At 71.7% G+C, this 112667-nt stretch carries 103 protein-coding genes, 2 pseudogenes and 1 riboswitch (2 of these 106 running past the window's edge); of the genes and pseudogenes, 59 read left to right on the top strand and 46 right to left on the bottom strand.

The annotated features are described in order from the left end of the window. The 8 genes and pseudogenes from ACYSUO_RS10125 to ACYSUO_RS10090 all read left to right on the top strand — a co-directional run. Positions 1-792: the final stretch of a baseplate J/gp47 family protein gene (locus ACYSUO_RS10125; protein ID WP_461775720.1), read on the top strand. It extends 3243 nt beyond the left edge of the window; the window shows 792 of its 4035 coding nt (coding positions 3244-4035); its start codon lies off the left edge, out of view; the stop codon is at positions 790-792. Between the two features lie 11 nt (positions 793-803). Then, positions 804-1868, top strand: a complete 1065-nt coding sequence (locus ACYSUO_RS10120; protein ID WP_461775719.1) for a hypothetical protein — start codon at positions 804-806, stop codon at positions 1866-1868. Then, complete coding sequence (locus ACYSUO_RS10115) at positions 1865-3259, top strand: hypothetical protein (RefSeq protein WP_461775718.1); 1395 nt, start codon at positions 1865-1867, stop codon at positions 3257-3259. The genes ACYSUO_RS10120 and ACYSUO_RS10115 overlap by 4 nt, the downstream gene beginning before the upstream one ends. A gap of 10 nt (positions 3260-3269) precedes the next feature. After that, a complete protein-coding gene (locus tag ACYSUO_RS10110) occupies positions 3270-4445 on the top strand; it encodes a hypothetical protein (RefSeq protein ID WP_461775717.1) in 1176 nt (391 codons plus the stop codon). 6 nt (positions 4446-4451) lie between these two features. Next, the gene (locus ACYSUO_RS10105) at positions 4452-4688 is read left to right on the top strand and encodes a hypothetical protein (protein WP_461775716.1); all 237 of its coding nucleotides are present in this window, start codon (positions 4452-4454) and stop codon (positions 4686-4688) included. 181 nt (positions 4689-4869) lie between these two features. Beyond that, a pseudogene (locus ACYSUO_RS10100) lies at positions 4870-5013 on the top strand (DUF4442 domain-containing protein); the annotation flags it as partial. 208 nt (positions 5014-5221) lie between these two features. Then, positions 5222-6817, top strand: a complete 1596-nt coding sequence (locus ACYSUO_RS10095) for a carboxylesterase/lipase family protein (protein ID WP_461775715.1) — start codon at positions 5222-5224, stop codon at positions 6815-6817. 90 nt (positions 6818-6907) lie between these two features. Further along, positions 6908-7552, top strand: a complete 645-nt coding sequence (locus ACYSUO_RS10090; protein ID WP_461775800.1) for a DedA family protein — start codon at positions 6908-6910, stop codon at positions 7550-7552. 64 nt (positions 7553-7616) lie between these two features. Here ACYSUO_RS10090 and ACYSUO_RS10085 read toward each other — a convergent pair whose 3' ends face one another. Next, positions 7617-8138 (bottom strand): gamma carbonic anhydrase family protein, encoded by a 522-nt coding sequence (locus ACYSUO_RS10085; protein ID WP_461775714.1) that lies wholly within the window; start codon positions 8136-8138, stop codon positions 7617-7619. Between the two features lie 123 nt (positions 8139-8261). Here ACYSUO_RS10085 and ACYSUO_RS10080 point away from each other — a divergent pair, with 123 nt between their 5' ends. Beyond that, positions 8262-9005: an acyltransferase gene (locus ACYSUO_RS10080; protein ID WP_461775713.1), complete on the top strand. Its 744-nt coding sequence runs from the start codon at positions 8262-8264 to the stop codon at positions 9003-9005. Between the two features lie 24 nt (positions 9006-9029). After that, positions 9030-10373, top strand: coding sequence for an MFS transporter (locus ACYSUO_RS10075; RefSeq protein ID WP_461775712.1), 1344 nt, complete (start codon positions 9030-9032; stop codon positions 10371-10373). Between the two features lie 1558 nt (positions 10374-11931). Here the strand turns inward: ACYSUO_RS10075 and ACYSUO_RS10070 are convergent. Then, complete coding sequence (locus ACYSUO_RS10070) at positions 11932-12798, bottom strand: EamA family transporter (RefSeq protein ID WP_461775711.1); 867 nt, start codon at positions 12796-12798, stop codon at positions 11932-11934. Between the two features lie 150 nt (positions 12799-12948). Here ACYSUO_RS10070 and ACYSUO_RS10065 point away from each other — a divergent pair, with 150 nt between their 5' ends. Together ACYSUO_RS10065 and ACYSUO_RS10060 are read left to right on the top strand one after the other, a co-directional pair. Further along, on the top strand, positions 12949-13521 hold the full coding sequence (locus ACYSUO_RS10065) for a helix-turn-helix domain-containing protein (RefSeq protein WP_461775710.1): 573 nt from the start codon (positions 12949-12951) through the stop codon (positions 13519-13521). Between the two features lie 43 nt (positions 13522-13564). Further along, positions 13565-14125 carry a YbaK/EbsC family protein gene (locus ACYSUO_RS10060; protein ID WP_461775709.1) on the top strand — a complete coding sequence of 187 codons (561 nt, stop codon included), beginning with the start codon at positions 13565-13567 and terminating at the stop codon, positions 14123-14125. A gap of 59 nt (positions 14126-14184) precedes the next feature. On the opposite strand, the gene ACYSUO_RS10055 is transcribed toward ACYSUO_RS10060, so the two are convergent. After that, on the bottom strand, positions 14185-15174 hold the full coding sequence (locus ACYSUO_RS10055) for a LacI family DNA-binding transcriptional regulator (RefSeq protein ID WP_461775799.1): 990 nt from the start codon (positions 15172-15174) through the stop codon (positions 14185-14187). A 227-nt stretch (positions 15175-15401) separates the two neighbouring features. On the opposite strand from ACYSUO_RS10055, the gene ACYSUO_RS10050 reads away from it, so the two are divergent. The 5 genes from ACYSUO_RS10050 (at position 15402) to ACYSUO_RS10030 (ending at position 22862) form a co-directional block, all read left to right on the top strand. Next, positions 15402-16298 (top strand): carbohydrate ABC transporter permease, encoded by an 897-nt coding sequence (locus ACYSUO_RS10050; RefSeq protein WP_266722144.1) that lies wholly within the window; start codon positions 15402-15404, stop codon positions 16296-16298. Positions 16299-16303: 5 nt separating this feature from the next. Continuing rightward, positions 16304-17236 (top strand): carbohydrate ABC transporter permease, encoded by a 933-nt coding sequence (locus ACYSUO_RS10045; RefSeq protein ID WP_461775708.1) that lies wholly within the window; start codon positions 16304-16306, stop codon positions 17234-17236. Positions 17237-17302: 66 nt separating this feature from the next. Further along, positions 17303-18649, top strand: a complete 1347-nt coding sequence (locus ACYSUO_RS10040; protein ID WP_461775707.1) for an ABC transporter substrate-binding protein — start codon at positions 17303-17305, stop codon at positions 18647-18649. A gap of 60 nt (positions 18650-18709) precedes the next feature. After that, positions 18710-20761: a beta-galactosidase gene (locus ACYSUO_RS10035; protein ID WP_461775706.1), complete on the top strand. Its 2052-nt coding sequence runs from the start codon at positions 18710-18712 to the stop codon at positions 20759-20761. Positions 20762-20828: 67 nt separating this feature from the next. Beyond that, entirely contained in the window at positions 20829-22862 is a 2034-nt protein-coding gene (locus ACYSUO_RS10030; RefSeq protein ID WP_461775705.1) for an RICIN domain-containing protein, read from the top strand. On the opposite strand, the gene ACYSUO_RS10025 is transcribed toward ACYSUO_RS10030, so the two are convergent. From ACYSUO_RS10025 to ACYSUO_RS10015, 3 genes are read right to left on the bottom strand one after another with little or no spacing between them, the layout of a single operon-like run. Next, complete coding sequence (locus ACYSUO_RS10025; protein WP_461775704.1) at positions 22863-24134, bottom strand: alpha/beta hydrolase-fold protein; 1272 nt, start codon at positions 24132-24134, stop codon at positions 22863-22865. 36 nt (positions 24135-24170) lie between these two features. Next, positions 24171-25244: a FecCD family ABC transporter permease gene (locus ACYSUO_RS10020; protein WP_461775798.1), complete on the bottom strand. Its 1074-nt coding sequence runs from the start codon at positions 25242-25244 to the stop codon at positions 24171-24173. 5 nt (positions 25245-25249) lie between these two features. Beyond that, positions 25250-26302 carry a FecCD family ABC transporter permease gene (locus ACYSUO_RS10015; RefSeq protein ID WP_461775703.1) on the bottom strand — a complete coding sequence of 351 codons (1053 nt, stop codon included), beginning with the start codon at positions 26300-26302 and terminating at the stop codon, positions 25250-25252. Between the two features lie 123 nt (positions 26303-26425). On the opposite strand from ACYSUO_RS10015, the gene fes reads away from it, so the two are divergent. The 10 genes from fes (at position 26426) to ACYSUO_RS09965 (ending at position 39652) form a co-directional block, all read left to right on the top strand. Further along, positions 26426-27790 (top strand): enterochelin esterase, encoded by a 1365-nt coding sequence (fes, locus tag ACYSUO_RS10010; RefSeq protein WP_461775702.1) that lies wholly within the window; start codon positions 26426-26428, stop codon positions 27788-27790. 89 nt (positions 27791-27879) lie between these two features. Beyond that, positions 27880-28863 carry an ABC transporter substrate-binding protein gene (locus tag ACYSUO_RS10005; RefSeq protein WP_461775701.1) on the top strand — a complete coding sequence of 328 codons (984 nt, stop codon included), beginning with the start codon at positions 27880-27882 and terminating at the stop codon, positions 28861-28863. Beyond that, positions 28863-29669, top strand: coding sequence for a 2,3-dihydro-2,3-dihydroxybenzoate dehydrogenase (locus ACYSUO_RS10000; RefSeq protein ID WP_461775700.1), 807 nt, complete (start codon positions 28863-28865; stop codon positions 29667-29669). The genes ACYSUO_RS10005 and ACYSUO_RS10000 overlap by 1 nt, the downstream gene beginning before the upstream one ends. A gap of 132 nt (positions 29670-29801) precedes the next feature. Then, positions 29802-31031 (top strand): isochorismate synthase, encoded by a 1230-nt coding sequence (locus tag ACYSUO_RS09995; RefSeq protein ID WP_461775699.1) that lies wholly within the window; start codon positions 29802-29804, stop codon positions 31029-31031. Continuing rightward, the gene (locus tag ACYSUO_RS09990; protein WP_461775698.1) at positions 31028-32662 is read left to right on the top strand and encodes a (2,3-dihydroxybenzoyl)adenylate synthase; all 1635 of its coding nucleotides are present in this window, start codon (positions 31028-31030) and stop codon (positions 32660-32662) included. Before ACYSUO_RS09995 ends, ACYSUO_RS09990 begins: the two co-directional genes overlap by 4 nt. Before the next feature lie 15 nt (positions 32663-32677). Next, positions 32678-33319, top strand: coding sequence for an isochorismatase family protein (locus tag ACYSUO_RS09985; protein WP_461775697.1), 642 nt, complete (start codon positions 32678-32680; stop codon positions 33317-33319). Further along, complete coding sequence (locus ACYSUO_RS09980) at positions 33316-33555, top strand: phosphopantetheine-binding protein (protein WP_461775696.1); 240 nt, start codon at positions 33316-33318, stop codon at positions 33553-33555. The genes ACYSUO_RS09985 and ACYSUO_RS09980 overlap by 4 nt, the downstream gene beginning before the upstream one ends. After that, the gene (locus ACYSUO_RS09975; protein ID WP_461775695.1) at positions 33552-37448 is read left to right on the top strand and encodes an amino acid adenylation domain-containing protein; all 3897 of its coding nucleotides are present in this window, start codon (positions 33552-33554) and stop codon (positions 37446-37448) included. The genes ACYSUO_RS09980 and ACYSUO_RS09975 overlap by 4 nt, the downstream gene beginning before the upstream one ends. 21 nt (positions 37449-37469) lie before the next feature. Then, positions 37470-38291 (top strand): class I SAM-dependent methyltransferase, encoded by an 822-nt coding sequence (locus ACYSUO_RS09970; RefSeq protein WP_461775694.1) that lies wholly within the window; start codon positions 37470-37472, stop codon positions 38289-38291. A gap of 395 nt (positions 38292-38686) precedes the next feature. Continuing rightward, a complete protein-coding gene (locus tag ACYSUO_RS09965; protein WP_461775693.1) occupies positions 38687-39652 on the top strand; it encodes a TauD/TfdA dioxygenase family protein in 966 nt (321 codons plus the stop codon). A gap of 39 nt (positions 39653-39691) precedes the next feature. Here ACYSUO_RS09965 and ACYSUO_RS09960 read toward each other — a convergent pair whose 3' ends face one another. Beyond that, positions 39692-40099 carry a CoA-binding protein gene (locus ACYSUO_RS09960; protein WP_461775692.1) on the bottom strand — a complete coding sequence of 136 codons (408 nt, stop codon included), beginning with the start codon at positions 40097-40099 and terminating at the stop codon, positions 39692-39694. Between the two features lie 74 nt (positions 40100-40173). Beyond that, a complete protein-coding gene (locus tag ACYSUO_RS09955; RefSeq protein ID WP_461775691.1) occupies positions 40174-42144 on the bottom strand; it encodes an APC family permease in 1971 nt (656 codons plus the stop codon). Positions 42145-42286: 142 nt separating this feature from the next. Between ACYSUO_RS09955 and ACYSUO_RS09950 the strand changes: the two genes are divergently transcribed. The 3 genes from ACYSUO_RS09950 (at position 42287) to ACYSUO_RS09940 (ending at position 47343) form a co-directional block, all read left to right on the top strand. Further along, positions 42287-42907, top strand: a complete 621-nt coding sequence (locus ACYSUO_RS09950) for a YigZ family protein (protein ID WP_461775690.1) — start codon at positions 42287-42289, stop codon at positions 42905-42907. A 159-nt stretch (positions 42908-43066) separates the two neighbouring features. Beyond that, a complete protein-coding gene (locus tag ACYSUO_RS09945; RefSeq protein WP_461775689.1) occupies positions 43067-44233 on the top strand; it encodes an exonuclease SbcCD subunit D in 1167 nt (388 codons plus the stop codon). Then, positions 44230-47343 (top strand): AAA family ATPase, encoded by a 3114-nt coding sequence (locus ACYSUO_RS09940; protein WP_461775688.1) that lies wholly within the window; start codon positions 44230-44232, stop codon positions 47341-47343. The genes ACYSUO_RS09945 and ACYSUO_RS09940 overlap by 4 nt, the downstream gene beginning before the upstream one ends. A gap of 24 nt (positions 47344-47367) precedes the next feature. On the opposite strand, the gene ACYSUO_RS09935 is transcribed toward ACYSUO_RS09940, so the two are convergent. Continuing rightward, a complete protein-coding gene (locus ACYSUO_RS09935; RefSeq protein ID WP_461775687.1) occupies positions 47368-47826 on the bottom strand; it encodes an Lrp/AsnC family transcriptional regulator in 459 nt (152 codons plus the stop codon). Positions 47827-47920: 94 nt separating this feature from the next. Here ACYSUO_RS09935 and ACYSUO_RS09930 point away from each other — a divergent pair, with 94 nt between their 5' ends. Beyond that, positions 47921-48403, top strand: a complete 483-nt coding sequence (locus ACYSUO_RS09930; RefSeq protein ID WP_461775686.1) for a rhodanese-like domain-containing protein — start codon at positions 47921-47923, stop codon at positions 48401-48403. Between the two features lie 261 nt (positions 48404-48664). After that, positions 48665-49513: an SDR family oxidoreductase gene (locus ACYSUO_RS09925; RefSeq protein ID WP_461775685.1), complete on the top strand. Its 849-nt coding sequence runs from the start codon at positions 48665-48667 to the stop codon at positions 49511-49513. 3 nt (positions 49514-49516) lie between these two features. Here the strand turns inward: ACYSUO_RS09925 and ACYSUO_RS09920 are convergent, their stop codons facing one another. Continuing rightward, the gene (locus ACYSUO_RS09920) at positions 49517-51205 is read right to left on the bottom strand and encodes a DUF885 domain-containing protein (protein WP_461775684.1); all 1689 of its coding nucleotides are present in this window, start codon (positions 51203-51205) and stop codon (positions 49517-49519) included. A gap of 20 nt (positions 51206-51225) precedes the next feature. Further along, complete coding sequence (locus ACYSUO_RS09915; RefSeq protein WP_426905144.1) at positions 51226-51723, bottom strand: Lrp/AsnC family transcriptional regulator; 498 nt, start codon at positions 51721-51723, stop codon at positions 51226-51228. A 60-nt stretch (positions 51724-51783) separates the two neighbouring features. Between ACYSUO_RS09915 and ACYSUO_RS09910 the strand changes: the two genes are divergently transcribed. Then, complete coding sequence (locus tag ACYSUO_RS09910) at positions 51784-53001, top strand: trans-sulfuration enzyme family protein (RefSeq protein ID WP_461775683.1); 1218 nt, start codon at positions 51784-51786, stop codon at positions 52999-53001. Here the strand turns inward: ACYSUO_RS09910 and ACYSUO_RS09905 are convergent. The 3 genes from ACYSUO_RS09905 to pdxR all read right to left on the bottom strand — a co-directional run bounded on the left by ACYSUO_RS09905 (position 52952) and on the right by pdxR (position 57500). Next, positions 52952-54253: a GNAT family N-acetyltransferase gene (locus tag ACYSUO_RS09905; protein ID WP_461775682.1), complete on the bottom strand. Its 1302-nt coding sequence runs from the start codon at positions 54251-54253 to the stop codon at positions 52952-52954. The two genes, ACYSUO_RS09910 and ACYSUO_RS09905, sit on opposite strands and share 50 nt — an antisense overlap. A gap of 98 nt (positions 54254-54351) precedes the next feature. Continuing rightward, on the bottom strand, positions 54352-55935 hold the full coding sequence (locus ACYSUO_RS09900) for an alkaline phosphatase D family protein (protein ID WP_461775681.1): 1584 nt from the start codon (positions 55933-55935) through the stop codon (positions 54352-54354). A 125-nt stretch (positions 55936-56060) separates the two neighbouring features. Then, positions 56061-57500 (bottom strand): MocR-like pyridoxine biosynthesis transcription factor PdxR, encoded by a 1440-nt coding sequence (gene pdxR / locus ACYSUO_RS09895; RefSeq protein ID WP_461775680.1) that lies wholly within the window; start codon positions 57498-57500, stop codon positions 56061-56063. 126 nt (positions 57501-57626) lie between these two features. On the opposite strand from pdxR, the pseudogene ACYSUO_RS09890 reads away from it, so the two are divergent. Beyond that, a pseudogene (locus tag ACYSUO_RS09890) lies at positions 57627-58463 on the top strand (DMT family transporter); the annotation flags it as partial. Between the two features lie 90 nt (positions 58464-58553). Here ACYSUO_RS09890 and ACYSUO_RS09885 read toward each other — a convergent pair. After that, positions 58554-59384 (bottom strand): alpha/beta fold hydrolase, encoded by an 831-nt coding sequence (locus tag ACYSUO_RS09885; RefSeq protein WP_461775679.1) that lies wholly within the window; start codon positions 59382-59384, stop codon positions 58554-58556. Positions 59385-59717: 333 nt separating this feature from the next. Here ACYSUO_RS09885 and sigJ point away from each other — a divergent pair, with 333 nt between their 5' ends. Together sigJ and ACYSUO_RS09875 are read left to right on the top strand one after the other, a co-directional pair. Next, entirely contained in the window at positions 59718-60599 is an 882-nt protein-coding gene (gene sigJ, locus ACYSUO_RS09880) for an RNA polymerase sigma factor SigJ (RefSeq protein WP_461775678.1), read from the top strand. Positions 60600-60824: 225 nt separating this feature from the next. Continuing rightward, complete coding sequence (locus tag ACYSUO_RS09875; RefSeq protein ID WP_461775677.1) at positions 60825-61586, top strand: GntR family transcriptional regulator; 762 nt, start codon at positions 60825-60827, stop codon at positions 61584-61586. Positions 61587-61651: 65 nt separating this feature from the next. Here ACYSUO_RS09875 and ACYSUO_RS09870 read toward each other — a convergent pair whose 3' ends face one another. The 3 genes from ACYSUO_RS09870 to ACYSUO_RS09860 all read right to left on the bottom strand — a co-directional run bounded on the left by ACYSUO_RS09870 (position 61652) and on the right by ACYSUO_RS09860 (position 64893). Next, positions 61652-62809: an ROK family protein gene (locus ACYSUO_RS09870; protein ID WP_461775676.1), complete on the bottom strand. Its 1158-nt coding sequence runs from the start codon at positions 62807-62809 to the stop codon at positions 61652-61654. A 153-nt stretch (positions 62810-62962) separates the two neighbouring features. Next, positions 62963-63613, bottom strand: coding sequence for a response regulator (locus ACYSUO_RS09865; protein WP_266722225.1), 651 nt, complete (start codon positions 63611-63613; stop codon positions 62963-62965). 26 nt (positions 63614-63639) lie between these two features. After that, positions 63640-64893 (bottom strand): sensor histidine kinase, encoded by a 1254-nt coding sequence (locus tag ACYSUO_RS09860; protein ID WP_461775675.1) that lies wholly within the window; start codon positions 64891-64893, stop codon positions 63640-63642. Positions 64894-65001: 108 nt separating this feature from the next. On the opposite strand from ACYSUO_RS09860, the gene ACYSUO_RS09855 reads away from it, so the two are divergent. The 3 genes from ACYSUO_RS09855 to ACYSUO_RS09845 all read left to right on the top strand — a co-directional run bounded on the left by ACYSUO_RS09855 (position 65002) and on the right by ACYSUO_RS09845 (position 67574). Then, a complete protein-coding gene (locus ACYSUO_RS09855) occupies positions 65002-65925 on the top strand; it encodes an ABC transporter ATP-binding protein (RefSeq protein WP_461775674.1) in 924 nt (307 codons plus the stop codon). A gap of 30 nt (positions 65926-65955) precedes the next feature. Next, complete coding sequence (locus tag ACYSUO_RS09850; protein ID WP_461775797.1) at positions 65956-66690, top strand: ABC transporter permease; 735 nt, start codon at positions 65956-65958, stop codon at positions 66688-66690. Between the two features lie 86 nt (positions 66691-66776). Beyond that, positions 66777-67574: an SAM-dependent methyltransferase gene (locus tag ACYSUO_RS09845; RefSeq protein WP_461775673.1), complete on the top strand. Its 798-nt coding sequence runs from the start codon at positions 66777-66779 to the stop codon at positions 67572-67574. Positions 67575-67596: 22 nt separating this feature from the next. On the opposite strand, the gene mug is transcribed toward ACYSUO_RS09845, so the two are convergent. Further along, positions 67597-68148, bottom strand: coding sequence for a G/U mismatch-specific DNA glycosylase (gene mug / locus ACYSUO_RS09840; protein WP_461775796.1), 552 nt, complete (start codon positions 68146-68148; stop codon positions 67597-67599). Then, on the bottom strand, positions 68145-69584 hold the full coding sequence (gene purB / locus ACYSUO_RS09835; protein ID WP_461775672.1) for an adenylosuccinate lyase: 1440 nt from the start codon (positions 69582-69584) through the stop codon (positions 68145-68147). The genes mug and purB overlap by 4 nt, the downstream gene beginning before the upstream one ends. A 154-nt stretch (positions 69585-69738) precedes the next feature. Between purB and ACYSUO_RS09830 the strand changes: the two genes are divergently transcribed. Further along, entirely contained in the window at positions 69739-70845 is a 1107-nt protein-coding gene (locus tag ACYSUO_RS09830; protein ID WP_461775671.1) for an NAD(P)/FAD-dependent oxidoreductase, read from the top strand. A gap of 45 nt (positions 70846-70890) precedes the next feature. Here the strand turns inward: ACYSUO_RS09830 and ACYSUO_RS09825 are convergent, their stop codons facing one another. Continuing rightward, positions 70891-71799 (bottom strand): LysR substrate-binding domain-containing protein, encoded by a 909-nt coding sequence (locus ACYSUO_RS09825; protein ID WP_461775670.1) that lies wholly within the window; start codon positions 71797-71799, stop codon positions 70891-70893. 201 nt (positions 71800-72000) lie between these two features. Here ACYSUO_RS09825 and ACYSUO_RS09820 point away from each other — a divergent pair, with 201 nt between their 5' ends. Beyond that, on the top strand, positions 72001-73011 hold the full coding sequence (locus tag ACYSUO_RS09820) for an aldo/keto reductase (protein ID WP_461775669.1): 1011 nt from the start codon (positions 72001-72003) through the stop codon (positions 73009-73011). A gap of 44 nt (positions 73012-73055) precedes the next feature. Then, positions 73056-73505, top strand: coding sequence for an SRPBCC family protein (locus ACYSUO_RS09815; protein ID WP_461775668.1), 450 nt, complete (start codon positions 73056-73058; stop codon positions 73503-73505). Here the strand turns inward: ACYSUO_RS09815 and ACYSUO_RS09810 are convergent. The 6 genes from ACYSUO_RS09810 to ACYSUO_RS09785 form a co-directional block, all read right to left on the bottom strand. Beyond that, the gene (locus tag ACYSUO_RS09810; protein WP_461775667.1) at positions 73430-74044 is read right to left on the bottom strand and encodes an RBBP9/YdeN family alpha/beta hydrolase; all 615 of its coding nucleotides are present in this window, start codon (positions 74042-74044) and stop codon (positions 73430-73432) included. The genes ACYSUO_RS09815 and ACYSUO_RS09810 overlap by 76 nt on opposite strands. Then, a complete protein-coding gene (locus ACYSUO_RS09805; protein WP_461775666.1) occupies positions 74041-75342 on the bottom strand; it encodes an MFS transporter in 1302 nt (433 codons plus the stop codon). The genes ACYSUO_RS09810 and ACYSUO_RS09805 overlap by 4 nt, the downstream gene beginning before the upstream one ends. Further along, on the bottom strand, positions 75342-76208 hold the full coding sequence (locus ACYSUO_RS09800) for a TauD/TfdA dioxygenase family protein (RefSeq protein ID WP_461775665.1): 867 nt from the start codon (positions 76206-76208) through the stop codon (positions 75342-75344). The genes ACYSUO_RS09805 and ACYSUO_RS09800 overlap by 1 nt, the downstream gene beginning before the upstream one ends. Before the next feature lie 39 nt (positions 76209-76247). Then, a complete protein-coding gene (locus ACYSUO_RS09795; RefSeq protein ID WP_461775664.1) occupies positions 76248-77219 on the bottom strand; it encodes a quinone oxidoreductase family protein in 972 nt (323 codons plus the stop codon). After that, entirely contained in the window at positions 77219-78292 is a 1074-nt protein-coding gene (locus ACYSUO_RS09790) for a beta-keto acid cleavage family enzyme (RefSeq protein WP_461775663.1), read from the bottom strand. The genes ACYSUO_RS09795 and ACYSUO_RS09790 overlap by 1 nt, the downstream gene beginning before the upstream one ends. Before the next feature lie 93 nt (positions 78293-78385). Beyond that, positions 78386-79462, bottom strand: coding sequence for an AraC family transcriptional regulator (locus tag ACYSUO_RS09785; protein WP_461775662.1), 1077 nt, complete (start codon positions 79460-79462; stop codon positions 78386-78388). 198 nt (positions 79463-79660) lie between these two features. On the opposite strand from ACYSUO_RS09785, the gene ACYSUO_RS09780 reads away from it, so the two are divergent. Beyond that, positions 79661-81142 carry a long-chain-fatty-acid--CoA ligase gene (locus tag ACYSUO_RS09780; RefSeq protein ID WP_461775661.1) on the top strand — a complete coding sequence of 494 codons (1482 nt, stop codon included), beginning with the start codon at positions 79661-79663 and terminating at the stop codon, positions 81140-81142. Here ACYSUO_RS09780 and ACYSUO_RS09775 read toward each other — a convergent pair. After that, positions 81139-81969, bottom strand: coding sequence for an aldo/keto reductase (locus ACYSUO_RS09775; protein WP_461775660.1), 831 nt, complete (start codon positions 81967-81969; stop codon positions 81139-81141). The two genes, ACYSUO_RS09780 and ACYSUO_RS09775, sit on opposite strands and share 4 nt — an antisense overlap. A 133-nt stretch (positions 81970-82102) precedes the next feature. On the opposite strand from ACYSUO_RS09775, the gene ACYSUO_RS09770 reads away from it, so the two are divergent. Continuing rightward, positions 82103-83029: an NADP-dependent oxidoreductase gene (locus ACYSUO_RS09770; protein ID WP_461775659.1), complete on the top strand. Its 927-nt coding sequence runs from the start codon at positions 82103-82105 to the stop codon at positions 83027-83029. Positions 83030-83102: 73 nt separating this feature from the next. Here the strand turns inward: ACYSUO_RS09770 and ACYSUO_RS09765 are convergent, their stop codons facing one another. Then, the gene (locus ACYSUO_RS09765) at positions 83103-83894 is read right to left on the bottom strand and encodes an SGNH/GDSL hydrolase family protein (RefSeq protein WP_461775658.1); all 792 of its coding nucleotides are present in this window, start codon (positions 83892-83894) and stop codon (positions 83103-83105) included. Positions 83895-84029: 135 nt separating this feature from the next. Here ACYSUO_RS09765 and ACYSUO_RS09760 point away from each other — a divergent pair, with 135 nt between their 5' ends. Next, a complete protein-coding gene (locus ACYSUO_RS09760; RefSeq protein ID WP_461775657.1) occupies positions 84030-84329 on the top strand; it encodes a holin in 300 nt (99 codons plus the stop codon). Here the strand turns inward: ACYSUO_RS09760 and ACYSUO_RS09755 are convergent. From ACYSUO_RS09755 to ACYSUO_RS09740, 4 genes are all read right to left on the bottom strand, one after another. Then, positions 84293-85942 (bottom strand): ABC-F family ATP-binding cassette domain-containing protein, encoded by a 1650-nt coding sequence (locus tag ACYSUO_RS09755; RefSeq protein ID WP_461775656.1) that lies wholly within the window; start codon positions 85940-85942, stop codon positions 84293-84295. The genes ACYSUO_RS09760 and ACYSUO_RS09755 overlap by 37 nt on opposite strands. Before the next feature lie 69 nt (positions 85943-86011). Next, complete coding sequence (locus tag ACYSUO_RS09750; protein ID WP_461775655.1) at positions 86012-87025, bottom strand: hemolysin family protein; 1014 nt, start codon at positions 87023-87025, stop codon at positions 86012-86014. Then, positions 87022-88470 (bottom strand): hemolysin family protein, encoded by a 1449-nt coding sequence (locus ACYSUO_RS09745; protein ID WP_461775654.1) that lies wholly within the window; start codon positions 88468-88470, stop codon positions 87022-87024. Before ACYSUO_RS09745 ends, ACYSUO_RS09750 begins: the two co-directional genes overlap by 4 nt. A gap of 217 nt (positions 88471-88687) precedes the next feature. Further along, on the bottom strand, positions 88688-89587 hold the full coding sequence (locus ACYSUO_RS09740) for a LysR family transcriptional regulator (protein WP_461775653.1): 900 nt from the start codon (positions 89585-89587) through the stop codon (positions 88688-88690). 222 nt (positions 89588-89809) lie between these two features. Between ACYSUO_RS09740 and ACYSUO_RS09735 the strand changes: the two genes are divergently transcribed. After that, the gene (locus ACYSUO_RS09735) at positions 89810-91039 is read left to right on the top strand and encodes a serine hydrolase domain-containing protein (protein WP_461775652.1); all 1230 of its coding nucleotides are present in this window, start codon (positions 89810-89812) and stop codon (positions 91037-91039) included. Between the two features lie 95 nt (positions 91040-91134). Continuing rightward, entirely contained in the window at positions 91135-91539 is a 405-nt protein-coding gene (locus ACYSUO_RS09730) for a GNAT family N-acetyltransferase (RefSeq protein WP_461775795.1), read from the top strand. Between the two features lie 16 nt (positions 91540-91555). Here the strand turns inward: ACYSUO_RS09730 and ACYSUO_RS09725 are convergent, their stop codons facing one another. From ACYSUO_RS09725 to ACYSUO_RS09715, 3 genes are read right to left on the bottom strand one after another with little or no spacing between them, the layout of a single operon-like run. Then, a complete protein-coding gene (locus ACYSUO_RS09725; protein WP_461775651.1) occupies positions 91556-92437 on the bottom strand; it encodes an LLM class F420-dependent oxidoreductase in 882 nt (293 codons plus the stop codon). A 45-nt stretch (positions 92438-92482) separates the two neighbouring features. After that, a complete protein-coding gene (locus ACYSUO_RS09720) occupies positions 92483-95047 on the bottom strand; it encodes an ABC transporter permease (RefSeq protein WP_461775650.1) in 2565 nt (854 codons plus the stop codon). Positions 95048-95063: 16 nt separating this feature from the next. Further along, on the bottom strand, positions 95064-95861 hold the full coding sequence (locus ACYSUO_RS09715; RefSeq protein ID WP_461775649.1) for an ABC transporter ATP-binding protein: 798 nt from the start codon (positions 95859-95861) through the stop codon (positions 95064-95066). Positions 95862-95993: 132 nt separating this feature from the next. On the opposite strand from ACYSUO_RS09715, the gene ACYSUO_RS09710 reads away from it, so the two are divergent. Both ACYSUO_RS09710 and ACYSUO_RS09705 read left to right on the top strand, forming a co-directional pair. Next, positions 95994-96233, top strand: a complete 240-nt coding sequence (locus ACYSUO_RS09710) for a toxin-antitoxin system HicB family antitoxin (protein WP_266722288.1) — start codon at positions 95994-95996, stop codon at positions 96231-96233. 61 nt (positions 96234-96294) lie between these two features. Next, positions 96295-96633, top strand: coding sequence for a fic family toxin-antitoxin system, toxin component (locus ACYSUO_RS09705; protein ID WP_461775794.1), 339 nt, complete (start codon positions 96295-96297; stop codon positions 96631-96633). A gap of 2 nt (positions 96634-96635) precedes the next feature. Here ACYSUO_RS09705 and ACYSUO_RS09700 read toward each other — a convergent pair whose 3' ends face one another. The 4 genes from ACYSUO_RS09700 to bioB form a co-directional block, all read right to left on the bottom strand. Beyond that, positions 96636-97337: a class I SAM-dependent methyltransferase gene (locus tag ACYSUO_RS09700; RefSeq protein WP_461775648.1), complete on the bottom strand. Its 702-nt coding sequence runs from the start codon at positions 97335-97337 to the stop codon at positions 96636-96638. Positions 97338-97959: 622 nt separating this feature from the next. After that, complete coding sequence (bioD, locus tag ACYSUO_RS09695; RefSeq protein WP_461775793.1) at positions 97960-98694, bottom strand: dethiobiotin synthase; 735 nt, start codon at positions 98692-98694, stop codon at positions 97960-97962. Positions 98695-98702: 8 nt separating this feature from the next. Beyond that, the gene (locus ACYSUO_RS09690) at positions 98703-100001 is read right to left on the bottom strand and encodes an adenosylmethionine--8-amino-7-oxononanoate transaminase (RefSeq protein ID WP_461775647.1); all 1299 of its coding nucleotides are present in this window, start codon (positions 99999-100001) and stop codon (positions 98703-98705) included. After that, on the bottom strand, positions 99994-101163 hold the full coding sequence (bioB, locus tag ACYSUO_RS09685) for a biotin synthase BioB (RefSeq protein ID WP_461775646.1): 1170 nt from the start codon (positions 101161-101163) through the stop codon (positions 99994-99996). The genes ACYSUO_RS09690 and bioB overlap by 8 nt, the downstream gene beginning before the upstream one ends. 169 nt (positions 101164-101332) lie before the next feature. On the opposite strand from bioB, the gene ACYSUO_RS09680 reads away from it, so the two are divergent. Further along, positions 101333-102502 (top strand): 8-amino-7-oxononanoate synthase, encoded by a 1170-nt coding sequence (locus ACYSUO_RS09680; protein ID WP_461775645.1) that lies wholly within the window; start codon positions 101333-101335, stop codon positions 102500-102502. Here ACYSUO_RS09680 and ACYSUO_RS09675 read toward each other — a convergent pair. Both ACYSUO_RS09675 and ACYSUO_RS09670 read right to left on the bottom strand, forming a co-directional pair. Further along, complete coding sequence (locus tag ACYSUO_RS09675) at positions 102486-102695, bottom strand: DUF397 domain-containing protein (RefSeq protein ID WP_426905190.1); 210 nt, start codon at positions 102693-102695, stop codon at positions 102486-102488. The two genes, ACYSUO_RS09680 and ACYSUO_RS09675, sit on opposite strands and share 17 nt — an antisense overlap. 50 nt (positions 102696-102745) lie before the next feature. Then, positions 102746-103597 carry a helix-turn-helix domain-containing protein gene (locus ACYSUO_RS09670; RefSeq protein WP_461775644.1) on the bottom strand — a complete coding sequence of 284 codons (852 nt, stop codon included), beginning with the start codon at positions 103595-103597 and terminating at the stop codon, positions 102746-102748. A 285-nt stretch (positions 103598-103882) separates the two neighbouring features. On the opposite strand from ACYSUO_RS09670, the gene ACYSUO_RS09665 reads away from it, so the two are divergent. Further along, entirely contained in the window at positions 103883-104320 is a 438-nt protein-coding gene (locus ACYSUO_RS09665; RefSeq protein ID WP_461775643.1) for an ATP-binding protein, read from the top strand. Here ACYSUO_RS09665 and ACYSUO_RS09660 read toward each other — a convergent pair. The 4 genes from ACYSUO_RS09660 to ACYSUO_RS09645 all read right to left on the bottom strand — a co-directional run bounded on the left by ACYSUO_RS09660 (position 104304) and on the right by ACYSUO_RS09645 (position 106809). Beyond that, positions 104304-104777 (bottom strand): DUF6328 family protein, encoded by a 474-nt coding sequence (locus ACYSUO_RS09660; protein ID WP_461775642.1) that lies wholly within the window; start codon positions 104775-104777, stop codon positions 104304-104306. The genes ACYSUO_RS09665 and ACYSUO_RS09660 overlap by 17 nt on opposite strands. A gap of 48 nt (positions 104778-104825) precedes the next feature. Further along, positions 104826-105299 (bottom strand): C40 family peptidase, encoded by a 474-nt coding sequence (locus ACYSUO_RS09655; protein ID WP_461775641.1) that lies wholly within the window; start codon positions 105297-105299, stop codon positions 104826-104828. Positions 105300-105302: 3 nt separating this feature from the next. Further along, positions 105303-105432: riboswitch (cyclic di-AMP (ydaO/yuaA leader) on the bottom strand. A gap of 425 nt (positions 105433-105857) precedes the next feature. Then, entirely contained in the window at positions 105858-106166 is a 309-nt protein-coding gene (locus ACYSUO_RS09650; protein ID WP_461775640.1) for a hypothetical protein, read from the bottom strand. 7 nt (positions 106167-106173) lie between these two features. Continuing rightward, positions 106174-106809 (bottom strand): ATP-dependent Clp protease proteolytic subunit, encoded by a 636-nt coding sequence (locus ACYSUO_RS09645; RefSeq protein ID WP_461775639.1) that lies wholly within the window; start codon positions 106807-106809, stop codon positions 106174-106176. Positions 106810-106886: 77 nt separating this feature from the next. On the opposite strand from ACYSUO_RS09645, the gene ACYSUO_RS09640 reads away from it, so the two are divergent. From ACYSUO_RS09640 to ACYSUO_RS09605, 8 genes are all read left to right on the top strand, one after another. Then, positions 106887-107177 (top strand): type II toxin-antitoxin system Phd/YefM family antitoxin, encoded by a 291-nt coding sequence (locus tag ACYSUO_RS09640; protein WP_461775638.1) that lies wholly within the window; start codon positions 106887-106889, stop codon positions 107175-107177. A gap of 211 nt (positions 107178-107388) precedes the next feature. Then, positions 107389-107691, top strand: a complete 303-nt coding sequence (locus ACYSUO_RS09635; protein WP_326020178.1) for an urease subunit gamma — start codon at positions 107389-107391, stop codon at positions 107689-107691. A 16-nt stretch (positions 107692-107707) separates the two neighbouring features. Continuing rightward, positions 107708-108019 carry an urease subunit beta gene (locus ACYSUO_RS09630; protein ID WP_461775637.1) on the top strand — a complete coding sequence of 104 codons (312 nt, stop codon included), beginning with the start codon at positions 107708-107710 and terminating at the stop codon, positions 108017-108019. Continuing rightward, positions 108012-109733 carry an urease subunit alpha gene (locus ACYSUO_RS09625; protein ID WP_461775636.1) on the top strand — a complete coding sequence of 574 codons (1722 nt, stop codon included), beginning with the start codon at positions 108012-108014 and terminating at the stop codon, positions 109731-109733. The genes ACYSUO_RS09630 and ACYSUO_RS09625 overlap by 8 nt, the downstream gene beginning before the upstream one ends. 31 nt (positions 109734-109764) lie before the next feature. Further along, positions 109765-110439, top strand: a complete 675-nt coding sequence (locus ACYSUO_RS09620) for an urease accessory protein UreF (protein ID WP_461775635.1) — start codon at positions 109765-109767, stop codon at positions 110437-110439. A 217-nt stretch (positions 110440-110656) separates the two neighbouring features. Next, positions 110657-111334: an urease accessory protein UreG gene (gene ureG, locus ACYSUO_RS09615; RefSeq protein WP_327664530.1), complete on the top strand. Its 678-nt coding sequence runs from the start codon at positions 110657-110659 to the stop codon at positions 111332-111334. Beyond that, positions 111331-112095, top strand: coding sequence for an urease accessory protein UreD (locus ACYSUO_RS09610; RefSeq protein WP_461775634.1), 765 nt, complete (start codon positions 111331-111333; stop codon positions 112093-112095). The genes ureG and ACYSUO_RS09610 overlap by 4 nt, the downstream gene beginning before the upstream one ends. Before the next feature lie 149 nt (positions 112096-112244). Beyond that, on the top strand, positions 112245-112667 hold the 5' portion of the coding sequence (locus tag ACYSUO_RS09605) for an alpha/beta hydrolase (RefSeq protein ID WP_461775633.1). Its footprint extends 1194 nt past the window's final position; the window shows 423 of its 1617 coding nt (coding positions 1-423); it begins with the start codon at positions 112245-112247; its stop codon lies off the right edge, out of view.

The raw sequence follows: 112667 nt of genomic DNA, 5'->3' as shown, positions 1-112667 counted from the left end.
ACGCTGACCGATCCCGTCCCACCGCACGTCAACGTGATCGGGCCCGGTTACGTGCCGGTCGAGCTGGAGGTGGAGGTACGGCCGTCCGAGCCCGCACGTCCGGAGGCGGCGCGACGGGCCGTGCGCGCCGCGATCGACCGGTTCCTGCATCCGCTCACCGGTGGTCCGGACGGGGACGGCTGGGCGTTCGGGCGCGACGTGTTCCACGGTGAGCTGTTCGCTCTGGTGGAGAACCTCCCGGAAGTCGACCACGTGCACCGGCTCGCGTTCCGCCCGACCGTCGCGACCGTGCCGCTGCGGCCCGCCGCGCCGCCGCCCGGACCGTACGCGGCCGGGACGCGGGTGGATGTGCTGGCTGCCGGCCGGCCGGCCGGACTCACGGCGGTGCTGGCCGAGTCGACCCCCGCCCGCGTACTGATGCTCACGGTCTTCCAGGAAGGCGAACGGGTCGGCCTGGGCGCACCGGGGGACGCGGTCACCGAGGTCTCGGTCCGGTCGATCTCCGGGGACGCCCTCGCAGTGGATCCGTTCCGCGCGCCGCGGGCCTTCCCGAGCGGGACGCCCGTACTCGGCCACGGCGGCGGCTCGGTGCTGACCGCGCCGATCGCCGCGGGAGACCTGGTCGCAGCCCTGCCGGTACGGGGGTTCCGGCCGGGCGACGCGCTGCGGTTCCCGGAACCGCCGGACGCCGTCCTGGCCTCGGACGACGTGCCGCTCGGCGACCGTCTGCGGGTTCCGGAGTTCGCCCTCGTCCACTCGGGCGATCACGTCGTCCACATCGCGCAGAGCTGAGGAGGCCCGCTATGCCGCTTGACGTGCCGAGACTGGACGACCTCAGCCATGACCGGCTGGTGACCGAGGGGCGGTCGCTCATCCCCGAGCTCAGCCCCGCCTGGACCGACCACAACCCGTCCGACTCCGGCATCACCCTGCTGGAGCTGCTCGCCTGGTTCACCGAGACGGCCGGCTACCAGCTCGACCAGGTACCCGAAGACCTGAAGGCGCGGTTTCTGAGGCTGGTCGGCGGCTGCGGGGAGACCGGCGGTCCGATCGAACGGGCGGTCACCGCCGAGGACTTCGGCACGCTCGGCCTGCGCCTCGCCAGGGAGCTGGCCACGCCGGTCACGGGTGCCGATCCGCAGGCGCAGACGGTCCTTGCCCGGGGCGTACCGGCGGGTGCCACCGGGGTCGGCACGATCGAGGTGCGGCGGCCGGTGTTCCGTCTCGGAGACGAGATCACGATCGGCGCTGGAGACACCGCCGCGGTGGGGGAGGTCATCGCGGTCGACGGGAACACGCTGACGGTGCCTCAGTTCAGCGCGCCGGACGGCGGTTTCCCCGAGGCGGCGGCGCGCGCGGGCCTCGAGCTCTTCCGGGATCCGGATTGTTCGGTCGGCGGACATCCCCCGTCGGCCGTGCTGATCGTCGTCGTCCCCGATCGGCCGTACGACCCCGCACCGGCGCCGACCCGCGAGCTCACCGACGCGCTCTACCGCGAAATGACCCGGCACCGCCTGCTGACCACACGCGTGCATGTCATCGGGCCCACCTACGTGCCCGTGTCCGTACACGTCACGGTTGCCGCCGCGACGGGCCGCGGGCTGTATGGCGCCGATGTCGAAGAGGCCCTGCGCCGCTTTCTCGGACCGCTGCGCGGCGGGGCGGATGGCAGCGGCTGGCGTTTCGGCCGTCCCCTGTACGCCTCCGAGGTGTACCAGCTGATCGAAGGGCTCGACGGGGTCGATCATGTTGAGGAGCTGGCACTGCTGACCGAGCCCCCGGGCATCGAGACGGCTGAGGGCATCAGGCTCCCTGGCGGCGGGCTGGTCGCCGCCAGGGAGGTCGTGGCGACGGTGATCGGCGGATGAGCATGAACGAGTTCATGGATCAACTGCCCGGCGTCCTCCGCGAGGCGGACGAACGCGACCGTTTCCTGGCGCGGTTCGTCGGTGCGCTGGAAGAGGTCTTCGACACGGTGCAGACGGAGATCGAGCAAACGCCGCGCCTGTACGCACTGCCGCCCACCTCCGTCCTGACCCACGTGGCGTCCATCGGGGAGAGCGTGCTCCGGCTCGACAGCGCCGCCGGTCTCTGCGCGGATGATCTGCTCGTCCTCGACCCGCCCGAAGTGGTCCGGGTGGCGGGTGTCGTGGGACAGGCGCCGGTCCCTCCCACGGACGTCAGGCTCGACCGCCCGCTGAGGTTCGCTCACGACAAGGGAATTCCGATCCGGGTAGTCGACCGGACCGAGGGGACCTCGGCGCTGGCGGTCGCCGCCCCGCCGGAGACCACGACCGTCTCTGTCGCCGACCAACTCGCCCTCGCCGCCCGCCCGGGCCACGTCGTCGAGGTGGGCGGCGATCTCGCGCTGGTGACGGCTGTGGACGCCGCGCGGCTGACCCTCTCGCCCCCGCTGCCATCCGGCCATCCGGCGGGGACGCTTGTCACGGCCGCACCGCAGGCTCCGACCACCACACCGCCGCCGGCGTTCGCCTCCGCCGTGCGGGCGGGGCCGGAGATGCTCCTGCGCAACGAGGTGCTTGCGGGAGAGCGGGTCATCGAGCTGGACACCTACGCGGCGCTGGGCCCAGGCTCCCGGTTGCTGCTTTGCGACCCGGCACACGCCGAGACCGTCGTCGTCGACGGATTCCTGCCCGGCCCCCGCCGCGGCCTGCGGCTGACCGCCCCCCTGGCGTTCCCCCACCCGCACGGCACAAGCGTCGCCGAGGCCGACACGACCCCGGGCGGCACCGCCTTCCTCGGCTGGCTCGCGGGATGGATTGGACTGGAACTCCGCCCGACCCGGGGCGAACGCTGGAACCGCGAGCTGCTGCGCCGAGCGGGCGCCATCTGGTCGTGGCGCGGCACCCGGCCGGGGCTGGCCGCCTTCCTTGAGGCCTATCTGCGCGACGAGGCGCTGCCCGAGGTCGTCGACCATCCGGATCCGATGCAGATCGGTGTGACGTCCACCTTGGGCGAGGACACGTACGTCTGCGGGGCTCGGCCGGGGTTCTTCTGGGTGGAACTCACCACCGTCGAGGGCGACAGCCGGCTCCGCCACCCGTTGGGCCTGGCGGAGCTCGTCCTGGCCGCCCACGATGCGCTGCGCCGCGAACGCCCTGCACACACCACGTACGAGCTGCGAGTCAACGCCCACACCATGCAGCTCGGCAAGGATCCCGAAGTCGACGTGGGTGCCCGTGTAGGCGACACCACGTTGCTCTGGGACCAGCCGATGAGCGTTCAGAACCGACTATAAGGACGAGGCCATGGCTGAGGACGTCATCAAGCGGCTCAACTACTTCGACCACCAGTTCCTCCGCGCGAAGGACTTCACCGACGAGCAGAGTTACGCCATCGACCGCCGCCGCAGGCACAACCGGGATCTGCACACCCCGGGGGTGGGCGGGGGACTCGCGGTCACGATGAATCAGAACAGCGCCGATACGGTCACTGTGGAACACGGATGGCTGGTCGACGGCAAGGGTCGTGAGGCGGTCCTCCCGACTCCCGGCCGCGAAGTCAAGATCACATCGCCGCCCGCGGACGGCTCCGTGGAGCTCTACGCCAGCTATGACGAGGACCGGACCGACCCCAGCGTTGACCCGGGGATCGCCGGCAAAGAGACCCGCGTCACCGAGAAGATGGTCATCGACCGTCCCGGTGCCGGCGGCCCGTCGACGGACGCTGTCCACCTGGCCGACATCGTCTTCACCGGCGGTCGCATTTCCTCGGTCACCGACAAACGCGTCTACGCGGGAACCGGCACCGCCAACCTCGTCGACGGCTCGGTGACCTCGCCGAAGTTGGCCCAGGGCGCGGTGGAGGTCGACAAGCTGGCGAATGAGGCGGTGACGTCACCGAAGCTGGCCCAGGGCGCGGTGGAGGTGGACAAGCTGGCGAATGAGGCGGTGACGTCACCGAAGCTGGCGGAGGCCGACGGATCGGCTGTGGGTGATCCGCGGGTGGGTGCGGGCGTGAAGACGGCGCATCTGCACGATTTCGCCGTGACGTCGGACAAGTTGGCCGACTTCGCGGTCCATCAGAAAAAGATCGCTGAGAAGTCCGTCTCGATCCGGGAACTGAAGGTCGGAACACCGATCGCCGCGACCGTCACCGTGCCGGCGGGCGGCGAGGAACGTGTACCGCCTCTCGCGGTCGTGGCACTCGCTGGATTCTGCCTGGCGCACATAGCGATGATCCTTCCAAAACCGATTGAGGTCCCGCCGCCTCTTCCAGGGGGGCCCCCCGTTCAGGCTCCCCGCCCGCTGCCCCCGATCGAGATCCTGGAAGAGTTCGCTGTGGACTTCCGGCTCGTGAACGCGCCCGGGTTCCCACCGAAGCGACAGATCATCGCGGTTCCGCACAGGCAATGGCGCGTGCGGAACACGGGCGCTCGCGACGTGGACATCGAGTATCGGATCTATCCGCTCGAGGAGCAGTGACTCGATATGAGGACCTTCATTCACTACGACGCGGCAGGCGCTATCAAGGGCACCCTCCGCATCGAGGAACTGCCGGAGGTATACGACCACCCCTTCGGGGAGCTGGGTGAGGGTGAGGCCGTGCTGGAACTGGAAGAGGACTCCAAGGAGGCACAGCTTCCGCTGGCCGAGCTGCACACCGCGTGGAAGGTGGGGCCGCGAAGTAAGCAGCTCAAGCGTCGGCGCCGGGCGGACGAAGGCTGAGACTCAACTCGCCCCCGGGGGGCGGGTCGTGTCGTGCGTGGAGGTGATCAGGGCGCGCAGGTCGCCATCGTCCGGCTCGCGCCAGACAAGGATCACGAGCAAGGCGGGTGGGCGCTGAGAATCCCATAAGACCCCCGGAGCAGACGCATGCGAAGGGCACGCCCATCCACGTTGGTCCCGGGTCGGCCGCCCGGCCGCCGACGTGGTCGCCGAGCTCGACGCGGGCGAGCGCCCCGAGTTCCCGGTGAGCATCGCGATCACGCGCGAGGACGGGGCCGTGACCGGCGAGATGACCGTCGTCTGGACCCTGCGTCCCAACAGCTGAGAGCGGGAACCGCGGAGCGTGGTCCGCACGGCGAGGAAGGCACCGCCCGATGGGGCGGTGCCTTCCTCGTTTCTCGTTGTCTCTCGTTGTTTCCCGTCCAACTTCCTTTCTTGTTCAACCTGTTGACACGAGTCAACGTCGGCCATAGTTTCCGCTTCGGTCTTGTGGTGCGCACGGATGTGGGGTCGAGCGAAGAGGGAGAAGTGACATGAGACGCGGTCGAATACGCGTGGTGCTCGCGGCCGTGGTGGCGCTGACCGCCGCGGCCCTGGTGCCGGCGCAGGCCACCGAACGGTCCGACGCCCCCTTGGCGCGCACCGCGTCCGGCTGGGTGCGCGGGGAGCACACCGACGAGGGGCGGCAGTTCCTCGGCATCCCGTACGCCGAACCGCCCGTCGGCAAGCTGCGCTGGCGCGAGCCGCGCCCGGCGCAGTCCTGGCGTGGCGTGCGCGATGCCACCGACTTCTCCAACAGGTGCGTACAGGCGTCGAGTTGGGACCCCGGATACGAGGACCCGACGTACACGGAGGACTGCCTCGACCTGAACGTGTACGCGCCGGACGGTTCGGCGGGGCGGCCCGTCATGGTGTGGCTGCACGGCGGCGGGCTCACCGCGGGCGCGGGCGCCGACATCGTCCCCGACACCTTCGCGCGCCGCACCGGCACGGTCGTCGTCACCGTCAACTACCGCCTGGGGGCGATGGGTTTCCTGGCGGCGGCAGGCCTTGACGGCCAGGCCTCCGACGGCGTCTCGGGCAACTTCGGCCTCCAGGACCAGCAGCTGGCCCTGCGCTGGGTGCGCGCCAACATCGGAGGCTTCGGCGGGGACCGGGACCGCGTGACGATCGCGGGTGAGTCCGCGGGCGGGCGCTCGGTGTGCACCCAGCTCGCGTCGCCGGGCGGGCGCGGCCTGTTCCGCGCCGGGATCATCGAGTCCGGGGCGTACGGGGACTGCGGGGCGCGCGAGCACGGTGCGGCCGTCGCCGAGGGCGCGAGGTTCGCCGAGAAGCTGGGCTGCGGCTCCGCCGCCGATGTGGCAGCGTGCCTGCGCGACAAGTCCGCCAAGGAGATCCTCGACGCGCAGGCCGGATTCGACTGGGCGCCGGTGACCGGCGGCGACTTCCTGCCCGAGCAGCCGGCCACCGCGATCACCGCGGGCCGCTCGGCCCATGTGCCCGTCCTCAACGGCGCCAACAAGGACGAGGGAACCCTCTTCGCGTACGGCGCGTACGACGGCCAGGGCAAGCCGCTCACGGCCGAGGCCTATCCGAAGGCGCTCACGGACACGTACGGGAAGGCGACGGGGGAGAAGGCCCTGAGCGCCTACCCCCTCTCCGACTACGCGTCGCCCACCCACGCGTACGCCGCCGCCCAGGGCGACCAGCTCATGGCGTGCCCGGCGCTCCGGCTCGACCAGCGGCTCGCGGGGAGCGGGCCACCCGTCTACGCCTACGAGTTCGCGGACCGCACCTCACCGCCGTTCGCGTCGATCAAGGAGGCGGGCAGGACCTTCGACTTCGGAGCCACGCACGTCAACGAGGTGCAGTACCTCTTCAAGCACTTCGGGCTCGACTCCCCGCTCGACACCGAACAGCGGGCGCTCGCCGACCGGATGGTGCAGTACTGGGGCTCCTTCATCAGGGGCGGCGCCCCGCGGGCCGACGGCGCGCCCGCCATGCCCGACCAACGGCGGACACCCGGAAACGTGCTGTCCCTGAAGACGTCCGGTGTGGGCGGGATCACGCTCTCCAAGGACGTTCATCGCGAACATCACTGCACCTTGTGGGACGCGGCGGCGTCATAGGGAGCAGGTAGGCTGCCCGGCGTGCGCGTACCGGAGGGGAGCGCGCGCCGGGCACAGGCAAAAAACTGGTGGGTACGGGAGGCGGCGTCGATGCACGTCCAGGCATGGCTCGACACGATTCCGGCGGTCGCCGTCTACCTACTGGTGGCAGGCGTGATCGGCGTCGAGAGCCTCGGCATCCCGCTGCCCGGCGAGATCGTGCTCATCTCCGCGGCGCTGCTCTCCTCGCAGCACGGCGACGTCAACCCGGTCATCCTCGGGGCCTGCGCCAGCGCGGGCGCCGTCGTCGGTGACTCCATCGGGTACGCGATCGGCCGCAAGGGCGGGCGTCCGCTGCTCGCCAAGATGGGGCGCAAGTTCCCCAAGCACTTCGGCCCCGGACACGTGGCCACCGCCGAGCGGTCCTTCGAGAAGTGGGGCATGTGGGCCGTCTTCTTCGGCCGCTTCATCGCCCTGCTCCGCATCTTCGCCGGGCCGCTCGCGGGCGTCCTGCACATGCCGTACTGGAAGTTCCTCATCGCGAACGTCCTGGGCGGCGTGGTCTGGGCCGGCGGCACGACCGCGGTCATCTACTACGTGGGCGTGGTCGCGGAGGACTGGCTCAAGAGGTTCTCGTACGTGGGCCTCGGCGTGGCCGTCCTGATCGGCCTGGCCTCCATGCTGATCGTGAAGCGGCGGGCGGCGAGGATGGTGGCGGAGCACGAGGCGGAGGCGGAGCCCGAGCCCGCACGCTGAGGTTCCGCCGCACCGCTCGGGGCTCTGCCCCGGACTCCGCTGGCCTTCGTCTAAAAGGCGGGGCTCAGAGTGCCCGATGCCTCTTCGCCAGCTCCACGTAATGCGTCCCGTTGAGCGTGAGCATTTCCCGCTCCTCCGCGGACAGCTCACGCCGTACCTTCGCCGGGACGCCCGCGACCATTGACCCGGGCGGAACCACCATCCCCTGCGGCACCAGCGCGTTCGCCGCGACCAGCGAACCCGCCCCGATCACCGCGCCGTTGAGCACGGTCGCCCCCATCCCGATGAGGCAGTCGTCCTCCACGGTGCAGCCGTGCAGCACCGCGTTGTGGCCGACGGAGACGCGCTCGCCGATCGTCGCGGGGAACCCGAGGTCGACGTGCACCGTGCAGTTGTCCTGGATGTTGCTGTCCGCGCCGAGCGTGATCGGCTCGACCTCGGACCGCAGCACGGCGCCGTACCAGACGCTCGCGCCCGCGTGCAGCGTGACGTCGCCGATCACCACGGACGTCGGGGCGACGAACGCCTCCGGGTCCACCTTCGGTTCCTTGTCGCCGATGCCGATGACGAGTGCCTCGTGGGACATGAGCTGGAACTCCCTACGTGAAGTGATCATCCTTGCGTCGCGCCAGAGCGAACCGTACCTGTGGGGCGAAGATCACAGGTCGGCGAGGTGGGGGTCGAAGATACGCGTGGGTAACGTGACGCCGTGCCGAAGACGCGGAACGACAAGGGTGGGCCGGGACACCGGCTCGTACAGGCCGGTTGGCGCTGGGTGCAGCGCAAGGGCGCGGTCACCGCGCGGCAGTCCGGGGGGCACCGGTTCGGCGCGATCGGGCACGGTACGAAGCTCGCGTTCCCCCAGGGCACGGTGTTCGGCGAGCCGTGGATCCGGCTGGGCGCGCACTGCATCATCGGCGAGCAAGTCACCCTGACCGCGGGCCTGATGCCGGACCTGGACCTCGGCCCGGACCCGATCCTGACCCTCGGCGACGGTGTCGTGATCGGCCGCGGCAGCCATGTCATCGCCGATACGACGGTGCGGATCGGCAGCGACGTCTACATGGGCCCGTACGTCTACATCACGTCCACGAACCATTCGTACGACGACCCGCACGAGCCCATCGGCAAGCAGTGGCCCCGGATCGAGCCGGTCGAGATCGGCCCCGGCTGCTGGATCGGCACCGGCGCCGTGATCCTGCCCGGCGCCCGCATCGGCCGGAACGTGGTGGTCGCGGCCGGGGCCGTGGTGCGTGGCGACGTACCCGACCACGCCGTCGTCGCCGGTGCGCCCGCACGCGTCGTACGGAGCTGGGACGCGGAGTCCGGCTGGCAGCCGCCGCTCCGGACGCCGGCGCCGCGGGCGATACCGGAAGGGGTCACTCCGGACCAGCTGCTCGCTCTGTCCGAACTCGACGACGACGCCTGGGACACTGAACCCCGGACCAGATAGATGTAGCGAGCAATCAGGGAAGCCGTGGACACGAGCGAGACGAGAGAGACAGGCGGCGAGGCCGAGCCGGAGGCCTCCGAGGCGTCGGCGACGTCGGAGGTGTCCGAGACGTCGGAGGCATCCGGGGCCAAGCTGCGTGGCTGGCGTCGCTGGGCCATGGACACCCGGCCCCTGCGCATCCCCGCCTACCGCCGGCTGTGGTCCTCGACCATCGTCACGGCCGTCGGCAGCCAGCTCACCGCGGTCGCCGTGCCCAAGCAGATCTTCGACATCACCGGGTCCTCGGCCTGGGTCGGCGCCGCGAGCATGGCGGGGCTCGTGCCGCTCGTGGTGTTCGCGCTGTGGGGCGGCGCGATCGCCGACCACGTGGACCGGCGCAAGCTGCTTCTGGTCACCAACAGCGGCATCGCCGTGACGTCGGTCCTGTTCTGGGTGCAGGCGATATCCGGGCTCGACTCGGTGGCCGTGCTGATGGTGCTGCTCGCGATGCAGCAGGCGTTCTGGGGCCTCAACTCGCCGGCCCGCAACGCGTCCATCGCGCGGCTCGTGCCCGAGAGCCAACTGGCCGCGGCCAACGCGCTCGGCTCCACGGTGATGCAGACCGGCCAGGTCGTCGGCCCACTGCTCGCGGGTGTCCTCATCCCCGTCATCGGGCTGCCGGAGCTGTACCTGATCGACGCCGTCGCGCTGTGCGTCACCGTGTGGGCGGTGTACCGGCTGCCCGCGCTGCCGCCGCTCGGCACGCTGGTCAAGAAGCGGGCGGGCGTACGGGAGATCGTCGACGGCTTCCGATACATGTCCACGCACAAGGTGCTGCTGCTGTCCTTCCTCGCGGACATCATCGCGATGGTGTTCGGCATGCCGCGCGCCCTGTTCCCGCAGCTCGCCGCGGAGACCTACGCGCCGTACGGGGAAGGGCTCGCGCTCGGGCTGCTGTTCGCGGCGATTCCGATCGGGGCGGTGGTCGGGGGACTGTTCTCGGGGACGTTCTCGCGGGCGAAGCGGCACGGGTGGATGGTGATCGGGGCGATCGTGGCGTGGGGGCTCGCCATCACCGGGTTCGGGCTGAGCAGCAGTCTGTGGCTCGCGGTCGTGTTCCTCGCCGTGGCGGGGGTCGCCGACATGGTGTCCATGGTCTTCCGTGGGGCGATTCTGTTGTCGGCCGCGACGGACGAGATGCGGGGGCGGATGCAGGGGGTGTTCACGGTGGTCGTCGCGGGTGGGCCCCGCCTGGCGGACGTCCTCCACGGGTCGGCGGGGTCGACCTTCGGAGCGGGGGCGGCGGTGGCCGGGGGTGGGGTTCTGGTCGTCGTGGCGATGCTGGCCCTCGCGTTTGCCGTCCCGGCGTTGCGGCGTTATCGGGTGTGACCGGGGTCGGGGCGGGGGCCGGGGTTGGGGTTTCGGGTTGGGTGCGGGTGGTCCGGGGGTGCCGGGGGTGGCGCCGGTGGTGAGTAGTGTGCGGCACCGGGCTTTGGGCTGTGCCGGGGGCGGCGTGTGCGGTGACGGTGCGCGGCACCGGGGCTTTGAGCTGTGCCGGGGCGGCGTGTGTCGTAACCGCGTGCGGCACCGTTCTTTGCCTGGCTGCGCCGGTCCCTGCCTATCTCCCTCCCGCCCGCCCCCTTCGGGGGCTTCGGCTGCTCGGGGTTGTGGGGCTTGTCGGGGGTGGCGCCTGTGGTGAGTGGTGCGCGGCGCTGGGGTTTTGTGCTGGGCCGGGGCGGCGTGTGTCGTAACGGCGTGCGGCACCGTTGCTTGCCCGGCTGCGCCGGTTCCCGGCTATCTCCCTCCCGCCCGCCCCCTCCGGGGGCTTCGGATGCCCGGGGTTGGTGATGCCGTTGCGCGGTGCCGGGGTTCCTGGCCCGTGCCGTGGTCGGCGCATGTCGTACTTGTTGCGCGGCACCGTGGTTTCGAGGCTGTGCCGTGGTTGGCGCCTCTCGTGATGGGTGCGCGGCACCGGGGGCCGCCTTGCCCACCCTGCCGCCCCAGGCGGCAGATTGCCCAAGGCGGGGGCGGCGTTGGCCGCCGGGGGCGGGGAGGTGTGGTGGGAGGGGCGCCCGAGGTGGGGTGGCTGACCGTCGGGGGGGGCGGGGAGTTGTGGTTGGCGGGTGGTGGCTCGAGGCGGGGGCGGTTGAACGCCGATATGGCGAGCCGGGGTTGCTGGGGTGCCTGGGGCGGTGGCGGCTGAACGCCCCGGCGGGGAGCCGTGGTTGGCGAGGCGTCTGAGGCGGTGGTCGCCGACCGTCGGGGTGGGGGAATTGTGGTTGGCGGGTGCTGGACCCCGGCTCCCGTTCCTGGAGCTGGCGCCGCCGAGATGCATGAGGGGCAGGCCCCGGCCGCGGGCCTGATCGCCGAGTGTTGTCCGGGGTGGGAGGCCGTGGTTGTCGGGGTGCCCCGGGTGGGGGTGGCTGATCCCCGGGGTGGGAGGCGTAGTTGGTGGGTGATGGCCCGAGGCGGTGGCGGTCGACCGTCATGGGTGGGGAGGACCGGTTGCCCAAGGCGGTGCGGACGAAGACCGGGGTGGGGGTCGGGCGTTGCCCGAGGCGATGGTGGTCGACCGGCAAGTGTGGGAAGCCATGGTTTGCGGGAGCGGGAGCGGGAGCGGGAGCGGGAGCGGGAGCGGAGTCGGTCGGACTGGGTGGGGAGTCGGGTTTGGTGGTGGAGTGACCGAGGCGGTGGTGCCACGCCGACCTGGCGCCCCTGGAGGGGGCGGGCGGGTGGGAGATAGGCGGGTAACGGCCTCAGGCGGTGAACCGCTCAGAGGCGGCCGCTCGGGACCCAGCCGGGCCGGCGGCGGGTGGGCAAATTTAAGCCCCTGCGGCGATTGAGCAGCGGGGTCCGGGGCGGAGCCCCGTGGGCGTAACGCCGGTACCGGTAACGGTGCAGGGGCGTGGCGCAAGGCCCCAGTACGCGTAACCACATCCGGCGTAAATCAGCCCGTCGCCAACAGCACCGTCCCCACCAACGCAAGCCCGGCGCCGGCCGCCTGCACCCCGCGGAGCCGTTCGCTGAGGACGCCGCGTGCGGCCAGTGCCGTAACCACCGGGTACAAGGACGCAAGCACCGCCGCCACGGTAACCGGCCCCTCCTGAGCGGCCAGCGCATACGTTCCGTTGGCCGCCACATCCGCCAACCCCACCAGGCCGAGCGCCACCAACGAGCCCCGGACGACCTGCCATCCCCCCTCCTCCGGCAGCACCCGCCCACCCCGCTTCGCGGACACGTACAACGCACTGCCGCCCGCCACGACATTCGTCACCCGCTGCACGAACAGCGCGAGGAAGAGCCCGGTGACCGTGGTCGACGCCTCCGCGATCAGTGCCATCACCGCGCCGAAGCCGAACGCCGCCAGCAGCGTGAGCAGCACCGCCTGCCGCTGCACCGGCGCGCCCCTGAACTGTGGCCCACCCGCGAGGACCACCCCCGCCACGGCGACCAGGATGCCCGCGAACTGCAGCAGCCCGGGCCGCTCCCCGAGCACAAGACCGACGCCCACCGGCACGGCGACGCCGAGCGACCCGAGCGGCGAGACGACGCCCATCGGCCCGAGGGCGAGCGCCTTGTAGAAGGCGAGCATGGCGACGGGCCCGACGAGCCCCGCGGCGACGGCGAACCACAACTGCGGTCCCGCTTCCGAGAAGGCCCCCGTGGCGACCACGATCACTCCGAGCACGACCACGGCGATCACCTGCGAGACGACCACCACGGTGAGCGCCGGGATGCGTCGCGTCAGCAGCCCGCCGCCGAAGTCGGCCAAGCCCCACATGAGGCTCGTGGCCAGGGCGAAGAGTGCTGTCATGCCGGACCTCGCAGTACAGTTTGCTGGACGCTGTGGTGCATCACACCGTAGTTCAATGTACTGAACTCTGTCATCCACAATATTGAACCAAGGCCCAGGTCTCGCGACCCAGGGCCCACAAGGCCCCCAGGCCCCGACTCTGGACGGAACGTGGCGGATCTCGATCTCCTGAACCAGGCGCTCGCGCGCAACGTCAAGCACTGGCGGTCCGAGCGCGGCTTCACCCTCGACGCGCTCGCCGCCCGCGCGGCCGTCAGCCGCGGCATGCTCATCCAGATCGAGCAGGCCCGCACGAACCCCAGCATCGGCACCGTCGTCAAGATCGGCGACGCCCTCGGCGTCAGCATCACCACGCTGCTCGACTACGAGCAGGGCCCCAATGTCCGTATCGTGACGGAGGATCAGGCCGTACGCCTGTGGCACACGGACGCCGGCAGCTACAACCGGCTGCTCGCCGGGACCGAGTCCCAGGGGCCGCTGGAGATGTGGGACTGGCGGCTCGTGCCCGGCGACGGCAGCGACTCCGACCCGCACCCGCAGGGCACCATCGAACTGGTCCATGTCACGGCCGGCGAGCTGACCCTCGTCGTGGACGGCACCCCGTACGCGGTGCCCGCGGGGGCGAGTGTCTCGTTCGAGGCGGGCACCGCGCACTCCTACCGCAACGACGGGACCGAGGACGTCGAGATGATCATGGCCGTGTCGGTGCCTTTCGTACGCTGAGACGCCCGGTTGCCGGGCGCGCGGCGGCTGTTAGCGTGCCGCCATGCGCGCACCCATCGGCACCTTCGACCATGTACTCGCCGCCCCCGAGGCCCTCGACCTGCTCACCCGGCCGGTCGCCGACGCCGTACGCAACTGGCGCGGCACCGTGCCCGCGCAGGACCTGATCCACGTCGACACCGACCCCGAGTGGGCCGACACCGCGACGTTCGTCGAGCACTACGGCCCCGAGCTGCTCGCCGCCTCCGCGAACTGCGTCGTCGTCGCGGGCAAGCGTGGCGGCGAGACCACCCTCGCGGCCTGCGTCGTCCCGTCCGCGGCGAAGCTCGACGTCAACGGAGTGGTGCGGCGCCAACTCGGCGCCCGCAAGGCCTCGTTCGCCCCGATGGGCACCGCGACCGGCGAGTCCGGCATGGAGTACGGCGGCATCACCCCGATCGGCCTGCCCGACGGCTGGCCGGTCCTCGTGGACGCCGCCGTCGTCGACCTCCCGCACGTCCTCATCGGCAGCGGCACCCGCCGCGGCAAGCTGATCGTCCCGGGCAAGGCCCTGTCCGAACTGCCGGGCGCCGTGGTGGTGGAGGGGCTGGGCGTCGCGGTGTAGCGCGCCGGTCGCGACCCGCCCAAACCGTAGGCCCGCAGCTCGCCCCCTGCGGCCCTCGCTCACCCCCGCCGCGCCGCCCCCGTACTCTCCCGCACCACCAACCTCGTCGGCACCAACGTCGTCCCCCGCTCCGCCTCGCTCTCCCGTACCTGCCGCAGCGCGCTCTGCACGCAGCGGCGGCCGACCTCGGCGAAGTCCTGGTGGACCGTGGTGAGCGGGGGCAGGTACGAGCCCGAGTCGGGGATGTCGTCGAAGCCGATGACGGAGACGTCCTCGGGGACCTTGCGGCCGCGTTCGTCCAGGGCGCGCAGAAGGCCGAGCGCCATCTGGTCGTTCGCCGCGAACACCGCGGTGCAGTCGGCCTGTTCGGCGAGGCGCAGGCCCGCGCGGTAGCCGGACTCGGCCGACCAGTCGCCCCGTACTGGTGGTGGCACGGCGCGGCCCGCGTCCTCAAGTGCCGTGCGCCAGGCGTCCGTTCGGCGCTGGGCCGCGTACGACTCGGAGGGGCCCGCCAGGTGCCAGACCGTGCGGTGGCCGAGGTCGAGGAGGTGGCGCACCGCGTCGCGGGTGCCGCCCGCCTGGTCCGTGTCCACCACCGCGTAACGGTCGCCGGCGTCGGAGTCGGCGACCACCACCTTCACGTGCGGGGGCAGCAACAGCCGCGCAGAGTCGAGCAGATGGACCTCCATGATGACGATGACCGCGTCCACCGCCAGCTCGCCGAGGCGTGAGAACGCGCCGCGCACCTCGTCCTGCGTGGGCACCGCGACCGGCAGCAGCGTGACCGCGTAGCCCTCCTGCGCGGCGGAGGTGGCGATGGCCTCGAGCGTGCGCATGTTGCCCGTCGTGGACAGCGTGAACGTGATGACGCCGATGGTGCGGAAGTCGCCCCGCTTCAGCGCCCGCGCCGCACTGTTGGGGCGGTAGCCGAGCTCCTTCATCGCGGCGCGGACCCGCTCGCGGGTCTCCTCGTTGACGCCGGGGAAGCCGTTCGAGACGCGGGAGACCGTCTGGGACGAGACGCCCGCGACCCGGGCGACGTCGGCCATCGACGCGTTCTGTGTACGGCGCCTGCCGCGCTGCGGGCCGCTCTCCTTGGTTGTCACCGTGTCCCTCACCGACTCTTGACCGTGCTCCTCGGGGCAGTGTAGACATGCCGCCACCGAATGTTTACGCAAACATAACAGCCGTCGGGTCCTCCATACCCAGGGATGTTTACGTAAACATCAGGACGCGTGACGCATGGCTGGACGCATGGACGAGTGAGGGGCGCGAGATGACCACGCTGCAACCGCCGGTCGCCTTGAGGAGGCGCCGCTCATGGACGGGCTGGGGGTTCATCGGCCCCTTCGTGCTCGTCTTCGCCCTGGTCTTCCTCGCGCCGCTCGCCTACTCGGTCTATCTGAGCCTGTTCCGTACACAACTCATCGGCGGCACCACCTTCGTGGGCCTCGACAACTACCAACAGGCGCTGCAGGACGGGCAGTTCTGGGACGGAGTCCTCCGCGTCGGGCTGTTCCTGCTGATCCAGGTGCCGATCATGCTGGGCATCGCGCTGCTCGTCGCCCTCGCGATCGACAGCGGTCGCCTGTTCGGCAAGGACTTCTTCCGGATCACCGTCTTCCTGCCCTACGCGGTCCCCGCCGTCGTCGCGACCCTCATGTGGGGCTTCATGTACGGCACCCGCTACGGCCTGGTCGGCGACCTCAACGACGCGTTCGGCACCAAGCTGCCCGACCCGCTCTCCGCCGACCTGGTCCTCGCCTCCCTCGGCAACATCGTGACCTGGGAGTTCGTCGGCTACAACATGCTGATCTTCTTCGCCGCGCTGCGCGTCGTACCGCACTCGCTGTACGAGGCGGCCGAGATCGACGGGGCCGGACAGTGGCGCGTCATCACGGCCATCAAGCTCCCGGCGATCCGCGGCGCCCTCGTCATCGCCACGATCTTCTCGATCATCGGCAGCTTCCAGCTCTTCAACGAGCCCGCCATCCTCCAGAAGCTCGCGCCGAACGCGATCACCACCGACTACACCCCGAACTACTACACGTACTCGCTGTCCTTCGCGGGGCAGCAGCAGAACTACTCCGCGACGGTCGCCATCGTCATGGGCGTGATTACGATGATCGTCGCCTACGTGGTCCAGCTGCGCGGCATGCGCAAGGGAGCGTGAGCGCGATGACCACCACCACCGGGCCCGTACGGCCGACCGCATCGCTCAAGTCCACCGCCCCGCGCCTGCGCACCCCGCGTCAGCGCACCGCGGGGCGTCCCCGGCGCAGCGTTCTGCTGACCGTGCTCACCGGCGTCGTCCTCGTCTACAGCCTGCTGCCGCTGGTCTGGCTCCTGATCAGCGCCACCAAGTCCCAGCAGGGGCTTGCCCGTTCGTTCGGCCTCTGGTTCGACGGCGACTTCGACCTCTGGCACAACATCGGCGTGACCTTCACGTACCAGGACGGCGTCTTCGGCCGCTGGCTCCTCAACACCCTGATGTACGTGGTGGTGGGCGCGGGCGGGGCCACCTTCCTCGCGGTCCTCGGGGGATACGCGCTCGCCAAGTTCGCCTTCCCGGGCAAGCGCGCCGTGTTCGCCGTCGTCATCGGGGCGGTCGCGGTGCCGGGCACGGCGCTCGCCGTCCCCACGTTCCTGATGTTCAGCAAGATGGGGCTCACCGACACCCCGTGGGCCGTCATCATCCCGTCGCTGATCTCGCCGTTCGGGCTGTATCTGATGTGGGTGTTCGCCACCGAGGCGATCCCCACGGAACTGATGGAGGCGGCCCGGATCGACGGCGCGCGCGAGCTGCGCACCTTCTTCACGGTTGCGCTGCCGCTGCTCGCGCCGGGCACCGTCACCGTCCTGCTCTTCACCACGGTCGCGACCTGGAACAACTACTTCCTGCCGCTGATCATGCTGAAGGACCCCGACTGGTACCCGCTCACGCTCGGCCTCGACTCCTGGAACAAGCAGGCGCAGACGGCCGGCGGCGAGGCCATCCCCCATCTCGTGCTCACCGGTTCGCTGCTCACCATCGTGCCGCTGATCGCCGCCTTCCTGCTGCTCCAGAAGTACTGGCAGTCGGGTCTCTCCGCCGGAAGCGTCAAGGAGTAGGCGCGGCAAGGCGGTTCACCCCTCGCACACCCTCTGTAGGACCACGAAGAAGTGGAAGCCATCGCCATGCCCCAGCACTCCCGCCGCGTCCTGCGCGGCATAGGTCTCCTCTGCGCCCTCGCCCTCGGGGCCACCGCCTGCGGCGGCTCCGACGACGGTGACTCCGCGGACAAGAAGGTCGGTTCGGCCGACATCAAGTCGGCCCTGAAGAAGGGCGGCACCGTCACGGTGTGGGCGTGGGAGCCCACACTGAAGCAGGTCGCCGCCGACTTCGAGAAGAAGTACCCGAAGGTCGACATCAAGTTGGTCAACGCGGGCACCAACAACGACCAGTACAAGGCCCTGTCGAACGCGATCTCCGCGAAGAAGGGCGTCCCGGACGTCGCGCAGATCGAGTACTACGCGCTCGGTCAGTACGCCCTGACGAAGCAGATCGCCGACCTCAAGGCCTACGGCGCGGAGAAGCTGGCGGACTCGTACTCGCCGGGGCCTTGGAACTCGGTGAAGTCCGGCGACGGCGGCGGTGTCTACGGATTGCCCATGGACTCGGGCCCGATGGCGCTCTTCTACAACAAGAAGGTCTTCGACAAGTACAAGATCGCCGTCCCGACGACCTGGGACGAGTACGTCGAGGCGGCCCGCAAGCTGCACAAGGCCGACCCGAAGGCGTACATCACCAGCGACGTCGGCGACGCGGGCCTGACCACCAGCCTTCTGTGGCAGGCCGGTTCGCACCCGTACAAGGTGAACGGCACCAAGGTCGGCATCGACTTCACCGACGCGGGCGCGAAGAAGTACACCGACACCTGGCAGAAGCTGATCGACGACAAGCTCGTCTCGCCGGTCACCGGCTGGACCGACGACTGGTACAAGGGCCTCGGCGACGGCACCATCGCCACGCTGCCCACCGGCGCCTGGATGCCCGCCAACTTCGCCTCCGGAGTGAAGGGCGCGTCCGGCGACTGGCGCGTCGCCCCCATGCCGCAGTGGGAGAAGGGCGCGACCGCGAGCTCCGAGAACGGCGGCAGCTCCCTCGCGCTGCCCGAGCTCGGCAAGAACAAGGAGCTCGCCTACGCCTTCGTCGAGTACGCCAACTCCGGTGCCGGCGTGGGCACTCGCATCAAGAACGGCGCGTTCCCCGCGACGACGAAGGACCTGAACTCGTCGTCGTTCCAGAACACCGAGTTCCCGTACTTCGGCGGCCAGAAGGCCAACAAGATCTTCGCCGAGTCCGCGAAGAGCGTGCCCACCGACTGGAAGTACTTGCCGTTCCAGGTGTACGCCAACTCGATCTTCAACGACACCGTCGGCAAGGCGTACGTCTCCCCGACCAAGCTCACCGCCGGTCTCAAGTCCTGGCAGGACGCGTCCGTCAAGTACGGCAACGAGCAGGGCTTCACCGTCGAGAAGTAGGACCTGATCCAAACGACAGGCCCTGGCCCGCCACAAGCCCGCATTCCTGGAAGGACGTTCATGGTCGCCCCCCTCACCTCCCGCTTCCCGTACGCGAAGGGCTCGGACGGCAGCCGGCGCCTCGGCTACGGCGCCGACTACAACCCCGAGCAGTGGTCACGGGAGGTGTGGGCGGACGACATCCGGCTGATGCGGGAGGCCGGGGTGAACGTCGTCTCCCTCGCCATCTTCTCCTGGGCAAGGCTCCAACCCACCGCCGACACCTGGGACTTCGGCTGGCTCGACGAGATCATGGACCGGCTGCACGCGGGCGGCATCGGCGTCGACCTGGCCACTGCCACCGCGTCACCGCCGCCGTGGCTGACCGCCGCGCACCCGGAGATCCTGCCGGTGACCGCGAGCGGCGAGACACTGTGGCCGGGCGCCCGGCAGCACTGGCGGCCCACCTCGCCCGTCTTCCGCGAGCACGCCCTGCATCTGGTGCGCAAGCTCGCGTCCCGCTACGCCGACCATCCGGCGCTGGTCGCCTGGCACGTCAACAACGAGCTGGGCTGCCACAACGTCTACGACTTCTCGGACGACGCGGCCCGTGCCTTCCGGGCCTGGCTGCGCCGCCGCTACACGACGCTCGACGCCCTCAACGACGCCTGGGGGACGGCGTTCTGGTCCCAGCGCTACAGCGACTGGGAGCAGCTCCTGCCGCCGCGGCTCGCCGCCTCGCACCCGAACCCGACGCAGCAGCTGGACTTCAAGCGGTTCTCCTCCGACGCGCTCAAGGACCACCTGCTGGCCGAGCGTGAGATCCTGCGCGAGCTGACCCCGGACACGCCCGTCACCACCAACTTCATGGTGATGCCCGGCACCAAGGGCATGGACTACGCGGACTGGGCGGGCGAGGTCGACTTCGTCGCCAACGACCACTACGTCATCCCCGGCCCGCAGGACCGCGACGAGCTCTCCTTCTCCGCCAACCTCACCAGCGGCATCGCGGGCCACCGGCCCTGGTTCCTGATGGAGCACTCCACCAGCGCCGTGAACTGGCAGCCCGTCAACCTGCCGAAGAAACCGGGGGAGTTGGCACGGGACTCGCTGCTGCACGTGGCGCACGGAGCCGACGCCGTCTGCTTCTTCCAGTGGCGGCAGTCGTCGGCAGGCGCCGAGAAGTACCACTCGGCGATGCTCCCGCACGCCGGAGCCGACAGCGAACTCTTCCGTTCCGTCGTCGAGTTGGGCAGCACCCTCGATGCGCTCGCCCCGATCGCCGGCAGCGGGCGCGAACCCGCCCGCGTCGCGATCCTCTTCGACTGGGACTCGTGGTGGACGAGCGAGCAGGACTCCCACCCGACCTCCCGCCTCGACTACCACCGCGAGGCCCTCGACTGGTACTCGGCGCTGCTGCGCCTCGGGATCCGTGCCGACGTGGTGCCCGCGCACCACACCGACCTGTCCGCGTACGACGTCGTCATCGCGTCCGTCCTGCACGTGGTGCCGCAGCCGCTCGCCAAGGAGCTGACCCGGTACGTCGAGGGCGGCGGCCACCTCGTCACCACGTACTTCTCCGCGATCGTCGACGAGAACGACCACGTGTGGCTCGGCGGCTACCCCGGTGCGCTGCGCGACGTCCTCGGCATCCGCATCGAGGAGTTCGGGCCGCTCCTCGACGGTGACACCGTCGACCTGGACAACGGCACCACCGGCAGCCTGTGGACCGACCGGATCTCCGTCACCGGCACGGACGTCGAGGTCCTCGCCGGATACCGGACGGGTACGTACGCCTCCCGCCCGGCCGTCACCCGGCGCGGTACGGGCCGGGGCTCGGCCGCGTACGTCTCCACCCGCCTCGGCGTCGAAGGCCTCACCGTGCTGCTGCCCGAGCTGCTCGCGCCCGCCGGTGTGCGCAGTGAACTCCCGGAGCAGGCGCGGGGGTTGGTCGAGCAGATCGTGCGGCGGGACGCCGAGCACCGCTACGTGTTCCTGGTCAACCGGAGTGACGAGCCGGTGCCGCTGCCGGGCCTGACCGGGGACGTACTGGTCGGCCCCGCGGCCGAGGGGGACGGACTGGTCCTGGCGCCCCGTCAGGTCGCCGTCCTGAGGCAGCCCGTCTCCTCCTAGAACCACTACGCCTTCCTGGAATCGCACCACCGACACCCCGCTCACACAACGACGTAGGGAGCACACGTTGGCGCGCTTGACCCGCAGACGGTTCATCGGCATCGCCGCGGCCACGGCCGCGGCGGCGGGAACCCAGATCTCCTCCGCACAGCTCGTCGCCGCGGCCTCCACCGCGGCGACGGTCACGGTCACCCCCGACCCCTCGTACCGGCAGGACCGGTTCGAGGGCTGGGGCACCAGCCTGGTCTGGTTCGCGAACGCCACCGGGCACTACCCGGCCGAGATCCGCGAGAGGATCGCCGACCTCGTCTTCGGACGGGACGGCCTCGCCCTGAACATCGCCCGCTACAACATCGGCGGCGGCAACGCCCCCGACGTGCCCGACTACTTGAGGGCGGGCGGCGCCGTCGAGGGCTGGTGGAAGGCGCCCGAGGGCACCACCCGCACCGACACCGACTGGTGGGACCCCGGCAACGAGGACCACTGGAACGAGGACGCCGACAGGGCCCAGCGCTGGTGGGTCGACCGGATCAAGAAGGACATCACCCACTGGGAGACGTTCTCCAACTCGCCGCCGTACTTCATGACGGTCAGCGGCTATGTCTCCGGCGGCTTCGACGCGTCGAAGGAGCAGCTGAAGGAGGCGTCCGTCGACGACTTCGCCACCTATCTGGCCGGTGCCACGCGACGCCTGGAGAAGGCGCACGGCATCAAGGTGAAGACCGTCGACCCGTGCAACGAGCCCAACACCAACTACTGGGGTACGAAGTTGGGCGCCGACGGCAATCCGACCGGCGGCCGCCAGGAGGGCTGCCACATCGGTCCCGGCCTCCAGCAGAAGATCGTGTCCGCGCTGGACGCCGCGCTGAAGAAGGCACGGACGACAGCCGTCGTCTCGGCGATGGACGAGACCAACCCGACGACCTTCGTGACGAACTGGACCAGCTATCCGGCCGACGTGAAGAGCCGCGTCGCCCAGATGAACGTCCACACCTACGGCACCGGCGGCCGCACCTCCGTACGCGACCTCGCCAAGGCCGAGGGCAAGCCGCTGTGGATGAGCGAGGTCGAGGGCGACTGGGGCGACGGGCAGTCCTTCACCGACATGCGGCCCGGCCTCGGGCTCGCCCAGCACATCGTCGACGATCTCCGCGAACTCGAGCCCACCGCCTGGGTGTTCTGGCAGCCCGTCGAGGACTGGGACAACATGAAGCCCGGCGGCGAGTCCGCGAAGGGCGGCAACTGGGGCGAGGTCCAGGTCTCCTTCAGCGCGGGTCCGGACGACACCCTGGAGACCTGCCCCGTCTACACGAACACGAAGTTCGACACCGCCCGGAACTTCACCCACTACATCCGGCCCGGCGACCACCTCATCAAGACCGACGACACGAGCAGCACCGCGGCCGTCACGCGCGGCGGCGACGGCGCCACCGTCGTGCACGTCAACAACACCGCGAGCACCCGCACGGTGACGCTCGATCTGTCGAAGTTCGCGACCGTACGCCGGGGCGCGACCGTCACCCCGGTCGTGACCAGCCCGGACGGCAAGCTGGACGAGCGGAAGCCGGTCGCGGTGACGGGCCGGAAGGCCACCTTCACGGTGCCCGCGCAGTCGGTGACCACGTTCGTGGTCAAGGGCGTGTCCGGGGTGGCGAAGGACGCGGCGGAGCTGCGCCGTGGACGCACCTACGAGCTGACGGGTGTGCAGAGCGGCAAGGACCTCACCGTCGCCGACGGCGGTGGCTCGCTCGTCATCAGGTCGGGGACGGGCGCGGCCGGACAGCGGTGGCGGCTCGCGCAGATCAGTGGCGACGGGACCGCGAGTCGCAAGCGGCACGTGTTCACCAGCGCCGCCGACGGCAAGCGGCTCGCCGTCCGCGACGGTGCGGCGGTCGTCGAACCCGACACGGGCGAGCGCGATCCGGCCGCCCAGTGGATCCTGTCGAGCACGGGCGACGGCACGTACACCCTCGTCAACGCCGGTACGGGCCGCCTCCTCGAGGTCGGCGGGCAGGCCACGAACGAGGGCGCGCCCGTCGGTACGTGGCAGCCCAACTCCGGTTCGAACCAACGGTGGCGGGTCACCGATGTGACGTCCTGATCAGCCGCTTCTCGTGCCCCACGGCCCCGCGCCGTGGGGCACGAGCTGCTCAGCGAGCCCCTCGATGAGGGCGGCCGCCCAGCAGGAGTAGTCGTGACCGCCGGTGTAGACGTTCAGCGAGACGTCGAAGCCGCGGGCTGCCATCAGAGCGTGCAGCAGGTGCAGATCGTCGACCATCCGTCCCTCGTTGGAGCCGACGTCCATGCGGATGTGGACGCCGCCGACCGGTGCCGTGGCGGCCTGCTCGTACAGCCAGGTGTCCACTCCTTCCGCGGGCCGCTCCGGCCGGGCCGTCATGCCGGGGCGCCACCAGGTGGAGGCCGAGTGGGCGAGCACCGTGCCGAAGGCGTCCGGTCGGCGCATGGCCGCCGCGAGCGCGGTCAGCCCGCCGAGACTCTGTCCGGACAGGACGGTGTTCCCGGGCGCGGCCCGGACGGGCAGGTCCCTCGTCACCGCGGGCAGCAGCTCATCGGCCAGCATGTCGATGAAGCGCGGGTCGGCGCCGAGCTGCCGCATCCGCGCCGCGGGATCGGCCCCCGCCTCGATCCCGACGACGGCCATGGGCGGGATCAGGCCCGCCTCGACGGCGGCGGTGAGCGCAGTGGTGATGCCGTACCGGTCGAACCACTTCTCGCCGTCGAACACGACGAGCAGCCCCGGCGCGGGGCCGCTTTCGTCGGTGTCCGGCACGAACCGCCGTACGCGGTACACGGATCCGTCGGCGGCGGTGAAGCCGAGGGCCTCGCCGGGGTGCGGGCCCGCTGTCGTCGGCCACTGTGCCAGGGACGGCGCCCCGTCGAGTTCGATCAGGGAACCGAACGGCCCGCCCGCGTGCCGGTTCAGCGGGTCCGCGCGATCGTCCGGCAGCGCGCGGAACGTGCCGCCGCGCGGCCCGTCGGGCGTCATGTGGGGATCGTCCGCGCCGAAGGGATGAACGCGGTAGGTGGAGCGGAGGCCCAGCGGCAGCCGCAGGCCGACGTACCAGACATCGGTGCCGTGGAGGCGGCGCATCATCCCGTGGCGTACGCGGTGCTTGTCGGTGACGCGATTGGCCATGAGATACACGCCCTCGACGGGCCGGTCCTCGCGCCACACCACCGTGACCAGACGCACTCCCGGGAAGCCCGGAACGGGCTCGACCAACGGCGAGCCCGTACGGGCGAGTTCGCGCCAGAACCGGTCGAGCGCCGCTTGCCCGCGCGTTTTTACCTCATCCGACAGGCGAGCCAGCCGGGGGCTTTCGAGTGGCGCGGGCGCTGTCGGGTTCGCCATACGGGATCGCCTTCCAAAGGATCGTGTGACACATGCTCAGACGTGGTGCGCCCTGCGCTCCCGCAGCAGCAGCCACGCCAGGAACAGGCCGCCCGCCACGCCCGTCACGACGCCCACCGGCATCAGCGCCGAACCGGTCACGCGCTGCGTCAGCAGATCGGCCGCCGTCACCAGGAGGGCGCCCATCCACGCGGCGGGCAGGACGTTCGGCCCCGCGGCGCGGGTGACACGGCGGGCGAGTTGGGGGGAGGCCATGGCGAGGAACGGGATGGGTCCCGCGGCGGCGACCGCCATCGCGGTCAGGCCCGTGCCCGCGCACAGCAGGATCAGACGGCTGCGCTCCGGCGGCACACCGAGGGCGCCCGCCGTGTCGTCGCCCATCTCCAGCATCGTCAGGCGACGCCCGAACACCATGACCACGGGGACGCAGACGATCAGGCCGAGCGCGGCCGTCCTGGCCTCGGTCCAGCCGCGGTCGTTGAGCGAGCCGATCGTCCAGCTCGCGGCCTGGGCCGCCTTGCCGATGTCGGCACGGACGTAGAGGAAGCTGGTCGCGGCCCCGAGCACCGCGGAGGCCCCGATGCCGACGAGCACGAGCCGGTAGCCGTGCACACCCCGGCGCCAGGCCAGCAGATAGACGGCGATGGCCGTGGCGAAGCCGCCGACGAGCGCGCCGAGCGCGGTCTGCGCGGCGCCCGCATCGAGGAAGATGATGGCGACGAGCGCTCCCGCCGACGCGCCGTTGCCGAACCCGATGATGTCCGGGCTGCCCAGCGGATTGCGGGTGAGCGACTGGAAGACGGCGCCCGCCATGCCCGTCCCGAAGCCGACGAGAACCGCCACGACGGCGCGCGGCAGCCGCAGGTCGAGCACGATGAACTCGGCTCCCGGCGGACCGTTCCCCGCGAACGTCCGCAGCACCTCCATCGGCGACAGCTCGTACGTGCCCGTGCCGACGGAGAGCACCACCAGGCACGCCGTGACCACGATCAGCGCCAGGCAGACGAGCACCGTACGCGGGTCGAAGCGGACCGAGAACCGGCCGGCCCGCAGCCTTCCGCGGCGCAACTCGGCCTTGAGGAACCGGGGTTCCTCCTTCTCCAGGATCACCTGGGTCACAGCTGGGCCACCTTCCGCTGACGTACGAGGTGGACGAAGATCAGCCCGCCGATGAACGACGTGACGATGTCCGCCTGGATCTCCGAGGGCGCCACCACGACGCGGCCGATGACATCCGCCACGAGCAGCAGGGTGGGCGCGAACAGCGCGCAGTAGGGCAGCATCCAGCGGGGATCCGGTCCGGTGAACGCGCGGACCGCGTGCGGGATCATCAGGCCGACGAAGCCGATCGGCCCGCACACGGCGGTGGCGCTGCCGCACAGCAGCGTGATGGCCACGATCGACAGGACTCGGGTGCGCCGCACCGAGGTGCCGAGCGCGCGGGCGTGGTCCTCGCCGAGCGAGAGGGCGCCGAGCGGCCGGGCGAGCGCGAACGCGAGGAGCGCACCGGCGATCAGCAACGGCAGTGCCTTGAGCAGGAGTTCGGGGTCTCGCTTCTCCAGTGTGCCGACGGACCAGAAGCGCATCGAGTCGAGCGTGCTCAGGTCCCACTGCTGGAGCCCGTTGACGTAGCCGAACAGGGCCGCGTTGACGGCCGTGCCGGCGAGCGCGAGCCGTACAGGTGTCGCCGAGCGGGTGCCACCGAGGGCGTTGACGACGATGGCGGCGACGGCGGCGCCGAGCAGTGCGAACCACAGATATCCGGTGAACGACGTGATGCCGAACACGCTGATCGCGGTGACGACGGCGGCCGAAGACCCCGCGTTCACCCCGAGCAGTCCGGGGTCGGCGAGGGGGTTGCGGGTCAGTACCTGCATCACGCCGCCCGCGAGCCCGAGCGCCGCGCCCACGGCGATGCCGATGAACGTCCGGGGGAGCCGCAGTTCGCGAACGATGTTGTCGTTCGCGGAGCCGGACGGCGAGACGAGCCCGCTCCAGACCTGGCCGAGCGTGAGGTGTTCCGTGCCCACCGCGAGCGAGAGGGCGGCCGCCGCGAGGAGCAGCACCAGGCCGATCACGAGTCCCGCGGTGCGGGGTGGGCGGCTGCGTGGCTCGGTGGCCGGGAGTTGCTGTGTTCCGCCGGGGCGGAGTCGTATTCCTGCGGGCATGTGATTAGCTTAGGCTAACCTAACTTCATCTGCTAACAATTACGTCGACAGAAAAGCCTGGGTCACTTCCGGGGCGCAGGCCGTTTCCGGAGAACGCAGGTCGCTTCCGGAGGAAGAGAAGACATGAGCGTCCAGTCCGTTGCCGCCCTGCCGGACCACCGGCCGGACCGCGTCACCGGTGCCCGCGTCGCGCGCCTCAAGGAGTGCATCGCCGCGGCCGACGACGCTCAACGCGCGCACATCGCCGAGGAGTTCTGGCAGGAGGCCGCCGCCCGCGGCACGCCGCTCGTCGAGGAACTCGACGGCGAACCCGACCACCGGGCGGTCACCTTCCTGTGGCGCGGCCACCGCGCCACCCGGCAGGTGCTGCTCATGGTCAGCCACCTCGGCGACCGCGCCCACCTCGCGGGCTCCCTCATGGAGCAGATCCCGGGCACCGACATCTGGCACTTCGGCCTGCGGCTGCGCGCGGACCACCGCGCCTCGTACCGGATCGCCGCCGACGTCTCGGCCAAGGAGCCGCCCGAGGACCCCGAGGTGCTGCAGGCGCGGCTGCGCTCCCTCGCCGTGCACGCGGCGCACGATCCGCTCAACCCCCGCCGCCTGCCCACCCGTTGGGGCGCGGGCGACAACTCCGTCTTCGCCCTGCCCGAGGCCCCCGCCCCGGCGTGGACCGAACAGCGGGGGACCGTGCCCGCCGGGCGCGTGGAACGTCACAGCATCGGCGCGGCCGCGCTGGGCAGCAACCCCGACGTACGTAACGAACGTGATGTGTGGGTGTATTTGCCCCCGGGTTCTCGCGGTGACACGGAACGTCCGGGGCCTCGCGGTGACACCGAACGGCTGCCCGTCCTCGTGCTCTGCGACGGCGACATGTGGTTCGGCCGCGTGGGCCTGCAACACACCCTCGACTCGCTGATCGCCGACGGGCTGCTGCCGCCGCTGGCCGTGCTCGCGCCGGACGCCGTCGACCGGCACACCCGCAACCGTGAACTCGGCGCGCGGGACCCCTTCGTGGAGTTCCTCGCGGACGAGCTGCTGCCGTGGGCGGCGGGCCGCTGGCCCCTCGCCACGGACCCGGCGCGCACCGTCGTCGCGGGACAGAGCCTCGGCGGCCTGGCCGCACTGCACGCGGGGCGGCTGCGACCGGACCGTTTCGGCCATGTTGTCGCCCAGTCGCCCTCGTTGTGGTGGCGGCCGACACTGGCGCCGGGCGTCGTGCAGAAACACATCATCGGCGTGCCGTGGCTCGCCGCCCGGTACGCGGAGACCGAACCCGCGCCGATCACCGTCCACCTCGACGCGGGTCTGCACGAGGGCACGATGGTCGACCACTGCCGGGCGCTCTACGACACGCTGCACTCGGCCCGCTACGAGGTCACCCGGAACGAGTTCAACGGCGGTCACGACTACGCCTGTTGGCATGTCGCTCTCGCCGACACGCTGATTCGTCTCCTGGGTGCCGGCCCCGGCACCGCCCCCGCCTAGCGCGGTCCCTCGGACTTCCCCCACGCATCACCTTCCCCCCCCCCACGCATCACCTCTCTCATCTCATTGCCCTAAGGAGCCCTGCGAACATGTCCTCCCCGAGAATCCGCCGCGCCGCCCTCATACCGGCCGCCGCCGTCACGGGCGCCCTGCTCCTGAGCGCCTGCGGCAGCGACAGCGGAGACGACGCCGGCGGCGCCGAGAAGGCCGGCTCCGCGTCGAAGACGCGGCAGCTCACCGACGCCCAGGGCCGCAAGGTCAAGGTGCCGAGCGACCCGAAGAAGGTCGTCGCGCTGAGCGAGCCGACCCTCGACGCGGCGCTCGCCCTGGGCGTCGAGCCGGTCGGCACCACCGCGGGCCGCGGCCAGAAGGGCGTGTCCTCGTACCTCGCCGACAAGGCGTCCAAGGCGCAGGTCGTCGCCTCCGTCGCCGAGGCCGACATGGAGAAGCTCGCCGCGCTCCAGCCCGACCTGATCCTCCTCGACGAGACGACCGGCGCGAAGAAGACCGTGGACAAGCTCCAGGAGATCGCGCCGACCGTCGTCACCGCGAAGCTCAACGAGAACTGGAAGACGGCCTTCACGGACACCGCGGACGCCCTCAACAAGAAGTCCGACGCCAAGAAGTGGCTCGCCGACTTCGACACGCAGGTCGCCGAGACGAAGAAGAAGCTCGGCGACAACGCGGGCAAGTCCGTCTCGGTCATCCGCTGGCAGGACGGTGCGCCCTCCGTCGTCGGGAAGGGTGAGGGGCACGTCGGCTCGACGCTCAAGGCGCTCGGCATGGACCGGCCCAAGGACCAGCAGGGCGCGAGCACCGGGCACAGCGAGCCGGTGTCCCTGGAGAAGCTGTCGACCATCGACGGCGACTGGCTGTTCTTCGGCGCGCTCGGCGCCAAGGCCGACAGTGAGAAGGCGTACGGCGAGGCCCAAAAGGTCACCAACTTCGGCAAGTTGAAGGCCGAGAAGGGCGACCACGTCGTCGTCATCGACGGCTCCGCCTGGAACAGCGCGGGCGGCCCGCTCGCCGCGCGGATCGTCCTCGACGACATCAAGGGGGCGCTGGCCAAGTGATGTCCCCGGACACTGGTCAGGACCTGGCCGGCCGGCTCGCCCTCGTCACGGGGGCGGGCCGGGGGATCGGCGAGGCGGTCGTCGCCGCGCTCGCCGGGCGCGGTGCGCGTGTCGTTGCCACGGACCTGGATGCCGAAGCCGTCGCGAAGGTCGCGGCCCCTTACGCCGGAGGGCGGGTCGTCGCCCGGGGCCTCGATGTCACCGACGCGGGGGCCGTGGAGGCGCTCGTCGGTGACGTCGAGGACACCCTCGGCCCCCTTGATGTCGCCGTCAACGTCGCCGGGATCCTGCGGGGTTCGGCCGTCGTGGACCTTGCCGATGAGGACTGGGCGGCGTGTTTCGCCGTCAACACCAACGGTGCCATGCACGTCTCGCGTGCCGCCGCGCGGCGGATGACGCGGCGGGGGGCCGGGAGCATCGTCACCGTCGCCTCGAATGCGGCGGGGATTCCGCGGCAGGGCATGGCGGCGTACGCCGCGTCGAAGGCGGCCACCGCGATGTTCACCAAATGCCTTGGGCTGGAGGTGGCCGTGCACGGGGTGCGGTGCAACAACGTGTGTCCGGGGTCGACGCTCACTGACATGCAGCGTGGCATGTGGGAGGCGGCGCCCGGGGGTGACGCGGAGGCCGGTGCGCGGTCCGTGATCGAGGGTGACCTCGCGGCTCACCGGACCGGTATTCCTCTCGGGCGTATCGCTGATCCCGAGGACGTCGCGGAGGCGGTTGCGTTTCTCGCGTGCGATCGGGCTCGGCACATCACGATGCAGGACCTGTACGTCGACGGGGGCGCGACCCTCCGGGGGTGAGCGGGGTTTTCCCCCACCCCACCCCGCCCCTTCCCGAAACCGGGGCTTCGCTCCGGACCCCATTTGTCCTCAAACGCCGGACGGGCTTGATGGGCCCGACGGGCTTGAAGGCCCCCACTCTTGGAGACATCCATGACCACGTCTCTGACCGGTCCGATCACGGTCAATCGTCCCGACGCGCCCGCGTCCGTGCCCGAGCTCGTGGAGCCCGGGTCCGCCACCGCGCTGCTCGAGGAGTACGCACCCGTCACCGATCGATTTCTCGCCACACCGCATCGCACCCTCCTCGGGCGTGGTGTTGTAGCTGAACTACCGCACAGAGAGGGGCCGTTGAGCCCCCGTGTGCGGGCGTTGCTCGATGCCCGGCGGAGTGCCGGGGATCCGAATCCCGTGGTGATGGGTGCGCTGCCCTTCGCCCCGGACGCGGCTCCCGCCCTCGCCGTTCCGGAGACCGTGCGGTGGGCGCCGCCGTTGCGTGAGGACCCGCTCATCGCGCTGCCCGTGCCGTCGGCCGGGGACGCCGCCGACTGGACGGTGCGCGAGGTTCCGGAGCCGGGGGTGTACGGCGCCGCCGTCGCCGCGGCCGTCGAGCGGATGAAGGCCGGTGAGTTCGACAAGGTCGTGCTCGCCCGGACCCTCGAACTGACCGCAGCCAAGGCCCCCGACCTCTCTGTCATGCTGCGGCGCCTCGCCCGCCGCGACCCGGCCGGCTACACCTTCGCCGTGCCCAGCGCCCCCGGCCGTACGCTCATCGGCGCGAGCCCCGAACTCCTCGTCTCCCGCAGCGGGTCGATGCTCACCGCCAACCCCCTTGCCGGCTCCGCGCCGCGTTCCGCCGACCTCGCCGAGGACGTGCGTCGCGCCGCCGCGCTCCTCGAATCGGCGAAGGATCTGCACGAGCACGCCGTCGTCGTGGACGCGGTGCGGGCGGCCCTCGCCCCGTTCTGCCGGACCATCGACGTTCCCGTCCGGCCCACCCTCGTACGGACCGCCGCTATGTGGCACCTGTCCACGACCGTGACCGGTGAACTCGCCGACCCCGAGCGGACGACCGCCCTCGACCTCGCCTCCGCCCTGCATCCCACCCCCGCCGTGTGCGGCACCCCGACCGACCTCGCGCGTCAAGTCATCGCGGAGTCCGAGCCGTTCGACCGCGGCGCCTACACCGGCATGGTCGGCTGGCAGAACGCGGACGGCGACGGCGAGTGGGTCGTCACCATCCGCTGCGCCGAGGCCGAGGGCAGGCTGCTGCGCCTGTTCGCGGGCGCGGGTGTCGTCGCCGAGTCCTCGCCGGAGGCGGAGACCGCCGAGACCGGTGCGAAGTTCCGTACGTTCCTGAACGCCGTGGGAGCCACCCTGTGACCAGCCCCATCACCCCCGGTGTCGACGCGCCCACCTGGCCCGCCGAGTACGCCGAGCGTTATCGCGCCGCCGGGTACTGGCGCGGCGAGACCTTCGGCGGCGTGCTGCGCGAGCGTGCCGAATCGCATCCCGATCGCGTCGCCCTCGTCGACCCCGCGCCGTCCAGACGTACCTGGACCTATCGCCAACTCGACGAGCTTGTGGACCGGTTGGCCGCCGGGTTCGTGGCGCGCGGCATACGCAAGGGCGACCGCGTCGTCGTGCAGCTGCCGAACGTCGGCGAGTTCGTCGAGGTCGTCTTCGCCCTGTTCCGCATCGGCGCGCTGCCCGTGTACGCGCTGCCCGCGCACCGCGAGAGCGAGATCTCGTACTTCTGCTCCTTCACCGAGGCCGTCGCCTACGTGATCCCCGAGCGGCACGCCGGATTCGACCACCGGGCGCTCGCGAGCAAGGTGCGGGCCGAGGCCCCGAGCCTGAAGCACGTGTTCGTGGTCGGGGGCGACCCCGGCGAGCACACTTCGCTGTCCGAAGTTCCCACCAAGCCGGTCGAGTTGGATGGCCCCGAGCCGCACGAGCTCGCCTTCCTTCAGCTTTCCGGTGGCACCACCGGGCGGCCCAAGCTCATCCCGCGCACCCACGACGACTACATGTACTCGCTGTGGGGCTCGAACGAGATCTGCGGCGTCGACGCCGACACCCGCTTCCTCGTCGCCCTCCCCGCCGCCCACAACTACCCGATGAGCAGCCCCGGTTGGCTCGGTGTGCTGTACGCGGGCGGCACCGTCGTGCTCGCGCCCGCGCCCGACCCGGACACCGCGTTCCCGCTCGTCGCGAGCGAGCGGATCACCATGACCGGGCTCGTCCCGCCGCTCGCCCTCGTCTGGACCGACTCCGCGGACGGTACCGCGCACGATCTGTCGACCCTGGAACTCGTCCTGGTCGGCGGCGCCAAGTACAGCGAACAGGCCGCGCGCCGCCTCGAACCCGCCCTCGGCTGCAAGCTCATGCAGGTCTTCGGCATGGCGGAAGGGCTCGTCAACTACACGCGCCTGGATGATGATTCGGAGATCGTCGTCTCGACGCAGGGGCTGCCGATCTCCCCGGACGACGAGGTCCGCGTCGTCGACGACGCCGACCAGGACGTCCCCGACGGCGACTTCGGGCACCTGATCACCCGCGGTCCGTACACCATCCGCGGCTACTGGCGCGCCCCCGAGCACAACGCCCGCTCCTTCACCGCCGACGGCTTCTACCGCACCGGCGACATCGTGCGGCGCACCCCGACCGGGCACCTCGTCGTCGAGGGCCGGGCCAAGGACCAGATCAACCGGGGCGGCGAGAAGATCGCCCCGGAGGAGATCGAGAACATCCTCCTCGCCCACCCCGCCGTGCACGACGTCTCCGTCGTCGGCGTCCCCGACGAGTATCTCGGCGAGCGCTCCCTCGCCTACGTCATCCTGCGCGCGGACGCCGAACCCCTGAGGTCCGTCGCCGTGAAGCGGTTCGTACGGGAGCGGGGCGTGGCCGGGTACAAGGTGCCCGACCTCGTCGAATTCGTCGACGCCTTCCCGCAGACCGGCATCGGCAAGATCAGCAAGAAGCACCAGCGGTCCGCCGCCGAGCAGCACTGAGAGGTACCCCCCACCATGGCCCTGCCCGCCATCGCCGCCTATCCGCTCCCGACCCCCGAGGAGCTCCCCGCGAACCGTGTCCCGTGGACCGTCGACCCGGCCCGCGCCGTGCTGCTCGTGCACGATCTCCAGCACCACTTCCTCGCCAAGTACCCCCAGGCCGAACAGCCGTTGACCGGCATGCTCGACAACACCGCCCGGCTGCTCAAGGAGAGCCGTGGGCTTGGCATCCCCGTGTACTACTCCGCGCAGCGTGGCGGCCAGACCCCCGAGGAGCGTGGCCTCCAGCTCGACTTCTGGGGGCCCGGTGTCGCCGACGACCCTGCCGTCCTCGCCATGCCCGAGGCCGTGGCGCCCGAGGACGGTGACACGGTCCTCACCAAGTGGAAGTACAGCGCGTTCGTCCGTACCCAACTAGAGGAACTGATGCGGGAGTCGGGACGTGACCAGCTGGTGATCGTCGGTGTGTACGCGCACATCGGCGTCATGATCAGCGCAGCCGACGCGTGGATGCGGGACATCCAGGCGTTCGTCGTCGCGGACGCCGTCGCCGACTTCACGCGCGAGGACCACGACATGGCGCTGCGCTGGGCGGCGGGCCGCTGCGCCGTCGTCACCACCACCGACACGTTCATCGAGGAGGTACGGGCCGCATGACCACGCTCACCGTTCAGAAGATCCGCGAGGACGTCGCCGACTGCCTGGGCGAGGACGACCCCGCCGAGATACCCCTCGACGAGAACCTCGTCGACTACGGGCTCGACTCCGTGCGCGTCATGACCCTCCTCGAGCGCTGGCGCAGGGACCACGGCGCCGAGGCCTCGTTCGTCGACCTCGCCGGGCAGCCGGCCATCGAGGCCTGGGTGAAGATCCTCGGGGTGGCCGGCTCATGACCGCACTGATCAGCGAGCCCACCGAGGCCCGTGACCTCGTGCTGCCGCTCACCTCCGCCCAGTACGGCATGTGGTTCGCGCAGGCCCTCGACCCGCTCAGCCCCGCGCAGAACACCGCCGAGTACCTGGAGATCGACGGCGACCTCGACCCGGAGCTCTTCGCCGAGGCGCTGCGCCGGGTCGTCGCCGAGGCCGACGCGCTGCGCGTCCGCGTCGAGGACACCGCCGACGGGCCGCGCCAACGGGTGTGCGGCAGCGTCGAGTTGCCGCTGACCGTGCGCGAGGACCTGAGCGAGGACGAGGCCCTGGCCTGGATGCGCGCCGACCTCGCCGAGCCCTGCGACCTGGCCAAGGGACCGCTGTTCGGGCACGCCCTGTTCCGTGTGGGGGAGCGGCGCTGGCTCTGGTACCAGCGCATCCACCACCTCGTCATCGACGGCTTCGGCTACTCCCTGCTCGTCGGCCGAACCGCCGCCCTCTACACGGCACTTGTGCGCGGCGAGGACCCAGGACCGCGCGCCTTCGAGACGCTCGCCGACCTGCTGGCCATCGACGCCGAGTACCGCGCGTCCGACGCCTTCGCCGCCGACCGCGCGCACTGGGGCGAGGCCTTCGCCGACCGCCCGGGGGCCCCCCGGCTCGCGGGGCGCGGCGCCCTGCCGTCCCGCACCTTCCACCGCCGTACGACACGGATCGCGCCGGAGACGACCGAGCGGCTCAAGGAACTCGCCGCGAGCACCCGTGCCACCTGGCCCGACGTCCTCATCGCCGCGCAGGCCCTCTACACCTCCCGCGCCACGGGCCGCTCGGACGTCGTCCTCGGCCTGCCGATGATGGGCCGGATGGGCTCGGTCGCGCTGCGCGTCCCCGGCATGGTGATGAACGTGCTGCCGCTGCGGCTGACCGTCACCCCGGAGGCCACGTTCGCGGAACTCGTCCGCCAAGTCGTCCTCGGCGTACGGAAGGTGCGCCGCCACCAGCGCTACCGCTACGAGGACATCCGCCGCGACCTCGGCCTGCTCGGCGAGAGCCGGGGCCTCGTCGGGCCGCTCGTCAACGTCATGCCGTTCGACTACGGCGCCGAGTTCGCGGGCGCCCCGGCCCGCGCCCACAACCTGTCGGCAGGCCCCGTCGACGACCTCACGGTCAACATCTACGACCGCGCCGACGGCCGCGGACTGCGCATCGACCACGACGGCAACCCGGCTCTCTACGCGGACGAGGACCTCGCCGCGCACCAGAACCGGTTCCTCGACCTCCTGGGGCGCCTCGCCGAGACCGACCCGGCGGCCCCGCTCGCCGCGCACACCATCGCCACGCCCGCCGAACTCTCCCTCGTCCTCGACGAGTTCAACCGCACCGAACGGGCCCTGCCGCCCACCACCCTCATCGGCCCCATCGAGGCGCAGGCCACCCGCACCCCCGACGCGACCGCGCTCGTGTACGACGGGACGGTACTGACGTACGCGCAACTCAACGCGCGGGCCAACCAGTTGGCGCGCCACCTGCAAGCACTGGGGGCAGCTCCGGGCCGCCTCGTCGCGGTCTCCGTGCCACGCTCGGCCGAGCTGATCGTGACGCTGCTCGCCGTCCTCAAGTCCGGTGCCGCGTATCTGCCGCTCGACCCGGACTACCCCGAGCAGCGCCTCACGTACATGCTCCAGGACGCCGAACCCGTCTGCGCCGTCACCGATGTCGCGGACCGTCTCCCGGACGACGCGGGCACACCGCTCGCCGTCCTCGAAGGGCTCGACCTCTCCGCGTACGCCACCGTCGACCCCGGCCGCGCGCTCACCCCCGCCCACCCCGCGTACGTCATCTACACCTCGGGCTCGACCGGCCGGCCCAAGGGTGTCGTCGTCCCGCACTCCGCGATCGACAACCGGCTGCGCTGGATGCAGCACGAGTACGGCATCGGGGCGGCGGACGTCGTCCTTCAGAAGACACCGTCCTCGTTCGACGTGTCGGTGTGGGAGTTCTTCTGGCCGCTGCGCGAGGGCGCGACGCTCGTCGTCGCCGAGCCGGGCGGCCACAAGGACCCGGCGTATCTCGCCCGGATCATCCGCCAACAGGCCGTCACCACGTGCCACTTCGTGCCGTCCATGCTCCAGGTGTTCCTCGCGGAACCGGACGCCGCCTCGTGCGCGGGCGCGCTGCGCCGCGTCTTCTGCAGCGGCGAGGCCCTGCCCCGCGAGACGGCGAACGCCTTCGCGCGGACGCTCCCCGGCGTGGCACTGCACAACCTGTACGGCCCGACGGAGGCCGCCGTCGACGTCACGTACCACGCGTGCGAGCCGTCCGGTACGGGCCCCGTGCCGATCGGTCGGCCGGTGTGGAACACCCGCCTGTACGTCCTCGACCCGGCCGGGCAGCCGTGCCCGCCCGGCGTGACCGGCGAACTGCACCTGGCAGGACGCCAGCTGGCGGACGGCTATCTCAACCGGCCCGAGCTGACGGACGAGCGCTTCGTCCCCGACCCCTTCAGCGCCTATGAGGGCGGCCGCATGTACCGCACCGGCGACCTGGCCCGCTGGACCGAACGCGGCGAGGTCGAGTACCTCGGCCGCACCGACCACCAGGTCAAGCTGCGCGGGCAGCGCATCGAACTCGGCGAGATCGAGGCCGAGTTGGTGGCGCTGGAGGGCGTCGACGGTTCGTGTGCGCTGGTCCTCGACGACCGCCTCGTCGGATACGTGACCGGGGCCTCGCTCGACCCCGCGCGGATGCGCGCCGCGCTCGCCCGGACCCTGCCCGAGCACATGGTGCCGTCGGCGATCGTGCCGCTCGACGCGTTCCCGCTCAGCCCCAACGGCAAGCTGGACCGCCGCGAACTCCCCGCGCCCGTGTTCGAGGGAAGCGGAACGGGCCGTCGCCCGTCGACCCCGCGCGAGGAGACGCTCACCCGCCTCTTCGCCGAAGTCCTCGACGCCGAAGGGACGGGCCCGGACGACGCCTTCTTCGACCTGGGCGGCACCTCGCTGCTCGCGGTGCGGCTCGTCAACCGGATCCGCGAGGAGCTGGGCGCGGAGCTGACCATCGGCTCCCTCTTCGAATCCCCGACCCCGGCTGCGCTCGCGGCCCGCATCGACGACGCGTCACCGGTGTCCACGGACGCCCTGGGTGTCGTGCTGCCGCTGCGCCGCGAGGGCTCCCGCCCGCCGCTCTTCGCGATCCACCCGGCGGGCGGCATCTCCTGGTGCTACGCCGGCCTGACCGCACGCCTCGACCGGGACCAGCCCGTCCACGCGCTCCAGGCGCGCGGCCTCACCTCGGACGATCCGCTGCCGGGCACCCTGTGGGAGCAGGCGGCGGACTACGTGGACGAGATCCGGCGGATCCGCCCGCACGGCCCGTACCGGCTCATCGGCTGGTCGGTCGGCGGCATCCTCGCGCACACGGTCGCCGTGCTGCTCCAGGAGGCCGGCGAACAGGTCGAACTCCTCGCGCTGCTCGACGCGTTCCCGGCGGAACAGTGGCGCGAACGCCCCGCTCCCGAGGAGGGCGACGCACTCACGGCCGTCCTGCGCATGGCGGGCTTCGAACGCACCGACGAGGCCACCCGCGAGGACGTCCTGGCCACCCTGCGCAAGGCGGGCAGCCCCCTCGCGGGCCTCAAGGACAGCACGCTCTCGCGGATCGTCGACATCGTCCCCAACCACGCCCGCATGATGCGCGCCCACGCACACCGCCGCTACGAGGGCGACGTCCTCTTCTTCACGGCCGCCGCGCCGCGCCCCGAGAACTGGCTGACCCGCGAGGCCTGGCGCCCGCACATCACGGGCCGGATCACCAACCACGACCTGCCGTGCACCCACCCTGAGCTGCTCAAGGAGGATTACGTGGACCGGATCGCGGAGGCCCTCGCGCACCGTTTGAAGGAGCTGGGCGACTGACGGAGTTGTAGCGTGCGGCAGATGACCGGCACCGACCGCGAACGCCTGCGCCGCACCTTCACCCAGGACGCCGAACTCTACGACCGCGCCCGCCCCGGCTACCCGCCCCGTGTGTTCGACGACCTCGCCGAACTGGCAGGGGCGGGGCCGGGGTGCCGCGTGCTGGAGATCGGGTGCGGCACGGGGAAGGCGACCGTGCCGCTGGCCGAGCGGGGCTGCCGGGTCGTCGGGGTGGAGCTGGGCGCGGAGATGGCGGCCGTGGCGCGCCGCAAGCTCCCCGACGCGACCGTCGACGTGGCGGCCTTCGAGGACTGGCCGCTGCCGCCCGAGCCCTTCGACCTCGTCCTCGCCGCGACCTCCTTCCACTGGATCGACCCCGCCGTACGCATCGCCAAGAGCGCGGACGCGCTGCGCCCCGGCGGCACCCTCGCCACCGTCTCGACCCACCACGTCGCGGGCGGCACCGAGGACTTCTTCGCCGAGGTCCAGGGCTGCTACGAGCGCTTCGACCCGACGACCCCGCCGGGCCTGCGCCTCACCCCGGCCGCCGACATCCCGTACGACAGCCAGGAGGCGCCGAACCGCAACGTCGAACAGGGCAACGCGGCGCTGCCCGGCGCCGACCGCTTCGAGCCGCCCGTCTTCCGCCGCTACGAGCGCGAACTCACCTACCGCACCGCGGACTACCTCGACCTGCTGTGCACCTTCTCCGGCACGCTCGCCCTCGCCCCGGCCGCCCGCGCCGGCCTGCTCGACTGCATCGGCACACTCATCGACACGCGCTACAGCGGCCGGGTCGCGAAGCGCTACCTGACCGAACTCCGCCTCGCCGTACGGCGGTAGCGGGCTCGCGTCCGTCTCGCGCGGCGCCCCGTACTCCGTGACGAGAAGCGCGGCCGGTCCAGCATGTGGGAACACATGTCACACGCATTGCAGGGTCGTGAAGCGATCCGGCGGAGCCTTGACCGGCCCTCGGGCCGCTGGCCAAGCTCCTGTTCATGACCGCGACGACGATGCAGCTCGTGACGCGGCTCCACGTCGACCTGGAGCGCCCGGCACCGTCGGCGTGTCCGCGCCGCTGCCGCCCGGCACCGTGCGCGTGTCCGTGCCGCTGACGCTCGCGACCTGCAGCTCTCGCTCCCACCGCGGCCTTCCGCCCCTGTGCTCGCCCTGTGCCGCAGCCTGCCGCCCCCGGCGGAGGCGGAAACCGCCCACCCACCCAGTGAAGGGGTCCCGCCATGACGTCCACCGCACCCGCCGCGCAGACCGCATCCGAAGTCACCGTTCAGAAGGTCGGCGGCCGGCTCGGCGCCGTGCTCTCCGGCGTCCGCCTCGGGGGAGACCTGGACGAGGCCACCGTGGCCGCCGTCCGGGCCGCCATCCTGGAACACAAGGTCGTCTTCTTCCGCGACCAGGACCACCTCGACGCCGGGAGCCACGAGGCGTTCGCCCGCCACCTCGGCACCCCGGTCGCCCACCCCACCGTCCCGTCCGTCGACGGCCGCTACGCGCTCGGCATCGACAACGAGCACGGCGGGCGCGCCAACCAGTGGCACACCGACGTCACGTTCGTGCCCGCGTACCCCGCCTTCTCCATCCTGCGCGCCGAGGTCGTCCCGCCGTACGGCGGCAACACCCTGTGGTCCAACACCGCGGCCGCCTACGCCGAACTCCCGGAACCCCTGCGGGTGTTGGCCGACAGCCTGCGCGGCGTGCACACCAACGACTACGACTACGCGGCCGCCCGCCCGGAGGCCCCCTCCGTGGCGCTGGAGCAGCATCGCAAGGTGTTCACGTCGACCAAGTTCCAGACCGAGCACCCGGTCGCGCGAGTGCACCCGGAGACCGGCGAACGCACGCTGATCCTCGGCAACTTCCTCCAGAAGCTCACCGGCTTCAACGCCCGCGACTCACGCGCGCTGATCGGCATCCTCCAGTCGCACGTCGAGCGCCCGGAGAACACGGTCCGCTGGCAGTGGCGCGCCGGCGATGTCGCCATCTGGGACAACCGGGCGACCCAGCACTACGGCGTGGACGACTCCGACGCCCACACGCGCACCCTGCGCCGCGTCACCATCGACGGCGACGTCCCGGTCGGCGTGGACGGCCGCCGCTCGACGCTGCTGCTGCCCGAGGCGGTCCCGGAGCCCGAGTACGGCATCGCCTCCGGCGCCTCGACGGACGGGGTGTTCGCGCAGGCGTAGGGCCTGTCTTCAAAACTCCCGTCTCGCGCGGAGGGAGGGTCAGCCGAGCCGCGGGATCTCGATGGCCGGGCACTTGTCCATCACCATGGAGATCCCCGCGGCCCGCGTCCGCTCGTACGCCGCCTCGTCGACGACACCGAGCTGGAACCAGACCGCCTTCGCACCGATGGCGGCGGCCTCGTCGGCGACGGGGCCCGCGAGGTCGCTGTTGACGAAGACATCGACCACGTCGACGGGGAAGGGGATGTCCGCGAGCGAGGCGTAGCCCTGCTCGCCGTGCACGGTCTCCGCCTTCGGGTGCACTGGCACGACCCGCTTGCCGAAACGCTGGAGCACGTCGGCCACCCCGTAGGCGGCGCGCGCCTGGTTCGAGGAGAGGCCGACCACCGCCCAGGTGTCCCCGGTCTCGGTGAGGATCTTGCGGACCGTGTCGTGATCGCCGTACATGGGACCTCCTGAGGAGCGGGACTGTATCCATACGGGGTAACTCCCCGCGCGGCGCGCGGATTCCGGGGGAGGGCTCAGCCCACGTGCACGCGCGGGCGGCGCTCCGGGTCGGGTTCCGCGCGGCGGAGCACCTCGCGGGTGACCGGGGCGACCTCGCCGTCGCCGAACACCAGGAAGCGCAGCAGGTGGCCGACGGGGTGGCCCTCGGTCCAGTTGAAGTAGGCGTGCGGGACGCTGCCGGTGCGGTCGCGCAGGTCCATGAGGACGGCGGCGGCCGTGTTCGGGACGCCGGGGCCGCGCACCCGCAGCCGGCGCACGCCGTGCTTCTCGTCGCCGTGGACGAGCAGGTCCTCGGTGAAGTCGGAGGAGTCCTGGATGAAGACCTCCAGGAACAGCACCCGCCCGTCGTCCGGCATGGGCGTGTCCTCGCGCTGGCAGTGCTCCTTGTCGCGGTACTCCGCGGTGGTGTGCTCCTGCGGCTCGTTCGCGATGATCCGCAGCGGGCCCTGCGCCGCCGCCTCGTCGATCAGGCGCAGGGCCGTCCCGTCGTACGTGACCGCGCCCGCGCGCAGTTCGAAGGCGCGGTGGACGCGGGAGGCGAAGGAGGTGAGGAGGATCGCCGCGATGAAGATGATGGCGATCTTGATGCCGTCGGGACGTTCCACGACGTTCGTGACCAGGGTGTAGGCGAAGACCGCCGTGATCGCGCCGAAGCCGATCGTCGACTTGCGGTGGCCGCGCCGGTGCACCGCGACCGTCGAGGCGAACGACGCGGAGAGCATGAGCACCAGCACGCCGGTCGCGTACGCGCCGGACTGGTCGTCGACGTTGGCGTTGAACCAGAGGGTGATGAAGACCGCGGCCGCCATGAAGACGAGGACCAGCGGGCGCACGGCCCGCGTCCACTCGGGAGCCATGCCGTAGCGGGGCAGATAGCGGGGGACCAGATTCAGCAGGCCCGCCATCGCGGAGGCGCCCGCGAACCACAGGATGGCGATCGTGGACACGTCGTAGACCGTGCCGAAACCCTCGCCGAGATAGGCGTGCGCGAGATACGCGAGCGCGCGCCCGTTCGCCGAACCGCCGGACTCGAACTCGTGCTGCGGGATCAGGATCGTGGTGGCGAGGCTGGACAGCAGCAAGAAACAGCTCATGATCAGCGCGGCCGTCGTGAGCAGCTTGCGGGTGTCGCGGATGCGCCCCGCCGGCTTCGCGTACGTGTCCGTGGAGTCGCCCTGGACCTGCGGCATCACGGCCACGCCCGTCTCGAAGCCGGACATGCCGAGCGCCAGCTTCGGGAACACGAGCAGCGCGACGCCGATCATCATGAACGGTGAGGAGTGCTCGGCCGTCATGGCGTCCCACCAGTTGCCGATCTTGACCGGCTCGGTGAACACATGGGCCGCCGCCGTGACCAGCACGACGATGTTGAGCGTCAGATACGCGGCGACCAGGACCACCGCGACGCGGATCGCCTCCTGGAAGCCCTTGAGGAAGACCGCGCCGAGCGCCGCCAGCAGCGCCAGTGTGATCCAGGTGTTCTCGCCGTGCAGGCCGGCGGGAGCGAACGGGTTCTCCACGACGTGCGCCGCCGCGTCCGCCGCCGAGAGCGTCATCGTGATCATGAAGTCGGTGGCGGCGAAGCCGAGCAGCACGAGGACGAACAGCTTCCCCGCCCACCAGGGCAGCAGCCGCTCCAGCATCGCGATCGACCCCTCGCCGTGCGGCGACTCCTTCGCGACCCTGCGGTACACCGGCAGCGCGCCCAGCAGGGTGAGCGCGATCAGGACGAGCGTCGCGAGCGGGGACAGCAGTCCCGCGGCGAGCGCCGCGATGCCCGGCTGATAGCCGAGCGTGGAGAAGTAGTCCACGCCCGTCAGACACATCACGCGCCACCACTTGTGGCCCTTGTGCTCCTCGGGGGCGTGCCCGTGCGGACCCTGATGGCGGGCCGTCTGCTCGCTCAGCCCCTCCAGCAGCCAGGAGCGGAAACGGCTCGTGGGGGCGGCGGGGGCGGCAGGGCTCTCGGCCTGGATGCCGGTCATGTGCGGTGCTTCCTGGTCGGGCGACTCGGGGACTTGGGCGGCGTGGGTGCCTGTCCTGGGACGACGAGCGAGTATCCACCACATCGTCACCTGTGCCCCGGGCGGGGGCGAGTCCTGTGTCACCTGCGCATACGCTGGTCCGATGCAGGACGAGTACCGCACGGTGGCCCGCGAGGGCGTGCACGAGACAGAGATCAGCCGCTCCCGGTTCCTGTGCGCGCTCGCGCCCGCCGCGACCGAGGAGGAGGCCCAGGCCTTCGTCGCGCGCGTCCGCAAGGAACACCCGACGGCCAACCACAACTGCTACGCGTACGTCATCGGGGCCGACGCCTCCGTACAGAAGGCGAGCGACGACGGAGAGCCGGGCGGCACGGCGGGCGTGCCGATGCTGCAGATGCTCACGCGGCGCGACATGCGCTACGTCGTCGCCGTGGTCACCCGCTACTTCGGCGGCGTGAAGCTCGGCGCCGGCGGTCTCATCCGCGCCTACGGAGGCGCGGTGGGCGAGGCACTCGACGCGCTCGGCACGGTGACGCGACGCCGCTTCCGCCTCGCCACCGTGACGGTCGACCACGCGCGCGCGGGCAAGATGGAGAACGACCTGCGGTCCACCGGGTGCGAGGTCCGTGACGTGCGCTACGGAGAGGCGGTCACCATCGAGATCGGCCTCCCGGAGTCGGACATCGACCGCTTCCAGGGCTGGCTCGCGGACGCGACGGCGGGCGCGGCGGGGTTCGAACTGGGCGGGGAGGCGTACGGGTGAGCGGTCCGAGCCCCGCTCTTCGGACGAGAGCCCGCGGGGTCCGGGGCGGAGCCCCGAGACGTGTGCCACTGCGACCGCACCAAGAGAAACGCCTCCCGCAACAGGCCCCCCGGCCATAACCACCCGCCATGTCAGACCCACCCGTTAGCCTCGTGTGACATGAGGCTGCTCCACACATCCGACTGGCACCTGGGTCGCTCGTTCCACCGCGTGAACATGCTCGACGCCCAGGCCACCTTCATCACCCACCTCGTCGACACCGCCCGCGAGCGCGGCGTCGACGCCGTGGTCGTGTCGGGTGACGTGTACGACCGCGCGGTCCCGCCCCTCGCGGCCGTGGAGCTGTACGACGACGCCCTGCACCGCCTCGCGGAGCTCGGCGTGCCGACCGTGATGATCTCCGGGAACCACGACTCGGCCCGCCGCCTCGGCGTCGGCGCGGGCCTCATCGGCCGGGCCGGCATCCACCTTCGTACGGCACCGGCCCGCTGTGGCGAGCCGATCGTGCTGCCGGACGCACACGGCGACGTCGCGTTCTACGGACTTCCCTACCTCGAACCGGCCCTGGTGAAGGACGAGTTCGGGGTGGCGAAGGCCGGGCACGAGCAGGTGCTCGCCGCCGCCATGGAGCGGGTGCGGGCCGACCTCGCCGCGCGCCCGGCCGGCACCAGGTCCGTCGTCCTCGCGCACGCCTTCGTGACCGGGGGCGCGCCCAGTGACAGCGAGCGGGACATCACGGTGGGCGGCGTCTCGGCGGTCCCGTCCGGCGTCTTCGACGGGGCGGACTACGTGGCGCTCGGGCATCTGCACGGCAGCCAGGTCATCAGTGACCGGGTCCGCTACTCGGGTTCCCCGCTCCCGTACTCGTTCTCGGAGGCGGACCACCGCAAGAGCATGTGGCTGATCGACCTCGACGCCGAGGGCGCGGTCACCGCGGAGCGCCTCGACTGTCCGGTGCCGCGTCCGCTGGTCCGCCTCCGCGGCGACCTCGAGGACCTCCTCGCCGACCCGGACCTCGACCGGCACGAGGACTCGTGGGTGGAGGCGACGCTCACGGACGCGGTCCGGCCGGACGACCCGATGGCCCGCCTCACCGACCGGTTCCCGCACACCCTCAGCCTGCTCTTCGACCCGCTCCGCACGGACGACGAGGAGCCGGACGCCAGCTACGCCGAGCGCCTCAAGGGGCGCGACGACCACGAGATCGCGGAGGACTTCGTGACCCACGTCCGGGGCGCAGGGCCCGACGAGAGCGAGCGGGTGGTGCTGCGGGCCGCGTTCGACGCCGTACGCGCGGACGATGTGGTGCGCGAGGTGGCCAGGTGAGGCTGCACACACTCACGATCACGGCGTTCGGCCCCTTCGGTGCCACGCAGAAGGTCGACTTCGACGACCTGTCGGCGGCGGGACTCTTCCTCCTCCACGGGCCGACCGGCGCGGGCAAGACCTCCGTCCTCGACGCGGTCTGCTACGCGCTGTACGGGTCCGTGCCCGGCGCCCGGCAGAGCGGCAGCGGCCAGGGGCAGAGCCTGCGCAGCGACCACGCCGAGGCGGGTGTGCGCACCGAGGTCGCCCTCGACCTGACCGTCGCGGGCCGCCGCCTGGAGATCACCCGGCAGCCGCCGTTCGCCCGCCCCAAGAAGCGCGGCACCGGCTTCACCACGGAGAAGGCGCAGAGCTGGCTGCGTGAGTACGACGCCGTGGCGGCGAAGTGGAAGGACCTCAGCCGCTCCCACCAGGAGATCGGCGAGGAGATCACGCAGCTGCTCGGCATGAGCAAGGACCAGTTCTGCCAGGTGGTCCTCCTCCCGCAGGGCGACTTCGCGCGCTTCCTGCGGGCCGACGCCGAGGCCCGCGGCAAGCTGCTCGGCCGCCTCTTCGACACGCACCGGTTCGCGGCGGTGGAGCAGCGGCTCGCCGAGGACCGCAAGGCCGCGCAGAAGCAAGTGGCCGCCGGGGACTCGGAGTTGCTGGCGGATGCCCACCGCATGCAGCAGGCGGCGGGTCACGTCGTGGAGCTGGACCCCGTTGAGGCGACGCCGGGCGACCCCGGTATCGCGGACGCCGTCCTGACCTGGGCGGCCACGGCCCGCTCGACCGCGCGCGAACACTTCACGCACGCCCATCTCGCCCTGGACGCGGCGGAGTCGGCGCGGATCGCGGCGCAGCACGACCTGTCCGACGTGACGGAGACCCACCGCCTGCAGCTCCGCTTCGCGCAGGCCCGCGAGCGGGAGGCGGCCCTGGAGGAGCGGGCGGGGGAGCACCGCGCCCTCCAGGACCGGATGGAGCGCGCCCGCAAGGCGGCGACGGTGGAGCCGGCGCTGGCCCTCCGGGACGAGTCGGAGGCGGCGCATCGGGAGGCGTTGGCGGAGGACGGTCGGGCCCGGCGGGAGCTGCGGGCGGCGTGGCCGGGTGCGTCGGGCGTCGGCGGTCTCGGCTCCGGGAGTGAGCAGTCGTACGCCGCTGATGCCGATGCGGGCTCCGATGTCGATACCGATACCGACTCCGACATCCCCACCTCCCCGGAAGCGCTCACCGAAGCCGCCCGGCGTGTCGCTCAAGAACTCGGCGGGCTCGACGCGGCGCGGCGGGCCGAGCGGCGGCTCGCCGAGCTGACGAGGGAGCGCACCGACCTCGACCGCGAGGAGCGCGCCGACACCGACCTGCTCGCCGACACCGAAGGCTGGCTCGACGGCTGGGAGGCCCGCCGTGCCGACCTCCAGGCCAAGGTCGACGAGGCCCAGGAGGCCGCCACCCGCGCCGAACACCTCGCGGGACAGCTGGAACCGGCCCGCAAGCAGGCCCGCGCCGCCGTCGAGCGCGACCGGCTGGCCGAGCGCGCCGAGACCGCCGACGCCGACGCGCTGCGGGCCCGCGAGCAGTCGGCGACCGCGCACGAGCACTGGCTCGGCCTGAAGGAGCAGCGGCTGCGCGACGTCGCGGCCGAACTCGCCGAGGCCCTCGTCGACGGCGAGCCCTGCACCGTCTGCGGCGCCAGCGAGCACCCCGCGCCGATGCGGAAGTCCGAGGGGCACGTCGACCGGGCCGCCGAGGAGTCCGCGCTCGCCGCCTACCGCGCCGCCGACGAGCGCCGCACCCGGGCCGAGCGCGCCCTGGGCGACGTACGGGAGGAACTGGCGGCGGCGAAGGCCGCGGCGGGGGAGGCTCCCGCCGCGCAACTCGCCGAGACCGCCCGCGAATTGGCGGAGCGACACGCCGAGGCGCACGCCCTCGCGTCCACCGCGCATCCCGCCCGCGAGACCCTCGCCCGCGCCGACGGCGAGCGCGACCGCCGCCTCGCCGCCCGCCAGGAGGTGGCGCAGCGCACCGCCGCCCGTACCTCGCTGCGTGACGCCCTGGACCGTGAACAGGCAGGTCTGGAGAGGGAGTTGGTGAAGGCGCGGGGCGCGGCCGAGAGCGTCGAGGCGCGCGCGGAGCAGTTGGAGCGGCAGGGCGCGCTGCTCACCGAGGCGGCCGACGCGGCCCGCGCCGTCGAGGACACGGCGCGGCGCCTCAAGGAAGCGGACGCGCGACTCGCCGACGCGGCGTTCCGGGCCGGGTTCGACACGCCGGAGGCCGCGGCCGCCGCACTGCTCGACGACGCCCAGCACCGGGAACTCCAACACCGCCTGGACGCCCGGCAGTCGGAGGAGGCGGCCGTACGTGCGGTGCTCGCCGAGGAGGACACCGCAGAGGCCGCCCGGAGACCCGCGGCCGACGTCGACGCGGCCCGGGCCGCCGCGCAGGCCGCCGACGCGCGCGTACGGACGGCCGGATCGGCGCGCGACGAGGCCCAGCGGCGCTGCGCCGAACTCGACCGGCTCTCGCGGCGCGTCGCCACCGAGGCCGCCCGCCTCGGCCCGCTGCGCGAGACGTACGACCGGGTGGCCCGGCTCGCCTCCCTCGCGGCCGGCACCGCCGCCGACAACGAACGCAAGATGCGCCTGGAGTCGTACGTGCTGGCCGCCCGCCTGGAGCAGGTGGCGGCCGCCGCGACCGCGCGCCTGCGCCGCATGTCGTCGGGCCGCTACACCCTGGTGCACTCCGACTCCCTCGCGGGGCGCGGCCGTTCGGGCCTCGGTCTGCACGTCGTCGACGCGTGGACGGGCCGCGAGCGCGACACGGCGACGCTCTCCGGCGGTGAGACCTTCTTCGCCTCGCTCGCGCTGGCGCTCGGCCTCGCGGACGTCGTCACGGACGAGGCGGGCGGCGTCCGCCTCGACACCCTCTTCATCGACGAGGGCTTCGGCAGCCTCGACGACCAGACCCTCGACGAGGTCCTCGACGTCCTCGACTCCCTGCGCGAGCGGGACCGCAGCGTCGGCATCGTGAGCCACGTCGGCGATCTGCGGCGCCGGGTGCATGCGCAGCTGGAGGTCGTGAAGGGGCGGGAGGGGTCGATGGTGCGGCAGCGCGGGGTCCAACAGGCGTGACCCGCAAGGGTGTCGGCGTGGTTGTCAGTGCCCGATGGCCCGTCGCGGCAGTGGCGACGAGTACACGACGCTCGTCGTCACCGAGCCCAGCGCCCCGATCCTGCCGGAGACCTCCTCCAGGTGCTTCATGGAGCGCGCCGCGACCTTGATGACGAAGCAGTCGTCGCCGGTGACGTGGTGCGCCTCCAGGATCTCCGGTGTCACCTCGACGAGGTCGTGGAACGGCTTGTAGTGCCCGTTCGGGTAGCGCAGCCGGACGAAGGCCAGGATCGGCAGGCCGAGCCGCTCCGGCACGACCACGGCCGTGTACCCGGCGATCACGCCCGCTTCCTCCAGCCTCCGGACCCGCTCGGTCACGGCGCTGGCCGACATGGACACGGCCCGTGCCAGCTCCGCGTAGCCGGCGCGGCCCTCGCGCTGGAGGACCTCCAGGATGCGCCAGTCGGTGGCGTCGGGGACGTAGGGCGTGGAATCGGCGGTCATCCCTGAGGAATAGCAGGGGAATCCCCGGCCGGGCAAGGTGTTTGCCGGGGATCGCGCCTTCATCCGGCGGGCCGGCGACCGTAGATTTCCGGTCATGACCACCACCACGCCGGTCGCCAACCCGGTTCTCCGTGTCGCCCCCGCCGCGCCCTCCGCCGCTGTCGCCCACTTCGGCGCGAGCCTCGCGTTCCACGCCGATGTGTCCGACGTCGCCGCCGCGCTCGCCGCCGACGGCGACCCCGGGTTCGTCGTCCTCGACTCCCGCTCCACCGAGTCCTGGGACCAGGGCCACATCCCCGGCGCCGTCCATCTGCCGACCGCGCTCATCCCGGAACAGGCCGAGCGGCTCCTCGACAGGTCCGTGCCTGTCGTCACGTACTGCTGGGGGCCCGGCTGCAACGGGGCCACGCGCGCTGCGCTCGCCCTGGCCCAACTCGGCTTCCAGGTCAAGGAGATGCTCGGTGGGTTCGAGTACTGGGCGCGGGAGGGCTTCGCCTACGAGACGTGGGAGGGGCCGGCGCGCCGGGCCACGGATGTGCTTACCGCGCCGCTCGACGCGGGGGCCTGCGGCTGCTGACCGGTCCCTGTTGCGGCCACCCGGTCCTACGCCTCGGGGCTCTGCCCCGGACCCCGCTGCTCAATCGCCGCAGGGGCTGGATTTGGCCACTCGCACGCCATGACATGCGCACCCGGCCCTACGCCCCGGGGCTCTGCCCCGGACCCCGCGCCTCAAACGCCGGCGGGGCTGGAATTGCTCACCCGAGCGCCGGCAGGGCCCGAATTGCAGTCCCCGGAAACCGCATGCGCGCGCCGTAGGGCACCCGGCATGATCCATGGCATGCCGAAGATGCCGCACCCCACGTCCGCCGAACTCCGTCGCGACCCCCTCCCGCTGCGCGGCCGTACCGCTCTGGTCACCGGGGCGAGCCGGCGCGGCGGCATCGGGTTTGCCGTGGCCCGGCGGCTCGCCGCGTATGGGGCGAGTGTGTATCTGCACCACCACGTGGCGCACGACGAGGCCATGCCGTGGGGCGGGGACCGGCCCGCCGAGGTGGCCGACGCCGTGCGGGCCGTGCGCGGCGCGCCGGATGCCGTCGTGGCGCACGGACCGGCGGACCTCACCGAAGCCGACGCCCCCGCGCGCCTGATCCGGGACGCCGCCGAAGCGCTCGGCGGACGGCTGGACATCGTCGTCGCCAACCACGCCCTCAGCGGGAGCGACGGCACGCTCGACACCATCGACGCCGCCATGCTGGACGCCCACTGGGCCGTCGACGCGCGCTCCGTGGTGCTGCTCGTCCAGGCCTTCGCCCGGCACCGGACGGCTGTCGAGGAGCCCCGGGAAGGAGGCCGCGTCGTCATGATGACCTCCGGTCAGGACATCGCCGACGGGATGCCGGGCGAGATCGCGTACGCGCTGCAAAAGGGCGCGCTCGCCTCCATCACGCGCTCGCTCGCCACGACTCTCGCCCCGCAGTACGTGACCGTGAACACCGTCAACCCCGGCCCCGTGGACACGGATTACCTGGACGGGGAGACGTACGACGCGATCGCCGACCTGTTTCCCGCCAAGCGGTGGGGGATGCCCGATGATCCCGCACGGCTCATCGCGTGGCTGGCCACGGACGAGGCCGCGTGGATCACCGGGCAGGTCATCGACTCGGAGGGCGGCTTCCGCCGAACGTAGTGACTACAACTTGGAGAGTTCGTCCACCAGGTCGTCGAGTCCCAGCGACCCCTGCGACAGCGCCGCCATGTGCCATGCCTTCGCGTCGAAGGAGTCCCCGTGCGCGGCCTGCGCGCCCGCGCGGCCGAGCAGCCATGCCCGTTCGCCCAGCTTGTAGCCGATCGCCTGCCCCGGGATCGACAGGTACCGGGTCAGCTCGCTCTCCACGAAGTCCGCGGGACGGCTGCTGTGCGCCCCGAAGAACTCCTGCGCCAGCTCGGGCGTCCAGCGCTCGCCGGGGTGGAACGGCGAGTCCGCCGGGATCTCCAGCTCCAGGTGCATGCCGATGTCGACGATGACCCGGCAGGCCCGCATCATCTGCGCGTCCAGGTAGCCGATCCGGGTCTCCGCGTCCGTGAGGAAGCCCAGTTCGTCCATCAGCCGCTCCGCGTACAGCGCCCAGCCCTCCGCGTTCGCGGAGACGATGCCGAGCGTCGCCTGGTAGCGGGAGAGGTCACCGGCCACGTGCGCCCACTGGGCGAGCTGGAGGTGGTGGCCCGGAACGCCCTCGTGGTACCAGGTCGACACCAGGTCGTAGACGGGGAAGCGGGTCTGCCCCATCGTCGGCAGCCAGGTGCGGCCGGGGCGCGAGAAGTCCTCCGACGGCGGCGTGTAGTACGGCGCGGCGGCGCTGCCGGCGGGCGCGATGCAGGACTCCACCTGCCGTACCCGGTCGGCGAGTTCGAAGTGGGTGCCGTCGAGCGCGCCGATGGCCTCGTCCATCAGCTTCTGCAGCCACTGCCGCACCTCGTCGACGCCCTCGATGTGCCGCCCGTGCTCGTCGAGGTGCGCGAGCGCCACCCACGGCGTCTCGGCGCCCGGCAGGATCTTCTCCGCCTCCGTGCGCATCTCGGCGAGCAGCCGGTGGAACTCGCTCCAGCCGTACGCGTACGCCTCGTCCAGGTCGAGGTCCGTGCCGTTGTAGTAGCGCGACCAACGCGCGTAGCGCTCGCGGCCCACCACGTTCGGCGCGCCCTCGACGGCGGGTGCGTACACGTCCCGCATCCAGTCGCGCAGTTCGACGGTCGCGGCGTCCGCGGTGCGCGCCGCCTCGGTCAGCTCGGCGCGCAGCGACTCGGGGCCCGCGGCGGCGAACTCCTCGAACCAGCCCTGCCACTCGCCGAGTTGGCCGATGAAGGTCTCGGTCGGCCGCGGCGCCGCGTGCAGCTTGCGGTCCAGGCCGAGCGCGAGCGTCTCCCGGTAGCCGGCGAACGCCGCGGGCACCGCGCGCAGCCGCTCGGCGATCGCCGCCCAGTCCTCGTCCGTGTCGGTCGGGGTGACCGTGAACACCTCGCGCGCGTTGTGGATCGGCGAGCCGAGGTTGGAGACCTCGCGCAGGTGCTCGTCCGCCTCGTGCACCGCGAGCGCGGCGGTCAGGCGCTCGCGCAGCAGCCGGGCGCAGCGCCGCTCGACGTCGCTGTTGGCACCGGGCGCGCGCTCCGCCTCGTCGAGCTTCGCGAGGGTCTCGCGCATGAGGTCCGCGACGGCGGTGAGGCCGGCGGGGGACAGGTCGGGCAGCTTGCCGTGGGCCTCCCGGACGCCCAGGAAGGTGCCCTCCACGGGGTCGAGGTCGACCATCGCGTCGACGTAGGCATCGGCGATCTGCCGGGGCAGTAGGGCTGCGGAGTGCTGAGAGCTCGGGATGTGTGGCATGCGACACATCCTCGTACGAGTCAGGGGGTCGCGTCACCATGATTCGCCGCGGGCGGAAGCAGTGGCCCGCACTCCCACTGCTGGAAGATCAACCGGGTCTCGACGCGCGCCACTTCGGGGCGCGCCGTGAACGAGTCGAGCACCAGCCGCTGAAGGTCCGCCATGTCGCGGACGGCGACGTGCACCAAGTAGTCGTCGGGGCCGGTCAGATGGAAGACGGTGCGCGCCTCGGGCAGGGCCCGGACCCGCTCGACGAACGGCCCGACGAGCTCCCTGCGGTGCGGGCGCACCTGCACCGACAGCAGTGCCTCCAGGCCGCGCCCCAGCTTGGCCGGGTCGAGCCGCAGCACATGTCCGAGGATCACGCCGCCGCGCCGCAGCCTGTTCACCCGGTCCAGGCACGTGGAGGGCGCGACACCGACCTGAGCCGCCAGATCCCGGTACGTGGTGCGGGCGTCGTTCTGCAGCAGCCGCAGTATGTCCAGGTCGACCGGATCGAGTACGACGGAGTCGGTCATCCGCCGAACGTAGCACGGGAGTTGAACCACACACCCCGCCCGTTGTTCAGGATGCCGGCCATGGATACGCACTGGGACACGAGCGGGGCCCGCACCCGCACCCGCGCCTTCGCCACCGAGGCCGTGCACGCGGGCCGCGACGACCTCGCCGCTCTCGGCCTGCACGCCCCGCCCCTCGACCTGTCCACCACCTACCCGTCCGCCGACACCCGCGCGGAGGCGGCCCGCGTCGACGCGTTCGCCGCCGACGGTGCCCTCGACGGCGGGCCGCCCGTCTACGGCCGCCTCGGCAACCCGACCGTCGCCCGCTTCGAGACCGCGCTCGCGCGTCTCGAGGGCACGGACAGCGCGGTCGCGTTCGCGAGCGGCATGGCGGCGCTGACGGCCGTGCTCCTCGTACGCGTCGCGGCGGGCCTGCGCCACGTCGTCGCGGTCCGCCCGCTGTACGGGTGCAGCGACCACCTGCTGACGGCGGGCGCGCTCGGCTCGGAGGTGACATGGGTCGACCCCGCGGGGATCGCGGACGCGATACGGCCCGACACCGGCCTCGTCATGGTGGAGTCGCCCGCCAACCCGACGCTCGCGGAGGTCGATCTCGCGGCCGTCGCGCATGCCTGCGGATCGGTGCCGCTGCTCGTCGACAACACGTTCGCGACGCCCGTGCTGCAGCAGCCCGCGCAGAGCGGGGCCCGGCTCGTCCTGCACAGCGCCACGAAGTACATCGGCGGACACGGGGACGTCCTCGGCGGCGTCGTGGCCTGCGACGAGGCGTTCGCACGGGAGCTGCGCCAGGTGCGGTTCGCGACCGGCGGGGTGCTGCATCCGCTCGCCGGCTATCTGCTGCTGCGCGGGCTCTCGACCCTGCCGGTACGGGTGCGGGCCGCGTCCGCGACGGCCGCGGAGCTCGTCCAACGGCTCGCCGGGGACCCGCGCGTCACCCGCGTCCACTACCCGCGGATCGGCGGCGCCATGGTCGCCTTCGAGGTCGCGGGTGACCCGCACGCGGTGACCGCCGGGGTCGAACTGATCACCCCGGCGGTCAGCCTCGGCAGTGTCGACTCACTGATCCAGCACCCGGCCTCGATCAGCCACCGCGTGGTCGCCGCCGACGACCGCAGGGCGGCGGGCGTGAGCGACCGGCTGCTGCGGCTCTCGGTCGGCCTGGAGGACGTCGAGGACCTGTGGGCGGACCTGGACCGGGCCTTGGGCGCCGGAGCCGCCCACCCGGTCAGCCGTGCTGCTCGGCCCGCTCGTACTCGTCCTCGTGCGCGGACGTAATCGCGGACGGAAGCAGGGACGCCACCGGGGCCGCATCGAGCCGGGCGGTGATCACCAGCGTGCCCTCCTCGATCTGGTAGTCGAGGGGCAGGCCGAGGCCGCGCATCGCCGCGACCATGCCCGTGTTGGCCGACTGCGTCACCGCGTACACGCTGGCGCAGCCCGCCTCGATGGCCATCGCAACCAGGCGGCCGAGGAGTTCGGCGCCGATGCCGCGGCGCTGCCAGTCGTCCTCCACGAGCAGCGCGACCTCGGTCTCGTCGCCGTCCCACAGCAGATGGCCGAGGGCGACTATCCGGCCGGAGGCCGTCTGCGCGGCGAGGGTGCGGCCGTGGCGCGGGCTGAGCAGGTGGTTCAGATAGCGGTCCGCGTCGGCGACGGGCCCGTGGTAGCGGCGGGCCAACGTGGCCTGGGAGCACCGCTCGTGCATCGCCCTCGACAGGGCGAGGTCGCCGCTGTCCGCGCGCCGCACGGTGATGTCGTTGCCCTCGGGCAGCGTCAGGACGTCCTCGCCGTTCGGCACGCGCGGGCCGAGCCGGGTGTCCAGCTCCACGAGGGCGCGGGCGCGCGCGAACTCGGTGGGCGTGAACGGCAGATACGGCCGCTCCACCGTGATCATCCCGCCTTCCGGGGTGCGCAGCCGCAGCTCGGTGTCGTCGAAGCCGCCCTCGACCGGCGCGCCGCCGGCGGCGGTGGCCGCCTTCGCCGGCAGCGACCTGATCGTGCAGCGGCCCAACAGCTGGCGCAGGGCGAGCGGGAGTTCGGCGGCGTCGAGTGCCGTGCGGGTGGCGAGGCCGAGGACGCGGGTGGGGGCGTCCACCAGGTCGTGGGCGTCCGCCCGCTCGACCCAGGTGTCGGCGCCGCCCGCGCCCGCGACGGCCTCGGTCAGCGCGCCCGAGGTCAACTCCTCGGGCGTGCGCAGCAGGAACTCGTCGACGGTGCCCTCGGCGAGCGGGTGCGTCTGCAGGCTCAGGATGTCGACCCGCTCGTGGGCGAGGACCGTGCACAGCGCGGCCAGCGACCCCGGCTCGTCCCGCACGGTCGTCCGCATCCGCCACAGCGTGCTGCTCGCCGGGTCGAGCGGCCCGGCCGCGGCCTCCGGGGAGGCGGGCGGCCGGGCGCCGGTATCCGCCGTGGGTGGCGCGTGCTCCTGGCGTCGTGACCAGAGCATTCGGAGCCCGGCGGCGGACGTGGCGAGCAGGGCCGCGGCGCAGCAGAGGATTACAGCGACAACATGCGTCTCGTTAGTCATGCATCCACTGTGCAGGACCGGTGTTGCGTGATCACAAACGCTTTGTGACCGACGGGTTAAGCGTGCTTATGTCGGATTTTGGCTGGGTGGCCGACGGGTCACTGCCCCACCCGTCCCGGCTGCAGCGTCTGCGAGAACAGCACGTCGCCGCCCTCCTGCCGCAGCCGTACGGTGAGTTCCCCGCTGCCACCGTCGATCTCGACCTCCCCGAAGTACGGCGGGGTCTCGGCCGGCGAGGTGTTGTTCCGGTCCGGCGCCTTGATGAAGGCCTGCCGCGGGCCGAACGTCCCGTCCAGCTTCAGCGCCTTGAACCCGCCCGCCGCGAGCGGCCCCGACACGAACTCCCAGAACGGCTCGAAGTCCTGATACGCGGCGTTCGACGGCTCGTAGTGCTGCGCGGACGTGTAGTGCACATCGGTCGTCAGCCACAGGGTGCCGGTGATCCGCTCGTGCTTGATGTGCCGCAGCAGCTCGGCGATCTGCAACTCGCGGCCGAGCGGCGCGCCGGGATCGCCCTGCGCCACCGCCTCGAAGTTCGTGCTGCCGTCCGGGACGACGAGCCCCAGAGGCATGTCGGAGGCGATCACCTTCCACACGGCGCGCGAGCGCGACAACTCCCGCTTCAGCCACGCGAGCTGCTCGGCCCCGAGAATCCCGGTGGCGTCGTCGGCCTGCCGCCCCGGCGAGTTCGCGTTCCGGTACGTCCGCATGTCGAGCACGAACACGTCGAGCAGCGGCCCTTGCCGCAGCACCCGGTACACCCGGCCGTCGGCGTCGCCCGGCGGCAGCGTGGAGATCGGGAAGTACTCGCTGAACGCGCGCAGCGAGCGGGCCGCCAGCACGTCGACGTTCTTCTCGGTGTAGCGCTCGTCGCTGAGGATCTGGCCGGGGTACCAGTTGTTGCGCACCTCGTGGTCGTCCCACTGAGTGATCGTGGGCACCTGGGCGTTGAAGCGGAGCAGGTTCTCGTCGAGCAGGTTGTAGCGGAACGCGCCACGGAACTCGGCGAGCGTCTCGGCGACCTTGGACTTCTCCTCGGTGGTCACATTGCGCCACACCCGCCCGTCCGGCAGCGTCACGCTGGGCAGGATCGGGCCGTCGGCGTAGATGTTGTCGCCGCTGCACAGGAAGAAGTCCGGGTCGAGGGCGCGCATGTCCTCGTACACGCGCCAGCCGCCACGGTCCGGGTTGATGCCCCAGCCCTGCCCGGCGATGTCCCCGGACCACAGGAACCGCACCCCGTCCCGGCGCGACACGGACGCCGTACGGAACGTCCCCTCGACGGGCTCGCCGGTGCGCCGCGGGTCGTCCGGGTCGGCGAGCCGCACGCGGTAGTGGATCTGCTCGCCGGGCGGCAGGCCGCGCAGCCGGGTCGTCCCGGTGAAGTCGGTGTCGGGGCCGATCAGCGGCCCCCGCCATCTGGTGACCTTCTTGAACGACTCGGTGGCCGAGGTCTCCACGACCATCCGCGCGGGCCGGTCGGAGCGCACCCACACGAGCCCCGAGTGCGCGCCCACGTCACCCGCCTGGACGCCCCAGCCGGCCTTCGGGCGCCCGGAGAGTGCGAACGCGGGCGCGGCGGCCCCGCCGATCGCCGGAAGTGCCAGCGCCGCCGACGTGGCGAGCGCGCCGCGCAGCACCCCGCGGCGGCCGGGCTGGGATGTTTGCGGACGGTCTGACATGGACGCCTCCAGTGACGGTCTCGACGACAGCGCGGTGCCATGGCCTGCGCGCGGCGCCGCGCTGCCACTCCTACTGCCGTGCCACGGCGCACACGCGAACCCCAAGTGAACAACTGCCCCCACCATCAAGGGAACCTGGCGCGCAGGGCGGCCTGTGCCAGGAGGCGTACCCCTTCGGCGATCCGGGCCGGGGGCAGGTGCGCGTAGCCGATCACGAGGGACAGGCCGCCGGTCGTGCCGCCTCCGTAGTGGCCGAGCGGGCGGACGGACACCCCGGCGGTCGCGAAGCGGTCCAGGAGCTCCTGGTGCGGGCCGAAGCGGTCGGGGAGCGTGGCGATGGCGTGCAGGCCCGCCGCGATGCCGGAGACCTCGGTGCCGGGCAGGTGCTCGTGCAGCGCCGTCACCAGGGCGTCGCGGCGTTCCTTGTACGCGCGTTGGCAGCGGCGCAGGTGCCGGTCGTAATCGCCGCGCTCGACGAAGCGGGCGAGCACCGCCTGGTCGAGGGCCGGGTTGCCGAGGTCCATGTAGCGCTTGCGCGCGACGACGTCGTCGGTCAGCGCGTCCGGCACGATCAGCCAGCCGAGCCGCAGCCCCGGCGCCAGCGACTTGCTCACCGATCCGGTGTACGCGACGTGCTCGGGGTCGAGTCCTTGCAGCGCGCCCACGGGGGCGCGGTCGTAGCGGAAGTCGCCGTCGTAGTCGTCCTCCACGATCAGGCCGCCCACCCGCCTGGCCCAGGCGAGGGGTTGTGTCCTGCGGGGCGCCGAGTACGCGATGCCCGACGGGAAGTGGTGCGACGGAGTGGTGATCACCGTGCGGACCCCGGACTCCCGCAGAGGCCCCATGGCGAGCCCCTCGTCGTCCATCGGGAGGCGCACCGCCCGTGAGCCCACCGTCGCGAACAGGTCCTCGAACTGCGGGCTGCCGGGTTTCTCCACGCCGATGGCGTGCTGCCCGCGCGCGCGGAGCACGATGCCGAGCAGCGTCACCGCCTGCGTCACCCCGGAACACACGATGATCCGCTCCGGGTCCGCCACCACGCCGCGCCGCCGGACGAGCAGCTCGGCGAGGGCCGTACGCAGATGGGGGAGGCCGCGTGGGTCCGGGTAGCCGAGGGTGTGGTGCGGAAGGTCGAGGAGTACCGCGCGCTGCGCCGCCGACCACGCCGCGCGCGGGAACAGCGACAGGTCCGGGGTTCCCGCCACGAAGTCGGCCCGGACGCCGGTCGAAGGTCGTGGCGCCAGGTCGCTCGCGCCCGGCGCGGACGCCCGCGCCGCCTCACCTACCCACGTGCCGGCACCCCGCCCGGCGCGCAGATACCCCTCGGCGGTCAACTGCTCGTACGCCTCCGTGACCAGGCCCCGCGACACCCCGAGGTCCCGCGCCAGATCCCTGCTCGACGGCAACCGGGTGTCGGGCGCGAGCCGCCCCGAACGCACCGCCTCCCGCCGCGAGGACTGGAGGGCACGGCCACGCGCGCGTGCCGGGGCGGACGACGCGGGCAGCAGCAACTCCCAGGCGGGGGTGGGTGATTCGCGGCTTCCCGGAGCGGGCGGCTGTGTCATACCGGGACCCTACGGTGGCCACCCGGGTGTCCGTGATCGGCCCGCGATCGACCCGCGATTGGTCCCCGATACGGCCGCGCGAATGGACCTCGTGACGGACCACCCGCCCTCCCTAACGTCGCCTCCATGAACGCCACTTCACTCCGAGGCTCCCTGCTCGCCGCCCTCGCCTGCGTCCTCGTGGGCGGCTCCTTCACCGCCAACAGCGTCCTGGGCCACTACCCGTACGCCGGGGGCCAGTTCATCCGCTACGCCGTCGCGTGCCTGCTGCTCCTGCCGCTGCTCGGGAAGGGCAGCCTGCGCCCGCTGCGGCGGCTCACACCGCGCCAGTGGGGCCGGCTCGCGCTGCTCGCCGCCGTCGGCATGGTCGGCTTCAACCTCGCGGTGCTCGCCGCGGAACGCTCCGCCGAACCCGCGGTACCCGGCGTCTTCGTAGGATGCGCGCCCGTCGTGGTCGCCGTACTGGTACCCCTGTTGAGCGGAGTGCGGCCGCAACGGGCCGTGCTGTACGGGGCGTTGCTCGTGGCGGCCGGGGCCCTGACGGTTCAGGGGTGGGGGCGTACGGACGTCGCCGGGATCGTCTTCTCCGTGTGCGCCCTCGCGGGCGAGGTCGGCTTCGCGGTGCTCGCCGTGCCGGTGCTGCGCCCGCTCGGCCCCCGGCTGCTGGCCTGCACGGTCTGCGGGATCGCCGCGCTGGAGGCCGCCGTCGTGGGGATCGTCGTGGACGGCGGCTCCTGGCTGCGCAGGCCGGACGGCGCCGAGCTCGCGGCCCTGGCCTGGCAGGCCGTGATCGTCACCGTCGTCGGCTTCGTGTGCTGGTACATGGGCATGCAGCGGATCGGCGCCGAGCGGGCCACGCTGTTCTCGGGGCTGATCCCCGTCGCGGCGGCCTGCACCGCGCCTCTGGTCGGCTCCGGGACGTACGGCATCGCCCAGGGCGCGGGCAGCGTGCTCGTGGCCGCCGGTGTCGCCCTGGGCTCGGGTGTGTTCGCTCGGCTGTCCCGTACGTCAGCGGCTGCCGCCTCACCGGCTCCCGCCTCACCGACTCCCGCCTCACCGGCTCCCGTCGAGGATCACCCGCGAGACGAGCGCCGGGTCGTCGTTCATCGGGACGTGCCCGCAGCCGGGAAGCTTGATCAGGCGGGCCTGCGGGATGACGTGCTTGGCACGGATGCCCTGGCGGCGCACGAGGATGCGGTCGCTGGTGCCCCACGCGATCGTGACCGGCAGCTCCTGGATGTCGTGGGCGTACTGCACCGCGCGCCCCGCGTCGAGCGTCTTCCGGAATCCGACCGCATCCCGCAGGGCCAGCGTCTCCGCGACGACCGCCTCGGGTGAACGGCGGCCGGGCCGCGCGTAGATGGTGCTGGTGAGCGCCGCGCGGCCCGCCGCGGAGCGGGAGAGCCGCTCGATCACCGGCACCGGCAGGGCCCGCGCGCCCGCCCGCATCGCGAGCAGCGTCCCGAACGCGTAGCGCCGCTCGGCCCCGTTCCAGAACCCGGCGGGGGAGAGGGCCGTGACGGACCGTACGAGCTTCTCCCGGCCGAGGTCGAGGGCGAGCAGCCCGCCCAGCGAATTCCCCGCCACATGCGGCCGCTCGACCCCTATGTGGCGGCAGAACGCGTCGAGGACGGGGATCACGCCCGCCAGGTCGTACGCGAGCCCGTCCGGCAGCGCGGGCGACTTCCCGAACCCCGGCAGATCCACCGCGATCACGTCCCGCTCCGCCGCGAGGATCGGCAGCACCGGCTGCCAGGCCTCCCAGTGGTGCCCGATCCCGTGCAGCAGAAGCAGCGGCTCACCGGTGCCCGCGCGCTCGTACGCGAGGCGCACGGTGTGGGTCCCTCCGGCGCTCTCGATGCTGAAGGACGCCTCTGTCACCATGTCGCTCGCTCCCTGTCCCCGCCACGCCGCGACGGTCTCCTCAGGGCCTGTCTTCAAACTCCCGTCTGCCCGGCGGCGCCTGGCACGCACGCTCGCTGCGTTGCCGAAAAGCCCGAGTAGCTCCGCTACTAGGACTCTCCGGCGCCTTGCGATCGCACGCACCAGGCGCCGCCGGGCCGCCCTCCGGGCGACGACGGGAGTTTGAAGACAGGCCCTTAGACTCCTTGTCAGCAACAATTACCGCTCAGTAGCCCGCAGTTCAAGGGGCACAGCCGAACCGAAGTGGCGGGGCGCCCGCTGGACAGCGCCCGACGCGTCCTATGGGATGGGTGGGTGGCCACCGACACAGAGATCGATGACTTCGAAGAGCACCGCCCCGTCCTCATGGGCGTGGCCTACCGCATGCTGGGCCGGGTAGCCGACGCGGAGGACGTGGTGCAGGACGCCTGGCTGCGCTGGTCCCGCGCGGACCGGGCCGACGTCCGGGAACCGCGCGCCTACTTGGTGCGCATCACCACCCGGCTCGCCATCGACCGGCTGCGACAGGCCCAGTCGCGCCGCGAGTCCTACGTTGGGCCGTGGCTGCCCGAGCCGCTCGTCACCGACTTCGGGCCCACGGTGCCCGACACCGCCGAGCAGGCCGTGCTCGCCGACTCCGTGTCGCTCGCGGTCCTCGTCGTCCTGGAGTCCCTCTCGCCGCTGGAGCGCGCGGTGTTCGTGCTGCGGGAGGCATTCGGCCTCTCCTACGCGGAGATCGCCGGCACGCTGGAGAGGGGCGAGGCCGCCGTGCGGCAACTCGCTACGCGCGCGCGTAAGCACGTGGACGAGCGCCGGCCCCGCTTCGACGTCGACCCGGTCCAGCAGCGCGACCTCACCGAGCGCTTCCTGGCCGCCGCCACCGAGGGCGACCTCGACGGGCTGATGGCCATGCTCGCCCCGGACGCCCAGCTCGTGGGCGACAGCGGCGGCAAGGCCAGGGCGCCGCTGCGGGTCATCGAGAGCGCCGACAAGGTGGGCCGGTTCGTGCAGGGCGCCGTGCGACAGGGAGGTGCGGAGGGCTTCGAGCTGCACATCGTGGAGTTCAACGGAACGCTCGGTGTGCTCGTCACCGTCAACGGCAAGCCGGACGCCGTCCTCCAACTCGGCGTGGGCGAAGGCCGGATCCAGCAGATCTACATCGTGCGCAACCCGGACAAGCTCGGCTCGCTCCGCTAGCCGCCGCTCCGCACGCCCGGTCAAGGCCCGCTCCCGTTGCGCAAACGGGGGCGGGCCTTCCGCGTTCCGCTCTGTGTGCGCCGCGTTCCGCCCTGTGAGAACCGGACGACGATTGGTATTGACCAAGTTCCGAGAGCAGTCCTACGCTCGCAGGGATAAGGCAGGAACCTTTAATAAACAAGGTCGATAAAAACCTGCCAGGGCGCGGCTGTTGCGGAGGACAGGGTGGGGACCACGCAGTTGGAAGCGGCTCCGGAGCCGAAGTACTGGCACCTGAAGACCGTGCTGACCGATGCGCTCGACTCCGAGTTCACGGTGGGCGAGATCCTGCCGAACGAGCGGGACCTCGCGGCCCGCTTCGGCGTCGCCCGCGCCACCCTCCGTCAGGCCCTGGAGCAGCTGGAGCTGGAAGGCCGGCTGCAGCGCCGCCGCGGCGTCGGCACCACGGTCGCGCCGCCCCGCATGGGCGTCGCCGTCGCGTCGAACGACCGGGACTGGCCCGGTGGCAGCGAGGACGCGTGGCAGGCCGTCGACTCCACGTTCGAGGTTCCGCCGGGCGCCGTCGCCGCGGCCCTGGAGACCGCGCCGGACACCGAGGTGCACGTCCTGCGCCGCACGCGGGTCTCGCACGGCCAGCCGGTCGCCGCCGAGCTGCTGTACGTCCCCGTGGGCTCGGCCCCCGACCTGACGGCCATCGACGCCGCGTCCGGCGCCGCACGCGCGCGTGCGGTCGTGCGGGAGCTGCAGCGCCTCGGGCTCGACGGGGAGGACCGCGCGGTCGAGCTGGGCTCGGCGCGCGCCGACGACGCGAAGGAGCTCGACCGGCTGCCCGGCGCCCCGGTGCTCGTCGTGACGACCCGCTACTTCAGCCGCGGCACGACCGCCGCCGTCTCGGTGGCGACCTACCGCGCGGACACCTGCCGGCTCACCTTCGGTGACACGGCGGGCGTGGAGATCCACCACGCTCCGCAGACGCGGGCTTCGTAGGACTCGGGGTTCGTAAGCCTCGGGCTTCGTAAAGACGGGGGCTTTGGTACGGAGCGCGCCGGTGCCTACCGGCGTGCGGTCACCGTGCTCTCCGTAGCGAAGAGTTCCTCTTCTACATGGTCGAGTGCGAGCCGCAACGCCCCCGTGGCCACCGCCGCCTCGCCCAGCGTCGACAACGTCACCCGCGGGGGCCGCAGACAGTAGCGCTCCAGCTCCCGCCGCAGCGGTTCGAGCACGCCGTCGAGCCCCGCGGCCCAGCCGCCCACGACGACCAGCTCCGGATCGAGCGCGAGCACCAGCGCCGCGACATCGTGCACGAGCCGCTGAAGGAACCGCTCGACCGCGGCGGCCGCCCGGTCGTCGCCCTCGCGCGCCAGCGTGAACACATGCGCCACGGCGAGCTCGTCCAGCGGGTGCAGCGGTTCGCCCGTGGTGGACAGCAGCGCCTCGGGCCGCACCTCGCGGCCCAGCAGGTGCAGCGCGCCGATCTCCCCGGCGGCGCCCCCGAAGCCACGGTGCAGGCGGCCGCCGATCAGGGCGCCGGCCCCGGGGCTGAGCCCCGCGAGGACGAACACCATGTCGTCGGTCTTCGCCCCGGCGCCCTGCCAGTGCTCGGCCACGGCCGCCGCGTTCGCGTCGTTCTCCACGAGGACCGGGCACTTGAAGGAGCGTCGCAGCCGCTCGCCGAGCGGAAGCCCGGTCCAGCCCGGCAGCGCGGTGCCGAGCCGCACCGTGCCGTCCGCCTGCACGATCCCCGGGCTGCCGACGCCGACCGCCCACAGCGAGCCACGGGCCACGCCCGCGCGGCGCAGCAGATCGGCGACGGTGCCGCGCAGCTTCTCCAGTCGCTCGTCCACCGACGCGGCCTCGTCGACCTCCTTGGACGCCGAACCGAGCACCCTGCCGTCGAGCGCCGAGAGCACCGCTGTCACCCGGTGCGCGCCGATCTCCAGGCCGAGCAGATGCCCGGCCTCGGCCCGGAAGCGGAACTTGCGCGCGGGCCGGCCCTGCCGCCGCGCACCCGGCTCCTCGACCGTGGTCTCCACGACGAGCCCGGCCACGATGAGCCCCTCGACGACGCCCTCCACGGTGGGCCGCGACAGGCCGGTGACGCGGGTGACCTCGGTGAGCGTCGCGAAATCGGTGGAGCGCAGCGCGTGCAGCACCACCGCGGAATTGATCCGCCTGAGCAGAGAGGGGTCTCCGCCGGTCAGCCGCCCCACCGTCGTCCTCCCCGCAGTCGCGCGTGTTCGCCGGATGGTACCCGCAGCCGCCGACACCGGCGAGAGTCGGGTGCACCTCTGTGACGTACGTTGCTCACCCGCGCGCGCCCGGAACGGTGCAGGTCGGGCTTCAACAACGATGCAGGTCGGGACTCAACTCGGTGCCACGAACCCCGACTCGTACGCCGCGATCACCGCCTGCGTCCGGTCCCGCGCGCCCAGCTTCGTCAGCACCGCGCTCACGTGGGACTTGACCGTCTCGGTGCCGACGACGAGGTCCGCGGCGATCTCCGCGTTCGACAGGCCGCGCGCCATGAGCCGCAGCACCTGCTCCTCGCGTTCGGTCAGCGCCGCGCGCTCCAGAGCCGCACGGGCCACCGAACTCCCGTACTCCGCCGCCAACTTGCGGACCGCGGCCGGGAACAGGAGCGACTCGCCCGCCGCGACGAGGCGCACCGCGTGCACGATCTCCTCGGGGCGTGCCCGCTTCAGGAGGAAGCCGTCGGCGCCCGCGCGCAGCGCCCCGTACACGTACTCGTCGTTCTCGAACGTGGTGATCACGAGGATCTTCGGCGGCCGCTCGGCGCCGCGCAGCACCGCGCGCGTGGCCTCGATCCCGTCGAGCAGCGGCATGCGTACGTCCATGGCGACCACGTCGGGCCGCAGCTCGCGGACCAGTGGCACGACCGCCGCACCGTCCGCGGCCTCGCCCACCACCGTGATGTCCGGCTGCGCTTCGAGGACGGCGCGCAGGCCCGCGCGGACGAGCGGTTCGTCGTCTACGAGCAGAACAGTCAGCGGCACGCCGCCAGACTAGATCACGCGACGGATCAGGCGATCGGCAGTTCGACGTGAACCTGCCACTCGTCGTGGAGCGGGCCCGTCCGTGCGTGGCCGCCGAGCAGTGCCGCGCGCTCCCGGACGCCGCGCAGGCCGCTTCCCGTACCGCCGTGACCGGACCCGCGTTCCGGCGGCAGCGGGTTGCGCACCTCCAGGACGAGGTGCTTGTCGGCGACCTGGAGGGTCACGGTGACCGGCACGGTTCCGCAGTGCCGCAGCACGTTCGTGAGCGCCTCCTGAAGGATGCGGTAGCCCTCGCGGGACACCGGCCCCGGCACCGTCTCCAGCGGGCCCGACACCGTCACCTCCACCTTCGCCCCCGAGGCCCGCGCCGAGTCGAGCAGTCGGTCCGCCTCCTGGAGGGTGGGGCGGCTGCCCACCGGCTGCTCCGCCTCGCGCAGCACCAGGAGCACCCGCTCCAGCTCCTCCAGGGCGGCCCGGCCGGTCTCCTCGATGGCGCCGAGGGCCCGGTCCGTGAACGCCGGATCGCCCGCCGCCCGCGCCGCACCCGCCTGCACGACGGCGACGGTGAGCGCATGGCCGATGGAGTCGTGCAGCTCGCGGGCGATACGATTGCGCTCCAGGAGTTGTTCGGTGCGCTCCTCCAGGGCGGCGAGCCGCTCCGCCCCGGACGGCCCGAGGAGCACCTGGGCCGCGCGGGCCGTCAGCCACCCCGCGCCCGCCACCGCGTACACCATGAACAGCAGGACGAGGGGGATCGTCACCGCGCACGACCAGCGCCCCTCCGGCACGGGCAGCGGCGAGAACGACTCGGGCCGCATGCCCATGACGTTGCCGGTCAACTCCATTGTCAGGGCGGCCATTTGGCCCGAGAACAGGCCGACCGTGAGCCCGAGGAACAGTCGGAACACCATCCATACCGACGTGCGGCCGCGGTCCTGCCACGACGCCGAGGGCGCGACCGAGATCTCGCGCTCCGCGCCGGTGTCGGCCCCACGCACGTGATCGGTCCCGCCCGCGTGATCGGCCCCGCGCGCGTGCTTCCCCGGAAACAGCATCATCCGGGCCTGCAGCCCCTCCGAGCGCCGGATCACCGGAATCGAACCGAGCAACAGGAGCAGCGGCACCGGTGTCACGTAGACGAGCACCCAGTCGCCCACAGTGGGAGAGGAGAGCCCCGGGTAGACCATCGCGAACACGAAGGCGATCACCGACGAGCACAGCAGATGCAGCCAGCGGGTGTAGGTGACCGCGCGCGCGAGCGGTCTCAGGAAGCGGGGCATACCGTCATCGTGCCAGCCGCCCCGCGCCCGACGGCTCCCCCGCACGGGGGAGGCGAACTCCCCGGGCGGGGGAGGCCCGAGCACCCTGACGCGGACGATTCTGAGGCCATGACCAGTATCGACGTCCAGGACCTCACCAAGGAGTACGGCACGACGCGCGCCGTCGACGGGCTGACCTTCCAGGTCGGCCCCGGCCGCGTCACCGGCTTCCTCGGCCCGAACGGCGCCGGCAAGTCCACCACGATGCGCCTCGCCCTCGGCCTCGACCGCCCCACCTCCGGGACCGCGCTCATCGGGGGCCGCCCGTACGCCACGTACAACGAACCGCTGCGCGTGGTGGGCGCCCTGCTCGACCCGCAGGCGGCGCACGGCTCCCGCACCGCGCGGGAGCACCTGCGGGCGCTCGCCGTCAGCAACCGGATCCCGACGCGACGGGTCGACGAGGTGCTGGAACAGGCCGGGATCGCATCCGTGGCGAAGAAGCGGGTCAAGACGTTCTCGCTCGGTATGCGGCAGCGGCTCGGCATCGCGGCGGCGCTCCTCGGCGACCCCGAAGTCGTGCTGCTCGACGAGCCGTCCAACGGGCTCGACCCCGAAGGCATCATCTGGATCCGGGAGTTGCTGCGCGACCTCGCGCGCGCCGGACGCACGGTGCTGGTCTCCAGCCACCTCATGAACGAGACCGCGACCTTCGCCGACCACCTCGTCGTCCTCGGCCGCGGCCGGCTCCTCGCCGACACCCCCATGCCGGACTTCATCGCCGCGCACAGCACCCGCCGCGTACGGGTGCGCTCCACGGACCCCGCCCGGCTGCGCGCCGCACTCGTGCGCGCGGGACACACGGTGACGCTCGCCGACGACGGCCGCTGCGACGTGGAGGGCGTCACCGCCGCCGACGTGGGCGCGCTGGCCGCCGCCGAAGGTGTCCCCGTCCTCGAACTCGCCGACGAACAGGCCTCGTTGGAGCAGGCCTACCTCGCCCTCACCGCGAACGACGCCGAGTTCGCCGCCACGCCCCTCCAGGAGGCCTGACCCATGACCGCCGTGTCCGCCACGCCCGCCATGTCGACCACCGCCGTACTGCACTCCGAGTGGATCAAGATCAGATCGCTGCGCGGCAGCTTCGGCTCGCTGCTCGCCGTCTTCGTCGCGACCCTCACCATCACCACCCTCACGTTCTCCACCATCGGCCAGGAAGAGGCAGGCAACGGCGGCGACCTCCTCTTCGAGGCGTTCTACGCCCTCAACTTCGGCCAGATCGCGGTGCTCGCCTTCGGCGCCACGGCCGTCTCCTCCGAGTACCTGAACAACGCGCTGCGCGTCTCGCTCGCCGCCGTGCCGAACCGGAACCTCTTCTACGCCGCGAAGACGGCGGTCATCGGCGGCTGCGGGCTCGTCGTCGGCCTGCTCACGACCTTCACCGCGTTCCTCGTGGGCCAGGCGTTCATGGGCCCGTACACGCTCGGCCTCGGCGACCCGGGGGCGCTGCGGGCCTGCGTCGGCGGCGGGGTGTATCTGGCGCTGATGGCGCTGTTCGCGGCGGGGCTCACGGCCGTGCTGCGCAGCGCGGTGGCGGTGCTGAGCATCCTCGTGCCGTTCCTGCTGATCGTGTCCTTCGTCATCGGGGACATCGCGGGCTCGGTCGCCGACTTCCTGCCCGACCGCGCGGGCCAGCAGATCCTCCACCAGCACGCGGAGGGCTCCCTCGGTCCTTGGGCCGGGCTCGCCGTGACCGCGCTGTGGGCGACGGCCGCGCTGCTCGCCGGATGGTGGGCCGTGCGGCGCAGGGACGCATAGAGCGGCGGGCCTGTCGCGCACATCATCGAACTCCCGTGCCAAGATGGGATCTTGAGTGGAGCCCGGCAACGTACGAGGGAGATCGCATGACTGACACCGACGGGTCCAGGCCGGAGGGACGGATCTCCAGCCACATCGCGCACAACGCGCGCGTGTGGAACTACTGGCTGGGCGGCAAGGACCACTACGAGGTCGACGAGAAGGTCGGCGACATGGTGACGTCCATGTACCCGAGCATCGGCGAGGTCGCCCGCGCCGACCGCGCGTTCCTGGGGCGCGCCGTCGGCTTCCTCGCCGGCGAGGCGGGCATCCGCCAGTTCCTCGACATCGGCACGGGCCTGCCGACCGTGGAGAACACGCACGAGGTCGCCCAACGCATCGCGCCGGACGCGCGCGTCGTCTACGTCGACAACGACCCGATCGTCCTCACCCACGCCCGCGCGCTGCTCACCAGCTCCGCCGAGGGCCGCACCAACTACGTGGACGCGGACGCCCGCGACCCGAGGGCGATCATCGACGCGGCCTCCGAGACCCTCGACTTCGACCGCCCGGTCGCGATCATGCTCCTGGGCATCCTCAACTTCGTGCTCGACACGGAGGAGGCCACGTCCATCGTGCGCGAGCTCGTCGACGCCGTCCCCTCGGGCAGCTACGTCGTCCTCACCCACCCCACCCTCGAACTGGGCGGCGAGGGCAACACGGAGGCCATGGCGTTCTGGAACGAGAACGCGAAGCCGCCGATCACCGCCCGCACGGGTGCCGAGGTGGCGGCGTTCCTCGACGGCCTGGACCTCGTGGAGCCCGGCCTCGTCTCGTGCGCGCGCTGGCGCGACGAGGAGGGCACGCAGGTCGCCCAGTACGGGGTGGTGGCCAGCAAGCCGTGAGCCAGGAACTCTTTATAGGGGCCTAGGCGTCGTCGGTGGCGGCCTCGCGGAGGCGTGCGTACTCCTCCGCCATGGTCGCCGCCGTCCAATGGGCGTTCAGGCCACTGGGGTTGGGCAGCGCCCACACCCGGGCGCCGCCGATCGTCCGCTCCTGCGGGCCGATCTTCGCCTTGGGCTCACCGAAGGCCGAGCGGTACGCGGTCACGCCCACCACGGCGAGCCAGCGTGGCCGCAGCTCGGCGACCTTCTCCTCCAGTACGCGCCCGCCCTCCCGGTACTCCTCCGCGCTCAGCTCGTCCGCCCGTGCGGTGGCCCGCGCGACGACGTTCGTGATCCCGAGCCCGTACGAGAGGAGCTCCTCCTGCTCGGACGGCTTGAGCTGCCGGGGCGTGAAGCCGGAGAGGTGGAGGACCGGCCAGAAGCGGTTGCCGGGGCGGGCGAAGTGGTGGCCGGTGGCGGCCGTCATGAGGCCCGGGTTGATCCCGCAGAAGAGAACCCGAAGGCCGCTCGCGACGACGTCCGGAACGAGACGGTCACGAGCGGCCTCCAGGTCCGCTTGGGTAAGCCGGGTCAGAGGATCGCCCCCGGCGTGTAACCGGCGGCCTCCGGGTGCTGCTTCACGATCTCCTCGACGCGGGCCACGATCTGCGCGACCTGACCGGCGGCGGCGCCCGTGAACGACAGCTTGTCCGCCATCAGCTCGTCGAGCTGCGCACGGTCCAGCGGGATGCGGGAGTCGGCGGCGAGCTTGTCGAGCAGCTCGTTGCGCTCGGCGCCCTGCTCGCGCATCGCGAGGGCGGAGGCGACGGCGTTCTCCTTGATCGCTTCGTGCGCTTCCTCGCGGCCGACCCCGGCCCGCACCGACGCCATGAGCACCTTCGTGGTGGCGAGGAACGGCAGGTAGCGGTCCAGCTCACGGGCGACGACGGCCGGGAAGGCACCGAACTCGTCGAGCACGGTCAGGAACGTCTCCAGCAGACCGTCGAGCGCGAAGAACGCGTCCGGCAGCGCGACACGGCGGACCACGGAGCAGGACACATCGCCCTCGTTCCACTGGTCGCCCGCCAGCTCGCCGGTCATCGACGCGTAGCCGCGCAGGATCACCATGAGGCCGTTGACGCGCTCGCAGGAGCGGGTGTTCATCTTGTGCGGCATCGCGGAGGAGCCGACCTGGCCCGGCTTGAAGCCCTCGGTCACGAGCTCGTGCCCGGCCATCAGCCGGATCGTCTTGGCCGTCGACGAGGGGGCCGCGGCGAGCTGGACGAGCGCGGTCACGACCTCGTAGTCGAGCGAGCGCGGGTAGACCTGGCCGACGGAGGTGAAGGCCTGCGAGAAGCCGAGGTGCTGGGCGATCCGCTGCTCCAGGTCGGCCAGCTTGTCGGCGTCGCCGCCGAGCAGGTCGAGCATGTCCTGGGCGGTGCCGACCGGGCCCTTGATGCCGCGCAGCGGGTAGCGGTTCAGCAGCTCCTCGACCCGGCCGTACGCGACGAGCAGCTCGTCGGTGGCGGTCGCGAAGCGCTTGCCGAGGGTGGTGGCCTGCGCGGCGACGTTGTGCGAGCGGCCGGCCATGACCAGCTCCGCGTACTCGCCGGACAGCTTGCCGAGGCGCGCGAGCACGGCGACGGCACGGTCCCGGATCAGCTCGAGGGACAGCCGGACCTGCAGCTGCTCGACGTTCTCCGTCAGGTCGCGGGACGTCATGCCCTTGTGGACCTGCTCGTGCCCGGCGAGCGCGTTGAACTCCTCGATGCGGGCCTTCACGTCGTGCCGCGTGACCTTCTCGCGCTCGGCGATGGAGGCCAGGTCGACCTGGTCGAGCACGCGCTCGTAGTCGGCGATGGCGGCGTCCGGGACGTCGATCCCGAGGTCCTTCTGGGCCTTCAGCACGGCGAGCCAGAGCTGTCGCTCCAGCTTCACCTTCTCCTCGGGGGACCAGAGGGTGGCGAGCTCGACGGAGGCATAGCGGCCGGCGAGAACATTCGGGATACGGGGCTTTGCAGGCGCAGTCACGTGTAGGGAGTTTACCGGGCGTCCCTACAGGCTCCGAACCGTCGTCCGAATGTAGGAACGTACAGGTCGGAGTCCTGCAGTGGGGCGGGCGTCGATCCCGCCCCGTTGCTCGGTCACGTGGACGCGGTCGAACCGGAAACGAGAAGGAGCACGCATGCGCACAGTGATCGTCGGCAGCGGGATCGCCGGAGCGGCCGCCGGGTACGAACTCGCCCGCGCCGGGGTCGACGTGACCCTCGTGGACTCGCGGATCGAGGGGCGCGCCACGTCCGCCGGCGCCGGCATCATCTGCCCGTGGTCGTCCCGGGTCGACGACCCGGACTGGTACCGGATGGCGGTCGCGGGTGCCGAGTACTACGAGGACCTGCGCGCGGCCCTCGCCGCCGATGGGGAGACCGACCTCGGGTACCGGAAGGTCGGCTCGCTGCGGCTCACCACCGAGGACGAGGCGGAGGACGTGCTGCGGCGGGTGTCCGAGCGTGCGGCCGGGTCCCCGCTCGCGGGCGACGTGGAGCTGGTCGACGCGCGTCGGGCCCGCGAGCTCTTCCCGCCGCTCGGGCACGGGGGCCCCGCCGTGCACATCCCCGGCGCGGCACGCCTCGACGGCCGCCTGGTGCGGGACGCGATGTGCCGGGCGGCGGTGCGGCACGGCGCCCGGATCGTCGAGGGCACGGCGGCGCTCGTCGCGGACGGGGCCGACTGCGCGGTGCGCGGCGTGCGGGTCGACGGCGAGACCATCGGCGCGGACTCCGTGATCGTGGCGGCCGGAGCCTGGGCGCCCGAACTGCTCGAACCGCTCGGTGTGCAGGTACGGGTCGAGCCGCAGCGCGGCCAGATCATGCACCTGCGCCTGCCGGGCACGGACACCACGGACTGGCCGGTCGTGCTGCCGATGTCCCGGCACTACCTGCTGGCCTTCGACGACTCGCGGATCGTGGTCGGCGCCACCCGCGAGGACGGCGCCGGATTCGACCACCGGGTCACCGCGGCCGGAATGAAGGAGGTGCTCGACGAGGCGCTGGCGGTCGCCCCCGGCCTCGCCGACGCCACGCACGTGGAGACCCGCATCGGGTTCCGCCCGGTGGGCCCCGGCATCCGCCCGCTGCTCGGCGCGGTCCCGAAGGTCCCCGGCCTGGTCGTGGTCAACGGCCTCGGCGCGTCCGGCCTCACCATGGGCCCGTACGCGGGCTCGGTCGCGGCCCGGCTGGCGCGCGGGGCGGAGCCGGGGACGGACCTGACGGCGTTCGACCCGCTGCGCTGAGCCTCCCAACGGGGTTGCGGGGCTGGGGAGTTGTCTAGCAGCGCCTCAGTCGTTGGACTCCCCGTCCCCGGTAGCCAGCACCGTCGTACGGAACGACGCGACGACCGGCCGCAGATCGATCCGGTGCCAGCTCGCCCACAGCCGAACGGACCGCTGGAACCAGGGGAGTTCGCGCACGGTGATCCCGGCGGTGCGGCCGGTCAGCATGCTCCGCTGGACGAACGCCATGCCCAGCCCCGACGCCACCAGACCCACCGCCGTGAGCGGTTCGGGTGCCTCGAAGCGGATGTCCGGGGTGAACCCGGCGGCGGCGCAGGCCGCGACGAAGTCGTCCCGCCAGACGTGGTCCTGACCGTCCTCGACCGCGATCCACGGCAGACCGTCGAGGTCCTCGGGCCGCACCTCGGCAGCGTCCGCCAGCGGATGGGTGCTGGGGACGGCCAGCAGCAGCGGGTCCTCCAGGAGGAGCGCGCTGCGCAGGTCCGGATCGTCCTCGGGCGGCGCCTCCGGGGCCAGGGCGATGTCGAGGCTGCGCTGGCGCAGGCCCTCGAACTGGTCGTGCGCGGTCATGTCGTAGAGGGCGACGTGGATGCCGGGGCGCTCCTCGTTGAGGGAGCGCAGCGCCTTGGGCAGCAGGCCGGTGTGCATGGCGTCGCCGACGTAGCCGACGCACAGGCCGCCCTCCTCGCCGCGGCCGAGACGGCGGCCGAGGTTCTCCAGGCGGGCGGCGTGCCGCAGCAGGGCGGTCGCCTCGGTGAGGAAGACGCGGCCGTCGGAGGTGAGCCGGATGCGCTGCTGGCTGCGCTCGAACAGGCTCAGGCCGAGGTTCTTCTCCAGCTGGGCGATCTGCCGGCTCAGCGGCGACTGCGAGATGTGCAGTCGTTCGGCGGCCCGGCCGACGTGCTCCTCCTCGGCCACGGCCACGAAATAGCGAAGTTGTCGCAGGTCAAGCATGTTGGACCTCGGGGGACTCAAGTGTGTCCAAGTGAGTCTTGGACGGTCTTACCCGTTGATCCTAACCTCGGAGGAGCAAGAGGCGCGGAGCAGGAGAAACCACAAGAAATTTCCGCAAGGCCGCGCACGCAGCAGCAGGCGTACAGCGCCAGGACACACCAGCACCAAGACACACCAGCACCAAGGCAAGGAAAGAGCTCCATGGGCATCAAGTCCCTCCTCCCCGGCCGGCTCGGATTCGGCACCGCTCCCCTCGGCAACATGTTCCGCGCGATCCCCGACGACGAGGCCCGCGCCACCGTCGAGGCGGCCTGGGACCACGGCATCCGCTACTTCGACACCGCCCCCTTCTACGGCGCGGGCCTCGCCGAGGAGCGCCTGGGCGAGGTCCTGTCCACCAAGCCGCGCGACTCCTACGTGCTGTCGACCAAGGTCGGCCGCGTCATCCTCGACGAGCACGAGACGGACGTCCCCGACTTCGGCGAGAAGGGCGGCCTGTTCGAGCACGGCAACCCGAACAAGATCCTCCACGAGTGGACCGCCGACGCCACCGAGCGCTCCATCGAGGGCAGCCTCAAGCGCCTCGGCACCGACCGCCTCGACATCGTCTGGGTCCACGACATCGCCCAGGACTTCCACGGCGACCAGTGGATCCAGAAGTTCGAGGAGGCCCGCACCGGCGCCTTCCGCGTCCTGTCCCGGCTGCGCGACGAGGGCGTCATCAAGGCCTGGGGCCTCGGCGTCAACAAGACCGAGCCCATCGAGCTGACCCTCGCCCTCGACGAGCCGCAGCCGGACGGCTTCCTGCTCGCCGGTCGCTACACCCTCCTCGACCACGAGCACGCCCTCACGCGTCTGCTTCCGATGGCCCAGGAGCAGGGCGTCGACATGGTGGCCGGCGGCCCCTACAGCTCCGGGATCCTCGCCGGTGGCACCCACTTCGAGTACGCGGAGGCGCCCGCCGAGATCATCGAGCGCGTCGGCCGGCTCAAGGCCCTCACCGAGAAGCACGGCATCGGCATCAAGTCCGCCGCCCTGCAGTTCTCCCTGGCCCACCCGGCCTCCGCCGCCGTCATCCCCGGCGCCACCCGCCCCAGCCGCATCGCCGAGGACACCGCCGCCCTCGCCGAGGAGATCCCGGCCGCGTTCTGGACCGAGCTGCGCGCCGAGGGCCTCGTCAGCCCTGCCGCCCCGCTCCCGAACAACGCCTGAACCCGAACCAGTTGACCCAGTTGACCGTGAAGGAGAGGCCCACGATGGCTTCCACCACCGCATCCCTCGACATCCCGCAGAGCCCCGACCGCGTCTGGCAGCTCATCGGCGGCTTCGGCTCGCTGCCGGACTGGCTCCCGTACATCCCGAAGAGCGAACTCGGTGAGGGTGGCCGCGTGCGCCGCCTCACCAACGCGGACGGTGGCGTCATCGTCGAGCGGCTCGTCGAGTTCAACGAAGCCGAGCGCCGCTACAGCTACGCCATCGAGCAGGCCCCGTTCCCCGTCACCGGCTACCTCTCCACCCTGACGGTCCACCCCGTCCCCGGTAGCCCGGACACCTCCCGCGTCGAGTGGTCCGGCTCGTTCACCCCGGTCGGAGTGACCGACGCCGAGGCCGAGGAGCTCTTCCACGGCATCTACGTCGACGGGCTGGCCGCGCTTCTGGAGACGAGTTCGCTCAGCAAGTCCATGGCGCGGGGCCAACGTCCGTAGCCGGAGGTGGGGTTGAGGTGGCCGACCGGGCCGAGGTCCACGAGGCGGCTGCCCCAGTAGGCGGCCAGGGAACTCGCCCGGTCGAAGGAGGCCAAGGGGTCGTTCCTGCTCGCGGCGACGATGCTGGGGAAGGGGAGTCGCTCGCGCGGGACCGGTGACCAGCCGTGCTCGCGCAGCTCCTTGCGGGAGGGGTAGCCGTCGGGCAGTTCGGCGTCGAAGTCGGGCGGGGCGGCGAGCAGTGCTCCGACGACGCGTGCGCTGTGCTGCCGCGCCCAGTGGACGGTGGTCAGCACGCCCGCGCTGTGCGCCACCAGGAGGACGGGGCCGGACGTCTCCATCAACTCCCTTTCCAGTGACGTCACTTGGGCGGCGAGGCTCAGGCGGTCGTGTTCCAGTGGTGGGACCGTGCGGGAGCGGGGGAGTTCATGGGCGAGGTAGGTCTGCCAGTGGTCCGGGACGTGGTCCCGCAGGCCGGGGACGATCACCACGGTGGGCTGTTCCGGGTTGTGCATGTTGTTCGTGCCGCTCACGTTGTTCATGGGGAGGGCCCCAAGGTGGTCGGTCGGCGCAGGTCCTTCTCGTACGTGCTTCTGCCGATGGCGAAGGCCGTGGCGCCCAGGAGTGCGACCAGCGGGATCACGCGCAGCGCCCCGGCCAGGCCCAGGTGGTCGGCGAGCATGCCGGTCAGGGCGGGGCCGGGCGCGAGGCCGATGAGGCTGTTGGCGAGGGTGAGCGTGGCGAGCGCCGTCGCCGCGAGGGCGGCGGGCGTCAGGCTCGCCACCATCGCCGCCGCGGGGCCCGACGTGCCACCCGCGAGCAGCGTGCCGAGGCCGACCAGCGCGAGCTGCGCCGGGCCGGTGGGCAGTAGGAAACCGGTGGCCAGGAGGGCGAGGGAGCCGAGGCTGCAGACGATCGACACGGTCCAGTTGCGGATCGGCGCCGACCGGCTGAGGCGGTCCGCGACGGCGCCGCAGGCGATCATGCCGATCCCGCCGATGAGGGCGAACACCCCGGCCGCCAGGCCCGCCTTGCTCGTCGGCAGGCCGTACGCCCGGTCCAGATAGCTGGGCATCCACGTCAGCAGCGCCATCGCCAGGAACATCTGCAGACCGCTGCCGACGTAGGCGCAGATGACGGAGACCGAGTTGAAGAGGTGGGGCAACTGTGGGCGGATCGAAGGGCGTTGGGTGCGTTTGGACCGTTGGTCGGTGCCGCCGATCCGGCGTTCCTTGACGACGAGTCCGTAGACGACCGCGAGCACGAGCCCGTACAGGCCCATCACGCCGAACGCCCAGCGCCAGCCGTGCGCCTGGGCCACGACGCTGCCGACCGAGACACCGAGGACGGACCCGAACGAGCCTCCGGCCATGAACGCGCCGGCCAGCGTCGCCCGCAGGGCCAAAGGGAAGACGCTGAGCACCACCGCGATGCCGACGCTGCCGTACGCCGCCTCCCCGATGCCGACCACGAAGCGGGCCAGGAACATCTCGCCGTAGCCCGCCGCGACGGCGCAGCCCAGGGTTGCCAGGCTCCACACCGAGGCGGCCGCGACCAGGATGCGCACCCGCCCCCAGCGGTCCGCGAGCAGCGACAGCGGGAAGGTCAGCACGCCGACCATGAGGGCGACGACACCGCTCAGGGTGCCCAACTGGCCGTCGGACAGCAGCCATTGGGCCTTGAGCATCGGGAAGACGGCGTTGAGCACCTGCCGCGACATGTAGTCGGACAGCAGCAGGGCGAAGCTCAGCGCGAACACCAGCCACGCGTAGCGGCGTGAGACGACCGGCGGGGTGTCCGCGGCCTCCGAGGCCTCCGACGTCAGTACCGACCCCGTCATCAGAACGGTCGGTCGCCGGTGATGCCGGCGCGCTCCATGCGGCGCACGGCGGGCCAGTAGTCCTGGACGGCGTAGTGCTGAGTCGAGCGGTTGTCCCAGATCGCGACGGAGTCCGGGCTCCAGCGCCAGCGCACCTGGTACTCGGGGACGGCCGCCTGGCTGATCAGGTAGCGGAGGAGGTCGGCGGCGCCGGGCGCGTAGTCCTGGCCGAAGCGTACGTTCTCGGGGCGGTGGTAGTTCACGAAGTGTGTGGTGAACGCGTTGACGAAGAGGATCTTCTCGCCGGTCTCCGGGTGTGTGCGCACCACCGGGTGCTCCGCGTCAGGGAAGCGTTCCTTGAGCGCGTGTCGCTCCGCCGTCGGCAGGGCCGCGCCGAACGTCGCCTCGATGCTGTGCCGGGCGCGCAGCCCCTCGATGCGCTGCTTGACCCGGTCGGGCAGGCGCCGGTACGCCTCGGCCATGTCGATCCACATGGTGTCGCCGCCGACCGCCGGGCCCTCGACGCAGCGCAGCACCGCGCCCATGGGCGGGCACTCGCGCCACGTCGCGTCGCAGTGCAGGGCGTTCTCGTAGTGCTCGGGCTTGCTGTCGAGGTCCTTGTAGATGCGGACGAGGCCGGGGTGCTCGGGGTCGCTGCCCGCCACCGGATGGTCCTCCAGCGGGCCGAAGCGGGAGGCGAAGGTGACGTGTTCGGACCGCGACATGTCCTGGTCGCGCAGGAACAACACCTTGTACTGGAGGAGGAGTTGACGGATCTCGACGAACAACTCCTCGTCGCGGGCGGCGTCGCTGAGCTGAACCCCGTGCAGCTCGGCGCCGAGTGTGCAGGTCAGGGGTTCGACGGTGAGGGCGGTACGGACAGGCATGGGGACTCCCGGAGAAGCGCGGAGAGGTTCGGAGGAGGTTCAGAGGACGAAGACGGACGAGCCCGTCGTGCGGCCCGACTCCAGGGCGCGGTGCGCGTCCACCGCGTCCGGCAGCGCGAACCGCTGCGGGATCCGGACCGTGATCCGGCCGGCCGCCACGTGGTCGAACAACTCCCCGGCGAGAGCGGCCCGTTCGGCCGGATCGGCGATGTAGTCGGCGAGCGCGGGCCGCGTCACGAACAGCGAGCCGTGGACGGCCAGTTGCATGGCGTCCAGCGGTGGCACACCCGACGCCGTACCGAAGCACACCAGCAGTCCGCGGCGGCGCAGCGAGGCCATCGACGCCTCGACGGTGTCCTTGCCGATGCTGTCGAGGACCAGCGGAACGCCTTCCCCGTCGGTGAGTTCACGCACCCGCTCCGCGACGTTCTCGCGCCGGTACAGGATGGTGTGGTCGCAGCCGTGCTCGCGGGCGACGGCCGCCTTCTCCTCCGTGGAGACCGTGCCGATGACCCTGATGCCGAGCAGCTTCGCCCACTGGGTGAGGATCAGCCCGACGCCACCGGCCGCCGCGTGCAGCAGGATCGTGTCCCCCGACTGCAAGGGGTGGATGCGGCGCAGCAGATACGCGGAGGTCAGGCCGCGCATCGTCATGGCGGCGGCCGTGTCGAAGCCGATCGCGTCCGGCAGCTTGATCAGGGACCCCGTCGGCATGACGCGCTCGGTGCTGTACGCGCCGAGCGGGCTGCCCGTGTACGTGACCCGGTCGCCCGCGGCGAAGCCCGTCACACCCGGTCCCACGGCCAGGATCACGCCCGCGCCCTCGACGCCGAGCCCCGCGGGCAGCGGCGCCGGGTACAGGCCGGTGCGGAAATAGGTGTCGGCGAAGTTCAGGCCGACCGCCTGATGCCGGATGCGCACCTCGCCGGGGCCCGGGGCGCCCACCGCGACCTGTTCCCAGCGCAGCACATCGGGGCCACCGGTCTCCTGGAAGCGGACCGCGTACGCCATCAGCGACCGCCCCCGGACTCGGAGACGGAGCGCAGCATCGAACCCCGTTGCCCGGGGCGGCGGTTGGGCACCATGCCGAGCTGCGCGAGCGTCTCGTCCGTGCTGTCGTACCACTCGCCGAGCCGGTAGATCTCCCGCGCCTCCGGCCCGGAGGCCACCTCGCGGCCGACCGCGTCGGCGATCCGCACCATCTGCTCGACCTGCTGCACCGACGACATCCGCTCGCCCTTGCGGCTCCAGAGGTTGTCCTCGTTGCCTACGCGGACATGGGCGCCGAGCGCGATCCCGACCGCGTTCATAGGAGCCACCGCGCGCATAGACGCCTCGATGGTGAGCACGGCGCCGTCCGGCACACGACGTATGAACTCGACCAGGTCGGCGGGGTGCCGGCCCGCGAACCCGCCGCCGATCGCCACGTAGTTGAGGACGAGCGGGCCGTGGTACTCGCCCTTGCGGACGAGGCGCTCGACCGTCTCCAGCTGGGACAGGTTGGCGAGCTGGAAGTGCGGCTGGATGCCGTTCGCCCGCAGCCGCTTGAGGTGCTCCAGGTAGAAATCGGGGCCCGCCTCGACCACCATGTCCCGGTACGCCTTGTAGTAGCCCGGCTTGGCGATGGACGTGCCCTCGATGTCGGCGTCGTCGAAGATCTCGACGATGTTCATCTGGTTGGTGTTGATGGCGATGGTGACCTGGTCGGGGCTCGGCGAGACCTCCGCCAGCATGTGGCGGGTGTCGTAGCTGAGCCACTGCGCGTCGCCGCCCTCGTCCTCGGGGGCGAAGGAGATCGAGCCGCCGATCTGGAGCACCATGTCCGGCACGGCCTCGCGCAGCCTGCCCATCAGCTCGTTGAACATCGACAGGCGCTTCGAGCCGTGCCCGTCGAGTTCGCGTACGTGGATGTGCAGCACGGTGGCGCCGGCGTTGTAGCAGTCCACGGCGGCCTGAACGTGCTCGTCCATGGTCAGCGGCAGGTCGTCGGCGTCGCCGGGCAGCCACTCGGGGCCGTACGGCGCCGCCTGGATCACCAGCTTCTGCTGGTTCTCGGGGTAGAGGGAGTCGTCGTGGAAATGCATGGATTCGTACCCTTCGGTGCGGTTTCTCGCCTACCACCGCCACGTTAAGGACGGGTTACGCGGCCCGCTTAACCCGAAGGGACAGCCAACTTGTCACTTGGGGACAGGAGTTGATCTCCCCGCTGTTTCCGAATTCCCCGCCGTTTCCGACCTCCCTGTACGTTCCGAACTCTCCGTACGCCGGGCCCGCCAGGCCCGCGGCGTGCAGCCGAACTGCTCGCGGAACCAGCGCGAGAAGCCGCTGGGCGCGGAGAAGCCGAGGAGGAGCGAGATCTCGGTCAGCGTTTGGCGCGGGTTCGCCACCAACTGCTCGGCGAGGCGGGCGCGGGTGGCGTTGAGCAACGAGGAGAACGTGTGCCCCGCCGACGCCAGATGCCGGTGCACCGTCCTGCGGTCCACACCGAGACTGTGCGCGACCTCCTCGATGGAGCAGCGCCCCGTCGGCAGCAGCGCCTCGATCAGCTCCCGCACCTGGTCGACGAGGGCGGTCCCGCGCGGCTCGGTGACCGAGTCGAAGAACTGGCGGGCGTACGCGTGCAGGAGCGGGTCCGAGTGCGGATTGGGGGCGTCGAGGTCACGCGTGTGCAGCACCAGGCCGTTGAACGCGCGGCCGAACTCCACGGCGGGGCCGAACAGACGGTGGTGGGTGCCGGGTTCGGTGGGTGCCGGGTGGGTGAAGCAGATGGCGGCGGGGCGGCAGCGGTCGCCCAGGATCTCCCGCACGACGTGGTGGAAGACGCCCACGGCCAGCTCCGTCGCCTGCCGTGCGGGCTCCGGCTCACCCGATTCGAGCCACACCTTCAGGACCGACCGGCCCTCCGTCTCGTCGAGCCGGCCGTGCAGCATCTCGTTGTAGGCGTCCTCGTGGCGGATCAGCAGATCGAGCGCGCTGCGCAGTGTCGGCTCCTCGCGCGCCACCAGGCTGATCGGTCCCAGGTTCGCGAACCGGCGCCGGCCGGCGAGCAGCAGCCCGAAGTCCTCGCGGCCCGCCACGGCGGCCGACCGTTCGAGCAGCCGGGTCACGGCGGGCCCGGGGATCCACCGGTCCTGTACGGAGAGTTCGGCGGGGCGCAGGCCCACCTCGCGCAGCAGCGGTTCCGGTGCGATGCCGAGTGAGCGGGCGAGGGGGACGTAGCCGCTGAGCGCGGCGCTGCGGACGCGGGGCTTCATGGGCACGCTCCTTGCCTGTCCCCGTTGGATAAGTCGCACGTCACGAGGGGGCAAGCGGAGGGCCGGACCGCGACCTAGCGCGGCAGCGCCGCGACGGTCCCCGAGGCCACCTGGTCACGGAGTTACCGAACGCCAGGAAACCGGCCGGACAGCGCGTTGACAAGCCACCGGCCGAAGATCAGCCCTCGAAGGAGCCGCATGACCAACCTTGCCACCCTCCTCGTCGCAGCCGCCCGGGAGCACGGCGACCGGCCGGCCGTGCGGCAGGGCGGGGGCCGTCTCACGTACGAGGAGCTGGGCGACGCCTGTGCCCGGTTCGCCGCGCGGCTGGGGGAGCGGGGCGTGCGGGCCGGTGACCGGGTGGCCATGGCCGTGCCCAATGTCGTCGACTTCCCTGTCGCCTACTACGGCATCCTCGCCGCGGGCGCCGTGGTGGTCCCGCTGAACCCGCTGCTGAAGTCCCGGGAATTCGCCTACGTGTTGGGGGACTGCGAGCCCCGTGCCGTGGTGACGGCGGCATCGTGTGCGGACGAGGTCGCTGCCGCCGCCACGCCGACGGGTACGTCCTGCCTGACCGTGGGGACGGAGGAGTTCACTCAACTGCTTTGCGGTATCGAGCCGTTGATGTCGATCGTCGAGCGCGCCGACCACGACACCGCCGTGATCCTCTACACCTCGGGGACGACCGGAGCGCCCAAAGGGGCCGAGCTCACCCATCGCAATCTCGCCGCCAACGCGCGCACCGTCGCGCGCGACATCCTCCGGATCGGCCGGGACGACGTGGTCCTCGGCGGACTCCCGCTGTTCCACGCGTTCGGCCAGACCTGCGCGCTCAACGCCGCCGTGAGCGCGGGCGCGACGCTCACCCTGCTGCCCCGGTTCGACGCCGGCGCGGCACTGGAGACCATGGCGCGCGACGGAGTCACGCTCTTCCTCGGTGTGCCGACGATGTACGCGGCCTTGCTCCATGGAGGCGTGCGGGTGCGGCCCGGACGGCTGCGGCTCGCCGTCTCGGGCGGCGCCTCCCTGCCGGTCCGGACGCTGCACGCCTTCGAGCGCGCGTACGGGGTGCCGATCCTGGAGGGCTACGGGCTGTCCGAGACGTCCCCGGTCGCCACGTTCAACCCGCCGGACGGGCCCCGCCGACCCGGCTCGATCGGGCTGCCCGTCGACGGCGTCGCGCTCCGCCTCCTCGACGACGCCGGGCAGCCCGTCGAGGTCGGTGAGGTGGGCGAGATCGTGATCCGCGGCGACAACGTCATGAAGGGCTACTGGAACCGCGCGGCGGCGACCAGCGAGGCCTTCACGGACGGCTGGCTGCGCACCGGGGACCTCGCCCGCGTCGACGACGACGGCTACTACTACGTCGTCGACCGGAAGAAGGACCTCATCATCCGCTCCGGCTACAACGTCTACCCGCGGGAGATCGAGGAGGTGCTCCACGAGCATCCCGCCGTCGCGGAGGCCGCCGTGTTCGGCGTCCCGCACGAGACCCACGGCGAGGAGGTCGTCGCCGTCGTCAGCCTGCGCGCCGGCGAGCGCGCCGAGGCGGACGCCATACGGGAGTTCGTCCGGGAGCGGGTCGCCGCCTACAAGTACCCGCGCCGCGTGCGGATCGTGGCCGCCCTGCCGAAGGGGGCGACCGGCAAGATCCTCAAGCGCGAGCTGGCCAACGGTTAGTTGAGCTCGTCCGGGTGCGGACCCGTGCGCAGGTCGCGGTCGAGGGTGGCGAGGGAGGCCAGTTCGTCGTCCGTGAGCGTGAAGTCGAAGACGTCGAGGTTCTCGCGGATGCGGGTCGGCGTCACGGACTTGGGGATCACGACGTTGCCGAGCTGGAGGTGCCAGCGCAGCACGACCTGGGCGGGCGACTTGCCGTGGCGGGCGGCGATCGTGGTGATCGCCTCGTCGCCGAGGACCGCGCCCTGCGCGAGCGGGCTCCACGCCTCGGTGGCGATGCCGAGGTCGGCGTGCACGGCGCGCAGCTCGTTCTGCTGGAGGCCCGGGTGCAGCTCGACCTGGTTGACGGCGGGCACGAGCGACGAGTCCGCCAGGAGCCGCTCCAGGTGCGCGGGCTGGAAGTTGGAGACGCCCGCGGCGCGGATCCGGCCGTCGGCGACCAGCTTCTCGATGGCCTTCCAGGTCTCGCGGTAGAGGTCGCGCTCCGGGGTCGGCCAGTGGATGAGGTACAGGTCGACGTGGTCGAGGCCCAGCTTCTCCAGCGAGGCGTCGAAGGCCGCGAGCGTGGCGTCGTAGCCCTGGTCGGCGTTCCACAGCTTGGTCGTGATGAACAGGTCCTCGCGGGCGATGCCGGAGGCGGCGAGCGCGCGGCCGACGCCGGTCTCGTTCCCGTAGATCGCCGCGGTGTCGATGCTGCGGTAACCGGCCTCGAGCGCGGCGGTCACGGCCGCGGTGGTCTCGTCGTCCGGCACCTGGAAGACGCCGAAGCCCAGCTGGGGGATCTCGACGCCGTTGTTGAGGGTGACGGTGGGGATGGTGGACGGTGCCATGGTGTGGGTGGCCTCTCGGGTGGTACGGGCCCTACGGGTGCTTACGCCGCCCGACGGTAATTGCAGGCGCGGGTTAATTGCAAACGCACGTATCGGGGGCTTGCATTTACCGCCGTGTGCAACCATTGGTCGGATGAAGGCCATCACTCTGAACGGATACGGCGGCCCCGACGCGCTGCGGCTCACCGACCTCCCCGACCCGAAGGTCGCACCTGGTGAGGTGCTGATCCGGGTCCGGGCCGCCGGGGTCAACCCGGTCGACTGGAAGCTCGCCGCGGGCGGCCTCGACCCGATCATGGAGACGCACTTCCCCCTCGTTCCCGGCTGGGACGTGGCCGGAGTGGTCGAGCGCGTCGGCTTCGACGTCGAGGAGTACGCGCCCGGGGACGAGGTCTTCGGCTACATCCGCAAGGACGTCGCCCAGCTCGGCGCCTACGCCGAATACGTCTCCGCGCACGTGCGCATGCTGGCCCGCAAGCCCGCAGCGCTCTCCTGGGAGCAGGCCGCGGGCGTCCCGCTCGCCGGGCTCACGGCCCACCAGGCCATCAAGCGCGTGGGGGTCGGCGTGGGTGACACGGTCCTGGTGCACGCGGCCGCGGGCGGCGTCGGCTCGTTCGCCGTCCAGATCGCGGTGGCGCTCGGCGCCCGCGTGATCGGCACGGCGAGCGCCCGCAACCACGACTTCGTACGGGAGTTGGGCGCGGAACCCGTGGCCTACGGTCCCGGCCTCGCCGACCGTGTCGCGGAGCTTGCGCCCGAAGGCGTCGGCGCGGCCCTCGACTTCGTCGGTGGCGAGGAAGCCGTCGGGGCCTCGCTGCGGCTGCTCGACCGGCCCGACCGGTTCGCGTCCATCGTCGAGGCGGAGGCCGCGGAGAAGGGCGGCCACTACGTGTGGGTCCGCCCGGACCCGGCCGACCTCACGGCGCTCGCCGGCCTCGCCGACGCGGGGAAGCTGACCGTGCCCGTCGCGCGGGTGCTTCCGCTGGCCGAGGCGGCGGAGGCCTGGCGGCTCAATGCCGAGGGGCATACGCGGGGCAAGCTCGTGCTGTCCGTGGACTGAGCTGCGATGCGGCGGGGCGCCGCTGTGTGCCGCGTTGCGCCGCGCGGTGTCGCGGTGAGCCCGCCCGGGGCGCTTATGCGGAGTGGTTCCGCGACCCGTCCACGTACGGCGCCAGCTCCGCCCGCTTCGGGGCCCGGCCGTCGCCCGAGGACCTTCCCGTCAGGCGGCGGCCGATCCACGGCACGAGGTGCTGCTTGGCGAAGCGGGCGTCGGCCACCCGGCGCGACAGCCAGTTCGGCGGGAGTGCGGGCGCCAGCTCGGCGCGCCAGTTGGACTCCGCCTCGTAGCCGAGGCCCTGCCAGACCGCCTCGGCGACCCGGCGGTGGCCCTCCGCGGTGAGGTGCAGCCGGTCCACGTCCCACAGGCGCTGATCGCCGAGGACCGGCGCCCCGTACAGGTCGACGACGAGGGCGTCGTGCTTCGCCGCCAGTTCGTCGATGCAGGTGAACAGCTCCTCCATGCGCGGCCGGAAGCGCTCCATCACCGGGCCGTTGCGGCCGGGGCTGCGCATCAGGACGAGCTGCTCGCAGGACGGCGCCAGCGTCTCCACGGCCTGTGTGAGCAGATCGCGGACGCGGACCATGTCGCACTTGGGGCGGAGGGTGTCGTTGAGGCCGCCGACCAGGGTCACGACATCGGCCTTCATCGCGGCGGCGACATCGATCTGCTCGTCGACGATCTGGCCGATGAGCTTGCCGCGCACGGCGAGGTTCGCGTAGCGGAAGTCCTCGGTGCGCGCGGCCATCCGGGCGGCCAGGAGGTCGGCCCATCCTCGGTAGGAACCGTCCGGCAGCAGGTCCGACATGCCCTCGGTGAAGGAGTCGCCGACCGCGACGAGGCTGGTGTGGTGGGGGTTCGTGTGCATGACTGCGTAGATCGTATCCCGAGGCAACGAAGTGGTGGGCGCCGCGGGGCTGGGCAGCGGCGCCCGGCGGCGGTATGCCAGGAGCGCGTACCGGCTCGCCGGGCCGGGCGGGCGCGACGAACGGGGGAGTGCGTCATGTGGAGCATCGGATTCTGGAAGGCCACCGCCGAGCGGGCGATCAGGACGTTCGCGCAGGCGCTCGCGGCGGTGCTGGTCGCGGGCGCGACGAACCTGCTGGACGTCGACTGGGCCGCGGCCCTCGGCACCGCGGGGCTCGCCACGCTGCTCGCGGTCCTCACGGCGGTCGGAACGGCGCGCATCGGTCCGCACGGGCCGGGCATCCTGGAGGCCCCGACGTCGGATCCCGCGGCGCCGCGCCCGCAGGCCACGAAGCCCACTCAGCCCACGACCGACCCACCCGCCACGCGCACCTGACGGCCCTCGAAGCGGTCCCGCAGCCTGCGGTCGTGGGAGACGACGACGAGCGTGCCCGCGTAGCCGGCCAGCGCCTCGTCCAGGTCCTCCGCGAGCGCGGGCGAGACGTGGTTCGTCGGCTCGTCCAGGAGCAGCAGATCGGCGGGGCGGGTGACCAGGCGCGCCAGATCGAGCCGGCGGCGCTGGCCGACGGAGAGGTCCCGCACCGGCACGGCGAGGTCCTCCTCGCGGAACAGGCCCAGTCCCAGCAGGGTCTCCGCGTGCTCTTCGGGCAGCCCGCCGAGCCCGGCCGCGAACGCGTCGAGGAGCGGCTGCGCGGCGCCGTCGTGTGCGACCTCCTGGCTCAAGTGGCCGATGCGGGGCGGGCGTTGGACCGTTCCGCGATCCGGCGCGAGATGCCCGGCGAGCAGGGCGAGCAGCGTCGACTTGCCCGCACCGTTCGGCCCGGTCACCAGGGTGCGCGACCCGGGCTCCAGCACAAGGCGTTCGACGGTGAGCCGTCCCTCGACGGCCACATCGGTCACCTCCACGGGGCGCAGGAAGGGATGGTCACCACCTTCCAGGGCTCCACCTTCCGGGGCTCCGCCGTCAGGGCCCCCGCCCACCCGGAACCGCAACGGCTCCGGCGGCTTCGGCACCGGGTCGGCGCGCAGCCTCCGCAACCGCTCCCGCGCGTTGCGCACGACGCCGGAGACCTGGCCCTCCACGGAGCGCTGGTGCTTGGAGAACTTGGCGAAGGCGCTGCTGTCCCGCATCCGCCAGCCGCCGGAGAGGCGGGCGGAGGTGTCCTCGGCGATCCGCTCCTGCCGGTCCACCTCGTCGGACCACGCCCGGTACCGCTCCTCCCAGCGGCGCCGCGCCGTGGTCCGCTGTTCCAGGTAGCCGTCCCAGCCGTTGCCGTAGCGGGCGACGGAGTGCCGGTCGCCGTCGACCTCGACGATCGCGCCGGCCACCCGGCCGAGGAAGACGCGGTCGTGGGTGATGGCGACGACGGTGCCGCGGTGTGCCCGGAGCCGCTCCTCCAGCCAGGCCAGCGCCTGATCGTCGAGGTGGTTCGTCGGCTCGTCCAGGAGCAGCAGCTCGGGCCGCGGGGCGAGGACGCACGCGAGGCCGAGCCGCGCCGCCTCGCCGCCCGACAGGGAGCCGAGCGTGCGCGTGCGCTCCAGGTGCGGGACGCCGAGCCCGTGCAGCGCCGCCTCCAGACGGGCGTCGGCGCGGTAGCCGTCGCGCGCCTCGAAGGCCGCCACCAGATCGGCGTACTCGGTCAGCGCGCCGGGCCCCGCCGAACCGAGGGACGCCTCCGCCTCGGCAATCCGCCGCTCCAGGTCGCGCAGCTCGGCGAGCGCCGCGTCGACCGCGTCCTGCACCGTGGCGTCGGGCGGCAGCGGCTGCGTCTGGGCGAGGTAGCCGGTGCCGCCGTCGGCGCCGACCACGACGGAGCCCTCCGCGGGGACCAGCTCGCCCGCGAGCAGCCGCAGCAGCGTCGACTTGCCGGAGCCGTTCTCACCGATGACGCAGGTCTTCTCGCCGGGCCGCACCGACAGCGAGATCCGGTCGAGGACCGGCCGGTCCGGGTACCCGTACGACACGTCCTTCAGGACGAGCTGACTCATGCCTCCCCTTTCCCGGCCCCACGAGGCTCCCGGCCCCGCGAGGCTCCCGGCCCCCTCAGGCTGAGCGGCTCACACCGGCTGGCCGAACAGCTCCCGCAGTACGTCCTCCATCGTCACGAGCCCGGCCAGCCGGCCGTCGGAGCCGAGCACCGCCGCGACGTGCGTACGGCTGCCGCGCATCGCGGTCAGCACGTCGTCCAGCGGCGTCGTCTCCCGCACGCGCGCGATGGACCGCATGTCCGGCACCCGGAACGGCAGGTCGCGCGGCATCGCGTCCAGGGCGTCCTTCACGTGGAGGTAGCCGACGATCCGCCGGCCCTCGTCCACCACGGGGAAGCGCGAGAAACCGGACTCGGCGGAGAGCCGCTCCAGCTCCTCGGGCGTGACGCCCACGCGCGCGTAGACGACGCTCTCGATCGGCAGGACGACGTCCTTGATGGGCCGCCGCCCCAGTTCGAGCGCGTCGTGCAGACGCTCCTGCGCGCGGTCGTCGATCAGGCCCGCGTCGGAGGAGTCCTTGACCATGCGGGCCAGCTCGTCGTCCGAGAACGTCGCCGTGACCTCGTCCTTCGCCTCCACACGGAGCAGCTTGAGCAGCCCGTTCGCGAAGGCGTTGATCGCGAAGATCACCGGGCGCAGGGCGCGCGCGATGGCGACCAGCGGCGGGCCGAGCAGCAGCGCCGAGCGGACCGGCTCGGCGAGCGCGATGTTCTTCGGCACCATCTCGCCGAGCAGCATGTGCAGATACGTCGCCACGGTCAGCGCGATCACGAACGAGATCGGGTGGACCAGGCCGTGCGGCACGCCGACCCCGTCGAACACCGGCTCAAGGAGATGCGCGATGGCCGGTTCGGCGACGATGCCGAGCACCAGCGTGCACAGCGTGATGCCGAGCTGCGCCGCGGCGAGTAGCGCCGACACGTGCTCGAGGCCCCACATGACGCTGCGCGCGCGCCGGTCGCCCTCCTCGGCGTACGGCTCGATCTGGCTGCGGCGCACCGAGATCAGCGCGAACTCGCCGCCCACGAAGAAGGCGTTGACGAAGAGCGTCGCCAGGCCGATGAGCAATTGGATCGCGGTCATCGGGCCGCCCCCTTCTCCTGAGAGGCCTTGTCGGCCCTCTTCTCTTGAGAGGCCTTGTCGGCCTTGCTCGCCGCCCTCGCCTTCGCGGCCGCCCGGCCGCTCCTCGTCTCGTCCGCCGTCCCACCGTCCTCGGTGTCCAGGACCAGCGGCGCGTGCAGCAGTACGCGGGCCGCCCGGCGTCCGTGCGCGTCCACGACGTCGAGCCGCCACCCGGTGACCTCGACGCTGTCGCCGATGTCCGGGATCCGGCCCAGCTCCGTCGCGACGAGCCCGGCCAGCGTCTCGTACGGTCCGTCGGGCGCGCGCAGTCCGACCCGTGCGAGCTGGTCGGTGCGGGCGGCGCCGTCGGCGGAGTAGAGCGTCCGGCCCTCCGGGTCGGTGCCGGCGGCCGCGATGTCGGGGGTCTCGTGCGGGTCGTGCTCGTCGCGGACCTCGCCGACGACCTCCTCGACGATGTCCTCCAGGGTGGCGACACCGGCCGTGCCGCCGTACTCGTCGATGACCACGGCCATCGTCCGCTTGCCGGAGAGCCGGTCGAGCAGCCGGTCCACGGTCAGCGTCTCCGGCACCAGCAGCGGCTCGCGCAGCAGATCGGCGACGCCCTTGCGGGCGCGCTGCTCGTCCGGCACGGCCAGGACGTCCTTGATGTGCACGACGCCGACGACCGAGTCGAGGCTGCCGCGGTAGACGGGGAAGCGGGACAGGCCGGTGGCCCGCGTCGCGTTCGCCACGTCCTCGCAGGTGGCCTGCAGGTCGAGGGCCATGACCTGGACGCGCGGCGTCATCACGTTCTCCGCGGTCAGGTCGGCGAGGTTCAGGGTGCGCACGAACAGCTCGGCGGTGTCCGCCTCCAGCGCGCCCTCCTTCGCGGAGTGCCGGGCGAGCGCCATCAGCTCCTGCGGGCCGCGCGCGGAGGCCAGCTCCTCGGTGGGCTCGATGCCGAAGCGGCGCACGAGCCGGTTCGCGGTGTTGTTGAGGTGCGTGATGAACGGGCGGAACGCGGCGCTGAACCAGCGCTGCGGCGTCGCCACCTTCTTGGCCACGGCCAGCGGCGAGGAGATCGCCCAGTTCTTCGGCACCAGCTCGCCGACGACCATCAGGAACACGGTCGACAGGGCGGTGCCGAGCACCAGGGCGACCGAGGAGGAGACCCCTTCGGACAGCCCGATGGACGTCAGCGGCCCCGACAGGAGCTTGGAGATGGACGGCTCGGCGAGCATACCGACGACCAGGTTGGTGACGGTGATGCCGAGCTGGGCTCCGGAGAGCTGGAAGGTCAGGTTCCGTACGGCCCGCAGGGCGCCGGCCGCGCCGCGCTCACCGCGCTCGACGGCCTCTTCGAGATCCGCGCGCTCGACGGTCGTGAGCGAGAACTCCGCGGCGACGAACGCGCCGCAGGCCAGCGACAGCAGGACTGCGACGGCGAGCAGCAGTACTTCGGTCATCGGGACGTCACCTCCGTCCCATGATCGGCCAGGGGCGGGACGGATGCGCGCTCGTGGCGGCCACGCGGGGGGACGTAACGGGGACTGGGAGGCTCGCCCATGGGCGGACGCTCACACCTTTCGTAGGAGTTCGAGTGACTCATCCATGGTAAAGCGTCGGCAAAGGGTGTCGGTCCGTCGTACGGGTGCCCCCGCTCGCGGCCCCGTATGCCCCCGTTCACCGGTCGGCGTCGCCCTCGGCGAGGGAGCGCAGCAGCTCGACGAAGGCCGGCACGAGCGGTGCCGGGCCGGCGGCGGGGAGCAGCACGCCGTAGTCCAGCGTCGGACCGTCCCGGAACGGAACGAAGGCGACGCCGGGCCGTGCGTGGTACTCGGCGGCGCGGGCCGCCACGATCGACGCGCCGAACCCGGCGGCGACCAGCACGGGGATCTCGTGCCAGTAGGTGTACGAAGGCCCCCGAGGGATGGCGCGGCCCAGCGGGGTGAGCCGGGGGAAGTGGACGTCCACCAGGGCCTTCGGGTGGTCCCCCTTGAGCCTGAGCAGCGGCACCTCGGCCAGGTCCTCCAGCGACACGGAAGGGCGCTCGGCCAGCGGGTGGGCGGCCGGCAGCAGCAGTGCGCGGGGTTCGCGCAGCAGTACGGGACCGGCGGCGACGCCGGGTTCGAGCACGGGGAACTCGGCGATCTGCAGCTGGAGTTCGCCGCGGTGCAGCGGACCGTAGAGATCGTTGAACTGGATCTCGCGGATCCGCACGGACCATCCGGGGTGTCGAACGCGCAGCTCCGCGGCGGCCCGCAGCAGCAGGTCGGCGCACCAGGGGCTGGTGTAGCCGGCGTGCAGCTCACCGGCCTCGGCCCGGCCCTCGGCGGCGGTCCGGTCGAGCGCCTGGAGGATGCGTTGGTGGGCCGGGAGCAGCTCGTCGCGCAGCTGCCCGCCGAGCGCGGTGAGCCGTACCGTGCGCGACGTGCGCTCGAAGAGCTGAACGCCGAGCCGGCGCTCCTGCTTCTTGATGACATGGCTGACCCGGGACGGAGTGATGTGCAGCCGCTCGGCGGTCCGCCCGAAGTGCAGCTCGTCCGCCAGCGTCAGAAAGATCTCTATGTCCCGCAGCTCCATCGGTGCCTGTCGCCTCCCCCTGTGAGCGTGAACCTAGCGGTCAACTGGCGGTGACACAACGCACATTGATGCGTCGGCGGGCAACACAGCCTTGTCGAACTCGCCGTTGATCACCCGCCGGGCCCGGCGCAGGCTGATGACCGACTGGGCCCCGGACACCTCCGCGGTCCGCGATCGCATCGAGGGCGGGTCCGCGCGGGCGGGCCCGGAGGGGGCAGGCGGATGGGACACATCAGCGGCGGTTTCTCCGAGGCGGGGCAGCGCAGGGTCCGTGACCTGCTGGCGCGGCACGTCGAGTCCGGACGGATCCCCGGCGTGGTCGCGCTCTACAGCCGCGGCGAGGAGACGTACGTCGAGACGCTGGGGACGATGCGTCAGGACGGCGGCGGGCCGATGCGCCGGGACACGATCTTCCGGATGGCGTCCACCTCCAAGCCGGTCTCGATCGCGGCGGGCATGGTGCTGCTCGACGAGTGCCGACTGCGCCTCGACGACACGGTCGAGGAGTGGCTGCCGGAACTGTCCGACCGGCAGGTGCTGAAGCGGGTCGACGGGCCGCTGGACGACACCGTCCCCGCGCGCCGGCCGATCACCGTGCGGGACATCTTCACGTCGACGTTCGGGCTCGGCATGGATATGACCGCCATCGGCACCCCGGTCTTCGGGGCGATCGCCGAGCGGGGGATCATCCCGAACCTCCCGGAGCCGATGCCCGAGCCCGACGAGTGGATGAAGCGCCTGGGCACGCTGCCGCTGATGCATCACCCCGGCGAGCAATGGCAGTACCAGATCGCCAGCGACCTCCTCGGTGTGCTGGTCGCCCGCGTCTCCGGGCAGTCGTTCGACACGTTCCTGCGCGAGCGCGTCTTCGAGCCGCTCGGCATGAAGGACACCGGGTTCCACGTGCCCGCCGAGGACATGCACCGGCTCCCTCCGCTGTACGCCCCCGATCCGGCCACCGGCGAGTTCCAGGTCTGGGACGAGGCCGAGGGCGGACGCCACAGCGCGCCCCCGGCCTTCCCCGGCGGGGGCGGCGGGCTGAACTCCACCGCCGACGACTACCACGCCTACTTCCGGATGCTGCTGAACGGCGGAGTGCACGGCGGCGAGCGGATCCTGTCGAAGCCGGCCGTGCGGCTCATGACCACCAACCGCCTCAACGCCGAGCAGCAGGCCGCCCGCACACGCCTCGCCACCGAGAACGTCCATGTGTCGTTCGGCCAGGCGCAGCAAGGGGGTTGGGGCTTCGGCATGGCGGTGCGCACCTACATCGGCGACTACGCGCCGCTCGGCCAGTTCGGCTGGGACGGCGGCAGCGGCACCTCGACCTACGCCGATCCGGTCAACGACGTCACGGGCATCGTCCTCACCCAGGTCGGCGCGTCCGTGGGGCACGCGATCCGGCTGCACAACGACTTCTGGACGACGCTCTACCAGGTGATCGAGGACTGAGGTCACCACTGAGCAAGCTGCCGCCTCCGCCCGGTGAAAAGATCTTGGCCGGGCGGAGGCCGCCGTGTTCGAATCCGGGGGTGACTGATCTGAACATGCGCGCCGCGACCCCCGACGACATCGACGTGGTCCTCGCGTTCTGGCGCAAGGCGGCCGAAGGCACGAGCATCTCCGACGACCACGACGGGGTGGCGCGGCTCATCGCCCGCGACGCCGACGCCCTCATCCTCGCGGAACGCGACGGGCAACTCGTCGGCACCGTCATCGCCGGCTTCGACGGGTGGCGCTGCTCGGCCTACCGGCTCGCCGTGCACCCCGACCACCGTCGCCAGGGCATCGCGACGGCGCTCCTGGAAGCGGCCGAACGACGCTTCGCCGCGCTCGGCGGCCGTCGCGTCGACGCCATGGTCCTGGAGTCCAACTCACGGGCGCACGGCGCGTGGTCCGCTTCCGGGTACCACCGTGAGGACCACTGGCGTCGCTGGGTGAAGTCGATCTGACCCCGCAGGCGCGCGTTCAGTGCTCCCGCAGCTCCTCGATCACCGGCGCGAGCGCCTCCATGGACGGCTCCAGGACGGTGATGTACGAGAACCCGAACCGTTCGCGGCGCTCCAGAAGCTGCTCCGTGATCTGCTCGACGGTGCCGACGAGCAGCAGCGGCGAGTCGAGGACCTGCTCCTCGGTGAGCTGCGGCAGATGTTCGAGGAGAGGCTGGACGGCGGCGGGGCGGTCGTCCGTCACCGCCACCAGCTGCACGAGCAGGTTGAGTTCGGCGCTCTCCGCGCGGTCGGCGGCGAACTTCCGGTAGGTGGCCACGCGTTCCGCGAGCTCGTCGCCGGTCAGCGGTTCGAGGCCGCCCGCGTTCCCCGCCGGCGCGCGGGCACCGGTGAACGCGGCGATGTCGGCGTGCTCGGCGGTGATCCGCAGCATCCGGTCGCCGTTGCCGCCGATCAGTAGCGGGGGCTTGGGGCCCTGGTCGGGGGCGGAGAGCAGCCGGTCGAGCTCCGTGACGGTGCGCACCAAGTGGTCGACGCGGCTGCCGGGCGTGCCCCACTCCAGGCCGGCCTGCTCGAACTCCTCGCGTACATAGCCGGTGCCGAGGCCCAGTTCGAGACGGCCGCCGGTGAGGGCGACGGTGGTGGTGATCTCGCGGGCGAGCAGCACCGGATTCCAGAACGCGCAGTTGAGGACGAACGTGCCGACCTTCGGCCGACTCGTCGCATCGGCCGCCGCCACGAGCGAGGGGAACGGCGACGGGGCGCCCAGATGGTCGGGCACGAGGAGCACGTCGTAGCCGAGCTCCTCGGCCCTGCGGCACTTGGCGCGCCACGCGTCGTCGGGGGCGGGGGTGACCAGGTTGACGCCGAAGCGGAACGGGCGCGTCGCTACCGATCCCATGAACTCTCCTTGAACCGCGGACAGTTGTCCCCGCCAACGTATCCGCTACTCGTGGGCGATCGCCGCCAGCACGTTCAGCCGCGACGCCCGCAGCGCCGGCAACAGCGCCGCCGCGAGCCCCACGATCACCGAGCCGACCACCACCGTGGCGATCGTCGGCCACGGGATCGCCAGCGCCTCCATGCCCTCCAGGGCCAGCACCCGCTGCGCGACCACGCCCCATACGAGCCCGAGCGCGAGCCCGAGCACCGCCCCGAACACGGCGATCACCACCGACTCCAGCCGGATCATGAGCCGCAACTGGCGCCGCGCCAGCCCGATCGCCCGCAACAGCCCGATCTCCCGGGTGCGCTCCACGACGGACAGGGCAAGCGTGTTGACGACGCCGAGCACCGCGATGACGATCGCCAGGCCGAGCAGCGCGTACACCAGGTAGAGCAGCACCGCGATCTGACCGTGGATCAGCTCCTTGTAGTCCGCGAGGTCGCGCACCTGCACCTGCGGATACGCGTCGAGCGTCTTCTCCAGGCGCTCGCGCAGCACGTCGGGCGACGTGCCGGGCGCGGCGTTCACGTACACCGCCGAGTCCTGGCCGCCCGGCGCGTACCGCACCAGCGTGGACATGCCCATCGCGAAGCCGCCGGTCATGCCGAAGTCGTTGGCCTCCTGGTCGGTCAGGGCGCCCACGGTCAGCTCGGTGCGCTTCTCGCCGGGGAACTCCACCGCCAGTACGCTGCCGATCCGCGCCCCGTGCTCGTCCGCGAACTCCTTCTGCAACAACAGGTGTTGAGACGCAAGACCCCTGGCGCTGCTGCCTCCCGCGTACGTGACGTGCGCGACGTCGTCGACGCGCCGGTCCCACCCGGCGGCCGTCGTCTTCACCCGCTTCCCGTCCGGCATGCGCACCGCGAGCGCGGTGAAGCGCTGGCGCACGACGAGGCCGACACCGTCCGTCGCCCGGATCTTCTGGGTGACCTCCCGGGGGAACGGCATGAAGTTGGCGTTCTGCACGGTGAAGTCGGCGCCCAGCGTCTTGTCGATCTGCTCGTCGAACGACTTGCTCATCGACGCGCTCGCCACGGACATCCCCGCCACCAGGGCGAGGCCCACCATCAGGGCGGCGGCGGTGGCCCCGGTGCGGCGCGGGTTGCGCAGCGCGTTGCGCTGACTCATCCGGCCGATCGAACCGAACACGGCGGGGAACGCGCCGCCGAGGATCCGGATCACGGGCCGTACGAGAAGGGGCCCCGCGACGACCGTCGCGATCAGCGTGAGGGCGATCCCGAGCCCGAGCAGCGAGGACGCCGTCCCGGTCTCGTCCGCCATCCAGCACCCGACGAGGGCGGCGGCGCCGACCGCGCCGATCACCGATCCCACCAGCGCCCGTATCCTCAACGGCCGTCCTACACCGGCGATTTCGGCGTCTGCGAGCGCGGCCATCGGGGAGACGCCGGCCGCGCGCCGCGACGGCAGATAGGCGGCCACGAACGTGACCCCGACGCCGACCGCGAACGAGATCACCGGCGTGGTCCAACCCACGGCCATCTCCGTGGACTTGAGGTTCATCCCGAAGATGCTCATCAGCTTGATGAGGCCGATCGCGAGCCCCACCCCGAGGGCGAACCCGATCGCCGAACCGACGAGCCCGAGCAGTACCGCCTCCGTCAGGACGGAGCGCCGCACCTGCCGGCGGTCCGCGCCGAGCGCCCGTAGCAGCCCCAACTCCCGGGTCCGCTGGGCGATCAGCATCGAGAACGTATTGACGATGAGGAACACACCGACCAGGACGGCGATCCCGGCGAAGCCCAGCATCACGTACTTGATGACGTCGAGGAACCCGCCCAGGTCCTCCGTGGCCGACTTCGCGTCCTCGTCGGCCGTCTTCAAGTCGTAGGCGCCGCCCAGCTCTTGGCCGATTCGCTTCTTGAGGGTCGCGTCGGCGACGCTCGGCGCCGCGTCCACCGCGATGCTCGTCGCACGGCCGGTGCCGCCGAGCAGCCTGCGCTGCGCGGTGCCCGTGTCCAGGAAGACGAGGGCCGCGCCCGGATTCGTCGTACGGAACGTGGCGATGCCCACGACCTCGACCTTGAACGAGCCGGGCTTGGCCAGAATGGTCAGCTGATCGCCGATGCCCACGTGCTTCTTGTCGGCGGTGTCCGCGTCGAGCAGCGCCTGGTGGGGGCCGCGCGGCGCGTGCCCCGACGTGAGACGCACCGGACTGCGGTCCGTGGGCTCCCAGTTGGTGGCGATGGTGGGCGCGCCGGTGGTCGGGCCGACCGACTTGTTCTTCCGGTCGACGACCGTGACGTTCTCGACCCCGGCGTCGATGTGCGTGGCGGCCACCCCGTCGACCCGGTCGATCCGCCCGGCCAGCGAGGCGGGCACCGTACGCACCGTGCCCGACGGCACGGACTCGTCGAAGTCGTCCTCCTCGGGTCCGACCCGTACGTCCGCCGACGTCGACGCGAAGAGGCGGTCGAAGGTGCGCGACACGGTGTCCGAGAAGATCAGGCTGCCCGCGACGAACGCCACCGACAGGACGACGGCCAGCGCGGACAGGACGAGGCGCCCCTTGTGCGCGAGGAAGCTCCGTAACGTTGCTTTCAGCATGATGGCCTCGTCGCTTTCAGGACGACTGCGTCCGGGGGCTCGGCTTGTCGATGACGGCACCGCGCACGCTGTCGAACTGCTTCATGCGCTCCAGGACCCCCTCGGCGGTCGGCTCCCGCACCTCGTCCACCAGACGGCCGTCGCCGAGGAAGAGGACCAGGTCGGCGTGGGCGGCGGCGCCCGGGTCGTGGGTCACCATGACGACGGTCTGGCCGAGGTCGTCGACGGACTGGCGCAGGAACCCGAGAACCTCGAGCCCGGCCCGCGAGTCGAGGTTCCCCGTCGGCTCGTCCGCGAAGATCAGCTCGGGACGCGCGGCGAGCGCCCGCGCACACGCGACGCGCTGCTGCTGCCCGCCGGACAGCTGGGCGGGCCGGTGCCCCAGCCGGTCCCGCAGGCCCAGCGTGTCGATGACCTGCTCCAGCCACTTCTCGTCGGGGGCCTTGCCCGCGATGTCCATCGGCAGCGTGATGTTCTCCGCGGCGTTCAGGGTCGGGATCAGGTTGAAGGACTGGAACATGAAACCGATGCGGTCCCGCCGCAGCCGCGTCAGCTCGCGCTCCTTCAGGCCCGTGATCTCCGTGTCGCCCAGCCACACCTGTCCCGCCGAGACCGTGTCGAGCCCCGCCAGACAGTGCATCAGCGTGGATTTCCCCGAGCCCGAGGGCCCCATCACGGCCGTGAACCGGCCGCGCGCGATGTCCACGTCCACCGAATCGAGGGCGAGCACCTGCGTCTCACCGGACCCGTACGCCTTCGTCAGGCCCTTGGCCCGCGCGGCGACCGCCTCCTTGACCACACCCGGATCCCCCACCCCAACTCCCTTACCCTGTAAGCCAGTTGTGCTTCGGGTTCTGTGTCAGGGTCCGAGGATAGCGGCTCGCTGTGACATCGGGTCCGTTCCGCCCGCTTGCCGGTGCTAGCGCAATGGCGCTAGCTTGGAGGTATGGCCAAGACGCAGCTGAACGTCAGGGTGGAAGAGGGCACCGCCCGCGCCGCCCGCGAGCGCGCGCTCGCCCAAGGGGTGAGTGTGAACCGGTACATCGAGGAACTGGTGCGGCGTGATGCCGGTGAGCAGGGGCGGACGTTCGTCGACGCCGCCGCCGACTTCATGAAGCAGTACGAGTCGGTGTTCGCCGAGGAATTCGGCTCGGACACCGAAGGTCGGCGCCGCCCCGTTGAGTGATTCGTCGAATGGACCGCTGAACGAACCGCCGCATCTCACCATCGACCTCGCCTGGCTGCTCATGGTCGCGGAGCAGAAGACGCCCGGCGATCCGCAGGTCACCGACTGGGGCGCCCTCGTGAGCGCCGTCGCCCGCCACCGCGCCGCGATATTCGACGTGCCGGTCTACGATTCGCCGCACGCGCGCGCCGCGTCGCTTCTTCAACTCCTCATCCACGTACCGGCGTTGGAGCGCTCCAACGCGATGTACGCGACGGCCGTCGCCTACGCGTACCTCGTCGCCAGCGGGCTGAAGATCGTCACGTCGCCCGAGCAGATCCGCGATCTGGCGCGCCTGGTGAAGACGGGCACGGCGACGGTCCACGACATCGAGAAGGAACTCCGCAGCTGGAGCCTGTGAGGCTACGAGCGGTCCCCGGAGCGTGCTGGGCACCTAGCGGTGCCCAGCACGCAGTACGACATCGGCTGCCGGGGTCCGTGCCCCGGCATGGTCAGCGCCCGGTGGTCGCCCAGCTCGAAGCCGGCCGCGCACAGCGCGCCGAGGGCGTCCCGCCGCAGGTGGCAGCCGCCGACGCAGAGTGGCCACACGGTCCGGTCGAGGGCGCCCTGGACGAGGCGCATGCCGCGCCCCGGGGCCCGCACATGTTCGAAGAACCGCACCTCGCCGCCCGGCCGCAGCACGCGCCGCACCTCACCGAGGGCGCGGTCCACGTTCCGTACGCTGCACAGCACGGTGCAGAGCACCACGGCGTCGTACGCCTCGCTCTTCACGGGCAGCGCCTCCGCGGCGCCCGGCACCACGTCGACCGGCACGTCCACGCGCTGCGCCGCGTCGACGGCGATGCGGCGCAGGGTGCGCTCGGGTTCGATGGCGACGACCTCGGAGACGGTGGGCGGATAGTGCTGGAAGCCGATGCCGGTCCCGGCACCGATCTCCAGTACGCGTCCGGAGAGCCCGGCGACGAGTTCCCTCCGTACGGGGGCCATGACGGGCTCGACCCGCTCGACGACCTGTGCGTAATACCGGGCGAACACGGGATGCCGCACGGCGTCCCGCCGATCGCGCCGGGCCGCCTTGCCGATCAACGATGCCTTGTCCACCACGGGGCCTCCTTCACTGGGACGCGCCCCCCACCCCAGTCTTCCCCGCCCACGAGCCCTGGACCCTACGCCACGGGGCTCCGCCCCGGACCCCGCGCCTCAATCGCCGGCGGGGCTGAAAAGACCGGGGCTCCGCCCCGCACCCCGCTCCTCAAACGCCGGAGGGGCTGGAAAGGCTCAATCGCCGACGGGGCTGGCAAGATCGGGGCTCCGCTCTGGCCCCCGCGAGTCTCGTCCCAGAGCGGGGCTTGATTTGCCCCGCCCATCTCCCACCACCCGCCCCCTCCGGGGGCGTCGGCCCGACGGCGTACTGCCACCGCCTCGGGCAATCTCCCGCCAACCACGCTTCCCCGCCCTTGGCGGTCGACGCCGCCCGACTTGGGCAATCTGCCGCCAACCACGCCTCCCCGCCCTTGGCGGTCGACGCCGCCCGACTTGGGCAATCTGCCGCCAACCACGCCTCCCCGCCCTTGGCGGTCGACGCCGCCCGACTTGGGCAATCTGCCGCCTTGGGCGGCAGGGTGGGCAAGGCGGCCCCCGGTGCCGCGCACCCTTCAAGAAGGCGCTCCGCCCGGTGCCGCGCACCCCGCTCAAGCCCCGGTGCCGCGCACCCCTTACGAAGGCGTCAACCCCGGAAAGCCCCGGGGGACTCGCTCCGCGCGAACGACCCCCCGTCCCACACCCCGCCCAACTCCGGCCCCAGCCACCCCTCCGCCCCGGCCCGAAACGCCCCCGGTGCCAGCGCCCCGGCCCCCTCAGGCACCGCGCCCAGCAGCCCCGCCCCCGCCACCACCGGCAGATCCGCCACATTGCAGCGTTCCGCGAGCCCCGGGTCGCGGGGCCAGCTGCCGATGACGACACCCGCCTGGCGAAGGCCACGTGACCGCAACGCCTCACCCGTCAACTGCACGGAGTTCAACGTCCCGAGCCCCGCCGCAGCGACCACCAGCACCGGCGCCCCCAGCAGGCCCGCCGCATCCGCCAACGTCGCGCCCTCCTCGTCGAAGCGCACGAGCAGCCCACCCGCCCCCTCCACCAGCACGAGGTCGTGCGAAGCCGCCAACTTCTCGACGGCGTCGGCCACGTGCCCCGGCCGCACCGGCGCAAGCCCGGCCCGCGCCGCCGCCGTCCCGGGCGCGAGCGGCTCCGGGTACCGCGCCAGCTCGACCCCCGTCACCGCGTCCCCCGCGAGCCGCACCACCTCGTCCACATCTCCCGGCTCCCCGGGCGCGACCCCCGTCTGCGCCGGTTTGAGCACGGCCACCGAACGCCCGGCCCGCGCCGCGACGGCCGCCAGCGCGGCCGTCGTCACGGTCTTGCCGACCTCGGTCCCGGTCCCGGTCACCACCAGCACACCCACCTCGGCACTCACCTTTCCCCTGAAGCGGCGGCAGCGACCGCGCACACCGCACGAGCGATCCGTGCCACGTCCTCGTCACTCGTGACGTACGGCGGCATCGTGTAGACGAGGTCCCGGAACGGCCGCAGCCACACACCCTCCGCGACCGCCGCCCGCGTCGCCGCCGCCATGTCGACCTCGCGGTCGAGCTGGACGACGCCGATGGCGCCGAGGACGCGCACATCCCGCACCCCGGCCAGCTCGCCGGCCCCCGCCAACCCCTCGCTGAGCCCGGCCTCGATCCGCTTCACCTCGCTGCGCCAGTCCTGCTCCAGCAGCAGATCGATCGACGCGCACGCGATCGCCGACGCCAGCGGGTTCCCCATGAACGTCGGCCCGTGCGCGAGCACCGGCACCTCGCCCCGCGAGATCCCCTCGGCGACCCGCGCCGTGCACAGCGTCGCCGCCATCGTCAGATAGCCGCCGGTCAACGCCTTCCCGACGCACATCACATCGGGCGACACCCCCGCGTGCCCGGCCGCGAACAGCTCACCGGTCCGCCCGAACCCCGTGGCGATCTCGTCGAACACCAGCAGCACATCGTGCGCGTCGCACGCCTCCCGCAGCACCCGCAGATACGCGGGGGAGTGGAACCGCATCCCGCCCGCGCCCTGCACCACCGGCTCCACGATCACCGCCGCCACCTCGTGCGCGTGTCGGCCGATCGCCTCCCGCAGCTGCTCCGCGTACGACTCCTCGTACGCGTCGAAGCCGCTCGGCGGCCCGGGCACGAAGATCTGCTCCTGCAGCACCCCCGCCCACAGCCCGTGCATCCCGCCCTCCGGGTCGCACACGGACATCGGCTGCCAGGTGTCACCGTGGTAACCACCGCGCCACGTCAGCATCCGCCGCTTCTCGGGCCGGCCGAGCGAGCGCCAGTACTGCAGACACATCTTCAGCGCGACCTCGACCGACACGGACCCCGAATCGGCGAGGAAGACGTGCTCCAGGCCCTCCGGCGACATGTCGACAAGGCGTTCCACGAGCCGTACCGCCGGCTCGTGCGTCAGGCCGCCGAACATCACATGGCTCATCCGGTCCAACTGGCCGCGCGCCGCCTCGTCGAGCACCGGGTGGCCGTAGCCGTGGATCGCCGACCACCACGACGACATCCCGTCCACCAGCTCGCCGTGCCCCGCGACCCGCAGCCGCACCCCGGCCGCCGACTCGACGACCAGGGGCTGCTGCGTGCCGGGCATCGGACCGTACGGGTGCCAGACGTGGCGGCGGTCCAGGTCGAGCAGTTCGTCCAGGTCCAGTTCAGGCATTGGGCGCCAGATCCGTCCCCGCACCCCGGCGACGTACGGTGACGAGATCGGTCCGCGCCTCATCGGTCCGCGCCTCATCGGCTCCGGTCCCGGCCTCGGTGTCGGCCTTGCTCTCAGCCTCCGGCGAAGGTGCACAGGCCGACCCGCAGCCGCCCCCGGCCCGGTGCTCCGGCAGCGTCACCTGCTCGGCGCCCTCCACCTCGAACCCCGCGTCCGCGATCATGTCGAGGTCGGCCTTCCCGGCCTGGCCCTCGCTCGTCAAGTAGTCGCCCAGGAAGATGGAGTTGGCGATGTGCAGCGCGAGCGGCTGCATCGACCGCAGATGCACCTCGCGGCCACCCGCGATCCGCACCTCCACGTCCGGGCACACGAACCGCACCATGGCCAGGATCCGCAGACACCGCTGCGGCGTCAGGTTCCACTCCTTGGCCAGCGGTGTCCCCTCGAACGGGATCAGGAAGTTGACCGGCACCGAGTCGGGGTCCAACTCCCGCAGCCCGTACACGACATCGACCAGGTCCCCGTCGCTCTCGCCCATGCCCGCGATCAGGCCGGAACAGGCGGAGAGCCCCGCCGCGTGCGCCTTCTTCACGGTGTCGACGCGGTCCGCGTACGTGTGCGTCGTGGTGATGTCGCCGTACGTCGCCTCGGAGGTGTTGAGGTTGTGGTTGTACGCGTCCGCCCCCGCGCCGCGAAGGCGCTCGGCCTGCCCCTCGTCGAGCAGGCCGAGGCAGGCGCACACCTCGACGTCCTCGTTCTCGGACTTGATCGCGTCGATCGTCTTCGCGACCCGGTCCACGTCCTTGTCCGTCGGGCCGCGCCCGCTCGCCACCAGACACACCCGCTTGGCGCCGCCCGCGACCCCGGCGGCCGCCGCCTTCGAGGCCTCGTCGGGCTTCAGCCACGTGTACTTGAGGATCTCCGCCTTCGAACCGAGGCGCTGCGAGCAGTACGAGCAGTCCTCCGGGCAAAGGCCCGACTTGAGGTTCACCAGATAGTTGAGTTTCACCCGCCGCCCGAACCATTGGCGGCGCACCTTGCCGGCCGCGGCCACCACATCGAGCAGTTCGTCGTCCGACGTCGCGAGCACCGCGAGCGCCTCTTCACGGCTCGGCAGTTCGCGCCGAAGCCCCTTGTCCACCAGCGTGTTCAGCAGGTCCATGGGCCCTGATCCTTACCTATCCCGTGCTCTCGGGGAAAGGAGACTCTCTACAAAGGACGGCGTACGGCGTGTGGGTATTGCCACATCCTGCCCGAGTGGCGCGGGCGCTAGTGTCTGTGCATTACCTACAAAGCACCGCTCACCCATTGCCGGACTCGCAGAGGGACTCATGGCCACGCCCCACACACCCGCGTTCGGCTGGATCGGTACAGAGCGGCGCGCCCGCGATGCCGCCGGGCTCGTCCGCGCCCTGCGCCCGCGCCCCGCGGAAAGCCCGATGCTCGACCTCGCGAGCAATGACTATCTGGGCCTCGCCCGGCACCCCGAGGTCGTCGAGGGCGCGGCCGGGGCCGCGCGCAGATGGGGCGGCGGGGCCACCGGATCCCGGCTGGTCACGGGCAGCACCGAGCTGCACGCCCAACTTGAGCGTGAGCTGGCCGAGTTCTGCGGTTTCGAGGCGGCCCTCGTGTTCTCCTCCGGGTATGCGGCGAACCTCGCGGCCGTCACCGCGCTCGCCCCTCACGGTTCACTGATCGTGTCCGACGCGGGCAACCACGCCTCGCTCATCGACGGATGCCGGCTCGCCCGCGGCGCCACCCAGGTGGCTCCGCACGCGGACCCGGAAGCCGTCCGCAAGGCGCTCGGTACGCACGAAGGACCGGCCGTCGTCGTCACCGACTCGGTCTTCTCGGTGGACGGTGACCGGGCGCCGATCGGCGAACTTGCTCAGGTGGCAAGGGAGTTCGGGGCCGGTCTGATCATCGACGACGCGCACGGGCTCGGCGTCGTGGGCTCCGGCGGGCGCGGCGTTCCGTACGCGGCGGGACTCGCGGGCGCGGCCGACACCGTCGTCAGTGTCACCCTCTCCAAGTCCCTCGGCAGCCAGGGCGGCGCGGTGCTCGGCCCGGCCCATGTCATCGACCATCTCGTCAACGCGGCCCGCACGTTCATCTTCGACACGGGCCTCGCCCCCGCCGCCTGCGGCGCGGCCCTCGCGGCGCTGCGTCTGCTGCGCCGCGAGCCGGAACGCGCCGCGCGCGCACGGGACGTGGCGACGTCTCTGCATCAACTACTGGAGAAGGAAGGCCTGTTGGCGGTCCGTCCCGATGCCGCGGTCGTCTCCGTGCGTGCCCCCTCGCCCGATGCGGCGGTCCGCTGGGCGGCGGACTGCCGGGACGCGGGGCTCTCGGTGGGGTGCTTCAGGCCGCCCTCCGTGCCCGACGGCATCGCGCGGCTACGGCTGACCGCCCGCGCCGACCTCACGGAGACCGAGGTCACCGAGGCCGTCCGAGTGATCAGCCGCACCGCTCCCAACGGGGCGGCTACCGAAGGGAGTTGACGAACGCCCGCCAACTAGCGGACGTGAACAGGAGCGCGGGCCCCGTCGTGCGCTTGGAGTCGCGGACGGCCAGCAGACCGGCCGGCGCACCCGACCTCAACGAGGCCGTCTCCACACAGTTGTTGGCGCCCGTGCTGCGGCTGCTGCGCCGCCATCGGACACCGCTCAGCGACGTGCTGCGGGCAATGGCCATGATGCCTCCTCACGCGGTGCCGGCGCACGACGAGGTGTCGGCGTCCTCGCTTACCCGGCAATCTCCGCGATGAATTCCAGTGAATCCTCGGGTGACCTGGCATGGAGCAGAAGAGCGTCGAAGGCGTCGGTGTACGCCTTGAGGTCTTCTTTCCGCTCGAGGTAGAGGCTACTCGTCAAATGGTCGAGAACAACCACATCCAGATCAGATGTGTTCGGAAAAGAGAACACAACGAAAGGTCCCGTCAAGCCGATATGGCCACCCGACGAGAACGGAAGCACATGGATCCGGACATGCGGCATTGATGCCGCCTCGGCCAGATGCACCAACTGCCGTCGCAGCACACCGTTCCCGCCCACCTCCCTGCGCAGCACCGCCTCGTCGAGCACGGCGGTGAGCCGCAGCGGCGGGTCGGCGCGCAACACTTCCTGGCGCGCGATCCGCACCTCCACCAGCGCGTTGATGTGCTGGTCCGGCGCCCCGTTCAAGACCGAACGTGTCACCGCCTGCGCGTACTCGGGTGTCTGCAGAAGCCCCGGTACGACGCTCGTCTCCAGGGTCCTGATGCGGCACGCCTGGGACTCCAGGCTGATGAAATCGCGGTACGCGGGCGGCAGCAGACCGCGGTACGCGTGCCACCAGTGGTGCCCGCCCGCCTCGTCCCCGCCGGCCAACGCGACCACCAGTTCGCGCAGTCGGGGATCACGGGCCTCGAAGGCGTCGAGCAGCCGCAGCACGTCCGAAGGCTTCACGCCGCTGCGTCCGGTTTCGATCCTGCTCACTTTTGACTGGTGCCAGCCGACGAGCCTGGCCGCCTCCCCGCTCGTGAGGCCGGCCTGGACGCGCAGCGTGCGCAATTCGGCACCGAGTTTGCGGCGGCGTACCGCGGGACCGTATTTCATGGAGGACTCCTCGGGGCTCCTCGCGCCACCCGGCCGGACTCCCTCCCGGCCCGCACGGGGCGCGTGTCTGAGCCGACGGTAGAGGACGGAGCGTACCTCGGCCCAAATACGGTCCACCGTCGCAGAGTTCACCGCATCGAGCGACAGATATATGCATATCTTGGGGGATCGGCACCACAGGGGTACGTCCAAGTGGCAATCTGGCGCGAAGCAGTTGCCGGGGGCCGCGCGCGAGCGATCCGCGAGGCCGGACGAGCCACCTCGGCGGGAAAGGGACACGTCGCCATGGCAGACCACCAGGAAGCATCCGTCACGCTGCCGAGCGATCCCGCCTCGGTCTCGGCCGCCCGCAGGTATGTCGCCACCGTGCTCGGGGAGTGGGGCATGGCGCCGGGGACCGACGCGGCGGACACCGTCCGCCTGATCGTGTCCGAACTCGCGACGAACGCGGTGCAGCACACCCTCGGGCAGTCGCCCACGTTCACCGTCGACATGGAGCTGGAGCGCGACGAGCAGCTGCGCATCGGCGTCACCGACAGTCACCCCCGCTACCCCAAGCGGCTGCCGGCGGCCGTCCAGCAGGACAACGGCCGGGGCATGGTGATCATCCGCTGCCTCACCGCGGAGTGCGGCGGCACGCTGACGGTGCGACCGACCCCCGAGGGCGGCAAGACGGTGCTGATCACGCTGCCCTGGGTGGCTCCGGTCACCCGCCCCGCCTGAGGACCGCCCGCCGCAACAGCCAGGGCAGCAGTCCCCACAGGCCCGTACAGACGAAGAACGTCCCCACGCCCGCCGCGATCCCACCGGCCCTGCCGGTCGTCACGTCGACCACGAGCAGCACGGACCCGCTCAGCGCGAGCACGAGCGCCACCATCCCGTACGCCGCGAGCCGCGAGGACACCCGCACTATCTGCGGTTTCGCACCCATGCTGAACAGCATCCGGTGCACCGCGGCCGGCGCCGTGAACAGCGCGGCCGCGATGACCGTGAGGAGCAACGTCGTTACGTACGTGGCCCGTTGCACCGAGTCGAGCGAGGGGAAGCGCGACGTGAACGCCAGGGTCAACAAGAACGCGAACAGGAACTGCACGCCGGTCTGGATGACCCGGAGCTCCTGAAGGAGTTCTCCGAAGTTCCGATCGGCGCGTTCCAACGGCGTCTCGTTGCGGTCGTTCATCCCCTACGAGTATCCGCTCGCGTGACGCTCAAGCGCGAGCGCGGCGGATCACCGCACCCGGCCGTACGACACGCTGTTCGTCCAGATCCGCTCGAGACGCACCACGGCGCCGGTCTTCGGGGAGTGCCAGATGCGGCCCTTACCGGCGTAGATGCCCACGTGGTAGATGCTTCGGCCGGAGCGGAAGAACACCAGGTCACCACGGGCGCGGTGAGACCTTGAGATGTGCTTGGTCCTGTTGTACTGCTGGGCAGCCGTGCGCGGCAGCTTCTTGCCCGCCCGCTTGAACGAGTAGAGCGTGAGGCCCGAGCAGTCGAACCGGTGCGGTCCGGCGGCGCCCCACTTGTACGGTGCACCCTTCTTGGACGCGGCAATGTGCAGTGCCTTGACGGATGCCGTGGCCGCTGATGCCTCGGAAGCGGCGCCGGGGACCATGAGCCCCGCGCCGGCGACGGCGATGGAGAGGGCGGAAGCGGTACCCGCCCGGGTCAGCAGCGACGGAACACGATTCAGCGCAGTCATGCGCAACCCTTCGTCAGCCGCCTGTGAAGGATGACCTGTCGGGTTCGGGCCGGCGAAGTTGCCCGGCCGCAAGCTGCGGCTTCACCCCAAGGACCGTCCGACGGCCTCTGACGAGGCGCGGCGGGGGCCCGTCGTGCTCGGGTCCTCCACTCCTGCCGATGCACTCCTGTCGACCTGGCATCCGCACGGCGGCAGGACTCGGCGTCCGTGCGGACCGCCCCGCCGCGGCGGCGGGGGCTTGTCGTCGCAACGGATCTTCACGCACGACACAGGTGAAAACCGAGGTGAACCGGCGGTAAGTGAGTCTCGTCACCCTTGACCCATTCAGGTGGACGGTGCGGCTTTCGCCCCGGCCCGACGAGCCCCGACGAGGCCCGCACCAGCGACGGAACGCCGAATTCCGGCAGCCGCCTACGGCTCGTGCGCAACTTTGCCGGGCTCATCAAAGGACCGGATGCTAGGCCGTACGGGGTACCTCGTTCGGGCCGTTTGGATCGCGCCGTAGCGGTTCTGGATGCTCGGTGAGTGGCCTCGACTTCTACTGATCGGTCCCCGACTTCAACTGATCGGTTCTGTCGGCAGGGTGACCCGCTTGGTGCGCCGCTCCCCATCAAGGACGCGCAGCGCCCGCGCCAGGGTGCTCGCGTGCACCCGGCTCTCGCCCCGCTGGTGCATCAGGTTCAGCGCGTCCCGCAGCTCCGCTGCCCGGCTCACCAGCGCCTGCGCCGCGCGCAGCCCGCTGTAGGTGTCGTCGCCGCGGGCCGGGTTGATGCGCGCGATGAGGTCGACCACCTCCAGGTAGCGGTCCACGAGCTCGCACTCGGCGCGGGTCATCGCGGGCAGCGGCGGAAGTTCGGGTGGGAACATCGGCCGATCACCTCGCGCCGGGGGAGCGCAGTGTGGCGGTCCGGTTCTCCACGACGTGGTCCACCAGGCCGTATTCCAGGGCCTGTTGCGCCGTCAGCACGGTGTCCCGCTCGATGTCGGCGCCGACCTGTTCCTTGGAGCGACCACTGTGCAGGGCGAGCAGCTCCTCCAACTGGTCGCGCATGCGCACCAGTTCGCTCGCGTAGATCTCCAGGTCGCTCGGCTGCCCCTGGGCCGGCTCGGGCAGCGAGGGCTGGTCGATCACCACGCGCGCGCCGGGCAGCGTCATCCGCTTCCCCGGCGTCCCCGCCGCGAGCAGCACCGCGGCCACGGACGAGCACTGCCCCAGGCAGGTCGTCGCCACGTCGCAGTCGACGTACCGCATCGTGTCGTAGAGCGCGGTCATCGCACTGAACGAGCCGCCCGGAGAGTTGATGTACAGGGAGATGTCCTGGTCGGGCGCCTGGTACTCGAGGTGCATGAACTGCGCCATCACATCGTTCGCCGAGATGTCGTCGATCGGCGTCCCGAGGAAGACGATGCGCTCTTCCAGGAGCTTCGAATACGGGTCGAGGGTGCGGCTCCCCGAACTGGTGCGCTCGGTGAACTCGGGCAGGACATAGCGGCCGGACGGACGGGTCATGGTGCCTCCTCAAGACGCTGCTTCAGGACCTGCTTCTTTAAAAATGTACAGGACGTACATGACGTACGATGGGGAGCATGGCCTACGAGATTCCGGTGACGCAAGCCAGGGCTGAGCTCGCCGACCTGATCAACCGCGTCGTGTACGGCAGCGAGCGCGTGGTCGTCACCCGGCACGGCAAGCCGCTCGTCGCCCTGGTCTCGGCCGCCGACCTGGAGCGACTCGAGGCGATGAGCGAGCCCGCCGGGGATGTCGCGGATGAACCGGTGATCACGTCCGTGTCACGAATTGGCACCCTGACGTCCGCTCCCGGCGAACAGCAAAGGTTTGGTATTGCCGCGGAACATCGCGGCCCCGAGATGAGGTAACGCGCCCGGCGTTCAGCAATAAGACGGTCAAGCGTCGGTTAACGCCGTTGAAACTCCGCTGAATTACCCTCCAGTCCCAGGTCATCGGCCGCTTTTCGCGGCAGGGTCCGCACGGATGTGCATCTTTGTTGTGTGTTACATCTAGACCCGTCGCGGTGGCCGCGGCAGCCGGGCCCGCACGGTCCGGCATGAAGGACTGTGAGGTGGATTCGTGCAACTGACCCCGCACGAGCAGGAGAGACTGCTCATCCATGTGGCATCCGATGTCGCCGAGAAGCGTCGGGCCCGGGGTCTCAAGCTCAATCATCCCGAGGCGGTCGCGCTGATCACCTCGCACATTCTCGAAGGTGCCCGGGACGGGCGCACCGTCGCCGAACTCATGGCGTCCGGCCGCAAGTTGCTCACCCGCGACGACGTCATGGACGGCATCCCCGAGATGATCCACGACGTGCAGGTCGAGGCGACGTTCCCCGACGGCACCAAGCTCGTGACCGTTCACGAGCCGATCGTCTGACGGGGGAGCGGCAGCCATGATTCCCGGAGAAATACTCTTCGCCGACGAGCCGGTCGCATACAACGAGGGCCGCGACGTCATCCGTATGACGGTGCTCAACGCCGCCGACCGCCCCATCCAGGTGGGCTCCCACTACCACTTCTACGAGGCCAACCCCGGCCTCGACTTCGACCGCGCCGCCGCCCGCGGCCAGCGGCTGAACATCGCCGCGGGCACCGCCGTTCGCTTCGAGCCCGGCATCCCCGTAGACGTCGAACTCGTACCCCTCGCAGGCAATCGCATCGTCACCGGCCTGCGCGGCGAGACCGGAGGTGCCCTCGATGCCTGAGCTGTCCCGTGCCGCCTATGCCGATCTGTTCGGCCCCACCACCGGCGACCGGATCCGGCTCGCCGACACCGACCTGCTCGTCGAGATCGAGGAGGACCGCTCCGGCGGCCCCGGCCTCTCCGGCGACGAGTCCGTCTTCGGCGGCGGCAAGGTCATCCGCGAGTCCATGGGCCAGTCGCGCGCCACCCGCGCCGAGGGCACCCCGGACACGGTCATCACCGGCGCCGTGATCATCGACCACTGGGGCATCGTCAAGGCCGACATCGGCATCCGCGACGGCCGCATCACGGCGATCGGCAAGTCCGGCAACCCGGACACGATGTACGGCGTCCACCCCGACCTCGTCCTCGGCCCGGACACCGAAGTCATCGCCGGCAACGGCAAGATCGTCACCGCCGGCGGCATCGACACCCACATCCACTTCATCTCGCCGACCCAGTTCGACGAGGCCCTCGCATCCGGCGTCACCACGCTGGTCGGCGGCGGCACGGGCCCCGCGGAGGGGTCCAAGGCGACCACCATCACCCCCGGCTCCTGGCACCTCGCCCGGATGTTCGCGGCGATGGAGAACAGCCCCGTCAACATCGGCTTCCTCGGCAAGGGCAACACCATGTCGAAGGACTCGATGCGCGCCCAGCTGCGCGGCGGTGCCATCGGCTTCAAGATCCACGAGGACTGGGGCGCGACCCCGGCCGTGATCGACGCCTGTCTCGACATCTGCGAGGAGTCCGGCGTCCAACTCGCCATCCACTCCGACACGTTGAACGAGGCCGGCTTCGTCCAGGACACCTTCGACGCGGTCGCCGGGCGCACGCTGCACGCCTTCCACGTCGAGGGCGCGGGCGGCGGACACGCGCCCGACATGATCACCGCGGTGTCGCTGCCCAACATGCTGCCGTCGTCCACCAACCCGACGCGGCCGCACACCGTCAACACCGTCGAGGAACACCTCGACATGCTGATGGTCTGCCATCACCTCAACCCGGCGGTGCCCGAGGACCTGGCCTTCGCCGAGTCCCGCATCCGGCCCACCACCATCGCGGCCGAGGACATCCTGCACGACCTCGGTGCCATCTCGATCATGTCCTCCGACTCGCAGGCCATGGGCCGCGTCGGCGAGGTCATCATGCGGACCTGGCAGACCGCGCACGTCATGAAGCGCCGCCGCGGCTACCTGCCCGGCGACACCCGCGCCGACAACGCGCGCGCCCGCCGCTACGTCGCCAAGTACACGATCAACGCGGCCGTCTCGCAGGGCATCGAGCACGAGGTCGGCTCCGTGGAGCCCGGCAAGCTCGCCGACCTGGTGCTCTGGGACCCGAAGTTCTTCGGCGTGAAGCCGCAGCTCGTCGTCAAGGGCGGCCAGATCGCGTACGCGCAGATGGGCGACGCCAACGCGTCGATCCCCACGCCGCAGCCGATCCTGCCGCGCCCGATGTACGGCGCGTACGGCAAGGCGCCGCAGGCCAACTCGGTCAACTTCACCAGCGAGTGGGCGATCGAGGACGGGCTGCCGGAGCGGCTCGGTCTCGGGCGGCAGTTCGTGCCGATCCACTCCACGCGTGGGCGCGGCAAGTCCGACATGGTCAACAACGACGCCCTGCCGCGCGTCGAGGTCGCCGCCGACTCGTTCGCCGTGACCATCGACGGTGAGCTCGTCGAGCCCGCCCCGGCCGCCGAACTGCCGCTCGCGCAGCGGTACTTCCTGTTCTGATGCGGGTGCGTACGGACCGGGTGCGTACGTCATGACGCGCGCCGCACTGCTCGTCCTGGCCGACGGCCGCTTCCCCGCCGGAGGGCATGCCCACTCCGGCGGGGCGGAGGCCGCCGTCAAGGCGGGCCGCATCACCGGGGCGGCGAGCCTGGAGGACTTCTGCCGGGGCCGCCTGTACACCAGCGGCGCCGTGACCGCCGCCCTCGCCGCGGCGGCCGCGCTCGGCGTCGACCCCTGCGCGCTCGACGAGGCCGCCGACGCGCGTACGCCGTCGGCCGCGCTGCGGGTCGCCGCGCGCAAGCTCGGGCGGCAGATGATGCGGGCCGCGCGCGCCACCTGGCCGCATCCCGAACTCGATGCCCTGGCGCGGCAGTTCCCCAAGGGGGCGCACCAGCCGGTCGTGCTCGGGCTCGCGGCGCGGGCCGCTGGGCTCGGTGCGGAGGACGCCGCGTACTGCTCCGCGTACGAAGGGGTGAGCGGGGCGGCGACCGCCGTGGTGCGGTTGTTGAGCCTCGACCCGTTTGATGCGACCGGGGTTCTTGCGCGGCTCGCGCCTGAGGTGGACCGGGTGGTGGCGGATGCCGTGGAGGCGGCCGGGAGGGCCGTTGAGCTCGGTGTCGATGTGCTGCCTGCGGGGTCCGCGCCGTTGCTGGAGATCGGTGCGGAGGCGCATGCGGCCTGGCCGGTGCGGCTGTTCGCGTCCTAGCGGGAGTCGCCCCCGCCGCCCCTTCCCATTCCCGACCCCTGGGGGCTCCGCCCCCAGACCCCCTTGTCCTCAATCGCCGGACGGGCTGGTGGTGACGCCGGTCGTCCTCAATCGCCGGACGGGCTGGTGGTGACGCCAGTCGTCCCTCAATCGCCAAACGGACTGGTGGTGACGCCGGTCGGGAGGGCGAATCCTCAACTTTGGAGTCGTGATTCTTATGCACCTCGGACACACCCACGACGAAGCCTCCGCCGTTTCCGCCGACGCTCAGCGGCCCGACGGTACGCGGCGTGCCCTGCGGATCGGGCTCGGTGGGCCCGTCGGGTCGGGCAAGACCGCCACCGTCGCCGCGCTGTGCCGCGCGCTGCGCGAGGAGCTCTCGCTCGCCGTCGTCACGAACGACATCTACACGCGCGAGGACGCCGCCTTCCTGCTGCGCGAGGCCGTGCTGCCGCCCGAGCGGATCACCGCCGTCGAGACCGGCGCCTGCCCGCACACCGCGATCCGTGACGACATCTCCGCGAACCTGGAGGCCGTCGAGGACCTGGAGGACGAGGTCGGCCCGCTCGACCTGATCCTCATCGAGTCCGGCGGCGACAACCTCACCGCCACCTTCTCCAAGGGGCTCATCGACGCGCAGATCTTCGTGATCGACGTCGCGGGCGGCGACGACATCCCGCGCAAGGGCGGCCCCGGCGTCACCACCGCCGACCTGCTCGTCATCAACAAGACCGACCTCGCCCCGCACGTCGGCTCCGACCTGGCGCGGATGGAGGCCGACGCCAAGGAGGCGCGGGCCGAACTCCCCGTCGTGCTGCAGTCCCTGCGCTCCGAGGTCGGCGTCGGGGACGTCGCGGCCTGGGTGCGGGCGCAGCTCGCCGCGTGGACCGCGTGAGCGCCGGAGTCCGGTCCACCGCCCGGATCGTCGCGCGCGGCGACGGGCGGGGCTCGACCGCGCTGCCCGTCATGGAGGGCGAGGGCTCGTTCGCGCTGCGCCGTACGCGCGGCGCGTGCGCCGACGAGGCCCGCGTCATGCTCGTCGGCGCCATGAGCGGCCCGCTCGGCGGCGACCACCTCACCGTGGAGGCGCGCGCCGAGGAGGGCGCCCATCTGCACGTGGGCTCGATCGCCGCGACCATCGCCCTGCCGGGGCAGAACAAGGGCGAGGCCCGTTACGACGTACGGCTCGACGTCGCCGACGGGGCCCGACTCGACTGGCTTCCGGAGCAGTTGATCTCGGCGGGCGGGAGCGATCTGCGGGTCACCACGCGCGCCGACCTCGCGCCGGGCGCGCGGCTCGTGCTCCGCGAGGAGCAGGTGCTCGGGCGCGTGGCGGAGGAGCCGGGTCGGCTCACCAGCCGGCTGACCGTGTACCGGGCCGGACGTCCGCTGCTCGACCAGGAGCTGGCCTGCGGCCCGGGCGCGCCCGGCGGCTGGGACGGTCCCGCCGTCCTCGCGGGACATCGGGCCCTCGGTCAACTGGTCGTCGTACGGCCGGAGTTCGAGACGGAGAAGCCGTCCGCCGCCGTTCTCGACGAGGACGGTACGGCCGCGCTCACGCCCCTCGCGGGCCCCGCCGTGCTGGTCACGGCGGTCGCGCCGGACGCCCTGCGGCTGCGCCGGACGCTCGACGAAGTGCTGGGCCGACTGGGCTGATCCGCTCATCGGGCGGGTTATACCGTTTATCGGATTGGTAAAGAACGCCCACAGTCCCTGTCGCCGGGGACCCCGAACGCGTCAGGATCCGCGTACCGATCAGCAACACGATCGACGTACGGATCGAATCGATGTGCGGGAGGCCCCACTTGAGACGGACCAGACAGACAGCGCGCGGCAGCCGGAAGGCGGTGATCGGCTCCGCGGGCGCGTTCGCCGCCGCGGCGCTGATAGCGGGCGCGGTCTCCGCCCCCGCCGCGCAGGCCGACGCACCCAGGTCCGGCAGCAGCACCGCCGACCTCCAGGCGCGCGGCGCGGCCCTCGCCGCCGCCAAGGCCGCGAAGGCCGGCATCGACTGGAAGGACTGCCCCGCGGACTGGGGCATCGCCAAGCCCATCCAGTGCGGCTGGGTCACCGTGCCGCTCGACTACGCGAAGCCGAACGGCAAGCAGATCAAGCTCGCCGTCGACCGCATCGGCAACACCGGCACCAAGGACGAGCGCCAGGGCTCCCTCGTCTACAACCCGGGTGGCCCCGGCGGCTCCGGCATGCGCTTCCCGACCCGGGTGACC

It is taken from the genome of Streptomyces sp. UC4497 (assembly GCF_054871485.1).
Note: the sequence above shows the minus strand (reverse complement) of the source record. Positions and strands in the feature narration are given on the sequence as shown.

Bases quoted from the DNA above. Each gene is read 5' to 3' on its own strand.
- ACYSUO_RS10120 (WP_461775719.1), top strand. From the start codon at position 804: ATGCCGCTTGACGTGCCGAGACTGGACGACCTCAGCCATGACCGGCTG.
- ACYSUO_RS10115 (WP_461775718.1), top strand. From the start codon at position 1,865: ATGAGCATGAACGAGTTCATGGATCAACTGCCCGGCGTCCTCCGCGAG.
- ACYSUO_RS10110 (WP_461775717.1), top strand. From the start codon at position 3,270: ATGGCTGAGGACGTCATCAAGCGGCTCAACTACTTCGACCACCAGTTC.
- ACYSUO_RS10105 (WP_461775716.1), top strand. From the start codon at position 4,452: ATGAGGACCTTCATTCACTACGACGCGGCAGGCGCTATCAAGGGCACC.
- ACYSUO_RS10095 (WP_461775715.1), top strand. From the start codon at position 5,222: ATGAGACGCGGTCGAATACGCGTGGTGCTCGCGGCCGTGGTGGCGCTG.
- ACYSUO_RS10090 (WP_461775800.1), top strand. From the start codon at position 6,908: ATGCACGTCCAGGCATGGCTCGACACGATTCCGGCGGTCGCCGTCTAC.
- ACYSUO_RS10085 (WP_461775714.1), bottom strand. From the start codon at position 8,138: ATGTCCCACGAGGCACTCGTCATCGGCATCGGCGACAAGGAACCGAAG.
- ACYSUO_RS10070 (WP_461775711.1), bottom strand. From the start codon at position 12,798: ATGACAGCACTCTTCGCCCTGGCCACGAGCCTCATGTGGGGCTTGGCC.
- ACYSUO_RS10060 (WP_461775709.1), top strand. From the start codon at position 13,565: ATGCGCGCACCCATCGGCACCTTCGACCATGTACTCGCCGCCCCCGAG.
- ACYSUO_RS10055 (WP_461775799.1), bottom strand. From the start codon at position 15,174: ATGGCCGACGTCGCCCGGGTCGCGGGCGTCTCGTCCCAGACGGTCTCC.
- ACYSUO_RS10050 (WP_266722144.1), top strand. From the start codon at position 15,402: ATGACCACGCTGCAACCGCCGGTCGCCTTGAGGAGGCGCCGCTCATGG.
- ACYSUO_RS10045 (WP_461775708.1), top strand. From the start codon at position 16,304: ATGACCACCACCACCGGGCCCGTACGGCCGACCGCATCGCTCAAGTCC.
- ACYSUO_RS10040 (WP_461775707.1), top strand. From the start codon at position 17,303: ATGCCCCAGCACTCCCGCCGCGTCCTGCGCGGCATAGGTCTCCTCTGC.
- ACYSUO_RS10035 (WP_461775706.1), top strand. From the start codon at position 18,710: ATGGTCGCCCCCCTCACCTCCCGCTTCCCGTACGCGAAGGGCTCGGAC.
- ACYSUO_RS10025 (WP_461775704.1), bottom strand. From the start codon at position 24,134: ATGGCGAACCCGACAGCGCCCGCGCCACTCGAAAGCCCCCGGCTGGCT.
- ACYSUO_RS10015 (WP_461775703.1), bottom strand. From the start codon at position 26,302: ATGCCCGCAGGAATACGACTCCGCCCCGGCGGAACACAGCAACTCCCG.
- fes (WP_461775702.1), top strand. From the start codon at position 26,426: ATGAGCGTCCAGTCCGTTGCCGCCCTGCCGGACCACCGGCCGGACCGC.
- ACYSUO_RS10005 (WP_461775701.1), top strand. From the start codon at position 27,880: ATGTCCTCCCCGAGAATCCGCCGCGCCGCCCTCATACCGGCCGCCGCC.
- ACYSUO_RS10000 (WP_461775700.1), top strand. From the start codon at position 28,863: ATGTCCCCGGACACTGGTCAGGACCTGGCCGGCCGGCTCGCCCTCGTC.
- ACYSUO_RS09995 (WP_461775699.1), top strand. From the start codon at position 29,802: ATGACCACGTCTCTGACCGGTCCGATCACGGTCAATCGTCCCGACGCG.
- ACYSUO_RS09985 (WP_461775697.1), top strand. From the start codon at position 32,678: ATGGCCCTGCCCGCCATCGCCGCCTATCCGCTCCCGACCCCCGAGGAG.
- ACYSUO_RS09980 (WP_461775696.1), top strand. From the start codon at position 33,316: ATGACCACGCTCACCGTTCAGAAGATCCGCGAGGACGTCGCCGACTGC.
- ACYSUO_RS09975 (WP_461775695.1), top strand. From the start codon at position 33,552: ATGACCGCACTGATCAGCGAGCCCACCGAGGCCCGTGACCTCGTGCTG.
- ACYSUO_RS09970 (WP_461775694.1), top strand. From the start codon at position 37,470: ATGACCGGCACCGACCGCGAACGCCTGCGCCGCACCTTCACCCAGGAC.
- ACYSUO_RS09965 (WP_461775693.1), top strand. From the start codon at position 38,687: ATGACGTCCACCGCACCCGCCGCGCAGACCGCATCCGAAGTCACCGTT.
- ACYSUO_RS09960 (WP_461775692.1), bottom strand. From the start codon at position 40,099: ATGTACGGCGATCACGACACGGTCCGCAAGATCCTCACCGAGACCGGG.
- ACYSUO_RS09955 (WP_461775691.1), bottom strand. From the start codon at position 42,144: ATGACCGGCATCCAGGCCGAGAGCCCTGCCGCCCCCGCCGCCCCCACG.
- ACYSUO_RS09950 (WP_461775690.1), top strand. From the start codon at position 42,287: ATGCAGGACGAGTACCGCACGGTGGCCCGCGAGGGCGTGCACGAGACA.
- ACYSUO_RS09945 (WP_461775689.1), top strand. From the start codon at position 43,067: ATGAGGCTGCTCCACACATCCGACTGGCACCTGGGTCGCTCGTTCCAC.
- ACYSUO_RS09935 (WP_461775687.1), bottom strand. From the start codon at position 47,826: ATGACCGCCGATTCCACGCCCTACGTCCCCGACGCCACCGACTGGCGC.
- ACYSUO_RS09930 (WP_461775686.1), top strand. From the start codon at position 47,921: ATGACCACCACCACGCCGGTCGCCAACCCGGTTCTCCGTGTCGCCCCC.
- ACYSUO_RS09925 (WP_461775685.1), top strand. From the start codon at position 48,665: ATGCCGAAGATGCCGCACCCCACGTCCGCCGAACTCCGTCGCGACCCC.
- ACYSUO_RS09920 (WP_461775684.1), bottom strand. From the start codon at position 51,205: ATGCCACACATCCCGAGCTCTCAGCACTCCGCAGCCCTACTGCCCCGG.
- ACYSUO_RS09915 (WP_426905144.1), bottom strand. From the start codon at position 51,723: ATGACCGACTCCGTCGTACTCGATCCGGTCGACCTGGACATACTGCGG.
- ACYSUO_RS09910 (WP_461775683.1), top strand. From the start codon at position 51,784: ATGGATACGCACTGGGACACGAGCGGGGCCCGCACCCGCACCCGCGCC.
- ACYSUO_RS09905 (WP_461775682.1), bottom strand. From the start codon at position 54,253: ATGACTAACGAGACGCATGTTGTCGCTGTAATCCTCTGCTGCGCCGCG.
- ACYSUO_RS09900 (WP_461775681.1), bottom strand. From the start codon at position 55,935: ATGTCAGACCGTCCGCAAACATCCCAGCCCGGCCGCCGCGGGGTGCTG.
- pdxR (WP_461775680.1), bottom strand. From the start codon at position 57,500: ATGACACAGCCGCCCGCTCCGGGAAGCCGCGAATCACCCACCCCCGCC.
- ACYSUO_RS09885 (WP_461775679.1), bottom strand. From the start codon at position 59,384: ATGGTGACAGAGGCGTCCTTCAGCATCGAGAGCGCCGGAGGGACCCAC.
- ACYSUO_RS09860 (WP_461775675.1), bottom strand. From the start codon at position 64,893: ATGCCCCGCTTCCTGAGACCGCTCGCGCGCGCGGTCACCTACACCCGC.
- ACYSUO_RS09855 (WP_461775674.1), top strand. From the start codon at position 65,002: ATGACCAGTATCGACGTCCAGGACCTCACCAAGGAGTACGGCACGACG.
- ACYSUO_RS09850 (WP_461775797.1), top strand. From the start codon at position 65,956: ATGTCGACCACCGCCGTACTGCACTCCGAGTGGATCAAGATCAGATCG.
- ACYSUO_RS09845 (WP_461775673.1), top strand. From the start codon at position 66,777: ATGACTGACACCGACGGGTCCAGGCCGGAGGGACGGATCTCCAGCCAC.
- ACYSUO_RS09830 (WP_461775671.1), top strand. From the start codon at position 69,739: ATGCGCACAGTGATCGTCGGCAGCGGGATCGCCGGAGCGGCCGCCGGG.
- ACYSUO_RS09825 (WP_461775670.1), bottom strand. From the start codon at position 71,799: ATGCTTGACCTGCGACAACTTCGCTATTTCGTGGCCGTGGCCGAGGAG.
- ACYSUO_RS09820 (WP_461775669.1), top strand. From the start codon at position 72,001: ATGGGCATCAAGTCCCTCCTCCCCGGCCGGCTCGGATTCGGCACCGCT.
- ACYSUO_RS09815 (WP_461775668.1), top strand. From the start codon at position 73,056: ATGGCTTCCACCACCGCATCCCTCGACATCCCGCAGAGCCCCGACCGC.
- ACYSUO_RS09810 (WP_461775667.1), bottom strand. From the start codon at position 74,044: ATGAACAACGTGAGCGGCACGAACAACATGCACAACCCGGAACAGCCC.
- ACYSUO_RS09805 (WP_461775666.1), bottom strand. From the start codon at position 75,342: ATGACGGGGTCGGTACTGACGTCGGAGGCCTCGGAGGCCGCGGACACC.
- ACYSUO_RS09800 (WP_461775665.1), bottom strand. From the start codon at position 76,208: ATGCCTGTCCGTACCGCCCTCACCGTCGAACCCCTGACCTGCACACTC.
- ACYSUO_RS09795 (WP_461775664.1), bottom strand. From the start codon at position 77,219: ATGGCGTACGCGGTCCGCTTCCAGGAGACCGGTGGCCCCGATGTGCTG.
- ACYSUO_RS09790 (WP_461775663.1), bottom strand. From the start codon at position 78,292: ATGCATTTCCACGACGACTCCCTCTACCCCGAGAACCAGCAGAAGCTG.
- ACYSUO_RS09785 (WP_461775662.1), bottom strand. From the start codon at position 79,462: ATGAAGCCCCGCGTCCGCAGCGCCGCGCTCAGCGGCTACGTCCCCCTC.
- ACYSUO_RS09780 (WP_461775661.1), top strand. From the start codon at position 79,661: ATGACCAACCTTGCCACCCTCCTCGTCGCAGCCGCCCGGGAGCACGGC.
- ACYSUO_RS09775 (WP_461775660.1), bottom strand. From the start codon at position 81,969: ATGGCACCGTCCACCATCCCCACCGTCACCCTCAACAACGGCGTCGAG.
- ACYSUO_RS09770 (WP_461775659.1), top strand. From the start codon at position 82,103: ATGAAGGCCATCACTCTGAACGGATACGGCGGCCCCGACGCGCTGCGG.
- ACYSUO_RS09765 (WP_461775658.1), bottom strand. From the start codon at position 83,894: ATGCACACGAACCCCCACCACACCAGCCTCGTCGCGGTCGGCGACTCC.
- ACYSUO_RS09760 (WP_461775657.1), top strand. From the start codon at position 84,030: ATGTGGAGCATCGGATTCTGGAAGGCCACCGCCGAGCGGGCGATCAGG.
- ACYSUO_RS09755 (WP_461775656.1), bottom strand. From the start codon at position 85,942: ATGAGTCAGCTCGTCCTGAAGGACGTGTCGTACGGGTACCCGGACCGG.
- ACYSUO_RS09750 (WP_461775655.1), bottom strand. From the start codon at position 87,025: ATGACCGCGATCCAATTGCTCATCGGCCTGGCGACGCTCTTCGTCAAC.
- ACYSUO_RS09745 (WP_461775654.1), bottom strand. From the start codon at position 88,470: ATGACCGAAGTACTGCTGCTCGCCGTCGCAGTCCTGCTGTCGCTGGCC.
- ACYSUO_RS09740 (WP_461775653.1), bottom strand. From the start codon at position 89,587: ATGGAGCTGCGGGACATAGAGATCTTTCTGACGCTGGCGGACGAGCTG.
- ACYSUO_RS09735 (WP_461775652.1), top strand. From the start codon at position 89,810: ATGGGACACATCAGCGGCGGTTTCTCCGAGGCGGGGCAGCGCAGGGTC.
- ACYSUO_RS09730 (WP_461775795.1), top strand. From the start codon at position 91,135: ATGCGCGCCGCGACCCCCGACGACATCGACGTGGTCCTCGCGTTCTGG.
- ACYSUO_RS09725 (WP_461775651.1), bottom strand. From the start codon at position 92,437: ATGGGATCGGTAGCGACGCGCCCGTTCCGCTTCGGCGTCAACCTGGTC.
- ACYSUO_RS09720 (WP_461775650.1), bottom strand. From the start codon at position 95,047: ATGCTGAAAGCAACGTTACGGAGCTTCCTCGCGCACAAGGGGCGCCTC.
- ACYSUO_RS09710 (WP_266722288.1), top strand. From the start codon at position 95,994: ATGGCCAAGACGCAGCTGAACGTCAGGGTGGAAGAGGGCACCGCCCGC.
- ACYSUO_RS09705 (WP_461775794.1), top strand. From the start codon at position 96,295: ATGGTCGCGGAGCAGAAGACGCCCGGCGATCCGCAGGTCACCGACTGG.
- ACYSUO_RS09690 (WP_461775647.1), bottom strand. From the start codon at position 100,001: ATGCCTGAACTGGACCTGGACGAACTGCTCGACCTGGACCGCCGCCAC.
- bioB (WP_461775646.1), bottom strand. From the start codon at position 101,163: ATGGACCTGCTGAACACGCTGGTGGACAAGGGGCTTCGGCGCGAACTG.
- ACYSUO_RS09680 (WP_461775645.1), top strand. From the start codon at position 101,333: ATGGCCACGCCCCACACACCCGCGTTCGGCTGGATCGGTACAGAGCGG.
- ACYSUO_RS09675 (WP_426905190.1), bottom strand. From the start codon at position 102,695: ATGGCCATTGCCCGCAGCACGTCGCTGAGCGGTGTCCGATGGCGGCGC.
- ACYSUO_RS09670 (WP_461775644.1), bottom strand. From the start codon at position 103,597: ATGAAATACGGTCCCGCGGTACGCCGCCGCAAACTCGGTGCCGAATTG.
- ACYSUO_RS09665 (WP_461775643.1), top strand. From the start codon at position 103,883: ATGGCAGACCACCAGGAAGCATCCGTCACGCTGCCGAGCGATCCCGCC.
- ACYSUO_RS09660 (WP_461775642.1), bottom strand. From the start codon at position 104,777: ATGAACGACCGCAACGAGACGCCGTTGGAACGCGCCGATCGGAACTTC.
- ACYSUO_RS09655 (WP_461775641.1), bottom strand. From the start codon at position 105,299: ATGACTGCGCTGAATCGTGTTCCGTCGCTGCTGACCCGGGCGGGTACC.
- ACYSUO_RS09650 (WP_461775640.1), bottom strand. From the start codon at position 106,166: ATGTTCCCACCCGAACTTCCGCCGCTGCCCGCGATGACCCGCGCCGAG.
- ACYSUO_RS09645 (WP_461775639.1), bottom strand. From the start codon at position 106,809: ATGACCCGTCCGTCCGGCCGCTATGTCCTGCCCGAGTTCACCGAGCGC.
- ACYSUO_RS09640 (WP_461775638.1), top strand. From the start codon at position 106,887: ATGGCCTACGAGATTCCGGTGACGCAAGCCAGGGCTGAGCTCGCCGAC.
- ACYSUO_RS09630 (WP_461775637.1), top strand. From the start codon at position 107,708: ATGATTCCCGGAGAAATACTCTTCGCCGACGAGCCGGTCGCATACAAC.
- ACYSUO_RS09625 (WP_461775636.1), top strand. From the start codon at position 108,012: ATGCCTGAGCTGTCCCGTGCCGCCTATGCCGATCTGTTCGGCCCCACC.
- ACYSUO_RS09620 (WP_461775635.1), top strand. From the start codon at position 109,765: ATGACGCGCGCCGCACTGCTCGTCCTGGCCGACGGCCGCTTCCCCGCC.
- ureG (WP_327664530.1), top strand. From the start codon at position 110,657: ATGCACCTCGGACACACCCACGACGAAGCCTCCGCCGTTTCCGCCGAC.